Below are 115,343 nucleotides of genomic sequence, written 5' to 3' on the forward strand. Positions count from 1 at the left end.
GCACCGCCAGCCGGGTATTGCCCGCCATGGTGTCGGCAGTGTTGTGTGCCTCCTGCAAGCGGCTGCGCAGCGCCGTCGAACTGCCTGCCGAAGCACTGGCCAGGCTCTCTGAAACCAGTTGCTCGCTACTGCTGATGAGGCCCGAAAAGCGCTTGTCCAGCGCAGTCAGGTTTTCTTCCACCGCACTGGTAGAAACCCCCATGCGCACCTTGCCGATCTCGACGCCATTGGGGCTGATCGATGCTTCGACGTAATACACACCCGGATCGGTTTTCGCCGCATCCAGGACCTTGTCCATGGCCCGCTCGCCCTGCCCCTTGGCCAGCAGCGCCTTGATCTTGGCGTTATCTCGATCCAGGTAGCGAGTCAGGTGCTCACCGGCCGCATCGTCATAGACGACGAACAACACGTTGGGATTGCGCTGCGCCCGGCGGGCGAATTCGGAGAGGGTCGGGGTGTCGTTATCCCACATGGCACGCGGCGCAACCGCCGCCAGCAATTCGGCCATGTCACTGGCAGACTCGTGCAGGTTCTTTTCCAGCGTGGCACGCAGTTGCCCCTGCTCATCCTTCAAACGAGTGGACAAGCCCTGACTCAAACGCTGGCGGGTATTGGTCGATAGCGCTTCCAGGCTGGAAGCAACTTCGTTACTGGCACGCTCCAACTGAGTCGACAGCTGTTGCGAATCCACACCCAGACTGCGGGCAAGATCAGCCTCCAGCGCAGCCACCGTGCTGCGTGTCAGCGCAACAGCGACCAGCACTTGCACCAGAAGGGCAATACCAAGAGCAATGAATACAGGACGCAACAAACGACTACGCAGCAGAGAAAGGACAGCAGACACGGGGGAACTCCTTCCACCAACAAACGCCATCAAACTGATAGCATCTTTTCTGACGTTTCTACAGCAATAGTCGTGCCCACAGCAAGTAACACATTTATGAGCAACTCAGCTGCCCAGAAACGACAAAGGGTCGCAAATGCGACCCTTTGTCGTGTAGCGCGATCAGATCAGGCGAACGGATGACGCAGGACGATCGTCTCGTTGCGGTCAGGACCGGTCGAAATGATGTCGATCGGAGCACCCACCAGCTCTTCGATGCGCTTGATGTAAGCCTGGGCAGCAGCCGGCAGCTCGGCAAGGGTCTTGGCGCCCAGCGTCGATTCGCTCCAGCCCGGCAACTGCTCATATACCGGACGCAGGCCTACATAGCTGTCGGCATCGGTCGGCGCTTCGATCACCGCACCGTTTTCGTTCTCGTAACCGACGCAGATATTGATGGTTTCCAGACCGTCGAGCACGTCCAGCTTGGTCAGGCACAGGCCCGAGATGCTGTTGATTTCGATGGCACGGCGCAGGATCACGGCGTCGAACCAGCCGCAACGACGAGCGCGGCCAGTGGTGGAGCCGAATTCATGACCACGCTTGGCCAGGAACGCACCGGTGTCGTCGAACAGTTCGGTCGGGAACGGACCGGAACCTACGCGAGTGGTGTAGGCCTTGGTGATGCCCAGAATGTAGTCCAGGTACAGCGGACCAAAACCGGAGCCGGTGGCGATACCGCCAGCAGTGGTATTGGAACTGGTCACATACGGGTAAGTACCGTGGTCGATGTCGAGCAGCGAACCCTGAGCACCTTCGAACATGATGTCCTTGCCGGCGCGACGCAGGTCGTGCAGTTCGGCGGTCACATCGAGCATCAGCGGTTGCAGCTGCTCGGCGTATTCCATGCATTCGTCCAGCGTTTTCTGGAAGTCGATAGCCGGCTCTTTGTAGTAATTGACCAGCTGGAAGTTATGGTAATCCAGCAACTCACCCAGCTTGGCAGCGAAACGCTCGCGATGGAACAGGTCGCCCACACGCAGGCCGCGACGAGCAACCTTGTCTTCGTAGGCCGGGCCAATACCGCGACCGGTCGTACCGATCTTCAGCTCGCCACGAGCCTTCTCGCGCGCCTGGTCCAGCGCAACGTGGTAAGACAGGATCAGCGGGCAGGAAGGGCTGATACGCAGGCGCTCACGCACCGGCACGCCTTTTTCTTCGAGCTTGACGATTTCGCGCATGAGCGCGTCGGGCGCCACGACCACACCGTTACCGATCAGGCACTGTACGCCTTCGCGCAGTACACCGGACGGAATCAGATGCAGTACGGTCTTCTCACCATCGATCACCAGGGTGTGGCCAGCATTGTGACCGCCCTGATAGCGAACTACGGCGGCAGCATGTTCGGTCAGCAGATCGACGATCTTGCCTTTGCCCTCATCACCCCACTGGGTGCCCAGGACTACGACATTCTTACCCATAACACTCGTCCTCATTCACGCAAACTTGGTGCCGGCGGCAGCCGGCAGGAATACTCAAGAGGCCAGTGGCATTACCTGCCAGCCCTCACCATGCTGAATCAATTGCCGGTCGCAGCCAGCTTCACGCGCGGCGCTTACCTGCTGCCCAGGCAACGCCTGAACGACACGTTGCCCGTCTTTGCGCAACTGGCAGATGGACTGCCAGAGCGCTGAATCATTACTGTCCGGCACCCAGATACCGCCGGTCGGCACTTCGATTTCGGCCTGCCCCAGAGTGACCAGGGTTTTCAGATCGGTCGAGAAGCCGGTAGCCGGACGTGCACGACCGAAATCGGCACCGATATCGTCGTACCGGCCACCCTGAGCAATCGACTCGCCTACACCCGGCACAAACGCGGCAAACACAACACCGGTGTGGTAGTGATAACCGCGTAACTCACCCAGGTCGAAATACAGCGGCAACTGCGGGAAGCGCGCGGTCAGGCGTTCGGCCACCACCAGCAGGTCATCCAGTGCCGCCAGTACCGGTGCAGGCGCACCCGCCAGCCGTTCACGGGCCTCGGCCAGCACCTCACGGCCGCCGCACAGCCCGACCAGCGCCTGCAGCATGGAAGCCAGGTTGGCAGGCAGACCGGTGGTCAGGCTCACGACCTCGTCGATGGCCTTGCGCTGCAGTGCATCGAACAACTGCTGCTCGACCTCGCCAGACAAGCCGGCTGCACGCGCCAGGCCGCGGTAGATACCGACATGCCCCAGATCCATATGCACATCCGGCACTTCGGCCTGCTGCAGCATCGCCAGCATCAAACTGATGACTTCGACGTCACTGCTGGTGCTTGCATCGCCATAAAGCTCGGCACCCAGCTGGATCGGGCTGCGCGAATTGGACAATGCACGCGGCTTGGCATGCAGCACGCTACCGGCGTAGCACAGACGTGTCGGACCTTCACGCTTGAGGGTGTGGGCGTCGATACGCGCCACCTGCGGCGTGATGTCGGCGCGAAAGCCCATCTGCCGCCCCGACTGCGGATCGATCACCTTGAAGGTACGCAGGTCCAGATCGGAACCGGCGCCGATCAACAGCGACTCAAGGTATTCGATATGCGGAGTGACGACGAATTCATAGCCCCAGCTCTGGAACAGGTCCAGTACCTGACGTCGTGCGACTTCAATGCGTGCAGCATCGGGTGGCAGCACTTCTTCAATGCCATCCGGGAGCAGCCAGCGGTCAACCGTTGCCATTAAGCCCTTCCCCTTATCCGGGCGGCCAGCCTTCGGGCAAGCCTTGAATGAAGCAGAGAGCGGTCGCCATACGACGGGCACGACAAACACCCGAAACCAGGCCTCGGACCCACTCTCCTTGAAAAATCCTGCCGCCTGCACTCAGGCAAACGGCCAATCAAACATGCAGACGCAAAAAAGCCGGGAATTTCCCGGCTGCCGCATGATACACACGTTTTACCGTACGTTCACCCCATGAGACAGATTTGCCGCCCAATGGGGTGATGCGGATTACGGCTTGGCTTTCTCCAGGTAGCGGAAAAACTCGCTCTTGGGGTCCAGCACCAGCACGTCACTCTTGCTTGCAAAGCTTTCACGATAGGCCAGCAGGCTGCGATAGAACGCGTAGAACTCCTGATCCTGACCATAGGCCTTGGCGTAGATCGCAGCGGCCTGGGCATCACCATCACCACGGGTCTCTTCAGACTCACGATAGGCTTCAGCCAGCAGCACACGGCGCTGACGATCAGCGTCGGCACGAATACCTTCAGCCAGCTCGTTACCCTTGGCGCGATGCTCCCGAGCCTCACGCTCACGCTCGGTGCTCATGCGCTCGAACACGCTGCGGTTGACTTCCTTGGGCAGGTCGATGGCTTTGACACGTACGTCAAGGACTTCGATACCCAGCTCTTTCTCCGCCATACGGTTCAGCGAGCCGGTGATGTCTGCCATCAGCGCGTCACGCTCACCCGATACCACTTCATGCAGGGTGCGCTTACCGAACTGGTCACGCAGACCGGACTCCAGACGACGCGACAACCGCTCGTCGGCAATCTGCTTGAGGCCCGAGGTCGCGGTGTAGAAGCGCTCGGCATCCTTGACCCGCCACTTGGCGTAAGCATCGACCATCACGGCCTTTTTCTCCAGCGTCAGGAACCGCTGGGTGGGTGCATCAAGGGTCAGCAGACGCGCATCGAACTTGCGCACCTGATTGACGTACGGAACCTTCACATGCAGGCCAGGCTGTACGTCAGGCTGTACGACCCGACCGAATTGCAGCAGGACCGCACGTTCGGTCTGCGCAACGATGTAGAAGCTGTTCCAGGCGACAACCGCCAGCACCACGCCCACGATGAGCGCAAACAGTGACTTATTGCTCATCAGCGGCTCTCCCTGGTACGCGTTTCACGCTGCTGGATATCGACCGGGCGAGCAGCATTGTCAGCACTCACGGCAGAGCCGTTATTGCTGGCAGGCGTCGCGGTATTGTTGCTGCGACCGCTCTCGACCATCTTGTCCAGCGGCAGATAAAGCAGGTTGTTCTGCCCCTTGTCACCGGTGACCAGCACTTTGCTGGTATTGCTGAACACTTCCTGCATGGTCTCCAGATACAGACGCTCGCGAGTGATCTCAGGAGCCTTGCGGTACTCAGCTACCAGCTTGGTGAAGCGCTCGCTGTCACCCTTGGCCCTGGAAATCACTTCATCGCGATAACCGTTGGCGTTCTCGATGATGCGCTGGGCCTGACCACGCGCCTCAGGAATCACGCCATTGGCGTAGCCTTCGGCCTGGTTGCGGGCACGCTGCTCGTCTTCACGGGCACGGATCACATCATCGAAGGCTTCCTGCACTTCACGCGGTGCCGCTGCGCTTTGCACGTTCACCTGGGTGATGGTGATACCGGTACGGTAGGTATCGAGGAAACGCTGCAAACGCTCCTTGATCTCGGTGGCCATCAGCTCACGACCTTCGGTCAGTACCTGATCCATGGCCGTGGAGCCCACGACATGGCGAAGGGCACTTTCGGTGGCATGCTGCAGGCTCACTTCAGGCTGATCCACATTCAGCACGAAGTCCTGGAGGCTGGAAATCCGGTATTGCACGGTCAACGGCACTTCGACGATGTTCTCGTCTTCGGTCAGCATCTGACCCTGCTTGCTGTAAGCGCGCTCGCGGGTGACGTTTTCCATGTACTTGCGGTCGAACGGCGGGAAATAGATGTTCAGGCCGGGACCTACAGTCTCGTAGTACTTGCCGAACCGCAGGACGACGGCCTGCTCCTGCTCGTCGACAACATAGACGGCGTTGTACAACCAGAAGGCCAGGACCACGAACAGGCCGATGCCCAGCAGGCCAAAGCCGCCGCCCTTGCTGGAGCTGCCGCCGCCACTGCCATCACCACTGCGTTTCTTACCGCCGCCGAACAACCCATTCAGGCTTTCCTGCAGCTTGCGGAAGGCTTCGTCGAGATCCGGCGGCCCCTTGCGATCGCCACCACGACGGTTGCCACCCCAGGGATCCTGATTGTTCGAGTTGCCACCCGGCTCATTCCAAGCCATAGCGCTCTCCATCTGATAAAGCAAAGACGCGCCCTCGGCGCGCCGCCCCATGCTACCGAATGCTCGGGAAAGGCGTGCTATCGCTTTCCCGCGCTTTTATTGCAAAGTGTGTTGCTCAATGAACTCCAGCGGCTGCAATCCTTCGCGACTCACCAGTCGATTGAGTTCGACACGTGGCAGACGCACAGCCAGCAAGCTGGCCCCTTCTTCATCGTGCACCTCGCTTTGCACAGCGCCGACTTCAAAGAACCTTGCCCGCAGTCGAGCAAAACGCTGCGGTAAACGCAAGGTTGCAACAAAAAGATCTTCACCCAACAGCTCAGCGATCGCCTGCTTGAGCAGGTCGAGACCACGACCGTCGCGGGCCGACAGCCAGACCCGCTCCGGCTTGCCATCAGGGGTTCGCTGGATATGCGGCTCGACATTCTCGAGCAGATCGAGTTTGTTATACACCTCAAGTATCGGCAAGTCCTGGGCGCCGATCTCGACCAGCACGGCCATGACCTGTTCGATCTGCGCATCGCGCTCAGGCTCATGGGCGTCGATCACATGCAGCAGCAGGTCGGAATTGCTCGATTCTTCCAGCGTGGCGCGAAACGCCTCGACCAGTTTGTGCGGAAGGTGGCGAATGAAACCCACGGTATCGGCCAGAACAATCGGCCCCAGGTCGTCAAGCTGCAGACGACGCAGGGTCGGATCGAGGGTGGCGAACAACTGGTCGGCCGCATAGACCTCAGAATCGGTCACTGAATTGAACAGCGTCGACTTGCCTGCGTTGGTATAGCCGACCAGCGAAACCGAAGGGATATCCGCCCGCTTGCGCCCGCGCCGCGCCTGATCGCGCTGGCTGCGCACCTTCTCCAGACGGCCCTTGATCTGCCGCAGGCGCACCCGCAGCAGACGACGGTCGGTTTCGAGCTGGGTCTCACCAGGACCGCGCAGCCCGATACCACCCTTTTGCCGCTCAAGGTGAGTCCAGCCGCGAACCAGGCGGGTACTCATATGCTCAAGCTGGGCCAGTTCAACCTGCAGCTTGCCTTCATGGGTACGCGCACGCTGGGCGAAGATGTCGAGAATCAACCCGGTACGATCGAGCACCCGGCATTCAAAGACACGTTCGAGGTTACGCTCCTGGCTGGGCGTGAGGGTGTGATTGAAAATCACCAGATCGACATGACCGGAGCGGACCTGGTCGCGAAGTTCCTCGACCTTGCCGGTTCCGATCAGGTATTTGGCCGATGGACGATGCCGTGGCACGTTGACCAGTGCGACGGTATCGGCGCCGGCCGACAGAGCCAGCTCCTGAAACTCCTGCGGATCTTCGCGCGCCTCAGGGTCTTGACCTTCCAGATGAACGAGCAACGCCCGCTCACCACCGCTGTGGCGCTCAAAGAACAAGGCAGGCTCCTATCAGGCGTTACCAGGCTCGGAATCACCTGCTTCATCGGTAGCACTTGGCAGGCGGATTGGACGGACCGGAACAACAGTGGAAATAGCATGCTTGTACACCATCTGGCTGACGGTGTTTTTCAGCAGAATGACGAACTGATCGAACGACTCGATCGTACCTTGCAGCTTGATACCGTTGACCAGATAGATCGAAACGCCGACCTTCTCTTTGCGCAAGGTATTCAAGTAAGGGTCTTGTAGCGAATGCCCTTTTGACATGTGCCGCACTCCTTTAAGGATCAATAATAGTAAAACGAATTCGATTGGCTTGGACCGCCACCCCCCAAGGATAGACAGCCATTGCAGGGACTCAGTCCAATATGGAGACCGATCCCAGGTATTTCAAGGTGCGTGGCAGATTGTCGCGATCCAGACTGTCAAGCCAGTGCAGGTTCTTCCAGCTGCGTAGCCAGGTGAACTGCCTCTTGGCCAACTGGCGCGTGGCAATGATGCCGCGTTCCTGCATCTCTTCACGTGTAAGCTTGCCATCCAGATGATCCCAGACCTGGCGATAACCGACGGCTCTGATGGACGGCAGATCTGCGTGCAGATCGCCTCTTGAGCGCAGTGCCAGTACTTCGTCCAGAAATCCCTGTTCCAGCATTTGCACAAAACGTAAGGCAATGCGGTCATGCAATACCTTGCGATCAGCCGGAGCTATCGCAAGACTGGCGACAGTATAGGGCAATTGTCCCTGTCCCGATGCTGATCCTTCGGCACTTTGCGCAATTTGTTGCTCGCGGTGCGCCGTCATGCTCATTCCACTGACCAGATAAACCTCCAGCGCGCGAATCAACCGCTGCGGGTCATTGGGATGAATACGCGCCGCCGACACCGGATCCACCTCGGCCAACCGGTCATGCAACGCCTGCCACCCGTGAGCCTGCGCCTGGGCTTCAAGCTGTGCGCGTATCCCGGCATCGGCGGACGGCATGTCGGCCAGCCCCTCCAATAGAGCCTTGAAATACAACATAGTGCCGCCGACCAGCAAAGGAATATTGCCGCGCGCGGTAATTTCAGCCATGGCCTCAAGAGCATCGCGGCGAAAATCGGCTGCCGAGTAGCTTTGCGAGGGGTCGAGAATGTCAATCAAGCGGTGTGGAAACTCGGCCAGTTGCGCCTTCGACGGCTTGGCCGTGCCGATGTCCATGCCGCGATAGACCAGTGCCGAGTCGACGCTGATCAGTTCACAAGGCAGGACCCTGGTGAGTTCAATGGCAAGATCAGTCTTGCCCGCAGCGGTTGGCCCCATGAGAAAGATGGCCGCAGGTAAAGCATTCATTCAACGACCGCGCAGGAAAAGTTTGTCCAGATCATCCAGGCCCATCTGGGTCCAGGTGGGCCGCCCGTGGTTGCATTGGCCACTGCGCTCGGTATTTTCCATGTCACGCAGCAAACCGTTCATTTCCGGGATCGCCAGCCGCCGGTTGGCACGTACCGCGCCGTGGCACGCCATGGTGCCAAGCAACTCGTTCATGTGTGCCTGGACCCTGTCACTGGTGCCGTACTCCATCAGATCGGCCAGCACGTCGCTGACCAGCCGATTGGCCTCGGCCTGTTTGAGCAGTGCCGGAATCTGCCGAATCGCCAGGCTTTCCGGCCCCAGCCGCTGTAATTCGAAGCCCAACTGCCGGAAGGTATCCAGGTGTTCCTCGGCGCAATCGGCTTCGCGCTGACTGACCGCAATCGACTCAGGCACCAACAGCGGCTGACCACTGAGACCTTCATGGGCCATCGCCACCTTCAAGCGTTCATACATGATCCGCTCATGCGCGGCATGCATATCCACCAGCACCAGACCATGGGCATTTTCGGCCAGGATGTAGATCCCCTTGAGCTGCGCCAGGGCATAGCCCAGCGGCGGGATGTCGCCGCTTGACTCCGGCAGCGACGCCACCTCAGACGCCGGCGCGGCGCCGGCCAGTGGCGCATAGAATTCGCGGTAGACGTTCTGGGTCTCAGCAGTCGGCAGGCTGGAAGTGGGCCGCGGCGTGTACTGATACTGGTAACCGCCAGAACCGCCGCCAGCGGCCCCTGCGCCACCTGCCGGCGCGCCATAAGCCTGGCCTTGCGGGCGCTCCAGCGCGTGCGCAGCCAGGCTCATCTCGCCTTGTGGCCCGAACTCGCCAGCCTGCAGACCGCTCGGCCGCTGGATCGGTGCCTCGGGTTGCGCCTCGGGCAGGTGATCCTGCGGCCTTACATCGCCCAGCGCCCGGTGCAGGGTGCCGTACAGGAAGTCATGGACCATGCGCCCGTCACGAAAACGCACTTCATGCTTGGTCGGGTGGACGTTGACATCCACTGCTGCCGGATCGACCTCGAAAAACAACACGAAGGTCGGATGACGACCATTGAATAGCACGTCGCGATAGGCTTGCCGCACCGCATGGGCAACCAGCTTGTCGCGCACCGCACGGCCATTGACGAAAAAATACTGCAGGTCGGCCTGGCTGCGCGAAAAGGTCGGCAAGCCGACCCAGCCCCACAGGTGCAGGCCGTTGCGCTCGATATCAATCGGCAGCGCCTGCTCCAGAAAACCCGGACCACAGATGGCCCCGACACGCCGCGCCTTGGCCGTGTCGTCATGGGCTTCATGCAGGCTCAGGACGCTTTTGCCGTTGTGGCGCAGGTGGAAGGCCACGTCGAAACGCGCCAGCGCCATACGCCGGATGACTTCCTGCAAATGATCGAATTCGGTTTTTTCGGCCTTGAGAAACTTGCGCCGTGCCGGGGTGTTGAAAAACAGGTCACGCACTTCGACCGATGTCCCCACCGGGTGCGCCGATGGCTGGACCCTGGAGTTCATCTCACGACCTTCGGTTTCGACCTGCCAGGCCTGATCGGCGTCACGGGTTCGGGAAGTCAAGGTCAGACGCGACACCGAACTGATCGACGCCAGCGCCTCACCACGAAAGCCCAGGCTCATCACCCGCTCAAGGTCTTCGAGCTCGCGAATCTTGCTGGTCGCGTGGCGGGCCAGCGCCAGCGGCAGATCATCCGCCGCAATGCCTCGGCCGTCATCACGCACCTTGAGCAGCTTGACGCCGGCCTGCTCGACATCGACATCAATGCGCCGGGCACCGGAATCCAGGCTGTTCTCCAGCAGTTCCTTGACCACCGAGGCCGGGCGTTCGACCACCTCACCGGCAGCAATCTGGTTGGCAAGGCGCGGGCTGAGCAACTGGATACGCGCCGCAGGAGAAACGCTTGCAGCGTCCTGTGCGGGTTGGTCGTCAACAAGCAGATCCGTCATGGCTGGGTGGCAACCTCGACGCTGGGGATTCGCAGGTCCTGACCAATGCGCAGATCGTCAGTCTTGAGCCCGTTGGCACTGCGCAGGGTCGCCATGCTCATCTCATAGCGCGCAGCAAGCATGGCCAGGGTTTCACCGGAGCGTACGACGTGGTTGCGCGGCCCCTGAGCCAGTTTACCGTTATCACGCAGCCAGGCGATGTAGGTGCCCTGCGGCGGGTTCTGCTGGAAGAACTGCTTGACCCCGGCGTTGATCGAACGGGCCAGCGCCTGCTGGTGCGAAGTGGTGGTCAGCTTGCTGGCCTCGTTGGCATTCGAGATAAAGCCGGTTTCGACCAGGATCGACGGGATATCCGGTGACTTGAGCACCATGAAGCCGGCTTGCTCGACACGGGATTTGTGCAGCGGCGTAATCCGGCCGATGCTGCTCAAGACCTTTTGCCCGACGTTCAGGCTCGACGACAGCGAGGCGGTCATCGACAGGTCAAGCAGCACACCGGCAAGCATTCGGTCCTTGTCGTCAAGGCTCACGGCACCGGCACCACCAATCAGGTCGGAACGGTTTTCACTGTCGGCCAGCCAGCGTGCGGTTTCCGATGTTGCGCCGCGATCGGACAAAGCGAACACCGAGGCGCCGAACGCCGCCTTGGACGGCGCGGCGTCAGCATGAATCGACACGAACAGGTCAGCCCCTTTGGCGCGGGCGATCTCGGTACGCTTGCGCAGCGGAATGAAGTAGTCGCCAGTGCGGGTCAACTCGGCCCGGTAGCCCTTCTCCGCGCTGATCTGGCGCTGCAGCTCTTTGGCGATCGACAGCACCACATGCTTCTCGATCTGCCCTTTGCCGCCCGAAGCTCCCGGGTCTTCGCCGCCGTGACCGGCATCGATCACCACCACGATGTCGCGCTTGCCGCTTGGGACCGGAGTGAGCTTGACATCGGGCTTGGCCGGGCTGATCGGTACCGCTGGCGCAGTGGCCACTGTGGTCTCCGGCAGGCTCGGCGGCGGGTTGGCATCGGCGGCGTTGTCGAACAGGTCGACCACCAGACGATTGCCGTACTGCTGGTTAGGGGCCAGGGTAAAACTCTTGGGGGTCACAGCCTTATTCAGGTCAACGACCACGCGCAAATCCGTAGGGGTGCGCTGCGCCGAACGCACACTGGTAATCGGCGTATTGGCGGTCGCCACGTTCAATGGCCCGCTCAGGGTCGCACCATTGATGTCGATCACCAGCCGATCCGGAGCGGTCAGCGTGAATACGCTGTGCTGCACCGGCCCCGACAGGTCAAAGACCAGCCGGGTGTTGTCCGGGGCGCGCCACAGGCGGACACTGCGCACCTGGGTCGCGGCCGCCCACACATCGACGGCCATGGCCATCAACAGCAAACCAAGCACCGCCAGCGGCGCGCGCATGCGCATATTCATCCCCATATCAGTAAAAGTTCTCTGTGAATTCTGCCTGGCTCATCAGGCCAGGGCCGCGCACCAGCGTTCGCCACGCGGGCCTTGCGGGTTGAGGGTCACCGTACGACCGGCACCCTGGTGCGTAATGGTAATGGTCAGGTCGGGCTTTGGCAAAAACCCCTTGCCACGGGCCGGCCATTCGATCAGGCACAGTGCATCATCGGCGAAGTAATCGCGGATGCCCATGTACTCCAGCTCTTCAGGGTCGGTCAGCCGATACAGGTCGAAATGAAAAGCCCGCAGCGCGCCGATTTCATAGGGTTCGACCAGGGTAAAGGTCGGGCTTTTGACTGCCCCTTCATGACCCAGGCCGCGGATCAGTCCGCGTGACAGGGTGGTCTTGCCCGCGCCCAGGTCACCTTCGAGAAAAATCACACCCTTTGCCGCAGTGAGCTGCGCCAGCTGCGCGCCCAATGCCACCATGGCGTCTTCGCCATCTACCTGCAGGGTTACTTCAGACACGGTTGCAGCTCCTCCAACAGGCGACGAATGATCACGATCAGGTCACTGGCGAGCAGCCCACGCCCCTCCAGGCCTGCCAGCTCACCGGCCCTGGCATGCAGCCAGACGCCCAGGCAAGCCGCTTCGAATGGTTGCATGTGCTGCGCCAACAGGGCACCGATCAGACCGGACAGCACATCGCCCAGCCCGGCACTGGCCATGGCTGGATGCCCCCGATCACAGAGCGCCAGGCGCCCCTGCGGATCGGCAATCAGGCTGCCACTGCCCTTGAGCACGCAAACAGCCTTGAACTGTTCTGCAAGACGGCGAACCGCTGCGGGCCTGTCGGCCTGCACTTCGGCCGTCGTGACACCCAGCAACCGTGCCGCCTCACCAGGGTGCGGGGTGATGACACAGCCCGACGGCAGCCTGACCTGGCCGGCCGCCAACAGGTTGAGTGCATCGGCATCCCACACCTGCGGTTTGTCGGCACCGGCAACGACAGACAGCAGGCTGCGTGCCCAACCGCCCTGCCCCAGACCGGGACCTGCCACCAGCACATCAGCGGCAGCGACCAACCCGGTCAATTGGTTGGCCGAATGAATCCCGGTGCTCATGATTTCCGGCATGCGCACCAGCGCAGCCGTGACGTGTTCAGCGCGGGTTGCCAGGGTCAGCATCCCGGCGCCGCTGCGCAATGCACTTTCGGCGCTCAACAGCGCGGCGCCGCCAAAGCCGTGATCACCGCCCACCACCAGTACCCGGCCGAACTGCCCCTTGTGCGCAGTACGCGGGCGCGGCGCCAGAGTTGCCAGGTTGGCGCTGTCAAGCCGTGTCGCGGTGGCCGGCGTCTGGCTGAGCGACTGCGGGTCAGCCTGCAAATCTTCACACAGCAGTTGCCCGACATGATCAGCCGCATCGCCGGTGAACAGGCCCAGCTTCAGAGCGATAAAGGTCACGGTCAGATCGGCGCACACGGCGCAGCCCAGCGCCTGCCCCGTGTCAGCACTCAGACCGGAGGGGATATCCACCGCAACCACCGGCAGGTCCGCCGCATTGATGGCTTCAATGGCCGCTTTATAGGGCTCACGCACCTCGCCGCGCAGCCCGGTGCCCAACAGCGCATCAACTACCACACCGACCAGCGGCTGGCCCAGCCATTGGAGGATTTCGACACCCGCTGCGCGAGCCTGCTGATGGGCCGTGGCGGCATCGCCATGCAGAGCAGCCGGATCACCCACCGCCAGAACCCGCACCACCCAACCGGCCTGATGCGCCAACTGTGCCACCAGATACCCGTCGCCGGCGTTGTTGCCATGCCCGGCCAGCACCGTCAGCACGCCCGCCTCGGGCCAGCGTCGGCGCACTGCACGCCAGGTCGCACGGGCCGCACGCTGCATCAGCTCCAGACCTGGCGTGCCGGCGGCAATCAGCCGCGCATCGAGGTCACGGACCTGTTCAGCGGTGTACAGCGCGTCGGGTAAATGGCTTTGAGTATCTGGCATGCGTGTGTGGGCTCCGATATCTGGCAGAATTATACGCACCTTGGTCTTATTTTCTCCTTTCGCATGCCCGCAACTACCGAACAACTGACCGGCGACGAACTCGCCGAACTTGCCCTGTCGATCAAGACCTGGGGCCGCGAACTGGGCTTCCAGCAGGTCGGCATCAGCGGCCTTGATCTCAACGAGCATGAACAGCATCTGGAGCGCTGGCTCGACGCGGGCTACCACGGCGAGATGGACTATATGGCCGCGCATGGCAGCAAACGTTCCCATCCCGAGCAACTGGTGCCTGGCACCTTGCGCGTGGTGTCGCTGCGCATGGACTACCTGCCAGGCGACAGCGAGATGACCCAACGCCTGGCTGAACCGGAAAAAGCCTACGTGTCGCGCTACGCGCTGGGCCGCGATTACCACAAGTTGGTGCGCAAACGTCTGCAGCAACTGGCCGAGCGCATTCAGCAGGCGATCGGCCCGTTCGGTTACCGGGCCTTCGTCGATAGCGCCCCGGTACTGGAAAAAGCCATTGCCGAACAGGCCGGGCTGGGCTGGATCGGCAAGAACACTTTGGTACTCAACCGCAAGGCCGGCAGTTTCTTCTTTCTTGGCGAGCTGTTCGTCGACATGCCGCTGCCGGTGGACCCGCCCCACGCCACCGAGCATTGCGGCCGGTGCAGCGCCTGCCTGGACATCTGCCCGACGGCAGCGTTTGTAGGCCCGTATGTGCTCGATGCCCGGCGTTGCATTTCCTACCTGACCATCGAGCTGAAAACCGCCATTCCTGTCGAGTTGCGAGCACTGATCGGTAACCGGGTATTCGGCTGTGATGACTGCCAGATCGTCTGCCCATGGAACCGCTTCGCCAAACCCACCGAGCAAAGCGATTTCCAGCCGCGCCATAACCTCGACAATGCCGGGCTGGCCGAGCTGTTCATGTGGGACGAAGAGCGCTTTCTCAGCAGCACCGAAGGCTCGCCCCTGCGCCGCGCCGGCTATGAGCGCTGGCTGCGCAACCTGGCCGTCGGGCTGGGTAACGCGCCCTCGACCATCAGCGTGCTGCAGGCCCTGGAGGCACGACGTGAGCACCCGTCAGAACTGGTCCGTGAGCATGTCGAATGGGCCATAGAGCAGCACGCCCTGCGGGGTAGGGGCTGCGTTCAGTGGTCATCCTTGTAAACGAACTTCGGCATTTCCCATTTGAAGCGGATCGCCAACAGGCGCATCAACAGGCCGCCGAACAGGGTAATCAGGATCGCCTGCTCATCTGACACGCCAAGGTAGCGACAAGCCAGGAAGCACCAGGCAGCAAGGAAGGACACGCTGGCATAGAGCTCGCGGCGGAAGATCAGCGGAATATCGTTGCAGAAGATGTCGCGCAGAATGCCGCCGAACACTCCGGTGATCACGCCACAGACCGAAGCGACCAGCATGCCGTGCCCTGTTTCCAGGGCGGTCAGGCAGCCAATCAGGGTGAAAGCCACCAGGCCCACGGCATCGAGCACCAGAAACAGCGAGCGCAGATGCCGCATCAGCGGCGCGATGAAGATCGTCACCAGCGCCGCGACGCTGGTCAGTACCAGATATTCGGGGTGTTTCACCCAGGTCAGAGGGTAATGACCAAGCAGCACATCGCGCACCGACCCACCACCCAACGCAGTGACACAGGCAATCAGCACCACGCCAAACCAGTCCATGCCCCGTCGTCCTGCGGACAACGCGCCGGTCATGGCCTCGGCGGTAATCGCCATCAGATACAGCATCAACAACATGGCGTTACCCCCTGCGACAAAGCCGCGCAGTCTACCCGGCGGCCCGACGCACTGAAAGGGTGCAAAGGGCTTTGTTGACTGCGCGCTTGAAGCAGCGTGCTTACTTGATGAAGTTTTCGCGGTAAAAACGCAGCTCAGCAATGGATTCGCGGATATCGTCCAGTGCCAGGTGAGTGCTGCCCTTCTTGAACTTCAGCTCTGGCGACCAGCGGGCCGCCAGCTCCTTGAGGGTCGAAACGTCAAGGTTGCGGTAGTGAAAGTAGTTTTCCAGCGTTGGCATGTGCCGGTACAGGAAGCGCCGGTCCTGGCAGATGCTGTTACCGCAGATCGGCGAGCTGCGCTCCGGCACCCATTGCTTGATGAACGCCAGCGTCAGGGCCTCGGCCTGGGCGCTGTCGATGGTGCTCTCACGGACCCGCTGAGTCAGCCCCGAGCCGCCATGCTGACGGGTGTTCCACTCATCCATGCCGGCCAGAATCTCGTCACTCTGGTGCACCGCAATCACCGGGCCTTCGGCCAGGGTATTGAGCTCGCTGTCAGTGATGATGGTGGCCATTTCGATGATTACATCGTTGTCAGGGTCCAGGCCGGTCATTTCCAGATCGATCCAGATCAGGTTGCTCTTGCTTTGCATATATTGGCTCCTCAGCATAGGCGCGCAGTTTAGCTCAGCGTCGGCATGCTAGTATCGCGCGTTCGAGCTCATTGACCGGGAATCCCATGGCCAAACGCCAACTCAACCGCCGCCAGAACTGGCGCATCGAAAAGATCCAGGGCGAACGCGCCGCTCGCGCCGCCAAACGTGAGACCCAGGCGCTGGAGATTCTGGAAGGCGGCGACCTGGGCCCGGAAGAGTTCGGCCAGGTGATTGCTCATTTCGGTGTGCAGGTCGAAGTCGAGGCCCAGGACGGCGAGCATCGCGGCCAGACCTACCGCTGCTACCTGCGCGCCAACCTGCCGGCACTGGTCACTGGCGACAAAGTGGTGTGGCGGGCCGGCAATCAGGGCGTTGGCGTGATTGTCGCGCAACTGCCGCGCAGCACCGAACTGTGCCGCCCTGACAGCCGCGGGCTGCTCAAGCCGGTCGCGGCCAACGTCGACCTGATCGTCATCGTCTTCGCGCCGATGCCTGAGCCGCATGCCAACCTGATCGATCGCTACCTGGTCGCCGCCGAACATGCCGGCATCCACCCGTTGCTGCTGCTCAACAAGGCTGATCTGATCGACGAACACAACAGCGTGGTACTCAACGACCTGCTGTCGGTGTATCGCGGCCTGGGTTATCCGGTGCTCGAAGTATCTGCCCATCAGGGCGATGGCATGCAGCAGTTGCAACAGCAACTGGATGGCAAAGTGAGTGTATTTGTCGGCCAGTCCGGGGTCGGCAAATCATCGCTGGTCAACAGCCTGTTGCCGGAAGTCGGCACCCGGGTCGGGCCGCTATCGGAGTTTTCCGGACAAGGCACCCACACCACCACCACCGCACGCCTGTTCCACTTCCCGGGCGGCGGTGATCTGATCGACTCGCCGGGTATCCGCGAATTTGGCCTGGTGCATGTGAGCCGGGACGACGTCGAGGCCGGCTTTATCGAGTTCAATGATCTGCTGGGCAAATGCCGCTTTCGCGACTGCAAGCATGACCGCGAGCCGGGTTGTGCGCTGCTCAATGCGCTGGAACAAGGCCGCATCCATCCGCAACGGATGCACAGCTACCGCTCGATCCTGGCCAGTCTGCCGCAAGACGAATACTGAGACTGGCGCAGCAAAGCTGCCAGCCGCCCCTGCTGCACGCTACAGGGGCGGCCTGACAGCCAGGCAGATTACGGGTTGCTACCCGGCGCCCTGAGCGGCCCCTGATCGAAGATATTGACCCGTTCACGAACCTCATGCGGCAGCACGGCCGGCGCCTGGCTGCCGTTCGCCGCGCCAGGCGCAGCGGCTCCAGGCGCCGCAGCACCCGGTGCCGCCGGGGCTGGATTGACCGGCGGCGCACTGCCTTGGTCACCATCCATACGCTGCTGGGCCTTGCGGGTCAGCACGATGATATCGATACGCCGGTTGACCGGGTTCAGCGGATGTTGGCGATCGAACAGCGCCGAGGACGCGTACCCCACCACTCGTGCCACCTGCTGCTCAGGGTAGCCACCGGCGATCAGCGCACGACGGGCAGCGTTGGCGCGGTTGGCCGACAGCTCCCAGTTGCCGAACTCACCGGTACCGGCAAACGGCTTGGCATCTGTATGACCACTGACGCTGATCTTGTTCGGCACAGCCTTGATGGTGTCAGACATCGCCAGCAGGATGTCTTCGAAGTAAGGTTTGAGCCGCGCACTGCCGGAGTCGAACATTGGCCGGTTATCGGCATCGACAATCTGGATACGCAAACCGTCCTGAGTGATCTCCAGCAGGATCTGGTCCTTGAACTTTTGCAGCTCCGGACTCTCTTCAATCTTGTTCTGCAACTCCAGCAGGAGCATTTCCATGCGTTCCTGCTCGACCTGCTCGGCCTTGGCTTCGGCAGACTCGGCCTCGATCGGCACGGTGTCCGGGCTCGGCGTACTCTTGACCTCGGGGTTGAGGGTCTGGTTAGGAGACATTTCCGGCGAGCCGCCCAGGTCGATGACATAGGGCGAGCCACTGTCGCTGAAGCCGACCGGGTCCTTGAAGTAACCGGCCACGGCCACCAGTTGTTCCGGAGTCGCAGCCGACAACAGCCAGAGCACCAGAAAGAACGCCATCATTGCTGTCGCAAAGTCAGCAAAGGCGATCTTCCAGGCACCGCCGTGGTGCCCCCCGCCAAAGCGCTTGACGCGCTTGACGATTATTGGCTGATTATTTTCCATGGTTTAGCGACCACGTACGGCTTGTTCCAGCTCGCTGAAGCTGGGGCGGTGGGCGGGGTAAAGCACCTTGCGACCGAACTCGACGGCCAGTGATGGCGGCATGCCGGAAGCCGAGGCCACAAGAGCCGCCTTGATCGACTCGTAGACGTTCATTTCTTCCTTGGCATCGTGCGCCAGGCAAGAAGCCAGCGGACCAAAGAAGCCGTACGCCGCGATGATACCGAAGAAGGTACCGACCAGTGCCGCCGCCACGTGCTGGCCGATGGCGGCCTTGTCACCGGTTCCCAGCATGGCCATGGTGATCACGATACCCAGTACCGCGGCCACGATACCGAAACCGGGCATACCGTCGGCAATGCCGGTCACGGCGTGGGAAGGATGCTCAAGCTCTTCCTTCATGCTCAACAGTTCCATGTCGAACAGGCCTTCAAGCTCGTGAGGAGCCATGTTGCCGGACGACATGATGCGCAGGTAATCGCAGATGTAGGCGGTCATGCGCTCATCCTTGAGTACGCCAGGGTACTTGGCGAAGATCGGACTGGAAGCCGGCTCTTCGATGTCCCCTTCGATGGCCATCATGCCTTCGCGGCGGCTCTTGTTGAGAATCTCGTACACCAGACCCAGCACTTCGAGGTAATAGGCATGCGTGAAGCGAGTGCTGAACATCTTCAGCGACTTTTTGAACACATGCATGGTCATATGGCCAGGGTTGGCCTGCAGAAAGGCGCCCAGCGCTGCACCACCAATGATGACGATTTCAAATGGCTGGAACAGCGCTGCCAATTGACCGTGGGATAGCATGTATCCGCCGAGAACGCTCGCGAAAACGACAATGATGCCGATGATTTTGGCCATAGGTACAAATACTTGTTGAGTCGGGTTCAGGGAGATGTGCGGTGATTCATGAAACTGTTGTTCTGCTTATCGGCCCGCCTGAGCCAGACTATAGGCTGTTGCCGTGAAAAACCTGTTTTGCTATCGAAACAGGGTGTAACAATACATGACGCATCCATATATGAAAAAGCGTATCCACTGCTGAACGATCTCAGCCGCACAGGCCTTCCGTATGCCGATAGCCAGCACATCGCACCTCCCACGCCCCAAGACACTTGAAGCCTGGGTCAAACAACTGGATGATCTTGCCCTGCCCGTTGCACAGGCCAATCACGCCCGTGTGCGCGCCGCACTGAACGACAGCCGTCGTTCGTTGCGTGATATTGCCGACATGATGCAAGACAGCCCGGCGCTGGTGCTGAGCGTGCTGCGCGAGGCCAACCAGCACAGCCATGGCATCACAGAGCCGGCCGAGAGTCTTGAAGTGGCGCTCAATCGCCTGGGCCTGGCCCGCACCGAAGTGCTGCTTAATCGCCTGCCGGCCAAACAGGCGCAGGAAGTCCCCCAGGCTTACCGTCAACTGATTCTGATCAGCCAGCATGCCACCCAACAGGCCAATGGCCTGTTCGCCAGCCGTCTGGCGCGGCTCTGGCAGGATATTCATCTGGGCAGCCTGCTGTTCCTCGCACCGCTCTGGCCACTGGCGCTGGCCCACCCCAAGCTGCTGGAAGAATGGGAACTGCGGGTCATTCATAAAGGCGAATCAAGCCGCACGGTCGAGCTTGAATTGTTCGGCGTCAAGCTGCTGGACTTGTGCCAGGCACTGGCCACGGTCTGGCGCCTGCCGGTCTGGGTCACGCGTGGCTATACCGTACTGATCAAAGAGCGCCGCGAATGGGTCAAGGCGCTGCGTATCGCCAGGGAAAATCACGACCCGCTGCAACAGCAGCGCGACATGGATGCCAACGCCGATCTGCAACGCTGGTTCAACCAGCCAGCCAATACGGTATTGATGGGTAATGGCCTGGCGCTGGCCGCACAGCAGGCCTGGAACAGCCCGCACTGCCTGCGCTGGGAACTGCTGAGCAGTCTGTACCTGCAACAGTCAATGGACCAGACCCAGCAACAGGTACACCAGAACGCTGCCAGCAGCGCTCGCCAGCATGCGGCGGACGATCTTTGGCATCCCGCCCAGGCGCTGCTCTGGCCGTGGGATTTTCGGCGCATCAGCAATGGCCATGAACCCGCTGCCGCACCTTCTGCCGATGACCTGCAACGCTGGCGCAAACTGTGCGCCGACATGCTGGTCGAGCCCTCCCCGTTCAACAACGCCATGCACCTGATCAGCACCGCCCGCGATGCGCTGGTGGCGAGCGGCATGCAGCGGGTCATGCTGCTGATGCCGGACAAGAACACTGGCCTGCTGCGCGTGCATCAACTGGCCGGCCTGGGTGCGGAAAATGCCGCATTACAGTTTCAGATCAAAGACAGCAAGGTACTGGAACGACTGCTGGCCCAGCCGACCCAACTGCGTCTTACACCGGCCAACCACGCACAGTTCGCAGCCTTGCTGCCGCCGGCCTTCAAGACCCTGTTCAAGGGCCAGCACTTACTGATCCGCTCGCTGAGCTGCAACGGCAAAGTGCTGATCCTGGCGATTGCCGACCAAGGTGGCAGCCCGATGTCGGAGATCACCGTACAGGCATTCGCCAAGACGGCGCAGTGTGTGGAACGTGCCCTGGTCAACTTTACCCAGCTCAAAAGCACCGGCCGGGCGAAACCTGTGTGATCGCTGGCGGGGCTGACAGGTTCAGACTGTCTTATCGGCGTGCAGGCCTTTCCGGCTCTGGGCTACAATCCACGCCTTTGCTCATGAAGGGAGGCTGGAAATGTCCGTGTTTAACGACTTGCCACTGGTTATTGAAGCCAGTGACCTGCAGCCTCGCCTGGAGGCGCCGGAGCTGATCCTTGTCGATCTGACCAATCAGGCCCGCTATGACGCAGGACACATTCCCGGCGCCTGTTTCATAGAGCCCAAGCGCACCCAGCTGGGCCAGCCTCCCGCTCCGGGCCTTGCGCCCGCGCTGAGCGATCTGGAGCGCCTGTTCGGCGAACTGGGGCACCGCAGCGATGCGGTATACGTGGTCTACGACGACGAAGGCGGTGGCTGGGCCGGGCGGTTTATCTGGCTGCTGGACGTCATCGGCCACTCCCGCTACCACTACCTCAATGGCGGACTGCTGGCCTGGGAGGCCGCCGGGCTGCCGCTGTCCAGTGAAGCATCGCCCACCCGCCACAGCGCAGTGAGCCTGAGCCTGCAAAGCGCGCCCACCGCCACCCGCGAATACCTGCAGAGCCGCCTGGGTGCTGCCGATCTTGCGATCTGGGATGCCCGCGGGCCCGAGGAATTTACCGGCAGCAAAGTGCTGGCGGCCAAAGGCGGACACATTCCCGGCGCGATCAACTTCGAGTGGACCGCTGGCATGGACAAAGAGCGTCAGCTGCGCATTCGTACCGATCTGCGCCAGACCCTGGAAGCACTGGGTATCACCCCGGACAAGGAAATCATCACCCACTGCCAGAGCCATCGCCGCTCAGGCTTTACCTATCTGGCCGCCAAAGCACTGGGCTACCCGCGAGTCAAGGCCTATGCCGGCTCCTGGAGCGAATGGGGCAACCACCCCGACACGCCTGTGGAGCAATGAACCTACGGCCTGCCCCGCGCAGGCCCCAACAAGCTGTTAGGAATATCAATGAAAGAGCGTCTGTTTATCCTGAGCCAGTACCTGCTGCCCCACCACCTGCTGTCACGCCTGGCTGGCTGTGTGGCCGAATGCAAGGTGAGCTGGTTCAAGAACGCATTCACCGCCTGGTTCGCCCGCCGCTATCAGGTAGACATGTCTCAGGCCCAAGTCGAAGACCTGACGGCCTATGAAAACTTCAACGCGTTTTTCACACGCGCACTGAAACCCGATGCTCGCCCTCTGGACGACACCCCCGGGGCAATCCTGTGCCCGGCCGACGGCGCCATCAGCCAGTTGGGTCCGATCGAACAAGGCCGGATTTTCCAGGCCAAGGGCCACAGTTTCAGCGTGCTGGAGCTGCTTGGCGGCGATCCGCTGCTGTCTGCGCCGTTCATGGGCGGTCAGTTCGCCACCGTCTATCTGTCGCCCAAGGATTACCATCGCGTTCATATGCCACTGGCCGGCACCCTGCGCGAGATGGTCTATGTGCCAGGGCGCATTTTCTCGGTCAACCAGACCACCGCCGAAAACGTACCTGAGCTGTTCGCCCGTAACGAGCGGGTAGTCTGCGTATTCGACACCGAACGCGGCCCGATGGCAGTAGTGCTGGTCGGCGCGATGATCGTAGCGTCGGTAGAAACTGTCTGGGCAGGCCTGGTCACGCCACCCAAGCGCCAGCTCAAGAGCGTGCGCTACGACGAAGCGGCACGGGCGCCAATCCAGCTGGAAAAAGGCGCCGAAATGGGCCGTTTCAAGCTGGGCTCCACAGCCATCGTACTGTTCGGCCCTGAGCAGGTGAAATGGGCCGAAACCCTGACGGCCGGCTCAGCGGTACGCATGGGCCAGGCTCTGGGTCGCGCCGACCAGGCGTGATCGTGGCTGCCGGCCAGGATCGTGCCTGGCCGGCAGCGGTGTCCATGCAACCTATTGCGGCGGGATTAATCATAAGGTCATGGCCCTGTGCCAGATTAAGCTGCGGTCGCAGGCCGATGCTGTTAAAGTCGACCCATCGGTGTTGTAGGACACTTCGCAGTCTATTGATATTGCCCAGCGCTCTCCCCCCTCGACGCATTGGCACCTTATCAATCTGACGCCACCGTTCAGGCCATCAACACGAGGGAGTTGCCTGTCACATGAGTAATATGAGCTTTCCGCTGCTGTTGCGCGTTTCTACGCCGACTCAGTCGAGCCTGACATTCTGTGAAGCCAACCCCCGCGACCTGAAACGCTGGATCTCGACCCTGCCCAAGGCAAACCTGGGCGAAATGGCCCGCCAGCTGTATCAGGGCTTGAGCGAACTCAACCAGTTGCTGACCTCCAGCGATAACCGCCTGCTGCTGCTCGAAGAGCTGCGTCCGGAGGTCTATTTCGTCTGCAAGCACCTGGAGCGCCACTTCCTCAACCAGGCCATCGTTCTGGACGAGCGCCCGCGCAAGGTCGCCAACCTGTGCCAGGCGCTGCAGAACCACCTGGCCACCGGCTATAAGCTGATTATCAACAGCATCGCGCCGCGCTACACGCGCGAAAACAGCACGTTGCTGACCACTGCGCTGCAACGTGCTGCGCATTGCCTGAACGGCCCGCTGATTCGCGCCAGCCAGCTGTATTGCCCGGTGCAGGACGGGCTGTGGCTTGAGCTGCACCAGATCTATCAGATCGCCCGCCAGTATCAGTTGCACCAGGTGCCGGTCAACGAGCCACAGGCCGTCCATGTTCGCAAGTTGAGCATTGAGCAGACCTACATCATCTCGCTGATGATGGGCAGCTCACGCTGCAACCAGATGCGCCAGCTCAATATTGGCAAGCTGGGCGAAGTGCTTGAGGCCTGGAGCAGCATGGTCAAACTGCAGGCAGCCAACGAACCAGGCACGTTGTTCGCCCTGGATCCAGCCGCCGACAAGCCGCCGCTGTATCGCACCCTGTTCGATGAGCAGCTGCTGCCGCGCCTGCTGGGTATCAACCCGCTGGCCCTGGCCGTGGCCCTGGAGCAGTATTTGGAGCTGCCCGCCGAACAACGCTCGCAATCCGGCCTGAGCGTACCGCCGGGCGTCAGCACAGACCTGATCCAGCATCTGGCAGCCGCCTGGGGTGATGTCGCCGAGCGCACCTTCCAGCGCATGGCCGGGCACGGCACGCTGAAGATCTGCATTGGCATGAGCGCCCTGCATTACTACCTGGCCGGCAAGAAGTCGTTCAGCGAACTGCTGCAGTTGCCCGCCGTGATCCAGGCCGCCGACTTCACCCTCAAGGTCGCCAATGAGAACAGTGACGACCCATGGTCGCAGGCGTTTGATGCCCACCGTGGCGGCACCTCGTCGACTTTGCTGCCGTTCGAGGAAATCGAATACCCGCAGGTCGACGCCGACCATGACCCCGGCAACGCGCAACACGACTTTCCGATGTTCGAGCTAAGCATCGTCAATCACAGCCCGGGTGGTTATTGCCTGGCCTGGCACAAAGAAGTGCCAACTCAACTGCAAGCCGGTGAGCTGGTCGGCATTCAGGACGAAAGCGCGCAAAACTGGAGTATCGCCATCGTGCGCTGGGTACGCCAGGTACGCAGCGGCGGTACCCAGATGGGGATTGAACTGATCGCTCCATTTGCCCAGCCATGCGGCATGCAATTGATCCGTGAAGAGCAGAACAGCCAGTACCTGCGCAGCCTGATGCTGCCGGAGGTGCGCGCCATGAGCAAACCACCCTTGATGCTGGCGCCACGTCTGCCATTCAAGGAAGACAGCAAAGTACTGATCAACATCAATGGCGAAGAAAAGCGCGCAGCGCTTAAAACCCGGCATATTGCTAGCGCCAGCTACAACCAGTTTGAATATCAGGTCTTCGAGGCGCCGAAATCAGCGGCGCCCGAGAAAAAGATCGGGGAAGAGTTCGAATCGTTGTGGGGCAGCCTGTAGGCGCTGCTTCAGCAGCGAAGATCGCTCAGCCACCTTCGCCGCCAAAGCCCTTGACCTCAAGCCCGCCTCAGTTACGCCCTTCGCGGTCGCGCAAGCCCAGCAGGTAGAGAACCCCATCCAGCCCCAGGGTCGAGATGGCCTGTTTGGCCGATTGTTTGACCAACGGTTTGGCACGAAATGCCACGCCCAGACCGGCAATGGCCAACATCGGCAGGTCATTGGCACCGTCGCCCACGGCGATGGTCTGCTCCAGGCTCAAGCCTTCCTTGTGCGCCAGCTCGCGCAGCAGGTCAGCCTTGCGCTGCGCATCGACGACAGGCTCGACGGCCACACCGGTGACCCGGCCATCCTCAATTTGCAGTTCGTTGGCAAATACATAGTCGATGCCAAGCTTTTCCTGCAATTGACGGGCAAAGTAGGTAAAGCCGCCCGACAGAATCGCGGTTTTGTAGCCCAGCCGTTTGAGTTCCGCGAACAGCGTTTCGGCACCCTCGGTCAGACGCAGCGAAGCGCCGATTTCGTCGAGCACGCTGACATCCAGGCCTTTGAGCAGCGCCAGACGCTCTTTGAAACTGGCGCGAAAATCCAGTTCGCCGCGCATGGCCCGCTCGGTGATTTCCGAAACCTGCTCACCCACGCCGGCGGCTTTGGCCAGTTCGTCGATGACTTCGGCTTCGATCAGGGTCGAGTCCATGTCGAACACGGCCAGGCGCCGATTACGCCGGAACAGCGAGTCTTGCTGGAACGCGATGTCGACATTCAGCGCCTGAGCAACACTGAGAAACTCGGCCTGCATGGCCTTGAGGTCCGCCGGTTCGCCGCGCACCGAAAACTCGATGCAACCCTTGCCCTGATCCGCCGGGGTGTCGAGCGGCATACGCCCGGACAAACGGTCGATATGGTCAATATTGAGCCCGTAACGGGCGGTAATCGAGCTGACACACTGTAACTGCTCGGCCGTGACCTTGCGGGTCAGCAGGGTCACGATGTGCCGCGCCTTGCCCTGGCCTTCAACCCAACGCTGGTAGTCCTGTTCCGACACGGCAGTGAAGCGCACCTGCTGGTCGAGCTTGTAGGCGGTGAACAACACGTCTTTGAGGACCGATGAGCCTTCGTCGGTGCCCGGGATTTCGACCAGAATGCCAAACGACAGGGTGTCATGGATCACAGCCTGACCAATATCGAGAATGTTCACGCCACCCTGGGCGAGGACGCCGGTAATGGCCGCAGTGAGACCGGGACGGTCTTCACCAGTAATGTTGATCAGGACGATTTCGCGCAAGGCGCACCCCCGCAGGTGGAAAAAAACCGCATTCTACCCGCTTTCAGTGACCATCGGGCACAGCCAGCGCTTTGCCACGTCTGGGCCGCTCGCTATACTGCGCGGCAACTTCATTATCGAAAGAGCCGCGCTCAGTGAACCGGCCCACGCCTATCAAGACCGATAACTTCTTCCTGTTGATCTTCCGTGCCCTGCGTCATCGCCGCGTACCGATCGCCCTGCGTATTGCCAGCCACAACGTGATTCTCGTGGCTCTGGCATTGGTGATCTATGCCGGCGTGATGGGCTTGCAGTTCAAACAGGCCATGCACGAGCAGGCAGACGCGCTGGGACAGTCCCTGACCATCCAGACAGCCAGCTCGGCGACCGAACTGCTGGTGTCCAACGACATCCTCAGCCTCAACGTGCTGCTCGGCAATCTGGTGAAAAACCCGCTGGTGGCCCACGCGGCGATCTACAGCGTCGACAACCGCATCCTCGCCGAAGCCGGGCAACGCCCGAAAAACAGCCTGCTGGGTGAAACCCAGGGGCTGTACGAGATCAAGATCACCTTCCAGGACGTCATGGCGGGGCATCTGCGGATCAGCCTGGACATGTCGCAGTTCCAGCAGCCGATGACCATCAGCCTGCAGAGCATGGGCATCCTGGCCGGCATCCTGCTTGCGTTGGCCCTGGCCCTGAGCCTGCGCCTGGGCCGGCATATCTCGACCCCGCTGCTGCAACTGCGCCTGTGGCTAAGGGATATCGACCCCTACACCCCAGGCACCGAGCGCCAGGATGAGGTGGGCGATCTGGCCCGCCAGCTACGCACCTCGTTCGCCCCGCCGATACCAGAGCCTGAGCCGATCCCTGAGCCCGAACTGTTCGACGAAGATCTCGAAGAGCACGACGAGCCCGAGCCGCGCAGCCAGGTTGCCGAACCGGCCCGACCGCGCCTGCCAGCCGCTGCCGCGCCGCGACGTGTGGTGGCCGAGGAAGACCTCGAAGACGAAGAAGACCCGTTCGCCGACCTGCGCGATAACTCCACTCCCGTCGCCCGCCCGGTTGCGTCCTTGCCAGTACCTGCCGCAGCGCCCAGCGAGCCGCAGTACAGCGCAATTCTTGCCGTGCAACTGGGCGGCCAGGACCAACTTCGCCGCCTGCCCAAAGCACGGCTGACCGACCTGCTGCAGCGCTATCGCGACTGCCTGGACCAGGCCACGTCACTGTATGACGGCGAGCTGCACACCTTGAACGACGGCAGCACCCTCATGCTGTTCCACACCCAGACCAGCGGCGAGGATTACCTCACCAATGCAATCTGCTGTGGCGAGCTGCTGCGCGCCCTGAGCCATGCCCTGCAGATCGAAGTCGCCGACAGCGGCATCACCCTGCAACTGCAACTGGGCCTGACCTTGAGTGACGGGGTGGCGGGCCTGAGCCAGATCGATCTGCTGCTGACCGACAAGGCGCAAGACGCTCTGGCCCTGTCGCAACACAGCCGCAACCTGCTGCTGGTCGAGCGCTCGGTAAACGATGACGAACTGCTGCGCCAGCGCGCACGCATCCGGCCGATCGCCAGCCCCGAAGGCGCCTGCTGTGTCGAACGCCTGATGGAGCCCTACCCGTCGATGCTCGAACGCCAATTGGCGCGCATGCACGACGCGCACAAGGTCTGATTGCAGAGATAAAAAAACCGCGCCAGGCGCGGTTTTTTTATGCGTGTCTTTAGAAACGGAACACTTCAAGATCGGTTCGAATGGGCGATGCCATTGGAATCTTGGGCTTTTCCGGCTGCGGCTTGGCACGCACCACCGGCGCAGTTTTCTTGGGTTCCTCAACCGGCGCCCAGGAAATTGGCTTGATGGCGGTGCTGACCTGATCGGCCAGACGCTGCAGCAGAATGCCCTGCGCCTTGACCTGCGAAGCCGTTGTCCCAGTGTGGACCTCTTCGAGGTGCACCAGGCGGCTGTCACGGACATTACCCTTGCGGTCGAGCAGGCGCCACTGCGCATCGAGAATCGCCGGCTGCTTGCTACCGGAGTCCAGCCGGGTGATGGACAACAGCACCTGTACGTCCGGCGTGAAGTTGGCAACCGTGGGCGACAACACCACCCGCTGACTGTCGAGCTTCCAGGAAATCTGGCGCAACAGCAGTTGATCGATATCCGAAGACAGGTTACCGGCCCAGCGTCCATCGGCGGCCGCGGTCAGCGTGCCATCAGGCTGACGTTGCAGCAGGGTTTCGCGTTGCAGGTAGTCGGCAATCGAAACCGGCCCCAGCAATACTGCCAGCCCAGCAGCCTGCTTTGGCTGGCCTGGCTCACCGCTGTCGAGCTGGTAGAGCGCAGCCGGTTGATGCACGCTGCACCCGGCAAGGCCGAGCACACCCGTCACCAACAAAATCATGGGAAGGCGTAGAAGATTCATCGTCCCGTCCAACCTGCGTTCGGCAGGTCAAAAATTGAATACGCATCAGGGTCATGCAGGCATTGAGCCACGCCTGCTCCTGAAGACCCCATATCATCCGTGAATATTCGCTGTGACTCCAGCGATTATGCGGCGATCTTCATGGCAGAACGAAGATCGCTGACCGCAAACGATCATTCTCAGCCGTTTTCCACCAATAAGGCGTCCACCCGCTGGAAACCGCGTGGCAATTTATTACCACGCCGCCCGCGCTCGCCCTTGTAGTGTTCCAGATCATCGGCCTTGAGCGACAGTGTACGCTTGCCGGCTTGCAGCACCAGCGTTGCGCCTGACGGCACGACGGCCAGATCGGTGACATATTCTTCACGGCTGGCCACCCGGTCACCCGGCACACCGATGATCTTGTTGCCCTTGCCCTTACCCAACTGCGGCAGATCGTTGATGCGAAACACCAGCAGGCGACCCTCGGTAGTCACTGCCGCCAGCCAGTGATTTTCGCGGTCGAGCACCGGACGCGGAGCAATCACCTTCGAGCCGGCCGGCAGGGTCAACAGCGCCTTGCCGGCCTTGTTCTTGGCCTGCAGGTCTTCACCCTTGACCACAAATCCGTAACCGGCGTCGGACGCGATCACATACAGCGCATCGTCATCGGGCAACAGCACGCAATCGAAGGTCGCACCGGGTGGCGGCTGCAGCTTGCCGGTCAACGGTTCGCCCTGGCCCCTGGCCGATGGCAAGGTATGCGCGGCCACCGAATAACTGCGGCCGGTGGAATCAATGAACACCGCAAACTGATTGGAGCGCCCTATCGCTGCGGTTTTGAAACCATCGCCGGCTTTATAAGAGAGCCCGGTCGCGTCGATGTCGTGGCCCTTGGCGCAACGTACCCAGCCCTTTTCCGACAGCACCACAGTGACCGGCTCGGTAGGCATCAGCTCGTTTTCCGACAGCGCCTTGGCTTCGGCACGCTCGACAATCGGCGAACGGCGGTCGTCGCCATAGGTTTCAGCATCGGCGATCAGCTCAGCACGCACCAGTTTGCGCAGTTTGGTGTCGCTGCCCAGCAATGCCTTAAGCTTGGCCTGCTCTTTGAGCAATGCATCCTGCTCGCCGCGCAGCTTCATTTCTTCGAGCCGCGCCAATTGCCGCAAGCGCGTGTCGAGAATGTAGTCGGCCTGGATTTCCGACAGGTCGAAACGGGCAATCAGGTCAGCCTTGGGCTGATCCGAGGTGCGGATGATGTGAATGACCTCATCGAGGTTCAGATACGCCGTCAGCAAACCGTCCAACAGGTGCAGGCGATGTTCGACCTTGTCCAGACGGTACTGCAGGCGGCGGCGCACGGTGGCGATGCGGAACATCAGCCACTCATTAAGCAACACCTTGAGGTTCTTGAGCTGCGGCTTACCGTCCAGGCCAATGATATTGACGTTGACCCGGTAGCTGGACTCAAGATCGGTGGTGGCGAACAGATGCTGCATCAGTTCGGCGGCGTCGACCCGGTTGGAGCGCGGAATGATCACGATCCGGCAGGGGTTTTCATGGTCCGACTCATCGCGCAGGTCGGCCACCATGGGCAGCTTCTTGGCCTGCATCTGTGCAGCGATCTGCTCCAGCACCTTGGCACCCGACACCTGGTGCGGCAGCGCCGTGACCACAATGTCGCCATCCTCGACGCGGTACACCGCGCGCATGCGCACCGAGCCCTTGCCGGTTTCGTAAATCTTCAGCAGGTCAGCCCGTGGCGTGACAATTTCAGCCTCGGTCGGGTAGTCCGGGCCCGGAATGTGTTCGCAAAGCTGCTCGACCGTGGCTTTGGGATCGTCGAGCAAATGCACGCATGCACTGGCGACCTCACGCAGGTTGTGCGGCGGCACGTCAGTCGCCATGCCCACGGCAATACCCGTGGTGCCATTGAGCAGGATATTCGGCAAACGGGCCGGCAACACCGCGGGTTCTTCAAGGGTGCCATCGAAGTTCGGCACCCAGTCAGCGGTCCCCTGGCCCAGCTCGCTGAGCAGCACTTCGGAATACCGCGACAGCCGGGCTTCGGTATAACGCATGGCCGCAAACGACTTCGGATCGTCCGGTGCGCCCCAGTTACCCTGGCCATCGACCAGCGTATAGCGGTAGCTGAACGGCTGAGCCATCAACACCATGGCCTCGTAACAGGCCGAGTCACCATGCGGATGGAACTTGCCGAGCACGTCGCCGACCGTACGCGCCGACTTCTTGTGCTTGGCGTCGGCGCCCAGGCCCAGTTCGCTCATCGCATAGACAATGCGCCGCTGTACCGGCTTGAGACCGTCACCGATATGCGGCAGGGCACGGTCCATGATCACGTACATGGAATAGTTGAGGTAGGCCTGTTCGGTGAAGTCAGCCAGGGACCGGCGTTCTACGCCATCGAGACTGAGGTCAAGGGAGTCGCTCATGCGGGCCTCATCATTGGGTCGTCTGGCGCAGCAGCAAGGTGCCGCTGCGCTGGGTAAATTCAAGTTGTTTCATGGCGCTCATGCCGAGCAGGATTTCTCTGCCTTCAAGACTTGGCGTCACCAGGGCGCGAACATCGTGCAGGACGATCTGGCCCAGTTGCAGACGCTCGACGCGGGTCCGAAACCCCTGGACCCGGCCATTGGCGGTATTGACCGTGACCGGAACACCGCGCTCCAGGCCCAGTTCGTCGGCCACCTCGGCCGGTATCGCCACATCGGTGGCGCCGGTGTCGATCATGAATGCGACCGGGCGACCGTTGAGCTGCGCTGTCCCGACAAAATGCCCCTGACGGTTACCTGCCAGACGCACCTCGACATAGCCATCGCCCTGCTCAGAAAGCATTTCGCTGTTGGGATTATGCTGCCGGTCTTCCCACTCACCAAAAAAACGGGTGGCCAGGAACAGGCCTGCTATCCAGGCAAGCATCATCAGGACCTTGCCGGCCCGCCGGCCTGGGGGTGACTGGCTCATGGCGCGCTCCAGCCACCGGTCGGGGCGGCGAAGCGCCATACCACCGGCCGCTTTTCGCCATCGGCACGTGCACCAAAGTTGTTATCGGTGCCGATCCAGGCGCCGCTCTCATCAACCACCAGTGCTTCGGTCAGACCATAGGGTTGCTCATAGCGCCGGTGCGGCTTTTTCGCCTCGGCACCGAATGACCAGCAACGTTCAAGCTCGCCGTCTTGCAGGCTGCGCCGGCAGACCCGGTACACCGAGCGCTCAAGGGTGAACAGCTTGCCGTTGTACAGCGCCAGGTCGGAAAAGTCCGGAAAAGCACTACCCTTCGACGCGGCCTGATCCACTTCGGCATACAGCACGCAACTGCCGGTGCATCGCCATTGCCCGTCTTGCTGATCCACTCGCAACAGCCCGCGCTGTTCGCGCTCGGCGGCCAGCCAGAGCTGTTGCCCGTCGGGGCTCACGGCAATGCCTTCATACAGCGCATTGAAGCGCTGCAACATGCCCTTTTCCCGAGCCTGACGGATCACATCTGCTGGCAGTGGCAGCCAGTTGGCCGCACCTTGCGCGGTGACTTTGAGCACTGCGCCATGGGCCTCGCTGACCACATAGCGGTTGCCTGCCGCGTCGCAACTGATGCCTTCATAATCCATTGCACCACCCCGCACCACCGACGACAGGCTGGCCATTGAGCGCAGGCTGGCCGGCAGGTCGCTGTGCGCTGCGGGCACCTCGATGATTTCGGCCTCGGCCTGCCAGACGGGTTGCGAGCGGTCCAGGCGATACAGCACCCGGTCATCGCGGTCCGACACCGTCCACAACTCACCGTTACACAGCGCCAGACCCGACAGGTTACCGCCGGTCATGCCGTCGATCGGATGTTCCGAGACCAGCTTGAGCTGCTCAAGCGGCACCGCCAAAGCAGGTGCCGCCAGCAAGGCCAGAAGGGCGAACCAGGCCGCTCTCAAATCATGACCTCGGCCAGGTTGCCCTTGGTTTCGAGCCAGGACTTACGGTCTGCGGCGCGCTTCTTGGCCAGCAACATGTCCATGATTTCCCGGGTTGTATCGAAGTCGTCCAGGGTCAGCTGTACCAGCCGCCGGGTGTTCGGGTCCATGGTGGTTTCACGCAGCTGCGGCGGGTTCATCTCACCCAGGCCCTTGAATCGGGTGACCTGTGGCTTGCCGCGTTTTTTCTCGGCCACCAGACGGTCGAGAATCCCGTCGCGCTCGGCTTCATCCAGGGCATAGAAGATTTCCTTGCCCAGGTCGATGCGGTACAGCGGCGGCATCGCCACATAGACGTTACCGGCATCCACCAGCGGGCGGAAATGTTGGACGAACAGCGCACACAACAAGGTTGCGATGTGCAGGCCATCGGAGTCGGCGTCGGCCAGGATGCAGATCTTGCCATAACGCAACTGACTGATATCCGTCGAACCCGGATCCACCCCGATCGCCACGGCAATGTTGTGCACTTCCTGGCTGGCCAGGACTTCACCACCATCGACTTCCCAGGTATTGAGGATCTTGCCGCGCAACGGCAGGATCGCCTGGAACTCCTTGTCTCGCGCCTGCTTGGCCGAACCACCGGCCGAATCACCCTCGACCAGGAACAGTTCGGAACGGGCCGGGTCCTGGCCTGCGCAATCAGCCAGCTTACCGGGCAGCGCAGGCCCTTGGGTAATGCGCTTGCGCTCGACCTTCTTGCTGGCTTTCAGGCGCCGACCGGCATTGCTGATCGCCAGCTCCGCCAGTTGCATGCCAAGGTCCGAGTGGGTGTTCAGCCACAGGCTGAACGCATCCTTGACCACCCCGGAAACAAAGGCTGCGGCCTCACGGGACGAAAGACGTTCTTTGGTTTGCCCGGAGAATTGCGGCTCCTGCATCTTGGTCGAAAGCACAAAGGCAATCCGCTCCCAGACGTCTTCCGGAGCCAGTTTCACACCACGCGGCAGCAGGCTGCGGAATTCACAGAACTCGCGCATGGCATCGAGCAAGCCCTGGCGCAAGCCATTGACATGGGTGCCGCCCTGCGCGGTCGGAATAAGGTTGACGTAACTTTCCTGGAGGCTGTCGCCGCCTTCAGGCAGCCATAACAGCGCCCAGTCCACCGCCTCCTTGTTACCGGCAAAGCTGCCGCAGAAGGGTTCTTCCGGCAGACGCAGGAAGTCGTTGACCGAGTACTGCAGGTAGGAGCGCAGGCCATCTTCGTAGTGCCACTCGACCTTCTCGCCGTTGGACTTGTCTTCGAAACTCACCAACAGGCCAGGGCACAATACAGCCTTGGCCTTGAGCACATGCTTGAGACGACTGACGGAAAACTTCGGGCTGTCGAAATACTTCGGGTCCGGGCTGAAATACACGCTGGTGCCGGTATTGCGCTTGCCCACGGTGCCGACCACTTCCAGCTCCGAGGCTTTGAAGCCGTCGGCGAAGCTCATCTGGTATTCGTTGCCGTCACGCTTGACCTTGACCCGCACCTGGGTCGACAGCGCGTTGACCACCGAGATGCCCACCCCGTGCAAACCGCCGGAGAACTGGTAGTTCTTGTTGGAGAACTTGCCGCCGGCATGCAGCTTGGTGAGGATCAGCTCGACACCTGAAACCCCCTCTTCGGGGTGGATATCCACCGGCATGCCGCGACCGTCGTCGCTGACTTCAAGCGAGTTGTCAGCGTGCAGAATCACTTGCACCGAACGGGCGTGACCGGCCAGAGCTTCGTCGACACTGTTGTCGATGACCTCCTGGGCCAGGTGGTTGGGCCGCGAGGTGTCGGTGTACATGCCCGGACGTTTGCGAACCGGGTCGAGGCCCGAGAGGACTTCGATGGCATCGGCGTTATAAGAGCTAGCGCTGGGAGTGGCCATGGGTTCTCGTCATCAATGGTTCATGAAATGTTGCATATTTGCATGCGCGCCTTTCACTGGGGTGACAGGCGGGCGGATTACAGCGGCGCCGGAGCAAAACCGGCTATCGCCAGCAACTCGGGCATGCGCGCCTCGAAGCCTTGATAGCTGTGGTCCCCGCCTTCGCGAATATCCAGCTTGCACTGAGCATAAAACGCAGCGGCGCGGCGGTAATCCAGGGTCTGGTCACCGGTCTGCAGCCAGACCTGGATGTCCTGCGGCTGATTTGGCGCAGGCACCTCCAGCTCGGCCAACGCCTGAATATGATCCAGGGTCAGTTCCCAGCGCTGTCCGGTATAAAGGTTCTGCTGAGTGCCCAGATAGCCATCGAACAACTGGTGCGGGTTGACCGCCGGGTTGATCAGCACCGCTTTGAGCCCGTGACGCTGCGCAAGATGGGTCGCATAGTAGCCGCCAAGCGAGCTGCCGACCAGTAATGGCCGGCCCAACGCCTCAATGGCCTGTTCAAGCTGGGCCAGCGCCTGGCGAGGATGATGGTGCAGTTCAGGCACGCGCAAGCGCTCTTGCAGCCCCAGCGAATGCATCAGCGCCGCCAGCCAGGTGGCCTTTTTCGACAGGGCCGAGCTGTTCAGGCCATGGATATACAAGAGTGCGGGGGTATGGCCGGTCATGCCTTGGCTCCGGTTTGCGCGTCATGATAAAGCCGCACAGTTTACAGGACTAAGGCCCGGGAGCTGCACCGGCAAATGTTTCAATAGCCGGTTCCGGACAGATCGACCTCGAAATGTACGCCAACCAGCCGCGAAACCCCGGTTTCAAGCCGCCCGTCGTCATGCAGGCGTAACCAGCGATAGCCTGGCGCGGCGGTATCAAGGGCAAAATCTACGCTGCCCGGTGCGAACTGGATACAGGTTGACGGCGTGGCCAGCAGCCGAATGCCTTGACGCACTTGATCAAATTCCTGATGCACATGCCCCCAGAGCACCGCCCGGACCTGGGGATAACGCTCCAGCACGGCGAACAACGCATCAGCGTTATGCAGGCCGATCGGCTTCATCCATTCACAACCAATGGCGACCGGATGATGATGCAGACAAACCAGATGATGGCGCTCAGGCGCCTCACGCAAGGACTGCTCCAGTAACTGGAGTTGTTCATCCTCCAGATAACCGAACACCGAACCTTCGACCTCGGAGTTGAGCATGGTCACCCGCCAGCCACCGACATCGGTCACCGGCTGTAACGCGTCACAGCCCTGCGCGGCTTCGCTCATCTGTGGCCAGTGGTCATGGTTACCGGGCAGCCAGCGCACCGGTGCCCCGAGCACCTCGCTCATCTGCCGGAACGCCTGATACGACTGCAGTGAGCCGTCCTGGGACAAATCGCCGGTCATCAACAGCAGATCAATAGCCGGTTGCTCGGCCTGCACCTGCTCAATGACCTTGTGCAACCCCTCGCGGGTTTTCATGCCCAGCAGCGTGCCGTCCGCGTCAGCGAACAAATGACTGTCAGAAATCTGGACCAGCAGGACTGAAGAGTCCTTGATTGATGAACTCGGCAACGGCCGTCTCCCCCGGACGATTCGCTGCGATTATGGTAGTTGATACGGAGCGCGGCAAATCTGCGAATGAGTGACGGATCACAAGACCGCGCATTGAAATGCCAGTATTGATCCGGCGCACACCCCGAGAATCGGCGGGTTCAACGCACTGCCTCATACTCATGCCCGCACGCCAGGCAGTGGCTCAGCCATTCACCGAGAAACAGGTTGAGCTGGGATTTTTCGTCTGGTTGGTGCATGTGTGCATTGGGGTACGGATAAATGCCCTGGAAGCGCCGCGCATGTTCGGCGCCGATCACTTCGGCCATGCGCGCGTCGTGATAGACCTGCACTTCCAGGCTGGGCACCGGCAGCCAAGGCAGGCTGTGCTCCTGGCGCACCTGCAAGGTGGTGGTGTACGGGCAGTCGAGCACCACTTCAAGCGTCAGCACCCCCAGCATCTGGTCGCCTTGGGTCACCGCAATCCGGCGCGAGCTTTTTTGTGTCCGCATGTCTGGCAACAAACGCATCAGGCGGGCGTAATTGGCCTCGCAGGCGGCCTGCAGCCCGGCAAGATCGACACGGTAGCGCTCGCGCAAGAGATTCACGACCATAGCCCCCTGATTTCATTGCGGTTCAAGGCCAGCCACTGGATGGCGATGATGGTTGCCGCATTCATGATCCGGCCATCAGCCACAGCCTGCAAAGCGTCGTCGAACGACCAGACCGTGACGCGGATGTCCTCCCCCTCCGACTCCAGGCCGTGCACGCCGCCGGCGCCCTGGCTGTCGCACTGCCCCAGAAACAGATGCACATACTCATCGCTGCCGCCCGGCGAAGGAAAGTACCGGGTAATCGGCCACAAGGCACTGAATTGCAGACCAGCTTCCTCTTCTGCCTCGCGATGAGCAACTTCTTCCGGTTGCTCGTCCTTGTCGATCAGACCGGCGACCATTTCAATCAGCCACGGGTTGCCGGATTTCTCGGCAGCGCCGACCCGGAACTGCTCGATCAGTACCACTTCGTCGCGCTTGGCGTCGTACGGCAGCACACAGACCGCGTCATGACGGACAAACAGTTCGCGGCTTAGTTCCCGCCCCATACCGCCATTGAACAGCTCATGGCGCAAGTACAGCTTGTCGAGTTTGTAGAACCCCTTGAAACAGGTTTCACGCCGGGTGATCTCGTAGGCCGTGGGGGTCGATCGGGTGCTCTGGGTCATGAAAGTCTCGCTGCGAAAGATTTGGCTTGGGGCCATCCTAACGCGCATCGCAGGCCTGATGCAGCCCCTTCCTTACCTGCCAGAGTAGACGCGCGGGCGTAAAGCATTTCTAATCCGTCGCGATGGCGAACCGAACACCGGTTTTGCAGTCCAATCGGCCTGGATGCGTATCGCGCAGCCGCTTATTTTGATACTGCCAAGGATCATCATGTCGTTAACGAAGATCACTGCGCTGGCTTGCCTGGCCGTCACTCTGGGTGCCTGCCAAAGCCTGTTCAAGCCCAACATGCGTGCCCCGCTGCAGGTCGAACGCGAGGCCTGGGAGCAGATCAAGCCGGGCTGCAGCAGCGCCGACTGCCCGCTGGTGAACATCGATACCGTGCATTTCCCTGACGAGCCGCGGCTCGATGCCATCGTGCAGAAAAACCTCCTGCAGATGGCCCCGACCCGCCCGGGTGCAGCGCCAGCGACGTCCCTGAAGGCCTATGAGCAGCAGTTCCTCAGCCAGTCCGAAGGCCGCAACAGCAGCTACCTGCAAGCCAAGGTACGCGAGCAGCATGACGGTATCGTGGTGATTGAACTGTCCAGCTACCTCGACAGCGGTGGTGCCCATGGTGATCCGGGCCGGGCGCTGTTCAACTATTCGCGCCAGCAGCAGAAAGTCCTGACCCTGGCCGACATGGTAGTGCCCGGCAAGGAAAACGAGTTCTGGCAAAAAGCCCAACTCGCCCACCAGGCCTGGATGGTTTCGACCAAAGCCAACGAAGACCCGCAGTTCGCCAGCACCTGGCCGTTCAAGCGCACACCTAACGTGGCATTGACCTATGGCGCGGTGATCCTCAAGTATCCGGTGACCACCATCGCGCCCTATGCCATGGGCCATATCGAGCTGAAGATTCCCTATCCGCAGCTCAATGGTGTGATCAGGCCCGAACTGTTCCCCGGTCGCGGCTGAAACCACGCCCCAGCAAAAATTGCAGGGCACCGGCAACCAGCAGGGCGGGCAACGTGGCGCCCACCTGCGGGTACAGATTGGCCAACAAGTGATAGGTGCTGACGCCGCCCAGCCAGGCCAGCAGGCTCAGACCGTACAACGCCGGCAGCGCAGCCGGCGTACGGCGGCGACGGACGATAAAATGATCGACCAGCACCACGCCGAACAGCGGTGCGAACAGCGAGCCGATCAGCAACAGAAAGCCTTCGTACTGTGCCAATGGCGCAAAACAGGCAATCAAGGTACACAGCACCCCGATTGCCAGTGCCAGGTGTTCGACCTTCAACCCCGACAACATCGCACTGGACACCGCCGCCGAATGAATATCGGCAAAGGCTTTCTCTGATTCGTCGAGCAACACCAACAGCAGCGGAATGCCCATCCCCGCGCCCGCCAGCGCCAACAGCAATGCATTGGCTTCACCGTCGGCAGCGAACGCCAGGGTGTAGGCCACGCCCAGGCTCATCAGCCAGCAGTTGCCGATGAAGTAGCCCAGCACCGTGCCGACAAAGACTGGCTTGGCCCGACGCCCAAAACGTGAATAGTCGGCGATCAACGGTAGCCACGACAGCGGCATGGCAATCGCCAGGTCCAGACCGGTGGCAAATGGCATCGAGCCATCCCCTGCCCTGGCCCACAACGCGCTCAGGTCGGCCTTGCTCAACAGGTTCCAGGTCAACCACAGGCAGGCCCCCAACAGCAGCCAGATCCCCCATTGGCGCAGAATCTTGCGCACGAAGGTCAATGGCCCGCTGACCGCCAGCAGCGTTGCCAGCCCGCCGAACAACAGCGCCCAGAGCAGTGGGCTGCTCCAAAGACCCGCAGCACCGAAGGTGCGCCCGGCCAACAGGCTGGCTGCATCGCGCATGACGATGATCTCAAACGAGCCCCAGCCAATCAGTTGCAACAGGTTGAGAACCGCCGGCAGCATCGCCCCACGCCGCCCCAGGCTGAGCTTGAGCGACGCCATCGACGACAGCCCGGTGTCAGTACCAATCACCCCGGCGCTGGCCAGTAACAGCACGCCGATCAGCGTGCCCAGCGCAATCGCCAGTAGCGCCATGGCCATGCCCAACCCCGGAGCCAGCAAGGCACCCGCTTGCAGGACCATCAGGCCGATCCCTAATGAAAACCACAGGGAAAACAGATCGCGCCCGCCGAAAACCCGTTTGTCGCCGGGGACCGGCAGGTCAGGGGAGTAAGTGCCAGGTGTGTTCACATTAACGCTCGGTAATAGAGTGGAATACGGTAGGAGCTCGCTCGCGAAGGGGCCGGTTCAGGCGATACACCATCACCACCGTCAGAGACGCCTTCGCGACCAAGGTCGCTCCTACACTTTCTGGTACAGCTGGCTGCCTTCCTGTTTGAAGCGTTCGGCCTGTTCGCGCATGCCGTCTTCCACCGCGACATCCACCGCATCAATGCGCTGGTTGGCGGCGTACTCGCGCACTTCCTGGGTGATTTTCATCGAGCAGAACTTCGGCCCGCACATCGAGCAGAAATGCGCGACCTTGGCCGACTCCTTGGGCAAGGTTTCGTCGTGATAGGCACGCGCAGTGTCCGGGTCCAGGCCGAGGTTGAACTGGTCTTCCCAGCGGAATTCGAAGCGCGCCTTGCTCAGTGCGTTGTCGCGGATCTGCGCGCCGGGGTGGCCCTTGGCGAGGTCGGCGGCATGTGCGGCGATCTTGTAGGTGATGATCCCGGTTTTCACGTCATCCTTGTTCGGCAGGCCCAGGTGTTCCTTGGGGGTGACGTAGCAGAGCATCGCGCAACCGAACCAGCCGATCATCGCCGCACCGATGCCCGAGGTGATGTGGTCGTAACCCGGCGCAATATCAGTGGTCAGCGGGCCGAGGGTATAGAACGGCGCCTCGTCGCAGCATTCCAGCTGCTTGTCCATGTTTTCCTTGATCAACTGCATTGGCACATGGCCAGGGCCTTCGATCATGGTTTGCACATCATGCTTCCAAGCGACCTTGGTCAGCTCGCCGAGGGTTTCCAGCTCACCGAACTGCGCGGCGTCGTTGGCGTCGGCAATCGAACCCGGACGCAGGCCGTCGCCCAGCGAGAAGCTGACGTCGTAGGCCTTCATGATTTCGCAAATGTCTTCGAAGTGCGTGTAGAGGAAGTTTTCCTTGTGATGCGCCAGGCACCACTTGGCCATGATCGAGCCGCCGCGGCTGACGATACCGGTGACCCGCTTGGCGGTCATCGGCACGTAGCGCAGCAGTACGCCGGCGTGGATGGTGAAGTAGTCCACGCCCTGCTCGGCCTGCTCGATCAGGGTGTCGCGGAACAAATCCCAAGTCAGGTCTTCGGCGATACCACCGACCTTTTCCAGCGCCTGATAGATCGGTACGGTGCCGATCGGCACCGGTGAGTTGCGGATGATCCACTCGCGGGTTTCATGGATATGCTTGCCGGTGGACAGGTCCATGACCGTGTCCGAGCCCCAGCGGATGCCCCAGGTCAGCTTGGCCACTTCCTCTTCGATGGACGAACCCAAAGCGCTGTTGCCAATGTTGCCGTTGATCTTCACCAGGAAGTTACGGCCGATGATCATCGGTTCCAGCTCGACGTGGTTGATGTTGGCCGGAATGATCGCCCGGCCGCGGGCGATTTCTTCACGCACGAATTCGGCGGTGATTTCCTTGGGAATACTGGCGCCGAAGCTGTGCCCGGCGTGCTGCTGCTTGAGCAACCCGGTGGCGCGGGCCTCCTGGAGTTTCATGTTTTCGCGGATGGCGACGTATTCCATCTCGGCGGTAATGATGCCCTTGCGCGCATAATGCATCTGGCTGACGTTGGCGCCCGCCTTGGCGCGGCGCGGATTGTTCACATGGGCAAACCGCAGGGCTGTCAGTTCGGCATCGTTGAGGCGCTGCTGGCCGAAATTGGAGCTCAGACCGCCCAGCCGCTCGGTGTCGTTACGCGACTCGATCCACGGCGAGCGCACATCGGCCAGGCCCTTGCGCACGTCGATGATCACATTGGGGTCGGTGTAAGGCCCGGAGGTATCGTAGACGGTGACCGGCGCGTTGATCTCGCCGCCGAAATCGGTAGGCGTCACGTCCAGACTGATCTCGCGCATCGGCACGCGGATATCCGGGCGCGAGCCCTGAACATAGATCTTCTGCGAACGGGTAAAGGGCTGGACCGAACCCGAGTCGACCTGGGCCGATTCACTCAGATGGGGGGCGTTATTGGTTTTTCTTGTCGTCATCACGGTCTCTCCTGACATCCTGCACGGATTGATTGTCGGAGTGACCTGAATGGACGGAGGGCGTCATGCATGCAATGACGCAGAGTGACGCGGCGCGAAGTGGTGCATAAATATTGAACGCACGACCCCGGACGACACTCAAGAGGACTCGCCGGGAGCGAGCAATCTTGTTCCCTACGCAGGCGTTAACCTGATCAGGTTCAACGGGATCCGGTTTAACCGATCTCAGCCTCATAGCAAGGCACCCCGACAAGAACGGCGCCAGTCTATGCCGGCTCGGGAGCGAGCGCCAGTCCCAAATGCAACACCTGCGATAAGTGGCTGAAATGGCCGAAATAGCTGATTGTTGCGCCGAACATCTGGCTCTACACTCGCCGACTGCGATCATCTTCTGGAAAAGGAACGCCCATGCTGCGCAAATTGCCGTTGGCCTTCGCCGTGTCGTATGCCTGCATTGCCCCGAGCTGGGCCACTGATGCACCACCGACGGCGTTGACCGGGCTGGTGAATGTCTATCAGCAGGCAGTGGACAACAACGCCGATCTGGCCGCCGCCCGTGCCGATTACCAGGCGCGTATCGAAGGCGTACCCCAGGCCCGTGCCGGCCTGCTGCCCAACCTCTCGGCCAGCGCCCAGAACAGCAGCACCCGCACCAGCATCGACCAGCCCAAGGCCACCGCCACCCGCAGCGGCACCCTGTACCAGGCAACCCTGAGCCAGCCGCTGTTCCGCGCTGATCGCTGGTTCCAGCTACAGGCGGCCGAGGCGGTTAACGAACAGGCCGCGCTGGAGCTGTCAGCCAATGAACAGAACCTGATCCTGCAATCGGCGCAGAGCTATTTCGGTGTCTTGCGCGCCCAGGACAATCTGGCGACTGCCAAAGCCGAGGAGTCGGCGTTCCGGCGCCAGCTTGATCAGGCCAATGAGCGCTTTGACGTCGGCCTGTCGGACAAGACCGATGTGCTGCAATCCCAGGCCAGCTACGACAGCTCACGGGCCAACCGCCTGATCGCCCAGCGTCAGGTGGACGATGCCTTCCAGGCCTTGGTGACGCTGACCAATCGCCAATACAGCGCGATCGAAGGCATTGTTCACAGCCTGCCGGTGCTGCCGCCGTCACCCAACGACGCCAAGGCCTGGGTCGACACCGCCGCCTTACAAAACCTCGACCTGCTGGCCAGTAACCACGCCGTCGATGCTGCACAACAGACGCTGCGCCAACGCAAGGCCGGGCATGCGCCGACCGTGGATGCTGTCGCCACCTGGCAACGCGGCGATAACGATCTGCAAGGGTTTTCCAACCCCAATTACACGGGCACCAACTACAGCGGCGATGTCGAACAACGCACAGTGGGTCTGCAGGTCAATATCCCGCTGTACAGCGGCGGTCTGACCAGCTCCCAGGTACGGGAGGCCTATGCGCGCCTGAGCCAGAGTGAACAGCGCCGCGAAAGCCTGCGCCGCCAGGTGGTGGAGAACACCCGCAATCTGCATCGTGCGGTGAATACCGACGTGGAACAGGTGCAGGCGCGCAAGCAGTCGATCATCTCCAACCAGAGTGCGCTGGAAGCGACGGAGATTGGTTATCAGGTGGGCACCCGTAATATCGTCGATGTGCTCGATGCCCAGCGTCAGTTGTATGCGTCGGTGCGTGACTACAACAACACGCGCTATGACTACATCATCGACAGCTTGCGCTTGAAGCAGGCGGCCGGGACGTTGAACCCTGGTGACTTGCAGGATTTGGCGCGCTATCTGAAGCCTGACTACAACCCGGACCGGGATTTTCTGCCACCGGACCTGGCGGCCGAGGCGCGCAAGAACTTTGAGCGGCCGGCCAAGCGTTGAATATGTCGTAGGAGCTCGCCCGCCGCCTCGGCGCCCCGCTGTCGCGTAGCAAACACGGACCTCGTAGGACCGGCTTTAGCCGGGAAGCCTTCGCGGCTGAAGCCGCTCCTACAGGATCTCGTGTTTGCTGTACGACCGCGCGGCACGTCCCCTAGGCCACCAACCGATCAATCAACGCCAATAGCCGCTGCAAGGCGCCCTGGTTGGCTTTCATCACCTGCAAACCGGCCTCGGCCATGCGGCGGGCCTGGTCGGGCTGCTCGAACAGGTGCTGTACGGCCTTGGCCAGTGCGGCGGGGTCGCTGGCTTGCTGCAGGGCGCCGGCGGTGCGCAGCATGGCGGCGATTTCCAGGAAGTTGAACAGGTGCGGGCCGCTGAGTACCGGTTTGCCCAGCGCGGCCGGTTCCAGCAGGTTGTGACCGCCATTGGGCACCAGGCTGCCGCCGACAAAGGCGCAGTCGGCCAGTGCATAGAGAAACAGCAGCTCGCCCATGGTGTCGCCCAACAGCACGGTGGTCGTGGCGGTCACCGGCTGGCCGCTGGAGCGCCGGACCGTGTCGAAACCTTGCTGGCGGCACAGCTCGTGCACGCTGTCGAAACGCTCGGGGTGGCGCGGGACCAGGATCAGCAAGGCCTGCGGGTGGCTGGCGAGCAATTGGCGATGGGCCGCCAGGATGCTCTCGTCTTCGCCCGCGTGGGTACTGGCGGCGATCCATACCGGCCGGGCCGTGGCCTGCCATTGCTCGCGTAAGTGCGCAGCCTGTACCGGCAACTGTGGGTCGATGGTCAAGTCGAACTTGATCGAACCGGTGACCGTCACGCATTCGGGCCGCGCGCCTAGGTCACGAAAGCGCTGGGCTTCGGCCTCTGTCTGTACGGCAAAGCCGTTCATTTCTGCCAGCATCGGCCGGGTCAGGCCGGCAAACCGTGCATAACCCCGTGCCGAACGTTCGGACAGCCGGGCATTGGCCAACACCACCGGGATACCGCGTCGCGCGCACTGGTGAATATGGTTGGGCCACAGCTCCGTCTCCATGATGATGCCCAGCCGCGGCCGTACATGGTCCAGAAACCGTCCTGCCGCCCACGGCAGGTCATAGGGCAGGTAGCAGTGCTGAATCCGCGGCTCATTGGCGAACAGCGCCTGAATCCGCTCGGAACCGGTGGGCGTCATGCAGGTCAGGGTGATGGTCTGCTGCGGGTACGCCTTGAGCAGCGCCCGGACCATCGGCGCAGCAGCAATGCTCTCGCCCACCGACACCGCATGCACCCAGATCCCGCCCTGGCGCATCGGCGGCAGACCGAAGGCAAAGCGTTCTTTGATACGCCGGGCATAAGCAGGCGCCTTGCGCGAACGCAGGAACAGGCGCAGCGCAACCAGCGGCAGGCCCAGGTGAAACAGCAGGGTATAGAGAGTTCTGTTCATGGCGGCGAAGTTTACAAGGATCCGGGGTCGATGATCAGCCAATCGCCTGCAAATGCACCGCAAAGCGCTCGGCCAGCCACTTTGCCGCCGGCCCCAGCGGTGTATCGCGACGCCAGGCCAGTTCCACCACCAGCGCTGGCGGGCGCCATTCGCTGGGCAGTTCGACCATCTGGCTCTGGTAGGTGGGGTATTGCACCACGTGCCGGGGCAGCCAGGCCCAGCCCAGACCGCGCATCAGCAGTTCGGCCATGGCGTAGAAGCTGTCAGCCCGCCAGACCTGAGAACTGAGCGCCTCGCCGCCGGGGTAGTCGCTTTGCTGGGCGGTGATCAGCAGTTGCCGGTGACGGGCCAGTTGCTGACAGGTTACCCAGCGCTCTTTGGCCAGCGGGTGATCAACCGCACAGACCGTGACCATTTCCACGCTGCCCAGCGAACGGCGTTCCAGTGAGGCTGGCACATCGTCATGGCTGAAGAACAGGCCGATATCGGCCCGCCGTTCGACCAGCTTGCGGGCCACATCGCCTTGGGCACCGCTGGCCAGTTGCACTTGCAGGAAAGGAAAGCGGGTGGCCAGCCCATCGAGGCTGTCGATCACCGGTTGATGGGGCATGGCTTCGTCCTGGGCGATGCGCAACAACGCTTCCTGGCCGCGCATCAATGCAAGCGCGTGGCCATCCAGCCGCTCGCAGTGGCGCAGCAGTTCACGCACATCCTCCAGCAGCGCTTGACCATGTTCGGTCAAACTCGGCTGGCGACCGCTACTGCGCTCGAACAGGCTGACACCAAGGTCTTGCTCAAGCAGAGCAATCGCACTGCTGACGGCCGATTGCGCCTTGCGCTGCTCGCGAGCCACGGCCGAGAACGAGCGTAACTCGGCGACGCGGGCGAACAGGCGCATCTGTTCCAGATCCCATTGTCCTGCCATCAACCTATCTCCATAACAGATAGGTAATGACTTTACCCCATCCATGGACATTCTAGAATGCGCGCCACTGAACAGGAGTCCGCCCATGAATGCCTATTACCTGCTGGCCATTGCCATTTGCGCCGAAGTTGTCGCCACCACCTCGATGAAAGCCGTCAAGGGCCTGAGCGCCCCACTGCCGCTGCTGTTGGTCATCTGTGGCTATACCGTCGCGTTCTGGATGCTGATCATCGTGGTACGCACCATTCCGGTGGGGGTGACCTATGCCATATGGTCGGGCATGGGCATCGTGCTGGTGAGCATCGCCGCGCTGTTCATCTACGGCCAGAAGCTCGACTTGCCAGCGGTACTGGGCATGGGCCTGATCGTGCTTGGCGTGGTAGTGATCCAGTTGTTCTCGAAAACCGCAGGGCACTGATAACCCCCTATAATGGCCGGCATCGTTTACGCCATGAGGTGCCCATGCCATCTGTTATCTCCACCGACGTCCTTATTGTGGGCGGCGGGGTCGCCGGTCTCTGGCTCAACGCCCGCCTGCGCGGTCAGGGCTTTGCCACTGTGCTGGTGGAAAACGCCAGCCTCGGCGGCGGGCAGAGTCTCAAGTCGCAGGGCATCATTCATGGCGGTGCCAAATATGCGCTGCACGGAGCCCTGACCGGCGCTTCGGAAGCCATCGCCGATATGCCGCGGCGCTGGCGCGAAGCTCTGGCCGGTAATGGCGAGCTTGATCTGGCCGGTGTCAGGTTGTTGTCCGAAGCCCACTACCTGTGGTCGCCGGGCACCCTGGCCGGCAACCTCACCAGCTTTTTTGCCAGCAAGGCGGTGCGTGGCCGCGTCGATCAGGTCAAGGGCAATGAATTGCCCCCCGCTCTGCAACACCCGAAATTCAAAGGCAAGGTTTACCGTCTGGCCGAACTGGTGGTGGATGTGCCGAGCCTGATCGAACGCCTGGCGCAACTGGCCGGCGATAGCCTGCTGGCCGGCCAGCAGATTGAACCGCTGCTGGCCGATGGGCAACTGGTCGGCCTGCGGGTGGATGGCCGCGACATTCAGGCCCAGCGCATTGTGCTCAGTGCCGGTGCAGGGACTGCCGACCTGCTGCAAACATTGAGCATCAACCAGCCGAAAATGCAGCGTCGTCCATTGCACATGGTGCTGGCCAAGGGCGCGGCCCTCAAGCCACTGTTCGCTCACTGCCTGGGCGGAGGCCCCAAGCCACGCATCACCGTCACCACCCACCCAGCCGCCGATGGCCAGAATGTCTGGTATCTGGGCGGTGATATTGCCGAAGCCGACGGTGTCGCCCGCGAGCCGGCAGCGCAGATCGCTGCAGCCCGGGAAGAGCTGCACAAGCTACTGCCGTGGATCGATCTGGATCAGGTGCAGTGGGCCACGCTGCGGGTCGACCGCGCCGAGCCAGAACAATCAGGGCTGGTCCGCCCCGACAACGCCTTCGTCGCTGAGCAGGGCCGTTTGCTGGTCGGCTGGCCGACCAAGCTGGCCCTGGCGCCAGACTTCGCCGACCGGGTCCTCGCCGCGCTGAGCAAGGACGGCATCCAGCCAACCGCGCAGCCTGCGGCCAATGACCTGCCCAAGCCGCCACTGGCCATACCTGTCTGGGATCAACTGCTGCCATGACCTTACCGACTTTGCATGAACTGCACCGCCCGCTGGGCAGCACTGGCCTGAACGTTTCGCCGTTGGGCCTGGGCACCGTAAAACTGGGCCGCGACCAAGGGGTCAAGTACCCCAACGGTTTCAGCATCCCCGATGACCAGGCAGCGGCCAGCCTGCTGCGCCAGGCACGCGAGCTGGGCATCAACCTGATCGACACCGCTCCGGCCTATGGCACCAGTGAGCAGCGTCTTGGTCCGCTGCTGCGCGGCCAGCGTCACGACTGGGTGATTGTCAGCAAGGTGGGTGAGGAGTTCGACAACGGCCAGTCGCACCATGACTTCAGCGCAGCGCACACCCGGCTCTCGGTCGAGCGCAGCCTGAAACGTCTGGAAACCGATTTTATCGACCTGGTGCTGGTGCATTCCGACGGCAATGATCTGGCGATTCTCAACGACAGCGAGGTCTACCCGACCCTGGCCGAACTCAAGCGCGAAGGCAAAATCCGCCACTTCGGCTTTTCTGGCAAAACCGTCCAGGGCGGCCTGCTGGCGTTGCGTGACGGCGACTGCGCAATGGTGACCTATAACTTCAACGAGCAGACCGAAAAGCCGGTTCTGGACTACGCTGCGGCGCACGGCAAAGCAATTTTGGTGAAAAAAGCGCTGGCCAGCGGTCATATCTGTCTGGAACCCGGTGTCGACCCGGTGCGCACCAGTTTTGAACTGTTATTTGCGCATCCGGGCGTTGCCAGTGCCATCGTCGGGACCATCAATCCCGTCCATCTGGCGCACAACGTTGCCAGCGCTGCCGCCGTGATTCGCCGTCAGCGCTGATTGCAGGAGGCCGACCCCAACGCACGGATGCCCTGATGTGGCATACCATAAGAAGGAGCCGAGATGCCGCATACCCTGATAAGGAAAAACCCCAGCAACTTCAAGACTCTGGCGCTATTCGTCGAGGCCACACCCGAGGCGCTGAGCTATGAAAGCATCGGCATGCCGCTCAACTTTGCCCAGACCCTGCAACGCCGGCGCAAGGTCGAAGTGGCGGATACCGAACGTTTTGCCATCGAACTGGCCAATCTCGGGGTCTCGGTACGCCTGACCATCACCTGGCAGAACCGGGATTATTGGGTGCTGGTGCGGCAAAAGCGCAAGGACCGTGGCGATGTGGTGCTCAAGCTGATTTCCGGCTATGTCCCGGCCCACGAAATGAGCCTGCCGCTGCATACCGCCATTCAGGAAGTCGCAGAGGAATGCCTGATCGAGACGCCACAGGGCTGGCTGAGCGGGCGTTATCAGGACACCTGGCTGCCTGCACCTTATGCAGCGGCTCTGCACTACCGCGAAGCCATGCCGTTTCTGCTCAGCCCGCTGTCGGGCGCGGCCAAACCGGTGCGTTGCGGCAACCTGGCGCTGCTTGAACGACCGCGTGCCTATGTGCACCTGCCCACCGCATCACTGCAACTGATTTACGACCTGCGCCTGGAGATCCCCAGGGATGCCAGGCCGCTCAGTCTGTTTCATGTCGACGAGACGCTTGAAGACGAGTACCTGGTCGCACGCCTGAACCGCAAGAAGCCCGACCTGTACCTGATGCCGCTGGAGAACGGCGAGCCGTTGCCCGAACTGTATACCCTCAAGCAAGACCGGCTGGTGCCGGTCAGTACCCGCGGTTTGCATCTGGCGGAAAGTTTTGCCCGCCAGGAAGGCTGGGTGGTACGCGAAGAGCGGATTCGCTGGAAGGACTGGCTGCGCCAACAAGGGCTGACGCCACCGGAAAAAAGCGGCGGTCTGAAACAGTTGACCGGCAAAGCCAAGGCGCTGCTGGACCGCGCCCGTTCCAGGCTGGGTAAGTGACGGCTGCACGCATCAGCGTGCAGCCACAAACTTATTGCTGGCGGATTTTCTCGACGATGGCGGTGGTGGAGCTGTTTTCCACCAGACCCAGCACCTTCACTTCACCGCCATTGGCGCGCACGATGTCGGCACCCACCACCTGATCGACGCTGTAGTCGCCGCCCTTGACCAGCACATCGGGTTTGATGTGACTGAGCAGGTTCTCAGGAGTGCCTTCCGGGAAGCTGATCACCCAGTCCACTGCGCCGAGCCCGGCCAGTACCGCCATGCGCCGGTCGACACTGTTGATCGGCCGGCCCGGTCCTTTCAGACGACTGACCGAAGCGTCGTCGTTGATCGCCACGATCAAGCGATCGCCCTGGGCGCGGGCCTGCTCCAGATAGGTCACGTGACCGGCATGCAGGATGTCGAAGCAGCCATTGGTGAACACGATCTTCTCGTTGTGCGCACGGGCGTCCTCGACCGCCAGCAGCAGTTGCTCAAGACCCAGTACACCGCGCTCGGTGCCTTCTTCGCGCTGAATGGCGCGGCGCAGCTCCGGGGCACTGATCGCGGCGGTCCCCAGCTTGCCGACCACGATACTGGCTGCCAGGTTGGCCAGCCCCACGGCGTGGGGCAAGTCTTCACCGGCAGCCAGGGCGGCGGCCAGGGTGGAGATCACCGTATCACCGGCACCGGTCACATCGAATACTTCACGAGCCCGGGCCGGCAGATGCAGCGCCGGCTGGTCGGCGCGCAACAGGGTCATGCCATGCTCGCCACGGGTCACCAGCAAAGCGCCAAGGTCCAGCGCCTGCAACAGCTCAGCACCTTTGCTGACCAGGTCGTTCTCGTCACGGCAGTGGCCAACAATAGCTTCGAACTCGCTGAGGTTCGGGGTGATCAGGCTGGCGCCGCGATAGATCGAGAAATCCTTGCCCTTGGGGTCGGCCAGCACCGCGATGCCGCGCTCGCGGGCAGATTTGATCAGGACCTGGTGGTTCTTCAGCGCGCCCTTGCCATAGTCGGACAGCACCAGCACTTTGACGCCGTCGAGCAATGTATCGACCTCGACACTCAGGGCCAGCGCGTCAGTGGCGAAGGGCTCTTCGAAATCAATGCGCAGCAATTGCTGATGACGGCTCATGACCCGCAACTTGACGATGGTCGGCTGGTGGGCAATGCGCTGGAAACGCGCCCGGACACCGGCAGCCTTGAGGCTGTTGTCCAGGCTCTCGGCGGCCTCGTCCTCGCCAGTCACACCGACCAGCGAGGCCGGTGCACCGAGGGCTGCGATGTTCAACGCGACGTTGGCAGCACCGCCGGGCCGGTCTTCGATCTGGTCGACCTTGACCACCGGCACGGGCGCCTCGGGAGAAATGCGCGAGGTACCACCATGCCAGTAACGGTCGAGCATGACATCACCCACCACCAGGACAGGCGCTTGATCGAAACGCGGCATGGATAACTTCATATGAGCGACCTTGGCAGAACTGAACAAGGGGCGAATCTTAGCACAGGGGCCACTACGAACAGCTTGCGGCGCTGTCGCAGAAGATTGCCGGTTGACGGTGAAAAGCCTGGCAGGTTCAGTGAACCCGCCCGGCAGTATCAGATAGCACCCACAGGTGACGGCTCGTCCAGCCCCATGGCATGCAGGCGGGCGTAATAACCGTTCTCGGCCAGCAACTGAGTGTGAGTACCGCGCTCGACGATGCGTCCGCCGTCCATGACCAGAATCAGGTCGGCTTTCTCGATGGTCGACAGCCGGTGGGCGATGACCAGCGTAGTGCGACCTTGCATGACCGAATCCAGTGCCCCCTGGATGTGCCGCTCGGACTCGGTATCGAGCGCCGAAGTCGCTTCGTCGAGAATCAGCAACGGGGCGTTTTTGAGCAATGCCCTGGCAATTGCCAGACGCTGGCGCTGGCCACCGGACAGCAGCACGCCGTTCTCACCCACCTCGGTTTCGAAGCCTTCGGGCAGACGGTCGATGAATTCCTTGGCATAGGCTGCGGCTGCGGCAGTCTCGACATCTTCACGCGGAGCACCGGCCAGGTCGCCGTAGGCGATGTTATTGGCAACACTGTCGTTGAACAGCGTGACGCTCTGGTTGACCTGCGCAATGTGGCGGCGCAGGTTAGTCAGCCGATAATCGTTGATATCCACCCCATCAAGCAGGATCTGCCCGGTTTCATGGGGATAAAAACGCGGGATCAGATTGGCCAGGGTTGACTTGCCACTCCCGGAGCGGCCGACCAGCGCGATCATCTGCCCAGGCTCTGCGACAAAGCTGATGTCGTCGAGGACCACACGCTCGGTTTCAGGGTAGGTAAAGCTGAGGTTCTTAACCTCCAGGCGGCCCTGCACACGTTCACGCTGGTAAGTCCCGGTATCGACCTCCGCCGGGACGTCGAGCTGCTCGAAGATGCTCTCGGCACCGGCAACGCCTTTCTGGATGGTCGAGCTGACTTCCGACAACTGGCGGATCGGCTTGGGCAACAAACCGGCGGCGGTGATATAGGCCACCAGGTCACCGGCAGTGGCTTCACCGCGCAGCAACAGCACCAGGAACATCAGCACCGCCATGGCGCTGTAGATCACCAGTTGCAGCATCGGCGTGTACACCGCGCCGGTCTTGGTCATGCGCAACTGCTTTTCAGTGTTGCTGTCGCTGGCCTTGGCGAAACGGTCCATCTCGTAGCGTTCGCCGCCGAAGCTGCGCACCACGCGATAACCCTGAATGGTTTCCGAAGCCACGTGGGTAACGTCGCCCATCGCCACCTGGATTTTCTTGCTCTGCTTGCGAAACTTCTTGCTGGCACTGCCAACCATAACCGCGATCAACGGCAGGATCGCCAGCATCACCAGGGTCAGCTTCCAGTTCATCCACAACAGGTAGATAAACAGGAACACCACCGTCAGGCCCTCACGGATCACCACCTTGATGGCGTCAGTGGCGGCGCCGGTCACCATGGTCACATTGAAGGTAATGCGCGAGATCAGATGGCCGGAGTTGGTGGTGTCGAAATAGCGGTTTGGCAGCACCATCAGCTTGTTGAACAGCTCGACGCGCAGGTCGTGGACCAGCCCCAGCGACACCTTGGCCAGAAAGTAGTTACCCAGAAACGAGCCCAGCCCTTGCCAGGCAGCGATCAGCACGATCAGCAGCGGCACGGCATGCAGCAGTTGCAAGTCTTTGAGGTACGGCACGTTGGGAAACAGCGCCGCCTCCGGGTTGGTCAATCCGTCGACGAAGTACTTGAGAATGCCAGCCAGCATCGGCTGGGTGGAGGCGAAGATCACGAAACCGATGATACTGAGCAGGAAAATGCCCACATACGGACGCACATAGGACAACAGGCGTAGGTAGATCTTCACGCTGGACTGCGTGGACGATTCGTTGCTTGCCATGGGAATCCGTCAAGTCAAAAAGAGTGCAATTGTATCACAAGCGGTTTTTGCGGCAGTTCAGCGGGGTGCCTCTAAAAACGTAGGCGAGGCAGTCAGCGCCAGGCGAAATCAGGCGAGAAAGCGGAATTTACATGTTGTAAATGAGCATTTTGAGCCTGATTTCAACAACGCGATGGCCACGCAGGTAGTTTTTAGAGGTGCCCAGTGGGGTAACATAGTCGGCTTTCCATGCCTGCCAGTCGGAGTTTCGATGCAGCCACTTGATCATGCCCGCTACCTTGACCTGGTCCAGGGCGCAGAAGTCCTGGAGGCTGATGGCACAGGCGACAAGGTACTGCGCCTGAGTGACGGTTCGATGCTCAAACTGTTTCGTCGCAAACGTCTGATCAGCTCGGCGGCCTGGTATCCGTACGCCAGCCGTTTCGCCGACAACTGCCTGACCCTGGCCCAGCGCGCGGTGCCCTGCCCGCAGGTGCGCAGCGTATTCAGGATTGCCGAGATCAAACGCGACGCGGTGCATTACACGCCACTGGCCGGGCAGACCCTGCGTCAGTTGCTGGGCAGTGTCGGCTCCGACGATGAACTGCGTCGCCAACTGGGGCGTTTCATTGCCGGGCTGCATGAGAAAGGCATCTACTTCCGCTCGGCGCACCTGGGCAATGTGGTGCTGACCCCGGACAGCGAGCTGGGCCTGATCGACATCGCTGACATGAAGACCTTCCGCCAGCCACTGCGCAAATCACTGCGCCTGCGCAACTTCAAGCATATGCTGCGCTACGCCGAAGATCGCCAGTGGCTGCTGGGCGAGGACAACCCGGCGTTCTTCCAGGGTTACCTGAGTGCCCAGAGCCAGTGCAGTGAGGCGGAGCTCAAGCAGGCGATTGCCTGAGCTTGCCGCGCCTACGGCTGTTGCACTCGGCGGCCCAGAATCATTGCCGCCGGCAACAGGACCAATAGCCATAGCTCATCGGGGTTACCCACCAGCTTGCTGCCGTCGAAGTTGAGCATCACCAGCGCACACAGCAGGTAGCAACCCCAGGCATCGCGCAGGCGCCAGGCCTGCCACAGGGTCAGAGCCATCACCAGCAAGAACAGCACCAGCGATACCGCGCCGGTGTACAGGCCCATGGAAACGAAAATGTTGTGCGGATGCTGGATCGGTATGCCGCCGGTCAGGGTCTGCGTGGTCTGGAAATTGACCCCGCAACCCAGCGTCCAGCCGCAGCGCGCCCATTCCGAAGTCATGATCTCGAACAGCTCGATACGGAACGAGTCACCCCTGACGAACAGCAGCCGGACCCATTGCTCTTCCCAGCACAGCCAGATCGCGCCACTGACCGAAGCCGCGATAACCAGCAGGGCCATGGCGCCCTTGAGCGGGTAACGGTACACCACGTACAGCCCCCAAAGTCCGGCCAGCAACGCAAAGCCCACCAGCGCAGTGCGGGTCTGCACGACGAATGCCGCAGCCAGCAGCGTCAGGGCGATGGCGCAGAACGCCTCGATCCAGCGCCGCTGGCGCACCCACAACGGCAGGGCCAGGCCCAAGGCACAGACCAGCCACGCGCTGCTGTAAATCACGTTGTCCAGCCGGCTCGGCAGGATCGCCACCCGCTGGCCAAACACAAACTGCCCGGTCCACCAGCTATGCAGGCTGCCAGCGAAAATGTACAGGCAAATGGCCCAGAACAGCCCACGCACGAACAGCCCGCCACTGAACAGCGTGACCGGCACCAGGCCGGCGATGACGAACACGAACAGGCTGACATAGGCAATATGCTTGTAGAACTGGAAGTCGGCAGAAAACACCGCCGGCACCAGAAACCACAACAGGAACGCCGCCCATATTCTGGCCAGCGGCTGGCCAAACAGGCCCGCACCCTTGTGTTTGATCAGGAAAAACAGCCCCGGCAGGGCCATTGCCCCATAGAACAGGTTGTTGGTGAACTTGGCCGAGTCATGCAGCAGAAAACTCAGCAGAAAAGCCGCCAGCGCAGCGCCAAAGTAAAGCTGGCTTTTGCTGAACGGCGTGCGGGTCCCCTCAGGCAACATTATTGAGCAACCAACCTATTATCAGACCTGCAGCCAGTGTGACGAGCAGCTTGACGCGGTCACGCTGCTTGCGGCGCTTCTTGTCCAGGCGTTCCTGCGACACCACCACGTGGCTGCCGAAACCGGTATGCAGGACCGCATCGTTTTCGAGGATCAGCGCATAGCGGTTTTCGCCAGCGTAAAGCTGTGACAGCTTTTTTTCACCGCCGTGCCCGGCATACGGGGCATGCCGTTGGTAATCAACCAGGCGCCGCAGACCGGGATTGAAAGAAAACCCCTGCCACTCAGGCTTGTGTGAGCCGAGCTTGTAGAACGCGATACCGTCGAACACTTCGCGCTCGTTGAGGAACACATACGGGCTGTGCACCATCAGGTCATGATTGAAACTGCGCAGCCAGACCTGCAGCGCTTGCGGGTCGTTGACCAGCAGGGCCATCGATTCTTCGATAAAGCCGGGACGGTAGAAATCCCAGTCGTCCTCGCAATGAAACACCCAACCGGTTTCGATCAATGCATACGCGGCGTCCACCGAGCGCATCTGGCCCAGCTTGGGGTTGTTGACGATAAACCGGGTGTGCGCCCGCCAGTGTTCCGGGATGCAGTCGCGGACCTGCTCGTCGCCTGAGTCCTCGGTAATCAGCACATGACGGATGGGTGCCGTGTTGAACCGGTCGAAGGTCTCCAGGGTGCGCTTCAACAGGTCGAAACGACCGCAACTGGTGACCACCAGCGTGATATCGCTGTTTTCGCTGAATACCATCATGAATTCTCGATCATTGAATGTTCACGGCCATCACACGCCCAGCCAGGCACGTATCCGCTCCAGCAGGCCAAGTGTCGGGCGGGCACGCAACGGTGCCTGCATGGCCTCGACGATGGCTTTGCCAAGGGCATGGAATGTATAGCGTTGCTCGGCCAAAGTCTGCCCGTTGCGGGAGATTTCCGCGACCAGTTGCGGATCTTCACGTAACTGCTGCAGCTTGCGGCGCAGCTCATCGATATCGCTGTACAGCACGATGTTGTGCATATCCTTGAAGCCCAGCGCGCGGTTTTCCTCGCTGCCCTGATCGAAGGCCAACAGCACACAGCCGCAGGCCATGGCCTCAAAGTTCTTGATCATGTACTCGCCCATGCCGACATCGGCACTGACGAAAAAGCGGATCCGGTTGAGGGTCTCGCAATATTCTTCACCGGACTTGGTGCGGGTGACCAGCAGCGGCTCGACCTTGGCCAACTCATCAAGAAACGCCTTGCGACCGCTGTAGGCCACGCTCTTGGTGCTGCCGACAAACGCCAGCTCGATGTCCCGCTCGCGCCCGCGGCCTTGCAACAGGCTCTGGTCATACCCCTTGGGCACAAACACCGCATCAAAGCCTTCGCCACGCAGCCGCTCGGTCACCATGTACCCCGAGGTAATGACCCGGGCCCAGGGCAACTTCTGGTAATGCGAGCTGAATTTTCCGGTGTACTTGCAGTTGATGTAGTTCTGGTAGGCGTCGTGTTCGAGGATCACTAGGTTGGGGATGCTGCGAATGAAGGCCACTTGCCGTACCTCCTGCTTGAAACGCAGGAAAAACACGATCCGGTCGTACTTGCTCACGTCCACTTCACGGCGGAAATAACCGCGCAAGTCGCGCTGCTCCTCGGAGGTCAGCCAGCGCAGGTCGCAGTCGCTGTAGGCGGCAACGCCTTCGTACAGGCGGTCCAGGATGGCGCGTTGTTCTTTCTGGACCAGAAATAGGACTTTCATGGATTTCCTTGCAGTACTGCTGCCTGCTGAAGCTGAATCAGATTTCGCTGCGCCAGAACAACTCGTGTCGCCGCACAGCCTTACGGAAAAACTCGTTCTCGCCTTCGGCCGGCCAGCGCCGCCCGGCCAGCAGCCGCTGCAGGCTGCGCCGCAGACGGCGCTTGAACGGCAGCGCGGGCTGCAAATCATGCATCATGCCCAGTGCCATGGCCTTGTCGCGGCGTACGTCGGTCGGCAGCACCAGGCTATAGGGCACACGCGATTGCGCATCGAATACCGGCGGCAGGGTCACCCCGCTGTGCGCATCGCCCATCGGCCAGCGGTCGTTGTCATGCAGGTGATTGGCGTAGCCCAGCACCACCTCCGGCTGCCACTCCAGACCCTGCAAGGCTTCGCGCACGGCAGCTTGGGCGCAGATGTGATCAGGGTGCGGGTCGATGGCCGGATCCGGCATGACCAGCACCTGGGGGCGGGCGTTGAGAATCAGCGCGCGCAAGTCGGCCAGCAGGTTGTTCCAGCTGGGTACGCCATCATCGCCCGGCAATTCAAGGGTATTGAACTGGCGAAACAGCCGGGTATCGTCCAGCTGCGCTTCGCGGGACGCCACGGCTTGCTCGGGGGCAGCCTGCATGGCGGGCAATTGCAGGCAGAAATAACCCAGTTGCACACAGCGCTGCTCAGGCACACCGGCCCAGCGCGGCACCGCAATGCTGTCCCAGGCGCGCAGGCGACCTTTCAGACGCGCCGCTTCGGCCTTGTTCATGCCCATGGCCTGATAGTGTTCGGCTTCGATTTCACCGGCAGTCAGGGTCACGATCCAGGCTTCATCGGCCTGGCTATAAAGCCCGTAGGCGGCCAGTTCGGCGTCATCGGCATGCGGAGCGATGACCATGACCCGCTGGCGGCGCGGGTCGGCGGCGCGGAATGACCATAGCTGCGGCGTACCCTCCAGCCGACAGAAACGCCCGCGCAGTTGCAGCGCGCCCTCATTGAGCACATGCCCCAGCCCGGTCAGGTTCAGGTAACGAACACCGTTCACGCCGCGCTCGAAGGTTTGCACGTCGGTCTCGCCCAGGCCGCTGAGCAGCACCGCTGGATCGAAAAAGCGTCCCAGCCAGTGGCTGCGCACGCTCAACGCCAGAATCAGTGTCTCGTCACCCTGCAACGGATGGGGCCGTTCGAGCTGCAAACGGCCGTTGTCCAGCCGCACACCCGCAACCTGGTCGGCGTCGGCAAAGCGGTACTGATAGTCGTCGCCGGGGGCATAGAACAGATGGTCGGCGAACCAGGCCTCGTGGGCAACCCAGGCCAGCACGGCGAGCAGCGGCACCAGCCACCAGCCCAGCCACGCCCCGAGGGCGAGCAAGACCACCAGCCCGACCGACAGGGCGATACGCTTGTTGCGCCGGTGGCGCTTGAGTAACTGCTGTTTGCGGCTCACACCTGAAATACCGGCACAGGGTTGCACCAACGGTCCTTGTATTCGCGGTCGGCACGGCCGAACGAGAAGCGCAACGGTTTGTTCAAGGCCCGAGCACTTTCCCATGCGCTCTGGGTGTTGATGAAGCTGAGCACGCTGCCAGGGCTGAACGCCCTGGTCTCGGGGTCGACGCCACCATTGACATACTCGACGCTGACCCACTGCGGTGCTTCGACCCGGTAGATCAACTGGATGGCGATGGGTTTGCCCTCCAGAAACAATACCGACCCCATCAGCCATTCACGCAGCAACTCGACGACCTCAGCCATGCGCTCGGCCCCGGTGGCGGCAAAGCCCCAGCGACGCTGGAACAGATCGCAGTAGATCTGCGCCAGGGTCACGCTGTCGAACTCACTGACCGGGTGCACGGTGCCACCGGCTTCTTCCAGCAGACGCAACTCGCGGCGCTGGTTGTAGCGAAACTTCTTCGACAGGTCTTCAGGCTCACGCGCCATGGCCAGTGATTCAGCCTGCGGCTTGAGGGTGGTGATCTTGCCGTCGTTGAGGGCCGACAGATAACGCGCGCTGTGTCGTAACGCCACGCGGGCATCGTCGGCCAGCGGCAGGATCAACTCAGCGTTGCCCAGATCGAACAGGCCCTTCTTGCCCCGGCGCTTGAGCTCGGCTTTGTCCAGCGCCAGGCCGCGGCCCCAGGTCGCAATCGCGCCCTTGATCTCGCCGCCCTGCTCCCAGGTCAGGTAGCGCACGGCAATCCCGGCCAGCGCCGACAGCCGTTCGACCACCTGTGGATGGGTCGCCACGCTGCCACCGCATTGCTGCCAGACTTGCTGGTAAGTGGCGGCATCACTTGCGGACCAACCGCGCTCGCGAAAGCCCTGAAACAGATTGAGCATCAAGACCCCGCAACCAGCCGGTTGACCTGCGGCAGACGCCAGAACACCTTGCGTACCGCATGATCGGAAAAACGCTCGCGCAGACGCACCAGCATCTGTTCGGCACACGCCTCGCGCTGGGCCGCATCAAGCTGCGACAGATGCACCAGAGCCTGGCCCAGATGCGCAGCATCGCCGAGCGGGAACAGCACGCCGACACCTTCGACCACTTCCTTGGCCCCGCCACAATTGCTGGCCAGCACCGGCACGCCAGCGACCATGGCCTCCAGCAGCACCATGCCGAACGGCTCGTGGTCGGAACTCAGGGCAAACGCATCGAAGGCTTTGAAGTAACGGCGCGCCTCGGCCACCTGGCCAAGAAACAGCACGTGGCCTGCGATGTTCAGTTCCATCGCCAGATCCTTGAGCGGCTGCTCCAGGCGGCCCTTGCCGAGAATCACCAACTGACTGTTGGCTGGCAGTTGTGGCAAGGCCTGGGCGAAACCTCGCAGCAAGGTCGCCTGATCCTTGTCCGGGTGCAGCCGGCCAACATTGCCGACCACCCAGGCGTCAGGCGCCAGTTTAAGCTCGCGGCGGGCGTCTTCGGCACTGAACTGACTGCCTTGCAGTTGTTCGACGTCAATGCGGTTGTAAAGGGTTTCGATGCGCTCGGCCGGCCACTTGGGCAGGCACTTGCGCATGTCATCACGCACCGCATCGGAGACGCCGAGCAGGCTCAGGCGCTGGCGAAACAGGTTGGCGAACAAGCGGCGGCTGGCGCGCTGGTAGTCGCCAAAGGCATGGTGCACACCAATGACCGGCAGCCTTGTGGCCAGCAACGTGATGTAGACCGGCTTGAAACGGTGAGCGATACAGAACTCGAACGGCCTGGCTGCAGCGATTTTGCGCAATGCGGCAATGGCCCCCAGCTTCAGGCCACGGATGGCGCTGGAGCTGTACTCCATGAACAGCACCTCGTCAGAGCCACAGTCGGCGATCACGTCCGGATCATGCTCGCCGGTCAGAAATACCGTGGTAACCCGGTAGCCCTGGCCGGCAAACAGGCTGGCGTACTGCCGTGCGCAGTCCAGAAACGGCCCGTCATAGCCGTGGCAGAACTGCAGCACATGGCGCTCAGCCGATGCTGTCATAAGGCTTCGCACCGTCTTTGACGACCAGGATGTCTTCCATGATCAGGTATTGCAGGTCCGAGCCGAAGAACATGTTCAGGGCGTCGGTCGGCGAGCAGATCATTGGCTCGCCACGGCGGTTGAGCGAGGTATTCAGCGACACGCCGTTGCCGGTGAGGTTTTCCAGCGCCTTCATCATGTCGTAGTAGCGCGGGTTGTACTCGCGCTTGAGCACCTGGGCCCGTGAGGTGCCGTCTTCGTGGACGACTTCCGGCACGCGGGTCTTCCACTCTTCAGCCACTTCGAAGGTGAAGGTCATGAACGGCGCAGGATGGTCGATCTTGATCATCTGCGGGCCGACGGTGTCGAGCATCGACGGGCAGAAGGGTCTCCAGCGCTCGCGGAACTTGATCTGTTCGTTGATCCGGTTGGCCACGCCCGGCACGCTCGGGCAGCCGATGATCGAACGACCGCCCAGCGCGCGCGGACCGAACTCCATGCGCCCCTGGAACCAGGCCACCGGGTTGCCATCGACCATGATCTGCGCAATGCGCTCGGGCATGTCGTCGATCTTGCGCCACTTGGGCTGGCTCGGGTGACGGGCACAGGCGGCAATCACGTCCTCGTTGCTGTAAGCAGGGCCGAGGTAGACGTGCTCCATCTTCTCGACCGGCACGCCACGGGCGTGGGAGACATAGGCCGCCGCACCGACAGCGGTGCCGGCATCGCCGGAAGCCGGCTGGACGAACAGTTCCTTGACCTCGGGACGGGCGATGATCTTCTGGTTGAGCTTGACGTTCAGCGCGCAGCCGCCAGCGAAGGCGATCTTGCCGGTTTGCTTGAGGATGTCACCCAGATAGTGGTCCATCATCTGCAAGGCGAGCTTTTCGAACAGGGCCTGCATGCTGGCGGCATAGTGGATGTAAGGCTCGTCGGCGACATCGCCTTCGCGCTTGGGACCCAGCCACTCGATCAGCTTGGGCGAGAAATAAAACCCCTTGCCGTTCTCTTTATAGCGACGCAGGCCGATGACGTTGGCCAGTTCGGTGTTGATCACCAACTCGCCGTTTTCAAAGGTTGCCAGACGCGAGAAGTCATATTTGCTGGCATCGCCGTAGGGCGCCATGCCCATGACCTTGAATTCGCCATCGAGCATCTCGAAGCCGAGGAACTCGGTGATTGCGCCATACAGGCCGCCCAGCGAGTCCGGGTCATAGAACTCCTTGATCTTGTGGATCTTGCCGTTCTCGCCGTAGCCGAAGAAGGTGGTGGCGTACTCGCCCTTGCCGTCGATGCCAAGGATCGCGGTTTTTTCTTTGAACCCCGAGCAATGGTAGGCACTGGCGGCGTGGGCCAGGTGATGCTCAACCGGCTCGATCTTGACCTTCTTCGGGTCAAACCCCAGTTGCTCCAGGCACCAGACGATCTTGTTGCGGTAGCGCTTGTAGCGGCGGTTGCCCATCAGCAGCGCGTCGAGGGCGCGGTCCGGGGCGTACCAGTAGCGCTTGGCGTAGTGCCAGCGTGCCTTGCCGAACAGGCTGATCGGCGCGAACGGAATCGCCACCACATCAACGTCGGAAGGCTTGATGCCGGCCTGTTCCAGGCAGAACTTCGCCGACTCGTAAGGCATGCGGTTCTTTGCGTGCTTGTCGCGGACGAAGCGCTCTTCTTCCGCTGCGGCGATCAGCTTGCCGTCGATATACAGGGCTGCGGAAGGGTCATGGCTAAGGGCGCCGGACAGGCCCAGGATCGTCAATGCCACTAGGGTCAAGCCTCTTTAGTCTGCATGCAGGCGTCGTGCGCCCGAGATAATGATGGGCCCCGGCACGGATGGCGAGGGGCAGCCAAAGCGCGGGATTATAGCCTATAGACCATCGGTTTGGCGTGAAGCTTGAGCACCCGGACCAATCACTGTGCAGTGCAATAACTATATAGCCCCCGCATGCCGTCGAATTGAGATTGATTGACCTGACGACTTGCCGGGCATGGTGCCCGGCTGCGTGCGGGTCACAGGTCCGCACGCGCTCGATAAAGGAACCCGCGCGTCATGACGCTACCAAGCATCCCCCCTATCACCCCGCAGAGCCTGGAGGCTCGGCTGATCGAGCAGGCCGCACGGCTCGATACACATCTGCAGGACCTGCCAGCCTTGCAGGTCGACGAACAACGCAGCAATCAGGCCATCGCCAGTCACCTGGAGCAAGCGCTCAAGCACTACTGGAACGCCAACGACATCACCGGCAGCCTGCGCTACCAGTCGTTTGCCCAGCTATTGCAGCAAAGCCTGCGCGACGAACTGCTGCTCAAGGTCCTCGATGGCGAGCTGGACCGTGACTACCAGCTCTGCCTGCCCTCGGCCAATCCCGACCACGTTGATGACAGCCTGGTCGTGCATGCCCTGTACCTCGGCCAGGAAGATCAACCCGGCCAGCCGGTGCATGGCGCCCTGCTATTCTGCCGTGAACAAGGACCTTGCGTGCTGCACTTGCCCGGCTACGGTGCAGAAGGCTTCGACACGCTGGACGCATTGCGCACCCAACTGCTGCAGTGGCTCAACGACAGGGCACTGCGCAGCCTGTTGCTGCGCAACACGACCCAAGAGCATCAGGACCTGCTCCAGTTCATGCAGGCTGATACAGACCTGGAGGACGAACCCTACACGGCAGCACAGCTGATTTTCGCCCCACTGGCCAGCGACCCCTTTCTCCACGCGATCAAACAGCAGATCACCAAACAACGCCGCGATGTGGCCTACGTCTGTGCCCAGGATGAGTGGCGCCAACGTGACCCGGCAGCCTGGCATCTGGGTATCCAGACCGCGCTCAGCCTGCATGGCCTCATCGGCCCGACCGCCATGCTGCGCCTGCGCGAAGCCGGGCAACAGTTGCGCGAACAGGCCAGGGCACAACCCGAATGGCTACGCCATGCCAGCCCCCGGGAGCGCCAGGTTTATCTCGACAGTTTGATCGACTACGAGCAGGCACGCCTGGCGCTGGTCAGCCTGATGCAGGGTTGCTCCAGTGCCCGGGAGTTTGCCCGCAGCCGCATGGCAACCCGACTGCAAAACGAGCTGGGCTACGATCTGGATCCGGATCAGGTACTGGTCACCAGCCGCCGCCTCAGCCCGCTGGGCGGCGAACCCTATGAAGTCAGCCGCCCGTTGAGCGAGTTTGCCTTGCGCGGCCTGCACAACAACGACCTGCTGGTCGACTCGGACTTGCACAGCGGCACGAGCCTGACCCTTGAAGGCCAATCACTGGCAGCAGCCTATCCGCTGCTGACCACCCAATGGCTGGCCGAAGCGGTCGAGCAACTGGACTTGCGCGCACGCTTTGGCGAAGCACAGCGGCATATCTATGGTAATGCCCAGGTCATGTACATGATGGGCGAGGTCATCCGCAACCAGATCATTACTCAGGCCCTCAGCGCCCAGTATCAGGGCCATATCCAGGCCAGCGACGCGGACTTGGCCGATCGCCTGCAAGGCAAACCCGGCCCCGTCAACGTACGGGCTCAGCAACTGCAACTCGGCGGCCAGCTGATGAGCGAGATGCTTGTGTTTCGCTTGCCTCGGGCAGATGGCGACGGCGAGCGTTTGCTGCTGTTCGCGCGCGGCATCGCAGGGCACAAGGCCTTGCAGGGCTTCGACAACGAACGCCAGTTGCTGCACGAACTGGTCAGTTGGAGCGCCTCGCCGCAGTTACGTCAGTACCTGCTCGAACAGACTCGTGTCACCCAGCGCCCGCAGTTGGAAAAGCAACTGCTCGAGCTCAGCCAGAAAGCCCAGCCTGCGCCCGACCTGCTGGGTTTCGTCGAGCATGTCAGCATCGACGATGCGCTGTATGCCATGGCCACCGCCCATGTACGGGTCAGGATCGACGACCAACAACAGCACACCCCTGGCTGGTACCTGAGCGCCAGCACCGAGCACCGCCGCGAGTTGCAAGGCCTGGAAGATGCCATCGAAGCGCTGGGCCGTGCCTATCGGCAGCACCCCCACACCCAGGCCCCCGACTACGAGCAGTTCGTCCGGCAACTGGCCAGCCGCAAGATCAACGCCCTGCTGGGGCTGGCCGATGGCAGCGTGGACCCGGACCAGGTGATTATCAGCTCGCCACGGGAAACCCTCAGTTACCGGCAGATGCTGCGCGACGGCTATGACGACAGCCTGGGCTTTTTCAATGCTGGCGCCGACACCCAAGCGACGTTCAGTGGCCCGGACGGCATCGACCTGACGCCGCTGACCCCGGAAAAGGTTGCAGGCTCGGTACGTGGTGCCTGGCCCAGCGATGCCTGGATTGCGCAGGTCAAGACCACCTTCCTCGACCCGCACAGCGAAGGCTATGCCTACCGGCGCCGGCTCAGCCTGCTCATGACCCGCTTACGCATGCAACACGCCGCCTTGCTCGCCCTGCTCAAGCAGCAGATCAGCGCCACACAGTACGCCTGGCTCCAGCAGTCAATCGCCATGATGGCGCACAGCGACGCGCCAAGCCGCCAGCGCTACCCGGTCTATCCACTGCAACTGAGGCTGGACAATCCGTTCATCGAATCAGGTGTCCCGGCCCTGGGCGACGTGCTGAATACCGCCAACCAACTGCTACCCACAGGCATTCCCATCTCCCGTCTGGAAACGGTGCAGGGTTGCTACATCCTCTGCCAGGAAGGTCTGAGCAGCCCGACCCAAGCGCTACTGTACACACCAGGAGCCCCGGACGGTCTGGAGTTCCGGACCCTGGCACGGTTCATCCCGACCCTGCACCACACCGGCATGAGTGATTACTACAAGGACCGCTGCCGGCTGGCGATCAATCGCACCCTGGCGTTCTATTTCATCGACCTCAAGCAGCGCAGCGACAGCCTGCCCCCGGCGCTGCCAGACAAGCCCCACGACGACCTGCATGAAATCTGCTTCGACCGTGTACTGCTGCGCAAGCTGCGCGATGTCGAAGAGACCACGACCGGGCGCGGCGACATGATTGCCAAGATCGTGCTCAACGGCATCGAACTGGTCGCCGTGGCCCTGACCCTGCCGTTCCCGCCGGCCAGCTTTGCGGTAGGTGCGGCATTGGCACTGCGTGACAGCGTGCTGGCCTTGCAGGCCCTCAGCGAGGGTGATCAGGCCGCGGCCAGCTGGCATGTACTGGGTGCCTGGTTCAATACGTTCGGTGCACTGGGTGACGCCAGTGTCGGCCTGAAAGGCTTTGGCGCACTGCTGCGCCAGTTCGCCAACCGGGGCCCGGGTAATCCGGCGATTGCCGCCCTCAAAAGCGCACCGCACCCGCTGTTGCATGCACCACTGCGCCGTGCCCCAGGCCATGACCCGCAAAAGCTCCTGGCCAGCGGACACTTCAGCGAACAAGAGGTCGCCAGCCTGCTGCGCCCCCTGTCGAGCGAAACCCCACTGGCAAAGGTCAGCCAGAACCACGCCAGCAACCCCGCCTACGCCGTCAATCAGTCACTGCAAGGCACAACCCCGGTTGCATCCGGCCACGCCAAGGGGGTCACTCGAATCGACGGCAAGCACTACATCGCGCTCGATGGCCGGGTGTATGAGGTCCAGTACGATGCCCGCCTGCACCTGTGGCAAATCATCGATCCCGGCAACCCCTGGGCCTTTTTTGGTAAACAGCCGGTCCGGCTCAACGACCACGGCCAGTGGCAAGTGCTTGACCGCCTGCAACTGCGTGGCGGCGGCAAACCTCGCTTTCAGGCCCTCGACAGCCAGCCGGCCAGCGCAGCGACACCCGTAGATGTCACCAGCGCCTACGAGCTGCCTGCCAAGTGGAAGAGACATGGTATCGCCATCGCCGATCGGGCCTGGGTGGCGCCTGACGATATTGGCCTGCAATTGCCGGCCGACTTCTTTGCACCGCTGTTCAAGGAAGGCCGTGAGGCCTATGCCGTGCTGCGCGAGACGCTGCGCAAGGATGCGGCAGAGTTTTTTGAAAACATCACCCCCGCGGCGCGGCCCACATTGCCTACGCTGGCTGACGATATCACCGCTGACGGGCTACTCAAGGCGGTGTTCGAGCACAGCCAGGGTCTGGTCATCAACGAGACCCTGCAAACGGTGGCCAGTAAACGCCTGCTGATCGAAAACATGCCGCGCCTGGCCGAACAGAATGTCGAAATCATTTATATCGAACACCTGTTCACCGACATGCATCGCAGCAAGCTGCAGAAGTACCGGACGCTGGGTAGCAAGACCAAAGCCGGTTCCTTTGAGCTCAAGTACCACCTCAATACCGTCAATCAGGGAAAACTGCTCAATGCCACCGGCGATAAATACGATTACTACCATCTGATCAAGATTGCCCACCAGCATGGCATTGAGGTCAGACCCTTGAGCTCGACCGTCAGCTACAACTTTGCCGCCAGTACCGCCCCGGTACATTCACAAGACCCGGCAGCGCTGCAAAAGATGTCGCTGTTCTTCGCCTCACGCCTGATCGATGCCGACAAGACTCTTGCGCCAACCCGCCGCTGGGTGGCCTTGCTTGACGAGAAGCGGGCCAATAGCTACCGGCAGGTGCCAGGTATCAGCGAGCTGCATGGCGCGATCAGCATCAGGGTCCGGGATGTACCGCGTGGCCAGCCAACGCGCATCACTCGCGACAGCGCCCCGCAAACCGGCGAAGGCCTGAGCAACAGCGATTTTCTGCTTGAGATACCCAACGCCAAACGTCGGCCGCCGCTCTCGCCTTCACCTTCGACTTCAAGCAGCGATACCCTGCTGCCTGAACCCAGCAGCCTGGACTGGTCGCTGTCCGAATTACTACAACCGCCGCTCGCCAGCAGTTCGCAAACCTCGACCCGTGCCTCACGCCGTGTGATCAATCCGGGTGAGCAAGGCTTCCAGCTGGACGCGGCCGGGCAATGGCAGCAGGTGCAAGCCCCGGACTGGCCAACAGCCATCGAGCCGACCGCGCTACAACGCTCGCTGGCCGATCCTTTGTATCAAATACCCGAGCAGCATCTGGAGACAGTCCATCAACTGGCGTTCTTCGAACACCGAGGCCTGAACATTTACTACAGCCTGCCAGACGAGAACCTGACAACGGCCAGATCGCTGTTCTTCAAAAAACGCGCTCAGTTGCAACGCGATGCCCGCCAGGCGCTGCTTGACCATCCGCTGCCGACGCGCCCGCAGCTACCCCAGGTCACCGCACAAGACTCGCCTGCCGAGCTGCTTGACCGTCTCTATGCCCAGAGCCAAGGCGTGGTGATAACCGGCTCGGCGTCCTCGATTGGCAGCAAGCAGTTCATCATCGACAACCTGCCCAATCTGGTCGAGCGTCAGGTCAAGACCCTGTACCTTGAGCACTTGCAGCTCGACATGCATCAGCTGGATCTGGACCTGTTTGTCGAAAAAGGCCTGATGAGCAAACGGCTGCTGCACTACCTCAAGCACCTCGACAAGCAGTACCTCACAGACCCTGCCGGCCTTTACAACTTCGAGCAACTGGTGCTCAAGGCCAGAGAGCACGGTATTGAAGTGCGTGCGCTGGACTGCGTGACCAGCTATTACCTGCACAACATGCAGGCACTCGGCGCAACGACTCGTGAGCAGATGTTCAATTACTTCGCCATGCGCACGATTCGCCGCCATCAGGACGTCATGGGCCGGCACAAGTGGCTGGCGCTGGTCGGCGACAGCCATGCCAGCAGCTTCGACAACGTGCCGGGGCTGGCGGACCTGGAGCCGAGCATCAGCCTGCGGGTGTTTGATATGCCGCCAGGCGAGACTTTCGGACCTGCCAGCGACCCCGGTCACCTGGTCACAACCGAGCATGCCGGGCGCAAAACCTTTGTGCGCAATGACTACGCCCTGGGCCTGCCCAGCCGTAACGCGATGCCCAGAACCCTCGCCGAGATCAGCCAGCCCGCACCGATCGAGGTCCGGCTGTTCAGCCCCGGGCTATTTCTGATCGAAGACATCAGCGGCCCGCAGCCGGTCATTGTCCACCGCTCACGGGCCAACCGCATCGAGCGCACCGCGGTGCAGCGCAACGCCCAGGGCAAGCTGTACGTAGACCGTGAAAGCTGGGGCGGTACCCACCTGCGGCCGTTCGATGACTTCGCGGCACTGCTGCTGGCCCTGCGCAGGATGAATATGCGTCAGGTGAGCTGAGGCATCACTGCGGGGTTGTCGGCAGGCGCTGCGCCAGCATCTGGTGCAGCGCACTGCCTGCTGGCCAGTTGCGCAACAACCGCGCCCGGTCGCGGGCGTAGGCTGCGGCAAAGCTGCTGAGTGAGCGGTGTTGGCAGACCGCGTCCAGGTCGATCAAGGCCCACTGCCCCTGGTGCCAGAACAGGTTATGGCCCTTGAGATCGCCGTGGCTGATGCGCTCGCGCAGCAGTTGCGCGATCAGGCTGTCCAGGGCCTGTAACTCATTTTCAGGCACGGCGGCGGTGGCCACATAGGGCGCCCATTTTTCGATGAGGTCCGGCCCCTCAAGAAACTCGGTAATCAGATAAGCCTTGCTGCGCAGGCCCAGCACGCGCTGCTCGCGCACCGCCAGCGGTCTGGGCGTGGCAATGCCGAGAAATGCCAGGCGGTGGCCTTCGCGCCAGGAGTGCCAGGCGCGGCTCGGGCGCCAGAAGCGCTTGAGCCAGTGGCTGAAGTTCTTGATGTTGTAGCGTTTGATCACCAGCGCACGGCCCGCCACGTCAACCCGCGCCACGCTGGCGGCGCCACCGGTCTTGTACATATGCCCGGCTTGCAGCAGTTCATCGGCGCGATCGAGCAGCGGCTGTATGGCTTGAACCTCTTCGCGGCGAATCGCCTGGAAGCCCGAGGCCGAGTCTTCAACGCTGAACAGGCTGCAGTCACGACAGGTCTTGGCCAGAAAGTCCTTGAGCCGCCATTGGCGAACCTGGTCGATCTGCTTCTGCAAGGCTTCCAGTGGCAGGGCATGCTCACCATTGGCAAGCAGGTAGTACACCAGTAACTCTTCCGTAAAGGGTTCGAAACGCTTGGGCAACTGGGCAAAGAACACCCCGAGATTTTCCAGCACCTTTTGCCGCGACAAAGGCTGGCCGGCCTGTTCGGCCTTGATGCCGGCACCGTCGATCCAGTACAGCTGGCCGTTGTGACGCAGCAGGTTGTCCAGATGCAGATCGTCCTGCCAAAGGCCCTTGAGGTGCAGCCCGGCAATCGCGCCCAGTGCCTCGGCCAGTACCACTTGCTGCTCGTCGGCCAATGCCGGCAGGTGCTCGACCTGCTGCCAGGCATCGCCCAGGCTCGGCGCTTGCTCCAGAAACTCGAACAGCAGCCAGCCACCCTCGCCTTCCTGCAGCCCGTCCGCCAGCAACAGCGGGGTGGTCACGCCTTGCGCGGCCAAGGCGCGCACGCCGTCCAGTTCACGCTGAAAATGCCGGGCGGCCTTGCTGCCGACCAGCAGTTTGGCCAGCACCGGCCGCCCCCGCCATACCCCGGCACCGACATAACGCTGGCCCGGCAAGACTCGCAACAGGCTCAGCAGTTGCAACTCAGCGGGCCCGGCAGCGTCCGCCAGGGTCAGGTTCAGGGGCAACTGCGGGGCACGTCCCGCGTGAGTGAGTTCGGCAAGGCGCATCAACAGTTCTCTCTCAATGGTCGCGACGTTGCTTGTGCTGGCCGCGTCGGCACAGCCGTTGCAGCCAGGCATCAACCGGCGGGCTGTCGGTGGCGGCCTGCAAATAGGCCGCGAGCAATTGACGCCGGTCGGCTTCTGACCACATCGGTGCACGACGAAATAGCGGTTCGAGGTCTTTGGTCAGGTCACGCTGGCCAAAGATCGATGGCCGGGTCTTTTCCAGGTCGATCAACTGTGCAGCGTACCCTTCACCCTGGGCCTGCACAAAAATGTGCTTGGGGTAAAAGCAGCCGTGGATCTGGCGGGCGCCGTGCAGGGTGCGGGCCAGTTGTCCACAGGCGTGCAGAATCGCGCGCCGTGCGTTGTCCGGGATTTCGCCCCAGCGCTGCAACAAGGCATCCAGGTCGCTCCAGCCATCCAGCGCCCGGGTCATCAGAATCGCCCGGCGCTCGCCGTTGACCTTCTGCTCACCATAGAACACCGCCTGCAAAGCCGGGATCCCCAGCTTCTGATAGCGGCTGATGTTGCGAAACTCCCGCGAAAACGACGGCTCGCCAAACGGGTGATGCAGGGTGTGGGTCAGGTAATTGCTCTGGCGCTTGAGGTAGAAGCCCTGGCCTTCGAGGTCCAGGCGATAGACGCTGCTCCAGCCGCCCCGGCCGGTATTGGGTTCGTCGACCGCCTCCAGGTCCAGATTCCACAACGACTGGAAATCGACCAGGCCGTGGCGGGCCAGCAGTGCCTGTTCGGCACTGGCAATGAACAGACTCATTCGCGGCCCTCGAAAAAACTGACGATATGCCGGATGCGCTTCTTGTCGGAGGCATTCAGGTGCGAGCGCTGCCGGTATTGCAGGTAGAAGCGCAACCGCTGGGTGGCCGAGAGCTGGTACTTGCCGACCTTGTCCAGGCACGCCAGATCCTTGATGATCCGGTAGCGCAGCAGAAACCCCCACCAGAACGCACCATTGGGACAGTCGATCAGGAACAGCCGATCCTGATCATCGACCAACAGATTGCGCCATTTCAGATCGTTATGGGTGAAGTGCTGGTCATGCAGGATGCGCGTGTAACGCGCCAACTGCTGACTGATCCGCTCGACCCAGGCCGGATCGCTCAGCCGTGGGTCCTTGCGTTGGGCCATCACCCACAGGTCTTCGGTGTTGGGCAATTCGCGGGTAATCAGTGCGCCGCGATCATAGGCCATGCCATTACGCTCCAGCCCCCAGGCCACCACATCGGCGGTGGGAATGCCCCACTTGGCGAAACGCTTGAGGTTTTGCCACTCGGACTTGACCCTTGGCCGGCCCAGATAGCGGCGCAGGCCTTTGCCGGCGCCGGAGTAGCGCTTGACGTAATACTGCACGCCAGCACGCTCGACGCGGATCACCTCTGAGAGTGGGTCACGGGTCAGTTGCTCGCCTTGCAAGGCAAACACCGCTTCCAGCGAGCCGAAATCCTCCTGCAGCGCCGCGTACTCGGGCGCCAGTGTCCAGCCCGCCATCAGAGTGCATCTCCGTAACGCTGCTTGCGTTCATAGAGCTTGTCGGCTTTTTTCTCAAGCTTGCCCAACAGCACCGCCTCATGGCTGAGGATCTGGCGCAGTGGCTGGCGGAAATAGCCTTTGAGAAAGCGCAGTTTGTCGCGCTTGCTCAGGCCGATGTCCAGCGCCGAGAAATACAGCGCGGCCAGGTCCTTGTTGCGCCAGCGCGGGGTAATTGCCCGGCGGGTCTGGGCCCGGTGCAGGTCGATTACCGACAGTTTGAAGTCATCGGCGCTCACCGGCTTGTCGGTATGCAGCAGGAAGTGGCAAATATAGCAATCACGGTGGTTGACCCCCGCCCGGTGCATGGTGCCGACCAGTCGCGCCACTTCGGCAATCAGGGCCCGTTTGAGGCGCGGCTCGGGCGGCGTAGTACGCCAATCGAGGCTGAAATCTTCCAGGCTGACGGTCGGCGCCAGCTCTTCGGTGATGATGAACGAGTGCTGGGCCGCCGGGTTGCTGCCGCGCTCGCCATAGGCCACTGCGGTCATGGTCGGTACGCCGGCCTCGTGCAGGCGTGCGACCGCCTTGAACTCCTGGCCGGCGCCGAGCACCGGCAGCTTGGCACTGAACAGGTTCTTGGCCACTTCGCCCCAGCCGATACCGCGGTGGATCTTGACGAAATAACACCGTCCTGCGACCTCGGTGCGCAGCGTAGTGCGCCCTTCAAGCTCGCGATACACCTGACCTTGCAACCGCTCGACCTCGGCAAAGGCATCACGCCCGGCCCACAGGCTCTTGAACGGCTCTGCGAGGAACAACTTCATTGATCATGCTCCGCCAGAATCACATCCGCCGCGTGCTGCGGCATGCTGTACAGGTCTGCCGTGTCGGCAAAGGCCAGGCCATTGCGTCCCCACTGCGCCCGTGCAGCGTCGTCTTCGAGCATGTTTACCAGATAGCGGTTGAACTGCGCCTGTTCGAATGGCTCATCGACTACCAGACCGCAGTCGGCTTCAGCGATGTAGTGGGCGTAACCGCACACCGCGCTGACCAGCACCGGCAAGCCGGCGACCAGCGCTTCGAGCAGCACCGTCCCGGTGTTTTCGTTATACGCCGGGTGGATCAGCAGGTCGGCACCGAGCAAAAAGCGCGGGATGTCGCTGCGGCCTTTCAGGAAGCTCACCTGCTCGGTCAGCCCCAGCGCCTTGCTCTGCAACTGGAAGACCTTGGGGTCGTCCTGACCGATGACGAACAGCCGGGTGCGCTTGCGCAACTCGGCGGGCAACGCGGCCAGCGCCTTGAGACTGCGGTCCACGCCCTTGGTCTTGAACCCCGACCCGATCTGCACCAGCAGCCGGTCGTGGTCGCCCAGACCGAACTCCTTACGGAAATCCGCACGGATCTGCGGCGCATCCGCCGGCGCCCGGCGGTCCTGGGAAATACCCGGCGGCAGCAGATGAAAGCGCGCCAGCGGGGTGTTGTAATGCTTGATGAACAGCGGTTGCTGGACCTCGGAAATCATCAGCACCTGAGTCTTGGCCTGGGGGGCGAACACCGCCCGCTCGTACTCGGCAAAGTGCCGGTAGCGGCCCCACTTGCGGTACAGCGAGTGACGCAACGTCTGAGCCTTGTCTTCGAAGCAGCCATCGGCGGCGTAATACACGTCCAGCCCCGGCATCTTGTTGAAGCCGATCAGCCGGTCCACCGGACGTTTGGCCAGGTCAGCTTCCATCCAGGCACTGAGCTTTTCGTTACGCCGATGATTGAACAGCGCCTTGACCGGCGCCACCAGCACTTCAAAACCGGGCGGAATCTCACCTTCCCAGATCAGGGTGTAGACCCGAATCCGGTGACCGCGCTGCTGACACTCCAGAGCAATACGCATGAAGTCGCGCTGCAGGCCACCAAACGGAAAATATTTGTAGAGTACGAAAGCCAGTTGCATCAGCCAGGTTCCTTTGCCAGCAATAGCGCGCCCAACTGGCTCGCTACCCGCTCGGGATTCAGACGAGTGAAGCACAGCGGCCACTCGCGTTTGAGGTCGAACCGCAACTGCTCGTCGGGGCTCGGTGTATAGGTACATTTCTTTTGCAGGCACGGCGCACAGGCCGGCCAGTCGCTGGCCAGATGCACCTGCGACTTGCCGTAGGCGCCGGTCAGGCCCGGATTGGTCGGCCCGAACAGCGATACGGTCGGCACATCCAGCGCGGCAGCCAGGTGGCCGATGCCAGTATCGACCGCCACGCACGCCTCGGCGCCGGCCAGCACCCGGGCCACACCGGCCAGGTTCAATTTGGGCAATACGGCGGCATTGTCCAGCCCCTCGGCAATCCGCTCGGCACGGGCCTTTTCGGCCGGGTTGCCCCACGGCAGCCGTACCTGCAGGCCACGGGCGGCCATCTGTTCGGCCAGTTGTCGCCAATACAGCTCAGGCCAGTGCTTGGTCGCCCAGGTGGTGCCATGCAGGAACAGCACATAGGGCGCATCCAGGCTGTCGCTCAGTGATTCCAGGCGCTTGAGGCCATAATCGCCCAGCCCTGACGGCAGCGGGTAACCCAGCGCCTGGGCAAACAACTGACGCAGGCGCTCCACCGCATGCTGCCCGCGCGCCACCGGGTAACGCCGGTCGCGGTCGTAGAAACGGCTGGCCAGCGGCTCGCGGGCCGACTCACGGTCCAGGCCGGCCACTGGCGCATTGACGTAGCGAGTCAACCAGGCGCTTTTGAACAGCCCTTGGGCGTCGATCACCACGTCGTAGCGGGTGTCGCGCAAGCGCCGTTTGAACGCCGCCCACTCACCGCTCTTCCAGGTCTGCCAGAGGTTCTTGCGCCAGCGCCGGATCGCCACCGGAATCACCGTGTCCACCGCCGGGTGCCAGCTCGGGATCTCGGCAAAGCCTTCTTCGACCACCCAGTCGAAACGCACGCCCGGCAGCGCCCTGGCCGCATCGGTCAAGGCCGGCAGCGCATGAATCACGTCGCCCAGCGACGAGGTCTTGATCAGCAACACCCGCAAGGTCAGAGCACCTCTACCGGGGTGGCATCCAGCCCGCTACCCAGGCGGCCCAGCGCCTGGATCACCTGCCCCGGATCGAGCAGGCGCAGGCAATTGTAGTGGCCGAAGCGGCAGGTACGGTCGAAGCAAGGCGAGCACTCCAGGCCCAGCCGCACGACCTCCACTTCATCAGCCAGGGGCGGGGTGAAACCCGGCGAGGTCGAGCCGTAGACCGCCACCAGCGGGCGGTTCAGGGCGGCGGCCACATGCATCAGCCCCGAGTCGTTGGACACCACTGAACGGGCGCACGACAGCAGGTCGATGGCTTCGGCCAGAGAGGTTTCGCCACACAGGTTGGTGACTTCTTCGCGCAGCCCGGGAATCAATTCCTGGCGAATGCTCTCGCCCACCGGGTGGTCTTTTTTCGACCCGAACAGCCAGACCTGCCAGCCTTGTCGAATCAGCGCATCAGCCACTTTGGCGTAGTGCTCGGACGGCCAGCGCTTGGCCTCACCGAACTCGGCGCCCGGACACAGGGCCAGCACCGGTTGCTCAAGGTTCAGGCCAAAGCGTGCCAGCGCGGCCTGGCGGGTGGCAGGGTCAATGCTCAGTTGCGGGCGCGGATAAGGCTGCGGCAACGCCGCGCCGTTGTCATAAGCCAGGGCCATGAAGCGTTCGATCATCAGCGGGTAGCGCTGTTTGTCGAGTTTGCGCACGTCATTGAGCAAGCCGTAACGGAACTCGCCGCGCCAGCCGGTGCGCGTGGGGATGCCGGCAAAGAACGGCACCAGTGCCGACTTCAGCGAGTTGGGCAGCAAGATCGCCTGATCGTACTGGCCGGCCAGGGATTTGCCGATGCGCCGCCGGGTCGCCAGCTCCAGGGCGCCGTGGCCCAAAGGAAAGCTCAGCGCCGCACGGACTTCGGGCATGCGTTCCAGGATCGGCCGGCTCCATTCGGGTGCCAGCACGTCGATTGCGCACTCAGGATGCCGCTGCTTCAGACACTGGAACAGCGTTTGCGCCATTACCATGTCACCGACCCAGCTAGGTCCAACGATCAGAATGTTCATGCTCAATCCAAAAACGACCAGGGAGGCAGGTCAGGTTGCGTGACCCTTTCACACAACCTGACGCCTCCCCGTCCTTAGCCTTATGGCTGGCCATGCCAGCCGTCAATTCAATCCCAGCGCCGCCCAGATACGCCGCACTTCGCGCCGCTGCTCCTGGAACTGGTCACCTGCGACAACGCCGGCCTGCTTTTGCAAGGCCTGGCGGTGCGCCGCCGAACGATAGGCCTTGTAGGCTTCGCGCAGCAGGCTGGCATCGGCACCCGGCAGCAAACCGGCCTCTTCCAGACCTTCAAGAATGCGGATGTTATCGGTGTAACGCAGCAGTTGCGGGTAGTCCCGCGACCACGCCAGGGCCGCGTATTGCACCATAAATTCGATATCGACGATACCACCGGCGTCCTGCTTGAGGTCGAACGGCACAGCGGCGTCAAAGGCATTGGCGGCGGTGCCCGCTGCGCTGGCCTTGCTGCCCAGGTTATCGCGCATCTTGGCGCGCATTTCGCTGACTTCGACGCGCAACTGGGCCAGGTCACGCTCGCGCCCCAGAACCCCGGCGCGCACCTGCTCGAAAGACGCCTGGACGTCCGGGCTGCCAATCAGCACCCGGGCGCGTACCAGTGCCTGATGCTCCCAGGTCCAGGCTTCGTTTTCCTGATAACGGGCAAATGCACCGACCGAACTGACCAGCAGCCCGGACGCGCCGGATGGCCGCAGGCGCATGTCCACTTCATATAACTGGCCGGAGTTGGTCTGGGTGGTCAGCAGATGAATGATCCGCTGGCCCAGCCGGGTGAAGAACTGCGCACCATCAATCGGCTTGGCGCCGTCAGTCTCACTCTGCGGGTCGCCATCGTGGATAAACACCAGGTCCAGGTCCGAACCGTGCCCCAGCTCGATCCCGCCGACCTTGCCATAGCCAACGATAACGAAAGCCGGATCGCACAGACTGCCGTCCGGGCGCTTCGGCGTGCCGTGGCGCGCCACGGTATGGCGCCAGGCCAGGGCCAAAACCTGCTGCAGGATCGCCTCGGCCAGCCAGGTCAGGTAATCGCTGACCTTCATCAACGGCAGGCTGCCGCTGATCTCCGACGCTGCCACGCGCAGCCCGTGGGCCAGCTTGAAGTGGCGCAGCGCCTCCATTTGTTGCTCCAGATCATCCTCCGGGATGCGGATCAGGCGCTCATGCAGTTCGGCATTGAGTTCCGGTGCCTGCGGCGGGCTGAACAGCCGACCTTCATTAAGAAGCTCATCGAGCAGCAGCGGGAAGCGGGTGATCTGTTCGGCAATCCACGGGCTGGCCGCACACAACGTCAGCAACCGGCGCAGGGCATCGGGGTTTTCGGTGAGCAGCACCAGATAGGCCGAACGCCGGGCCACGGCTTCGACCAGCGGCAACACCCGCTCCAGCACCAGGTCTGGATTGTCGTGCTCCACCGCCTGAGCCAGCAGGCGCGGGATAAAGGCATCCAGCCGCTCCCGACCGATACGCTGGATAGCGCGCAACTGCGGACCGGAGCGCAGGTTGCTCAGGGATTTGAGCGCCTTGCCTGCATCGGCAAAGCCACCTTCCTGCAACTGCCGGCACGAGGCCTCTTCGTCCTGAATCTGCTCCCACAACGGCAACCACTCGCCGCCCACCACCAGCTCACCCTGCTCTTGATCGTCGTCGCCATCAGGGTCGGCGATCACCTGGCGGAAGTGCCAGGACACCCGGCCGCGCCAGTGCATCAGGCGCTCATGAAAACCGGCCCAGTCGGCAAAGCCGAGCATGAAGGCAATCCGCGCCTGATCCAGTTCGTTGTCTGGCAGCATCTGGGTCTGGCGGTCGGCAATGGCCTGGATCGCGTGTTCGGTGTAGCGCAGAAATTCATAGCCTTCGCGAAGTTCCTCGACTACCGGCGTCGGCAGATAGCCCTGGCCTTCAAGGGTCTTGAGGACTTTGAGCAACGACCTTTGTTGTAGGCTCAGGTCACGGCCACCGTGAATCAACTGAAAGGCCTGGGCAATGAACTCCACTTCGCGGATGCCGCCGGCGCCCAGCTTGATGTTCTCAGCCATGCCTTTGCGGCGCACCTCCTGCTGGATCAGTTGCTTCATGGTGCGCAGCGCTTCAATGGCCGAAAAGTCCAGGTAGCGCCGATAGACGAACGGTCGCAGCATGTCCTGCAACTGCGCACCGGCCGCCTGATCGCCGCCCACCACGCGAGCCTTGATCATCGCGTAACGCTCCCAATCACGGCCCTGGTCCTGATAGTACTGCTCCATGGCATTGAAGCTGAGCACCAGCGCCCCGGACGAACCGTAAGGCCGCAGGCGCATGTCGACGCGAAATACAAAGCCATCGACGGTCACCGGGTCCAGCGCCTTGATCAACCGCTGGCCCAGACGAATGAAGAACTCCTGGTTATCCAGCGGGCGTTTGACGCCAACGGTTTCGCCGCCTTCAGGGTAGGCAAAAATCAGGTCGATATCCGATGAGAGGTTCAGCTCAAGCGCGCCGAGCTTGCCCATGCCGAGGATCACCATCTGCTGCGCCTGGCCGCTGCGCCGCCCGGTGGGCACACCGAACTGCTGGCAATGGCGCTGGTACAACCATTGATAGGCCAGATCGATGCTGGCATCGGCCATCTCGGACAGGTCGCGGCAGGTTTGCACCAGATCAGCCTGACGGGTCAGATCGCGCCAGATGATGCGCACCTGATGGCGGTTGCGCTGGCGGCGCAGAATCCGGCCCAGGTCGTCTTCGCTGGCGGCGGCCTGCACCGCCTCTGCCAGTTGCTCGCGCAACTGCCCAGGAGCAAAGGCTCGTTCCAGGTCGCCACTGGCAGCCAGGTCCACAAGCATCTGCGGATCACGGCCCACTTGTTCGGTGACAAAATCACTGGCGGCGCAGACCCGCTCGAAGGCGGCCTGGCGCTGCTGTGGCCAGCCCGCAAAAGCGGCCTGTGTCGCCTCTGGCAAACAATCCAGCGCTGCCAGGAAAGTCTGGCGGGCTTGTGTAGCGGATGACAGCAGCGGGGCCGAAATTTCAGTCAGCGAAGGCAAGCTCATGGTCTATCCTTGATCGGCGTGTTACGGGCGATGTGCCATAGATGTAAGATCGCTCTGACAGCCACCGCTGTCGAACAAAGGTAATAAATTGCTGAGAAAATCGTTTTTGCGATATAAATCATCAATTTTCTGACCATCATATGCGCTCGCGATCAACGGTAACGTTTGATCCCACAACATGACACGAGCGTTTTGGTCGGTTATCTGTAGTTTTACTACTGGATGAATCACTCAATAAGCTGAAATGGTTGGCGACTTGTAGTAAAACTACACGCCGCCGGCACAACCGCCGGCCATCCAAGAATTTATGTCGGCTGCCCACAAGGCCAGTCGCAAACTCAGGCGTCCGATTCTGGAAGCCTTTCCGCTCTGGAGCAAGCCATGCAAGACCTTGATCCCGTCGAAACCCAGGAGTGGCTGGACGCCCTGGAATCGGTTATCGACAAAGAAGGCGAAGACCGTGCCCATTACCTGATGACCCGTATGGGCGAACTGGCCACACGAAGTGGTTCGCAGTTGCCGTACGCCATCACCACGCCGTACCGCAACACCATTCCGGTAACTCACGAAGCCCGCATGCCTGGCGACCTGTTCATGGAACGCCGCATCCGCTCTCTGGTTCGCTGGAACGCGCTGGCGATGGTCGTCAAGACCAACCTGAACGACCCGGATCTGGGCGGCCACATCTCCAGCTTCGCCTCCAGTGCGACGCTGTACGACATCGGCTTCAACTATTTCTTCCAGGCCCCGACCGACGAGCACGGCGGCGACCTGATCTACTTCCAGGGTCACGCATCGCCAGGCGTCTACGCCCGTGCGTTCATGGAAGGCCGGATCACCGAAGAGAACATGAACAACTTCCGTCAGGAAGTCGACGGCAAGGGCCTGTCCTCTTACCCACACCCATGGCTGATGCCTGATTTCTGGCAGTTCCCGACCGTTTCGATGGGTCTGGGTCCGATCCAGGCGATCTACCAGGCCCGCTTCATGAAGTACCTGGAAAGCCGCGGCTTCATTCCGGAAGGCAAGCAGAAAGTCTGGTGCTTCCTGGGCGACGGCGAGACCGACGAGCCGGAATCGCTGGGCGCCATCGCCCTGGCCGGCCGCGAGAAGCTGGACAACCTGATCTTCGTCATCAACTGCAACCTGCAGCGCCTCGACGGCCCGGTTCGCGGCAACGCCAAGATCATCCAGGAACTCGAAGGCGTGTTCCGTGGTGCCCAGTGGAACGTCAACAAGGTCATCTGGGGCCGCTTCTGGGATCCACTGCTGGCCAAGGACACCAACGGTGCCCTGCAGCGCCGCATGGACGAAGTCATCGACGGCGAGTACCAGAACTACAAAGCCAAAGACGGCGCGTTCGTGCGCGAGCACTTCTTCAACACGCCTGAACTCAAGGCCATGGTCGAAGACCTGTCCGACGACGAGATCTGGAAGCTCAACCGTGGCGGCCACGACCCGTACAAGGTCTATGCAGCCTACCATCAGGCGGTCAACCACAAGGACCAGCCGACGGTCATCCTGGCCAAGACCATCAAGGGTTACGGCACCGGTGCTGGCGAAGCCAAGAACACCGCGCACAACACCAAGAAGGTCGACGTCGACAGCCTGCGTCACTTCCGCGACCGTTTCGACGTGCCGATCAAGGACGCCGACCTGGAAAGCCTGCCGTTCTACCGTCCGGAAGAAGGCAGCGCCGAAGCCCGTTACCTGGCTGAGCGCCGTGCTGCACTGGGTGGTTTCGTGCCACAACGCCGCGCCAAGAGCTTCAGCGTCCCGACCCCGCCACTCGATACCCTCAAGGCTATCCTGGACGGTTCCGGCGACCGCGAAATCTCCACCACCATGGCTTTCGTGCGGATTCTCGCGCAACTGGTCAAGGACAAGGAAATCGGCCAGCGCATCGTGCCGATCATCCCGGACGAAGCCCGTACCTTCGGTATGGAAGGCATGTTCCGCCAACTGGGCATCTACTCGTCGGTCGGCCAGCTCTACGAGCCAGTCGATAAAGACCAGGTGATGTTCTACCGCGAGGACAAGAAAGGCCAGATCCTCGAAGAAGGCATCAACGAAGCCGGCGCCATGTCGTCGTTCATCGCTGCCGGTACTGCGTATAGCAACCACAACCAGCCGATGCTGCCGTTCTACATCTTCTACTCGATGTTCGGCTTCCAGCGTATCGGTGACCTGGCATGGGCCGCTGGCGACAGCCGCACCCGTGGCTTCCTGATCGGCGGTACCGCCGGCCGTACCACCCTCAACGGTGAAGGCCTGCAGCACGAAGACGGTCACAGCCACATCCTGGCTGCCACCGTGCCGAACTGCCGCACCTATGATCCGACCTACGGCTATGAGCTGGCGGTGATCATCCAGGACGGCATGAAGAAGATGACCGAAGAGCAACAGGACATCTTCTACTACATCACCGTGATGAACGAAGCCTACACCCAGCCAGCCATTCCGGCCGGCGCCGAGGAAGGCATCATCAAGGGCATGTACCTGCTGGAGGAAGACACCAAGGCGGCTGCGCACCACGTCCAGTTGCTGGGTTCGGGCACCATCCTGCGTGAAGTCCGTGAAGCGGCGAAGATCCTGCGCGAAGAGTTCAACGTCGGTGCCGACGTCTGGAGCGTGACCAGCTTCAACGAACTGCGTCGTGACGGCCTGGCGGTCGAGCGTCACAACCGCCTGCACCCTGGCCAGAAGCCTCAGCAGACTTACGTCGAGCAATGCCTGACCGGCCGTAAAGGCCCGGTTGTCGCATCGACCGACTACATGAAACTGTTCGCCGAACAGATCCGTCAGTGGGTTCCGTCCAAAGAGTTCAAAGTGCTGGGCACCGACGGCTTCGGCCGCAGCGACAGCCGCAAGAAGCTGCGTCACTTCTTCGAAGTGGACCGCAACTTCGTGGTGCTGGCCGCACTGGAAGCCCTGGCAGACCGTGGCGACATCGAGCCTAAAGTGGTGGCAGAAGCCATCGCCAAGTTCGGTATCGACCCAGAGAAACGCAACCCGCTGGACTGCTAAGAGTCTGTCCCGGATTCGTCCATAGCGCAGGCTCAAGCCTGGAAACAGCCGACGATGCGGAATTTGCCCCCGGCAAATGAGCATCCGAGGCTGTTTCGTTGCAAACAGCCGCGCAATATACAGTCTGGAACAGGTTCTCCTGAGGAGAAGCATAGTGAGTGAGCTAATTCGCGTACCCGACATCGGCAACGGTGAAGGTGAAGTCATTGAGTTGTTCGTCAAGGTCGGCGACCGCATCGAAGCGGACCAGAGCGTCCTGACCCTGGAGTCGGACAAGGCGAGCATGGAAATCCCTGCCCCCAAGGGCGGCGTCATCAAAGCCCTGAAGGTCAAGCTGGGCGACCGCCTGAAAGAAGGCGACGAGCTGTTCGAGCTGGAAAGCGAAGGTGGCGAAGCCGCCGCAGCGCCAGCCGCAGAACCTGCTGCCGCGCCAGCCGCTGCGGCCCCTGCTCCGGCTGCCGAAGCGCCGGCGGCTGCACCGGCACCTGCCGCTGCGGCCAGCGTGCAGGACATCCACGTACCGGACATCGGTTCGTCGGGCAAGGCCAAGATCATCGAACTGCTGGTCAAGCCAGGCGACAGCATCGAAGCCGACCAGTCGCTGATCACCCTCGAATCCGACAAGGCGAGCATGGAAATTCCATCGCCTGCCGCTGGCGTGGTCGAGAGTGTTGAAGTCAAGCTGGAACAGGAAGTCGGTACTGGCGATCTGATCCTGCGCCTGAAAATCGCAGGTAGCGCTACGGCTGCTGCCCCTGCTGCCCCTGCTGCTGCCGCTCCGGCGCCTGCTGCATCGGCTCCGGCCGCCGCACCTGCCGCAGCAAAAGCTGAAGCCGCACCGGCTCCGGCTGCCGCTCCGGCCGCTGCCCCAGCCAAAGATGGCGCCAAGGTCCATGCCGGCCCTGCCGTTCGTCAACTGGCCCGTGAGTTCGGCGTCGAGCTGAGCGCAGTGACCGCGACCGGCCCGCACGGTCGTGTACTGAAAGAAGACGTGCAGGTCTACGTCAAGGCCCAGCTGCAAAAGGCCAAGGAAGCACCCGCAGGCGGCGCCACTGGCGGTGCCGGTATCCAGCCGATTCCGGAAGTCGACTTCAGCCGCTTCGGTGAAATCGAAGAAGTGCCGATGACCCGCCTGATGCAACTGGGCGCGTCCGGTCTGCACCGCAGCTGGCTGAACATCCCGCACGTGACTCAGTTCGACCAGGCCGACATCACCGACCTGGAAGCTTTCCGCGTGGCGCAGAAAGCCGTGGCGGAAAAGGCTGGCGTCAAGCTGACTGTGCTGCCACTGCTGCTCAAGTCCATCGCGCACCTGCTCAAGGAACTGCCGGACTTCAACGCATCGCTGGCACCAAGCGGCAAAGCGGTGATCCGCAAGAAGTACGTGCACATCGGCTTTGCCGTGGACACCCCGGATGGCCTGCTGGTCCCGGTGATCCGCGACGTCGACCAGAAGAACCTGCTGCAACTGGCGGCCGAAGCGGCTGCGCTGGCCGAAAAAGCCCGCAACAAGAAGCTGACCGCCAACGATATGCAGGGCGCCTGCTTCACCATCTCCAGCCTCGGTCACATTGGCGGCACCGGCTTCACGCCGATCGTCAATGCACCGGAAGTGGCGATCCTGGGTGTCTCCAAGGCATCCATGCAGCCGGTCTGGGACGGCAAGGCATTCCAGCCGCGCCTGATGCTGCCACTGTCGCTGTCGTATGACCACCGTGTCATCAACGGCGCCGCCGCTGCACGCTTTACCAAGCGTCTGAGCGAACTGCTGGCCGACATCCGCACCATCCTGCTGTAAGGCATCAGCGGCCCCGTTTGCGCGGGGCAGACTGCCGAACATCTGGCTGCCGTACCAAAAGCCCCGCGCAAGCGGGGCTTTTTTGTCCTGTGTCACAACTTCAGACAGCAGTTCTGCGATACATGGCCGATACCCTGTCGTTACATGAAACCCTGTACGCGGCGACCGGTCCGAATGGATTGAACAGTGGACACATTACTCTGATACTTTTATAGCACTAAGCCACCGCGCTCTCTTGTAAGGCAGTGCTGCATCATGCAACCTTGCCGGGCGCGAAAGTTATCAGGGCCAATGCCCGCGCGACCAGAATTCGGAAAGCGAGTTTGTTCATGAAAAGCCAGCCCGATGCTGCCGCCAGAACGGCAGCCGAGGTAGTGACGCAATTGCCGGTGCCTTCGCGCCTGGGCATGCTGCGTTTCGAACGGCTGAATGAAGCCAGTTGGGCGCTGCTATATCTTGATCCGAACTGTGAACAAGCATTCGGCATGCCAGCAGTGGAGCTGTGCTCACTGATCAGTTCTCCTTTCGCCAGCCTGATGGAGCCGGAGGCACGTTATCGGCTGCACGATGATCTGCAGCAGCAACTGACCCGGGCATCGCATTATCTGATCCGCTACACCTTGCACACGGTCAATGGCCCGCTGGGGCTACTGGAGATGGGCGAGGCATTCAAACAGCACAACCGCCAACTGTTGCGCGGCTATTTTGTGGTCATCGACGGGCCTGCATTCAACGCTGATGACAGCGATCCGGCAGGCAGTCATGTCAATCCGCTCAGCCCGTTTGCCCAACTGCAGCGCGCACGCGCCCAGCAGGAACTGATCCTGCGGCTGGCCCGTCATCGCTACTCGGGTAATTCGGTGCAGGAAGCGGCGCAACTGATTACCCAGACGGCCTGCGAGATCTACGATGTCGCCGGTGCCAGTATCTGGAATCTGGAAGGCCAGACGCTGGTGCCCGTCACTGAATACGTGCGCGAGAGCGGCGAGCACCGCCAGCCATCGCCCATCGATATCAGCAACTCACCGGCCTACCACGAGGCGCTGCTCAACAGTCGCGCCATCGATGCCAGCAACACCCGCGAAGACCCGCGCACGCTGGAGCTGGCCAGCAGCCTTGAGCCACGCGATGTGCGCGCCCTGCTCGATGCCAGCATCCGCCTGGACGGGCAACTGGTCGGCGTACTGTGCCTGGAGCAGACCGGTGCAACGCGCCAGTGGCTTACGGATGAGGTGGCCTTTGCCGGCGAACTGGCTGACCAGTTTGCGCTGGTCATCAACAACCACAACCGACGTACCGCCACCAGCGCCCTGCATCTGTTCCAGAGAGCGGTGGAACAGAGCGCCAATGCTTTTCTGCTGGTCAACTGCGACGGCGTAGTGGAATACGTCAACCCCAGCTTTACCGCCATCACTCAATACGCCGCCGAAGAAGTCCATGGTCACAAGCTCGCCGAGCTTCCTGCTCTGGAAAACCTCGGCAGCCTGTTCGATGCCCACTCAAGCCTGGCCAACAACAATAGCTGGCAAGGTGAGTTCAAAAGCCGGCGCAAAAATCTGGAGCCCTACTGGGGGCAGTTGTCAATTTCCAAGGTATACGGCGACAATCGCGAGCTGACCCATTACATCGGCATCTACGAAGACATCACCCAGAGCAAGCTGGCCCAGCAGCGCATCGAGCGCCTGGCCTACACCGACAACCTGACCAGCCTGGGCAATCGCCCGGCGTTCATTCGTCATCTGGACGAGCGCTTCGCCCGTGACAGCGACACGCCGATGAGCCTGCTGCTGGTAGACATCGACAACTTCAAGCGCATCAACGACAGCCTTGGCCACCAGACCGGTGACAAACTGTTGATCAGCCTGGCCCGACGCCTGCGCAATACCCTGAGCCCAGTCGATGTACTGGCCCGCTTTGCCAGTAACGAATTTGCCGTACTGCTCGACCAGACCGGCCCGGAGGCCGGACAAAGCATCGCTCACCAAGTGTTGATGACCCTCGACAAGCCGTTGTTCGTCGACAATCAGTTGATCAGCGTTACCGGCTCTGTGGGCCTGGCCTGTGCGCCGCTCCACGGTCGTGATCCGCAGACCCTGATGCGTAATGCCGGGCTGGCGCTGCACAAAGCCAAGGCCAATGGCAAACATCAGGTCCAGGTGTTTACCGAAGCCCTGAATGCCGAAGCCAGCTACAAGCTGTTCGTCGAGAACAACCTGCGCCGGGCCTTGAGCCAGAGCGAGCTGGAAGTGTTCTACCAGCCCAAACTGTGTCTGCTGACCGGCCGCCTCACCGGCCTGGAGGCCCTGCTGCGCTGGAACCACCCGGAAAAGGGCATGATCCGCCCGGATCAGTTCATCAGTGTCGCCGAAGAGACCGGCCTGATCATTCCGATCGGCAAATGGGTGGTGCGCGAGTCGTGCCGGATGAGCAAAGCCCTGACGGCCGCCGGCTTCGGCCCGCTGCAAGTGGCGATCAACGTCTCTCCCAAACAGTTCTCCGATCCCGAGCTGGTGTCCTCGATTGCCAATATCCTCAAGGAAGAGGCACTCGACCCGTCGCTGCTGGAACTTGAACTCACCGAAGGTCTGCTGCTCGAAGCCACCGAAGACACCCGACAGCAACTGGACATGCTCAAGCGCCTGGGCCTGTCACTGGCCATGGACGACTTCGGTACCGGTTATTCGTCGCTGAGCTACCTCAAGAAATTCCCCATTGACGTGCTCAAGATCGACCGCAGCTTCATCCGCGATATTCCGGATGATGAAGGCGACATGGAGATCACTTCAGCGGTAATCGCCATGGCTCACAACCTCAAGCTCAAAGTGGTTGCCGAAGGTATCGAAACCGCAGCCCAACTGGCGTTCCTGCGCCGTCATCGTTGCGACATCGGCCAGGGTTACCTGTTCGACAAGCCGATTTGCGGCGACGATCTGATCGAACGGTTGCACCGTTACCCGCACAAGCCGCTGCTCTGAGGCCCCTTCCCTGTCCCAGACCTCTGGGGCAAACTGTATGTCCGTTTTTTACAGTGTATGGCGCAGCCGCTGTTTACGTGCGCCAGCCTGCCTATTCAGAGGACTTGCTCATGACCCTGCGCTCGGAAATCCTGGTAAACAAGAACGTCTTGCCTACCGCCGAACAAGCCCTGCCGGGCCGCGATAGCCATATCCAGCTCCCCGAGAAGCATTTCGTCCATGATACGCCGCTGCTCGGCCCGTTCTTCGAAGAGGTCGAGTTCGCGATCTTTGGCCTGGGCTGTTTCTGGGGCGCAGAGCGGCGCTTCTGGCAGACCCCGGGAGTGGTCAGCACCGTGGTGGGTTACGCCGGCGGCTTCACCCCCAACCCGACTTACGAAGAAGTCTGCTCAGGCCTGACCGGGCATACCGAAATCGTCCTGGTCGTCTATGAGCCGGCGAAGGTCAGCTATGAGGCCCTGCTGAAGATGTTCTGGGAACTGCATAACCCGACCCAAGGCATGCGTCAGGGCAATGACATTGGCACCCAGTACCGCTCGGTCATCTACTGCACCAAACCCGAACAACTGCAGCAAGCCCTGGACAGCAAAGCGCGTTACCAGACCGAGCTGACCAAGGCTGGCCTGGGTGAAATCACCACCGAAATCGCCGAGGCGCCGACCCTGTACTTCGCCGAAGGCTACCACCAGCAGTACCTGGCGAAGAACCCGCAGGGCTATTGCGGGATTGGCGGCACCGGGGTGTGCCTGCCAGCCTAAGCTTGCAGCAGGAGCGACGCAGGAGATCGCCCGTCGCCTTGGCGTCGCGCTGTCGCGCAGCAAACACGGGCCCGTAGGACCGGCTTTAGCCGGGAAGCCTTCCCGGCCAAAGCGGATCGCCGGCCGGTCCTACTCCGCGATCAACCAATCCATTTTCCAGCCGCCCTGGGTCTGGCCCAGCTTTTCGGCCAGGTAGGGCAGCAACTCGCGCAGCTCTTCTTCAAGCCCCCACGGCGGGTTGGCGATGGCCAGCCCGGAGCCGTTGAGGCTGGCCTGGGTTTCCAGGGGGTGGACGTAGAGTTCCACGCGCAGCAGCTTGGGCGCGCCGGTTTCAGCCAGGTCCTGATAAAAACGCTTGAGCTGGCGCGGGTCCTTGATCGGGTACCAGATGGTCGCAACGGTCTGGCGCATGCGCCCGATGGCCTCCTTGAGCGCTACGCTGCAGCGTTTGAGTTCATCGAGTTGCTCGAACGGCGGGTCGATGAGCATCACCGCGCGCTTTTCCTGCACCGGCAGCAACGCACGCGGCACGTGCCAGCCTTCGCCCAGATGCACCGCCACGCGGCGGTCGAACTTCATGTTGTCTTTAAGCAGCGCACCGTCATCGGGGTGCTTTTCATTAAGCAATACGCGGTCCTGCTCACGGCTCAGGCGCCGGGCCAGCTCAGGGGAGCCTGGGTAGTAGCGCAGTTCGCCGGTCTTGCGGTTCATGTGCCGCAATACATCCATATAACCGGCCGCGGCCGCAGGCAGGTCAGTGGCCTCCCACAAGCGGCCGATGCCTTCGACCCACTCACCGGTGCGGGTCGCTTCATCGCCCTGCAGGTCATACAGACCGATCCCGGCATGGGTGTCGATGTAGGCGAACGGCTGCTCCTTGCGCGACATCAGCGCAATCAGCCGAGTGAGGACAATGTGTTTCAAGACGTCGGCATGGTTGCCGGCATGGAAGGCGTGACGATAATTCATGGCAGCTCCTGGAAGGCCGCCCAGTTTACACCAGACATGAAAAACCCCGGTAAAGCCGTCACAAAACCGGGGACCGAACGTGACATCGGGTGACCAAGCCCTTGTAGAGTACACGTCGAAGGATTTCAGTCTGCTCTGGCTGCTGAAACAGGAGTTAGCCGAAAACGACCTGTTCTTAGGTAATCCTGCCATCACCTCTACAAGCCCTTGCCCAGGCTGTGAAGGCCTACCAGAATCAGTTACCACCCTGTCGAAGGAACAACGCCATGATGCACGCAGACCTGATTGACCAGGACGACCTGATCGGCAAACTCAGGGCGCTGGGCTTTGAAACGCCCTCAGGTGCGACCCCGGAGCAGGCCTGTGCCCAGGCAGTGCGCGGCCTTACCGATGACCGCGCGATCGCGTTGCGCAAACTGGTTGAAAGCATGCTGGCCGGCAGTGCGACCATCCTGCCGGCGGTGCGCCAGGCCATTGATCAACAGTTGCTGCCGGCGCTGGTGGCCTACAAACAAACCCACGCCTGACTAACCGACATCGCCCCCGGTTGCCTGACACAACCGGGGGCGATTGTCAGATACGCACGCTGGCGAAGGTCGACTCGTTGCGCGCCTGGTTGAGCGCCGACATCGGCCCGGACAGCGGCGCCAGTACCATGGCCTGCGGGATCGGCAGCATGGAAACCTGCTGGGCAGTGTTGGAACCTACCCGCTCATCGCGTGGCGGAATGCCGAAGTACTCGCGATAGCACTTGGAAAAGTGCGGCGTCGAGACAAACCCGCACACCGAAGCCACTTCGATGATCGACATCGGCGTCTGCTTGAGCAGTTGCCGGGCACGGATCAGGCGCAGCTTGAGGTAGTAGCGTGATGGCGAACAGTGCAGGTACTTCTGGAACAGCCGCTCCAGTTGCCGGCGCGACACCGACACGTACACCGCCAGCTCGTCAAGGTCGATAGGCTCTTCGAGGTTGGCCTCCATCAGCGCGACGATTTCCTGCAATTTGGGCTGGTTGGTGCCGAGCATGTGCTTGAGCGGCACGCGTTGGTGGTCCTGCTCGTTACGGATGCGTTCGTAGACGAACATTTCCGAGATCGCCGCCGACAGCTCGCGACCGTGATCACGGCTGATCAGGTGCAGCATCATGTCCAGCGGCGCGGTGCCACCGGAGCTGGTGAAGCGGTTCCGGTCCAGGGTGAACAAGCGGGTGCTCATGGTCACCCGCGGGAAAGCCTCCTGCATCGCGGCCAGACATTCCCAGTGCACGCTGCAATCGAAGCCATCGAGCAGGCCGGCGCAAGCCAGCGCCCAGCTGCCGGTACACACCGCACCCAAACGCCGCGACTGACGGGCCTGGGATTGCAGCCAGCTGACGTGCTCACGGGTTACGGTGCGCTGGATGCCGACACCGCCGCAGACGATCACGGTATCGAGGGCCGGTGCCTTGTGCATCGCCGCGTCGGGAGTGATCTGCAAACCGTCGCTGGCCCAGACCTGGCTGCCATCAAGGCTCAGGGTGGTCCAGCGATACAGCTCGCGACCCGACAGCTGGTTGGCCATGCGCAGCGGCTCGACCGCCGACGCGAGGGAAATAAGCGTGAAATTATCGAGCAACAAAAAGCCGATGGACTGTGGAGCGCGGTTCTGGGGGGCTGCCCCGGCATTGAACGAAGTCATCACGGAATCTCCTCGCACTTGAGCGGTAGGTGGCCTCACTGGAGGCTCTCATTCTTATTGCCCTACGCATTGCAGGGCTGTACCAAATGCATCGCAATTCCCATGCCTGAATTTGTCTGTGAACGACAAAAAACCCAAAAGCGACGTCGCTAAGCGTAACCACGACAGCGACCTGCATATTCAAATGCGACAGGCTCGCAAATCACTTGGAACCACTGAGCAATTCGGTAGCACTCGGACAAGGCAAGAAACAGTGGGGCTTTGACAAGTGTCACTACCCGCACACTCTGGAAGGTCTTTTTGCGCTGAAACAAGGCGTCATTGCGCCGCCCTGAGCCAAAAGTGAGCAGAGCCGGCGCGCCGCTTATGCGTCGGGGCTCAAGCCCCTCCTACGGCCCTGCGCAGGAGCGGACTCATCCGTGAAACAGGCCCCGATCGATCGAAGCTGCGGTTAACACTCGACGGCACTGACCGCCAGGCCGCCGCGCGAGGTCTCTTTGTATTTGTCGTGCATGTCCGCGCCGGTGTCACGCATGGTGCGGATCACCCGATCCAGAGAGATAAAGTGCTCGCCGTCACCGCGCAGCGCCATCTGTGCGGCATTGATGGCCTTTACCGCAGCGATGGCATTGCGCTCGATGCATGGCACCTGCACCAGACCGCCGACCGGATCACAGGTCAGGCCCAGGTTGTGCTCCAGGCCGATTTCTGCGGCGTTGCACAGTTGCTCAGGTGTGGCGCCCAACACATCGGCAAGCCCCGCCGCCGCCATGGCACAGGCCGAACCGACCTCGCCCTGGCAGCCGACTTCGGCACCGGAGATCGAGGCGTTCTTTTTACACAGGATGCCCACGGCCGCCGCACCGAGGAAGTAATCCACCACATTGCTCTGATTGACGTCCGGGCTGAACTTGACGAAGTAATGCAGCACCGCCGGGATAATCCCGGCCGCGCCGTTGGTCGGTGCGGTGACCATCCGCCCACCGGCGGCGTTCTCCTCGTTGACCGCCAGGGCGAACAGATTGACCCACTCCATGGCGTTGAGGGTCGAGCCGATCACATTGGGCTTGCCCAGCTCCTGCAGACTCTTGTGCAGCTTTGCCGCCCGGCGGCGCACATTGAGCCCGCCGGGCAGAATGCCGTCGTGCTTGAGGCCGTTATCCACGCACTCTTGCATGGCGGCCCACAGCTTCATGATCCCGGCGCGAATTTCAGCCTCACTGCGCCAGACTTTTTCATTGGCCATCATCAGCTCGGACACCCGCAGACCGTGCTGGCGGCACAACTGCAGCAGTTCCCGGGCACTGGAAAATTCGTAGGGCTGCTCGGTGCGATCACCGTCCATCTCGCCGCTGTCGGCCTGAACCTGGTCGACCACGAAACCGCCACCGATGGAGTAGTAGGTGTCCTGATAGATCTCGCCGCCCCGGCCTTCGGCAATCAGGGTCATGGCGTTGGGGTGAAACGGCAGGTTCTCGTCGAGCAGCAGCATGTCCCGCGACCACACGAACGAGATCGGCAGGCGGCTATCGAGCATCAGCGTATCGGTGCTTTTCAGGGTGTCGATGGCCGGGCCGATCATTGCCGGATCGATAGCATCCGGCCACTGGCCCATCAGGCCGAGAATCACCGCATTATCACTGCCGTGGCCGACGCCGGTGGCTGACAACGAACCGTACAGGCGCACTTCGATGCGTTCGATGCTCTCCAGCTTGCCGCTGTCACGCAAACCCTGGACGAACAGCGCGGCGGCGCGCATCGGCCCTACTGTATGTGAACTGGAAGGTCCCACGCCGATCTTGAACAGGTCAAACACGCTGATTGCCATTGTCGCCAAGCTCCATCATCAGGTCTTTATTAGCGCCGGGGCGCTTTTATGGGCGTAGCTGCTACGCTGGATCTGTTGCCGATTTGGCGTACACCAGCCACTGCAGTTCGCTGTTATGGCCAAATCATCAGCCTTTTCAGCCATTGCACGCCGTCCCACACCGACGCACTCATGCTCAGCAACGCCGCCACCTGAAAGCCCCGCAATAGAGCTTAAAAACCGAGGCTGTCAGGCGCTTTCAGGTATCCGCAAGAGGCCCGGACAACGCCAAAGAAACTGGAAACGACGTCGCACACACTGGATGCGACCCCTCCCGCACTGGTTACGACGCCCCCTGTAGGCGTTTGTTTTTTGCTGGTAGATGATCGACCCGACTCGATCGCAAGGCACCGTGATGGGCTTTCTCAAGAAGCCTGCGCCCAAAGAAGCCACGTCATCCCCGCAGACGGGACGACGATGAGAAAAAGATCACAGGAGCTCCCCCATGAAAGGTTCAACGTCGTTGCTGTTGGTCGCCACCCTCGGTTTGCCGATGCTGGCCCACGCTGCAGAACCCCAGGCATGTCATACCGTCAACTTCTCCGACGTCGGCTGGACCGACATCACGGTGACCACCGCCGTCACCAGTGAGGTGCTTGAAGCACTCGGCTACAAGACCAAGACCACCATGATCTCGGTGCCGGTGACCTACAAGTCGCTGGCCGAAGGCAAGAACATGGACGTGTTCCTCGGCAACTGGATGCCGACCATGGAAAACGACATCAAGGCCTACCGCGAAGCCGGCACAGTCGAAACCGTCCGGGCCAACCTGGAAAACGCCAAATACACCCTCGCGGTGCCGCAATCGCTGTATGACAAGGGCCTCAAAGACTTCTCCGACATCGTCAAATTCAAAGACGAACTGGGCGGCAAGATCTATGGCATCGAACCGGGCAACGATGGCAACCGCCTGATCCAGAGCATGATCGACAAGAATGCCTTCGGCCTGAAAGACGCCGGTTTCAAGGTGGTCGAGTCAAGCGAGGCCGGCATGCTGTCGCAGGTCGACCGCTCCAACCGCAGAGGCGGCGACGTGGTGTTCCTCGGCTGGGAACCACACCCGATGAACACCCGCTTCAAGATTCAGTACCTGACCGGCGGCGACGATTTCTTTGGCCCCAACTTTGGCCAGGCAACCATCTATACCAACACGCGCAAGGGCTACACGGAGCAATGCAGCAACGTGGGCCAATTGCTCAAGAATCTATCGTTCACGCTGGACATGGAGAGCACCCTGATGGGTAAGGTGCTGGACGAGAAGATAAAACCTGACGCGGCCGCCAGGCAGTGGCTGAAAGCCAACCCGCAGGTGCTCGACACCTGGCTGTCCGGCGTTACCACCGTCGACGGCAAACCGGGTCTGGAAGCCGCCCGGGCCAAGCTGACCCAGTAGTACCCAGAGCACAGGCTCTCCGGGCCTGCCGCATTCAATCTTCACGTAAAGGTGCTTCTGAAAATCCCTGGCAGTGGCAACGCCGGTCATTTTCAAAGGCACCCGCAAGCGGACACCCGATATCATGTTGACCGATCACAAGCTCCCCCTGGGCGAGTATATTTCCGCCTTTGTCGACTGGCTGATTCGCCATGGCGCCAACTACTTCGACGCCATTGCCTACAGCCTTGAAATGATGATCCACGGCCTGACGTTCTCCCTGGCCTGGTTCAACCCTTACGTACTGATCGGCCTGATCGCCGCCCTGACCCACTTCATCCAGCGCAAGTGGGGCCTGACCGTCTTCGTGATTCTGTCGTTCCTGCTGATCCTCAACCTGCACTATTGGCAAGAAACTCTGGAAACCCTCGCCCAGGTGCTGTTCGCCACCCTGGTGTGCGTGATCATCGGCGTGCCGCTGGGCATCATTGCCGCGCACAAGCCCTGGTTCTACACCTGCATCCGACCGATTCTCGACCTGATGCAGACCGTGCCAACCTTCGTCTATCTGATCCCGACCCTGACCCTGTTCGGCCTGGGCGTGGTACCCGGTCTGATCTCTACGGTGGTGTTTGCGATTGCCGCACCGGTGCGCCTGACTTATCTGGGGATTCGCGACGTCCCTCAGGAACTGCTCGACGCCGGCAAGGCCTTCGGCTCTTCGCGTCGCCAGTTGCTGACCCGTATCGAACTGCCCTATGCCATGCCGAGCATCGCCGCCGGTATCACCCAATGCATCATGCTGTCGCTGTCGATGGTGGTGATCGCCGCCCTGGTGGGCGCCGACGGTTTGGGCAAACCTGTGGTCAACGCACTGAACACTGCCGATATCGCGGTTGGCTTCGAAGCCGGCCTTGCGATCGTATTGCTGGCCATCATGCTCGATCGTATCTGCAAACAGCCTGAAGCCAAGGTGGGAGCCGACGCATGAGCATCATCAAATTCGAAAACGTGGACGTTATTTTCAACAAGGACCCACGTGCCGCACTCAAGCTGCTGGACCAGGGCAAGACGCGCGGCGAAATCCTCCAGGAGCTGGGTCAGATCGTCGGCGTCGAAAAGGCCAACCTGGATATCAACAAGGGCGAGATCTGCGTCTTGATGGGCCTGTCCGGCTCGGGCAAATCCAGCCTGCTGCGCTGCATCAATGGCCTGAACACGGTCAGCCGCGGCTCGCTGCTGGTGGAGCACGAAGGCTCGAAAATCGACATTGCCAACTGCACCGAAGCCGAGTTGAAGATGATGCGCACCAAGCGTATCGCCATGGTGTTCCAGAAGTTTGCCCTGATGCCCTGGCTGACTGTGCGCGAGAACATCAGCTTCGGCCTGGAAATGCAGGGACGACCGGAAAAGGAGCGGCGCAAACTGGTCGATGAGAAACTCGAACTGGTGGGCCTGACCCAATGGCGCAACAAGAAGCCCGATGAGTTGTCTGGCGGCATGCAGCAACGTGTCGGCCTGGCCCGTGCACTGGCAATGGACGCCGACATTCTGTTGATGGACGAACCCTTCTCGGCCCTCGACCCGTTGATTCGCCAGGGCCTGCAGGATGAACTGCTGAGCCTGCAAAGCAAGCTGAGCAAAACCATTGTCTTCGTCAGCCACGACCTGGACGAAGCGCTGAAACTGGGCAGCCGCATCGCCATCATGAAAGACGGGCGGATCATCCAGTACAGCGTGCCGGAAGAAATCGTCCTCAACCCGGCCGACGAATATGTGCGCAATTTCGTTGCCCACACCAACCCGCTCAACGTGCTGTGCGGGCGCAGCCTGATGCGCACCCTGGACAACTGCAAGCGGATCAATGGCTCGGTATGCCTGGATCCAGGTGGCGATTCCTGGATTGATCTGGCCGAAGGCAATGTGATCAAAGGCGTACGTCAGGGCGCCGCACCGATTTCGGTACAGAACTGGCAGCCTGGTCAGAACGTCGCGGACCTGCAGCGTATCCCGACCCTGGTGGACTCCAACATCGGCATGCGTGACGCGCTGCAGATTCGTTACCAGACCGGCAACAAGCTGGTCCTGCAGGACGGTAACCGGGTGGTGGGGATTCTCGGCGACACCGAGCTGTATCACGCCTTGCTGGGCAAAAACCACGGCTGATGCCCACCTGCCCTGTGCACCGTGCGCAGGGCATAACAGCTGAGAATGAGTTGCAAATAGCCTGAAATCAGCCGCGAATTCCTCGGAGTTCGCGGCTTTTTTCATATCCCTACTGTTTTTAATGATTTATCGACCGGAGAAAAATAACTAGACTGCGGGGCCGTTTCGTCACTGTGAACCAGGAGACCCCGCCCCATGCCCAAGGTCGGTATGCAACCCATCCGTCGCCAACAACTGATCCAGGCCACATTGGCCGCGATTGATCAGGTCGGCATGGGCGACGCCAGCATCGCCTTGATCGCGCGTCTGGCCGGTGTCTCCAACGGCATCATCAGCCACTATTTCAAAGACAAGAATGGCCTGATCGAGGCCACCATGCGCCATCTGATGAACGCTCTGAGCGCCAACACGGCGGCGCGTCGCCAGGCCCTTGTCGACGATAGCCCCAGAGCACACCTGCGGGTCATTGTTGAAGGCAACTTCGACGTCAGCCAAGTCAATGGCCCGGCGATGAAAACCTGGCTGGCGTTCTGGGCCACCAGCATGCACCACACCTCGCTGCATCGCCTGCAACGCATCAACGACCATCGTCTGTACTCCAATCTGTGCTGGCAGTTCCGCCGTGCCCTGCCTGTCGATCAGGCACGCAGCGCCGCCCGCGGCCTGGCAGCCCTGATCGATGGCCTGTGGCTGCGCGGCGCGCTGTCGGGTGATGGGTTCGATACCGAGCAGGCGCAGCGCATCGCGTTCGAGTATCTGGATATGCAACTGGCCAAGGCAGCGACTGCCTGAAGGAGCGCTCGGGCGGCGATCCGTCGGGCGGCGATCAGTTTTAGCAGCGAAGCTTCGCAGCTAAAGCTGCTCCTACAGGGCCCCGTGTTTGCTGCGCGCAGGCTCGCCTCTGCCAATGAGGCGGGTTAATCTGGCCATATAGAAGCAAAACGCCTTTAACGGAGCCTGCGCCGCATGTTCGACTTCCACGCCATCCTCAAGCAGCGCTTCGCGGCGTTGCGCAGTGAAGCGTCGTTCTTTTCCGTTCGCCACGTACGGCGTACCCATCAATACCTTTCGGTACGCCGCAACGTCGCCCAGCCGTTGTCGCTGGGTCAGGACGAGGGGGCAATGATTACCGTACGCCTGGCGGGCGTGGAAACCTACGCGGCAACCCACGACCTGTCACAACAGGGTTTGCAGGCGGCGCTGGAGCGCGCCGAAGCGCTGGCCCGCCAGTTGGCGCCGCATGCGCTGCTCGACCTCAGCGCACAACCGGTCTCCAGTGCCCAGGCCGATTACCTGTCGCCACATCTGGACCAGGCGTTTCCCGCGCTGGGCGACGCCCTGCAACTGCTGCTCGACGAATCGGCCAGCGTGCCCAAAGACCAGCGTCTGGTCGACTGGCGAGCCAGTCTGGGCCTGGAAACCCTGGAGCAGATCTACCTCAACAGCGCCGGCGCGCAGTTGCGTCAGGCCCAGCGCTTTGTTTATCCAGGCCTGAGCGTCACTGCATGGGACGGCCACGACAGCCAGACCCGCAGCCTGGGCGGCAGCAACTTCGGCCAGCAGGGCGGCGCCGAAATCATCCAGCGTTGCGGCTTGCCCGGCGCAGCCCCACGGGTAGCCGACCAAGCCTTGCAACTGGTGCTGGCGCCCAATACCCCCAGTGGTGCACGGGACCTGCTACTGATGCCCGACCAGATGATTCTGCAGATCCACGAATCGATCGGTCATCCGCTGGAACTGGACCGCATCCTCGGTGATGAGCGTAATTACGCTGGCACCAGCTTCGTCAAGGCATCAGATTTCGGCACCCTGCAGTATGGCTCCAGCCTGCTCAACGTGACCTTTGACCCGGAGATACCCGAACAACTGGCCAGCTACAGCCATGACGACGACGGCACACCGGCCAGCAAGCACTACCTGATTCGCAACGGTCTGCTGGAGCGGCCACTGGGCGGCGCCTTGTCGCAACAGCGCAGTGGCCTGCCGGGGGTGGCCAACAGCCGCGCCTGTAACTGGAACCGCGCGCCCATCGATCGTATGGCCAACCTGAATATCGAGCCAGGCGATCAGTCGCTGGACAGCCTGATCGGCGGTATCGAACACGGCATCCTGATGTCCAACAACCGCTCCTGGTCCATCGACGATGCTCGCAACAAATTCCAGTTCGGCTGCGAATGGGGACAACTGATCGAAAACGGCCAGCTCAAGGGCGTGGTCAAGAACCCCAACTACCGGGCCGTGTCCGCACAGTTTTGGCGCAATCTCAGTGCGGTGGGCGACGCCAGTACCTTCGAGGTGCTGGGCACGCCCAATTGCGGCAAGGGCGAACCCAATCAGGTGGTGCGGGTTGGTCATGCTTCACCGGCCTGCGTATTCAGTGATGTAGATGTATTCGGAGGAGACGCCTGATGGACCGCCAAGCACAATTCGAAGCCCTGGTGGCCGTGCTCAAGGCCGGTTGCGAGAGCGCTGAGCAGTTCACCCTGAGCTATGACGCCGAGGCGTCGGACTTCATCCGTTTCAATCACGGCCAGGTGCGTCAGGCCGGGCACGTGCAACAGGCCAGCGTCAGCCTCAAACTGATCCACGACGGTCGCCATGCCGACCTCAGCCTGACCCTGGCTGACGACCCGACAGAGGACCGTCTGCGTCTGGAACAGGCGCTGCGCCAGTTGCGCGAAACCTTGCCACTGCTACCTGTCGACCCGTACCTGCTGCCCAATACCGAAGCCTGGAGTACCGAGAGCTGGCAAACCACGCCATTGCCAGAGAGCAGCAGCGTAGTGGCGCAGATCAGCGAAATGGCCCGTGGCCTGGATCTGGTCGGCATCTATGCCGCCGGCCCCATCTACCGCGGCTTTGCCAGTTCCTGGGGCGCCCTGGGCTGGCATCAGGCCAACAGCTTCAACTTCGACTGGAGCCTGTTCCATGCCAACGGCCAGGCGGTAAAAGCCAACTATGCAGGGCTGCATTGGGACAACGCAGCCTTCGTCCGCCAGTTCGAACAGGCTCGCGAGCAATTGCAGTATCTGGGCCTGCCGGCAATCACCTTGGCGCCCGGACAATACCGCGCCTATCTGGCGCCCGCCGCATTGGACGAAATCATGAGCATGCTGGCCTGGGGTGGCTTCTCGGCACAAGCCATCGCCAGCAAACAAAGCCCGCTGCAACGCCTGTACGACGGCGAGGCGCACCTCAGCCCGCTGGTGAGCCTGAATGAGCACGTCAGCGGCTCGCTGTCGCCAGCGTTCTCCGGCGAAGGCTACCCGCGCCGCGACCTGGGCCTGATCAGCGCCGGCCAGGCCGGCGAGCGCCTGGTGGACTCCAGTAGCGCCGCCGAATACCAATTGCCTGCCAACGGCGCCAACGGCGGCGAATGGCCCAGCGCGCTGAGCATGGCGGCTGGCGAGTTGGCCCAGGAAGATATCCTTCAGCAGCTCGGCACCGGCCTGTACATCGGCAACCTCTGGTACCTGAACTTCTCCGACCAGCCCGCTGCGCGCATGACCGGCATGACCCGCTTCGCAACCTTCTGGGTCGAGGACGGTCGGATCAGTGCACCGGTCAATACCATGCGCTTCGACGACAGCGCCTACAGCATGCTGGGCGATCAGCTAGAAGCCCTGACCCGGGAACGCGAGCTGATTCTGTCGACCAGCACCTATGAGCAGCGCCAGACATCCTCGACCCGCTTGCCCGGCGCCTTGATCAAACGCCTGACCCTGACGCTGTAAGGAGCGCATGAGCACATCGACACCTGTTCTGGATGAAAAGACCCTGCGCTGGATGCCGTGGGTGATCGCCATCGCCTTCTTCATGCAAAGCCTGGACGGCACCATTCTCAACACCGCATTGCCGTCCATGGCCCAGTCACTGAAGGAAGACCCACTGCGCATGCAGTCGGTGGTGATCGCCTACATGCTGACCATCGCGCTGCTGATTCCCGCCTCGGGCTGGATCGCTGACCGCTTTGGTATCAGGCGCATCTTCTTCAGCGCGATCCTGTTGTTCAGCATTGGCTCGTTGCTCTGCGCCGTGTCATGGACCCTGGACATGCTGGTCGGGGCGCGGATCATCCAGGGGCTGGGCGGCGCGCTGATGCTACCGATCGGCCGGCTGATCGTGCTGCGTGCCTACCCGCGCTCGGAGCTGGTGCGGATCATGGGGTTCATCACCGTCCCGGCCCTGCTCGGTCCGCTACTGGGACCGACCCTGGGCGGCTGGATGGTCGAGTACATGAGCTGGCACTGGATCTTCCTGCTCAACATTCCGGTGGGCATCCTCGGTTGCTATGCGGTCAAGCATTACATCCCGGACATCCCCGGCGGCGGGCGTACGCGCTTCGACACGCTGGGTTTCCTGTTGTTCGGCGCCGCCATGCTGCTGATCACCGCCGCCATGGAAGGGCTGGGCGAGCTGCATTTGCCACACATGCGGGTGGTGCTGTTGCTGTTTGCCGGCATGGGTTGTCTGGCCGCTTACTGGCTGCGCGCCGGGCATGTCGAGGCACCGCTGTTCTCGCCGACACTGTTTCGCACCCGGACCTTCGCGGTGGGTATCCTCGGCAATCTGTTCGCCCGCCTGGGCAGCGGCGCGCTGCCGTTTCTGATTCCTTTGCTGCTGCAAGTCGCGCTGGGCTATTCGCCGTCCCAGGCCGGGATGAGCATGCTGCCACTGGCGGCCGCAGGAATGTTCGCCAAGACCATCGCGCGCTGGCTGATCGACGCGCTGGGCTACCGGATCATCCTCACCGGCAACACGCTGCTGCTGGGCATACTGCTGGCCAGCCTGGCGCTGGTGGATGCGCAGACCCCGTACTGGGTATTGCTGGTGCATCTGGCGCTGCTCGGGGCGGTCAACTCGCTGCAGTTCACGGCGATGAATACCGTGACCCTGATCGACCTGGACGATGCCAGCGCGGCCAGCGGCAACAGCCTGTTGTCAGTGGTCGCGCAACTGGCCCTGAGCCTGGGCGTGGCCTGTGCAGCAGCGCTGCTGGGCGGGTTCAGCAGCGACGTGAGTGGTGGCGAAGCCAACAGCGTGCTGGGTGCGTTCCAGCTGACCTTTCTCAGTGTCGGGGTGATGTCGATGCTGGCGGCGGGGATCTTCCTGCAGCTTCCGGGGCGCAAGGCGTAGGACAGCCCTTCGCGGCTGAAGCCGCTCCTACGCGACCTCGTGATTTGCTACACTGCGCGACATTTTTGTTTTGCAGGTCCTGCCGTCGTGACACAAACCGCTTTCAATACCTTGCCGCTGTCTGCCGCCATGCTGGCCAACCTGGAGTCGCTGGGCTATGCCGAGATGACGCCGATCCAGGCGCAGGGTCTGCCGGTGATTCTCAAGGGCCTGGACCTGATCGCCCAGGCCCAGACCGGCAGCGGCAAGACCGCAGCCTTCGGCATCGGCCTGCTCAAACCGATCAACCCGCGCTTTTTCGGCTGTCAGGCACTGGTCATGTGCCCGACCCGCGAACTCGCCGATCAGGTGGCCAAGGAGATTCGTCGCCTGGCCCGCGCCGAAGACAATATCAAGGTGCTGACCCTGTGTGGCGGCGTACCGTTCGGTCCGCAGATTGGCTCGCTGGAGCACGGCGCACACATCATCGTCGGCACGCCCGGACGTATTCAACAGCACTTGCGCAAAGGCTCGCTGGTGCTCGACGGCGTCAACACCCTGGTGCTCGATGAAGCCGACCGGATGCTCGACATGGGCTTTATCGAAGCCATTACCGAGATCGTCGAACACACCCCTGAGCGCCGCCAGACCCTGCTGTTCTCGGCTACCTACCCGGCCGGCATCAAGCAACTGGCCACGCAGTTCATGCGTGAGCCGCAGATCGTCAAGGTCCAGACCCTGCACGCCGACAGCCAGATCCAGCAGATTTTCTACGAGATCGCCCCCGAGCAACGTCTTGAAGCGGTAGTGCGGGTGCTCAATCACTTCCAGCCGGCCTCCTGCGTGGCCTTTTGCTTCACCAAGCAGCAGGTCCAGGAAGTGGTCGACCATCTGACCGCCAAGGGCATGTCGGCCGTGGCGCTGCACGGTGATCTGGAACAGCGTGACCGCGATCAGGTGCTGGCGATGTTCGCCAACCGCAGCACCTCGGTGCTGGTGGCCACCGACGTGGCGGCACGCGGCCTGGATATCGATGCGCTGGACATGGTGATCAACGTTGAGCTGGCCCGCGATTCGGAAATCCACGTGCACCGGGTCGGGCGTACCGGCCGCGCAGGCGAAAAAGGCGTGGCGATCAGCCTGGTTGCACCGCCGGAAAGTGCTCGTGCGCGAGCCATCGAATCGCTGCAAAAGACGCCACTGAACTGGCAACAGTACGACGCCCTGACCACCAAGGGCGGCGCTCGCCTGCAACCGGCGATGACCACCCTGTGCATTGCTTCGGGCCGCAAGGACAAACTGCGCCCTGGCGACATTCTTGGCGCCCTGACCGGCGACGCGGGCATTGCGGGTAAACAGGTCGGCAAGATCGCGATTTTCGACTTCCAGTCGTATGTCGCCGTTGAGCACGCCGTCGCCCAGCAGGCGCTCGATCGCCTGAACAAAGGCAAGATCAAGGGCAAATCGCTGCGCGTGCGAATCATCTGATCGCACCGCAACCTCTGGCCATCGACTTGTGGGAGGCAGCTCTGCTGGCGACTGCTCACACCCTGTCGCGGGCAGACCGGGGCGCCGGCCGGCCCCTCCCACAAAAGCCGGGACAGGTCTGCTGCAACGGCGTCTGCCCATCTATTCACGAGGATCTTTCGTTGTCCGTTACTGACGTTGTAATCATCGGCGCCGGCGCCGCCGGCCTGATGTGCGCCCTGACTGCCGCAGCTCGCGGACGGCGGGTGATGGTCATCGACCATGCCAATAAACCGGGCAAGAAGATTCTGATGTCCGGTGGCGGGCGCTGCAATTTCACCAACATGTACACCGAGCCCTCCAACTTTCTGTCGCACAACCCGCACTTCTGCAAGTCGGCACTGGCGCGCTACACGCAGTGGGATTTCATCGACATGGTGCTGCGCAACGGCGTGCCATACCACGAGAAAAAGCTCGGCCAGCTGTTTTGCGACAACAAGTCCAGCGACATTCTGGAAATGCTTCTGCATGAATGCCAGCAGGCCGGTGCCAGCCTGCACATGGACACCGCCGTGCAGAAGATCGACAAGACCGACACAGGCTATCGGTTGCAGACCAGCCTCGGACGCCTGGACTGCGCCTCACTGGTAATCGCCACCGGCGGCCTGTCGATTCCGACCCTGGGCGCCACCGGCTTCGGTTATCAGGTCGGCGAGCAGTTCGGCCACACGTTGCTGCCGACCCGTGCCGGCCTGGTGCCATTTACTATCACCGATCAGCTCAAGGCCCTGTGCAGCGAGTTGTCCGGCACCTCCGTCGATTGCCTGGTCAGCTGCAACGATGTCAGCTTTCGCGAAAACATACTGTTCACCCATCGCGGCCTGAGCGGCCCGGCAGTGCTGCAGATTTCCTCGTTCTGGCTACCTGGCGACACGGTACACATCAACCTGCTGCCCGACCGCGATGCCCATGAATGGCTCAAGCAGCAACAAGCCGAACGGCCCAATAGCGAGCTGAAAACCCTGCTGGGCGAGGTATTCACCAAGAAGATGGCCAACCTGCTGGCCGATCACTGGTTCAGCTCCAGACCGATGAAGCAATACCCCCACGCCGAGCTGGCCGCGATCGCCGAAAAACTGGCGGACTGGCAAGTGGTGCCCGCCGGCACCGAGGGCTATCGCACGGCGGAAGTGACGCTGGGCGGTATCGACACCCGCGAAGTGTCATCCAAGACCATGGAGTCACTGAAATCGCCAGGGCTGTACTTCATCGGCGAAGTGCTGGACGTGACCGGCCACTTGGGCGGGTTCAATTTCCAGTGGGCCTGGGCGTCCGGTTACGCGGCAGCGCAGTATGTGTGACACGGTGTCGCAGCCAGGTCGCAACCGAACCAACCGGAATATATTTTGCTAATGCGGATGTACAGCTTGCCTGCGGCGCTGTAAATATCCATCTGCACTCGCGAAAAAGGCTGTCAGCGCATTCATGGCATCGAAATCCCTGAGTCATACCTTCCGCCGCCTGTGGGCGCAGGACAAGTTTGCCTATAGCATCCGGGTGTTTATCGCCCTGACCGGCAGCATGGCGCTGTGCTGGTATCAGAATGAGATGGGCCTGTTGATTCCGCTGTTTCTGGGAATCATCGCCTGCGCCCTGGCCGAGACCGACGATAACTGGCAGGGCCGGCTCAACGCCCTGGCCGTGACGCTGGTGTGCTTCAGCATCGCCGCGCTGGCCGTCGAGCTGCTGTTTCCCTACCCATGGATCTTTGCCATTGCCCTGGCGCTGGCCAGCTTCTGCCTGACCATGCTCGGCGCCCTTGGCGAGCGCTATGGCGCGATTGCCTACGGCACCTTGATCCTGTCGGTGTACACCATGATCGGCGTCGATCAGCGCGGCGGCGAGGTGCTGGACTTCTGGCACGAACCGATGCTGCTGGTGGCCGGCGCGGCCTGGTACGGCTTGCTATCAGTACTCTGGCAGTTGTTGTTCTCCAACCAGCCCGTCCAGCAGGCGCTGGCCCGGCTGTTTCGCGAGCTGGGCCTGTACCTGAAGCTCAAGTCGAGCCTGTTCGAACCGATTCGTGGCCTGGATATCGAGGCCCGGCGCCTGGAGCTGGCGCAGCAGAACGGCAAGGTCGTCGCCGCACTCAATGCCACCAAAGAGATCATCCTGCACCGGGTCGGCAGCAACCGGCCCGGCTCCAAGGTCAGCCGCTACCTGAAGCTGTACTTTATTGCCCAGGACATCCACGAGCGCGCCAGCTCGTCGCACTACCCCTACAACGCGCTGACCGACGCATTCTTTCACAGCGACGTGCTGTTTCGCTGCCAGCGCCTGCTACGCCAGCAAGGCTCGGCCTGCCAGGCACTGTCCGAATCGATCCAGATGCGCCAGCCGTTTATCTATGACGCCAACTTTGCCGAGGCCATGGAAGACCTGCGCGCCTCGCTGGAGCACCTGCGCCTGCAAAGCAACCCGGCCTGGCGCAGCCTGCTGCGCTCGCTGCGGGCGCTGGCTGCCAACCTGGAAACCCTGGACCGCCTGATTAGTGACGCCAGCAATCCCGACGCCCTGGCCGATGCCAGCGACAGCAGCCTGCTGGACCGCTCACCGCGCAACCTCAAGGATGTCTGGAACCGCCTGCGCCTGCAGATGACGCCGACCTCACTGCTGTTTCGCCATGCACTGCGCCTGCCCCTGGCGCTGTCGGTCGGCTACGCCATGGTGCATCTGATTCATCCGGCCAACGGCTACTGGATCATCCTGACCACGGTCTTTGTCTGCCAGCCCAGCTATGGCGCCACGCGGATCAAGCTGGGCCAGCGGATCATCGGCACCGCCATTGGCCTGGTCGCGGGATGGGCGCTGTTCGGCCTGGTCACCAGTCCGATCCTGCAATCGATGTGCGCGGTACTGGCCGGCGTGGTGTTCTTCGTCAATCGCACCACCCGCTATACCCTGTCGACCGCTGCCATCACGGTGATGGTGCTGTTCTGCTTCAATCAGGTTGGCGACGGTTACGGGCTGCTGTTGCCACGCCTGTTCGATACCCTGCTCGGCAGCCTGATTGCGGGCCTGGCGGTGTTCCTGTTCCTGCCTGACTGGCAGGGCCGGCGGCTGAACAAGGTGTTGGCCAATACCCTGGCCTGCAACAGCGTCTACCTGCGCCAGATCATGCAGCAGTACGCCAAGGGCAAGAGCGACGACCTGGCCTATCGCCTGGCCCGGCGTAACGCCCACAACGCCGACGCGGCGCTGTCTACCACGCTGGCCAACATGCTCAAGGAGCCTGGGCATTTTCGTAAGGAAGCCGATGTGGGCTTTCGCTTTCTGGTGCTGTCGCACACCTTGCTCAGTTACCTGTCGGGCCTGGGTGCGCACCGCGATACCCAGTTGCCGCCGACTGTCCATGAGCACCTGATCGATGGCGCCGGCGCAACCCTGGCAGCCAGCATCGAAGACATTGCCCGCTGTCTGGCCGAACGTCAGCCGGTCGCCGTCCAGAGCGACGCTGAAGAAGCACTGGCCAATGAGCTTGAGCAAGTCACCGATGAACTGGAAGAAAGCCAGCGCCTGGTACAGACCCAACTGGCGCTGATTTGCCGGCAACTGGCGCCACTGCGCACCTTGGCCGCGCACCTGGTCAAGCAGCCGGAGCCGGCCTGAGAGGATCTCTACAAAATGGCTGCACTCGGCAATACGGCGTTGAAATCGGCCTGGATCGCCAGCCCGGTCAAAATGCTCATGTACTTATGTACACAGCGCTTTTTCGTTCGATTTCGCCTTGTCTTGCCTTCGTTCGCCTATTTTGTAAACACCCTCTGAGCGCCGATCAGAAGCCGTGCCGACGCAACAGTTCGTAATAGCTGCCGTCGGCCTTCATCGCGGCAATCGCCGCATCGAAGCGCTCCACGACACGGGCATGATCGGGGCGTTTGAGACTGACCAGAATGTGCAGGCTGTTTTCACTCAGCGGCTGGGCCAGAAACTCCAGCGCATCACGGACATCGGGTTCTTCCAGCGCCAGGTGATTGCGGGCGACGTATTCGTCTTCGAGAATCAGGTCGATGCGCCCGGCGGCGAGCATCCGCGCCGCGATCGAGAAGTTCTGTACCTGCACCTTGCGTACCTGGGCGTCGGCGTCAAACCCCGGCGAGTAGGCATAACCGCGCACCACACCGACCTGATAGCGATGCAGCATGCTGGGTGTCCAGCTGTCGAACGGTGCGTCCCGGCGCTTGAGAAAACGGACCCGGTTGAGCAGGTATTCGCCTGAAAAGTGACCTATACGCGTGCGCTCATCGGTGTACCAGGCATTGATCAAGACATCGTAGCGACCCTCGCCAAGTCCGAGTATGGCTCGGGCCCAAGGCACCTGATCGTAACTGGTGACATAACCCGCCCGGGCCAGCGCAGTGCTGACAATATCGGTGGCCAGACCGCCATTGGGCAAATTGACGTCAGTGAATGGCGCCCAAGGGTCAGCCACCAGTCGCAGACGTTCGGCGGCGTTGGCCCCGCTTATCAACAGCAGCCCCGCCACTCCCATGATTCGAATCCATCGCCGCATGCGCGATACCTGAAGGGGCCTGTCGTCCATAACGCTTCCAATCCACTCATCACTGTTCGATGCGACGCCCGCCTCAGCTGTGCAGATGCTACCGATCCACTCACAGTGAAACAGGCAAGCACCCTTTACCCTGCGCCACACAACGCGCCAGACAGCGGGTGGCAGAGGGTTTTATTGGGAATACCGTCCGATGGGTTTAGAATCCTGTTCAGGTTTTTCTCCGAGTCAGCGACATGTCTATCAAATGGATCTGCAAACACCATACCGACTTGAGCATAGAGCAGCTTTATTCGCTGCTGCGCCTGCGTGCCGAGGTGTTCGTCGTCGAGCAGCAGTGTGCCTATCTGGATGTGGACGGCATGGACCTGATCGGTGACACCTGCCATGTGATGGGCTGGCAGGAAGGCCAACTGGTGGCGTATCTGCGCTTGCTGGACCCGATCCAGCAGGGCGGCGATGTGACCATTGGCCGGGTGGTGACAGCCCCGACGATCCGCAACAAGGGGCTGGGCCATGAGTTGATGGTCCAGGCCCTTGAACAGGCCGAGCGCAAATGGCCGGACCAACCCATTTATCTATCGGCGCAGGCCCATCTGCAGGGCTACTACAGCCGCTATGGTTTCAATGCCGTGGGCGAGGTGTATCTGGAAGACGGTATCGCGCATATCGGCATGCGCCGCGACCTGGAATAACCGCTACGGATAACCCAGCACCCGCTTGATGCCCGCCAGATTGCGCTCGATCCAGCACGGGTCAATCGCCCCCCAATCATGAATACGATAATCACCGGCCTGATGCCGGGCACCTTCGCGCTGTTCGAACTCACAAACGATATCCAGATCGGCCAGTGCCGCAATGGTGTCCTGCGCGGTACGCCGGGGCATGCCGGTGGCTTCGGTCAGGGCCGGCACGCTGCAGGCCTGGCCACTGTCAATCAGCCAGGCCACGTAAAGGCGCCGGTAGAAGCTGCTTTTGGTCTTGCTCACGTCCATGCCGGGTTCTCGTCTCAGCCGGCCTGCAGATCGCGCCAGGTCAGATAGACGCGCAGGTCGAATTCCAGTTGGTGGTAACCGGGCAGCATGTGCTCACAAAGCTTGTAGAACGCCTTGTTGTGCTCGGACTCTTTGAAGTGCGCCAACTCATGGACCACGATCATGTCCAGAAACTGAGGGGCCGCTTCCTTGAACAGCGAGGCTACGCGGATTTCCTTCTTGGCCTTGAGCTTGCCGCCCTGCACCCGTGACACCGTGGTATGCAGGCCCAGCGCCCGATGGGTCAGGTCCAGACGGTTGTCGAACAGCACCTTGTCGATCGGCGGGGCATTGCGCAGGTGCTGGTTTTTCAGTTCCAGCGCATAGGCATACAGCGCCTTGTCGCTCTGAATAGCGTGACGGCCTGGATAGCGCTGCTGCAGGTAGTCGCCCAACTGCTGTCGGGCAATCATCTGACGCACCTGATCCTGCAGGGTCGCAGGGTAGGCTTGCAGGTACTTGAGTGGTGGCTGAGGACTGCTGGTCATCACAAAATAGCGGTAGCGGATCGAGCGCTGCAGTCTACACCACTCAACGCACGCACAACGCAGCAAGGCTGGTCTGACGGGGCAACTGACCGGCCTGTTCGACGCCCATCGGCGCACCCAGCAACGGGCCTTGCACCAATTGGCAGCCGTTTTCGCTCAGCCAGTGCAGTTGCGCCTGGGTCGTGACACCGTCGGCCATGACCAGAATGCCAAGGTTGCGCGCCAGCTCGATGATGCTGTGTGCCATTGCCGCGTCTCGCGGCGAGTCCAGCAAGGTAGCGATAAAGTGCCGGTCGAGCTTAAGGGTGTCGAGTTCCAGATTGCGCAGGTGCAACAGCGAACAGTCGCCCACCCCAAAATCGTCCAGGGCCACGCGCACGCCAATATCATGTAACTGGCCCAATTGCTTGCGGCTGTGGGCGAGGTTATGCAGCAGCGAGCGCTCGCAGATTTCCACTTCGATCTGCCCGGCATTGATCCCGTGGCGCTGCATCGCCGCCTGCAGCTGCGCCGCCAGGTTGGGCAGACAGAACTGCGCGGGGCCGATGCTGACACTCACCACCAGATCAGCGTCGAACAGCGGGCCCCAGGCGCGGCGCTGCTCGGCACTCTGATCGAACATCCAGTCACCGAGACGGTTGATCAGCCGGGTTTCCTCCAGCAATGGCATGAACAGATCCCGTGGCACGTCGCCAACCACCGGATGCTGCCAGTGCAGAATGGATTCAAACCCTCGTAAACGACCGTCCGCGACATGCACCTGCGGCTGATAAAGCACCGAGAACTGCCGGTCTTCGATAGCGTTACGCACACTTTCTTCAAGCATGAGCCGCGACCGGGCACGGCCATTCATGTTCTGGTCGTAGAAACGGTATTGCTGGCGCCCGGCACGCTTGGCTTCATACATGGCGGTATCGGCCACCCGCAGCAACTCATCAAGGTTACTGCCACAGGCCGGATGGGTCGCGATACCGATGCTCACCCCCAGCGTGGCGTCGATACCATCGACATGCCGACGAACCGATACCCGTTCGATGAGTTTTTCCGCGACCTTGGCTGCCTGTTCGGGGTGTTCCAGACCTTCTATTACTACAGCGAATTCGTCACCACCAATGCGCGCCAGCACATCGTAAGGACGCATGCACTCACGCAGCTGCCCGGCCACCCAAAGCAATACCTGATCGCCGGCCTGATGGCCGAGCGAGTCGTTGATACGCTTGAACCCATCAAGATCCAGGTACAACACGGCCAGGCAACGATGCGTCCGTTCGTTACGCTGCAACATGTTCTCCACAGCCTTGTAAAGGCCGCGGCGGTTGAGCAACCCGGTCAGCGCATCAGTGACCGCCTGTTGCTCCAGTTGCCGGTACAGGTCGCGCTCTACCGACATGTCGAGAACGCTCAGCACCATGCCGGCCTGCTCGGAGGGCAGCGGCGCACACGAGAACGTCACCGGCAGATGGCCGCCAGTGCGGGTCAGCAGGGTTGCATCGTGCACCCGCCAGGTTTCGTTGCGGCGGTAGTAGGTATGAAAACCCGACTCCAGCCAATGCCCGGACTGCGGCTCGCAGACATGGTCGAGCAATGAAGAGCCACTAAGTTGCTGCTCGCTGGCATCGAGCAACCGGCAGATTGCCGGATTGACGAAGCGAATCACCCCGGCTTCGTCAACCACCACAATGCCTTCGGCCACGTTGGACAGCACCGACTCGTTGAATGCCCGGGCGGCGTCCAGTTCATGGGTCAGCTTTTGCAATGCGCGACGATTGCGCTGCTGCTCCAGCAGCGCCTGAACCTTGGGCTTGAGGACATTGGGGTCAAACGGCTTGAACAGATAATCAGTGGCGCCGCTGGCATAGCCCTTGTGTACGGCTTCCTGGGATTGCTCGTTGGCGGTCAGGAAAATGATCGGGGTCAGACGGGTTCGCTGGCTGCCACGCATCAGCCGCGCGACCTCGAAGCCGTCCATGCCGGGCATCTGCACATCCAGCAGCACCAGATCAACTTCGCGCTCAAGCAAAACATTCAATGCTTCGAACCCTGAACTGGCGGTCACGATGCACCAGTCGGCGCGCTGCAGCACCGCGCGCATCGTCACGAGGTTTTCAGGATAGTCATCGACGACCAATAAGACCGAAGCGCTATCATTGGAATTATCTTGAGCGCGTTCCATGCAACTTCTCTTTTCGAATCTCTTGGTCCCAATACCCGACGCCAGCTGGCAGTCGGCAAAGTGACTTCACTGTAGACCGGTCTCGGCAAAAGGGTAAGCAAGCAAGCGGATTGCCATTACAAAAGTCATTTCCAGCCGACTAACGGTATATCCGCCCAAGCCCTCTAGACTCGTGCTTCACAGACCCGTTGCCAGCAGATTGATTCCATTTTTCATTCCAATTAGCGATTAACAACCAAGGTATATATCCGTATAAAAACGCTGCGCGTCTCCTGAGTAATTTTTTCCGGGAGATAACAACAACTTGCGGAATAACCCGGATGATCGATCTCGGTTCATGGAACCTCAGCATACCGGTGGGTTCGCCCCCCAAAACTGTCGAAACCTCAGAACTCAAACGCGGTTACGACGGTAAATACTTCGAGTCCCACAGCGAACATATCTTCTTCTGGTCGCCAGTGACCGGCACCAAGACCGCCAATGCCAAGTTCCCGCGCAGTGAACTGCGTGAAACCTGGTCCGATGGCACCCCGCACAACTGGCTATTTCCCCAGGCGGACAACTATCTGCGCGCGACCCTGACCGTCAATCAGGTTCCTTCCAGCGGCAAGATCGTGATCGGCCAGATCCACGCCAAGGACAGCACCCGACCGATGCTCAAGGTCGAATACCAGTACAAGGAACGGCTGCAGACCGGTGCGATCGTCGCCAAGGTGCGTCAGCGCTTCGACGACAAAACCGCGCGGGTGATCCGCGTAGCCGAAGGCGTCGAACTCAATGAACGCTTCAAGTACATCATCCACCTCAGCCGTGGCGGTGAACTGAGCGTCAGCGCTCGGGACATGAACTGGAAAACTGACATCGGCGCCAGTTGGCGCGACAAGCCGCTGTACTTCAAGGCCGGTGTCTATACCCAGGACAACACCGGCTACACCTCAGAAGGCGGCAAGGCGACCTTTTACAAACTGGATATCGACCATAACAAATGAAAACGGCCCGCATCTGCGGGCCGTTTCATTGACCATCGGGGCGCGACAAGCCCCGCCGTTCAGGGCGGGGAAGGATAGCGCGGACGGCGTAGCCGTCCTCGGTCGCAGTGGGGGCTGCTGCAACTGTTCGGTGTACGCACCGCCACAGGATGAGGCGAAGTAACATGGCGACACAGATGCCCTTATACGGCGGTATTTCGTTACAAAGACCCCATGGGCATGCACCTTGAAAACACCGTGCCGTCCGCGCCTAATGTCGTCTTCATTGCTCATGGCTCAAGAGCAGGATGCAACGACTTCAAGCCTTCAAGTACGAACTCATGCCAGACGGTCAGCAGGAGCGGCAAATGCGCCGCTTTGCGGGCTCCTGTCGCTTCGTCTTCAACAAGGCGCTGGCGTTGCAGAAGGAGCGCCACGAGCAAGGCGAGAAGAAGCTCGGCTATGCGGGCCTGTGCAAGTTGCTGACCGAGTGGCGCCATAGCCCGCAAACCGCATGGCTGGCCGATGCGCCTGTTCACCCATTGCAACAGAGCCTCAAGGATCTGGAGCGGGCCTACACCAACTTCTTCGCCAAGCGAGCCGACTTTCCCCGGTTCAAGAAGAAGGGGCAGCGCTATAGTTTCCGCTATCCCGACCCGAAACAGATCAAGCTCGACCAGACCAACAGCCGCCTGTTTCTGCCCAAGCTGGGCTGGTTGCGCTACCGCAACAGCCGCGAGACGCTGGGTACTGTGAAGAACATCACCGTGAGCCAGTCGTGTGGCAAGTGGTTCGTGAGCATCCAGACCGAACGCGAGATCGATGAGCAGCCCACGGCACAGGGTGCGGCAGTCGGCATCGACATGGGCATTGCCCGCTTCGCCACGCTTTCGGATGGTTCGTTCTACGCACCCCTCAACAGCTTCAAACGCCATGAAACCGCGCTGTGCAAAGCGCAGCAGGCGATGAGCCGCAAGGTCAGATTCAGCCGCAACTGGAAGAAGGCGAAAGCCCGCGTCCAGCGCATTCACTCGCGCATCGGCAATGCCCGCCGCGACTACCTGCACAAGTGCTCCACCACGATCAGCCAAAACCACGCGATGGTGTGTATCGAAGACTTGCAGGTACGCAATATGTCCAGGTCGGCGGCAGGTACGGCCGAGGCGCCGGGAAGAAACGTTCGGGCCAAGTCTGGCCTGAACAGGGCCATCCTCGATCAGGGCTGGTTCGAGTTCCGTCGCCAACTGGACTACAAGCTGGCGTGGCGCGGCGGCTGGCTGATTGCCGTGCCGCCGCAAAATACCAGCCGCACGTGCCCGTGTTGCGGCCATGTGTCGGCGGCCAACCGCCAGACGCAAGCCCTGTTCAGGTGCGTGGGATGTGGTTTTGAAGGCAACGCCGATGTGGTCGGCGCGATCAATGTACTAAGGGCGGGACACGCCCGGTTAGCCTGTGAAGTGAGCGCAGAGGTCATGGCGCCAGCAGCAGGAACCCACCGAAGCGACTCGGGGGCGGCTCGATGCCGCGCCTGAGCGCCGTAGGAATCTCCGGCCTTCAGGCCGGGGAGGATGTCAATGCGCCAATCAAGTAAATAAAAATGCATCGTCTTTGCATCAAATCTGTATCCCGTTCGGCTATCCCTTCGATATTGGTCATTACACACCCCGGGGGAGGGGATACATGAAACCTTGCTTGCCCATCCGCACCACCTTGAGCACTGCCATTCGCGTTTGTCTGTTCGGCCTGGGAAGCGCCTGCCTGATGCCCTCACTGCATGCGGTGGCCGACGATGCCGCGACCCAGGGCAGTGTGCGCAGTTATGACATTCCGGCCGGCAGCCTGACCGAGGTCCTGAGCCGTTTTGCCGCTTCGGCCGGGGCGGCGATTTCTTTCGATGCCGGGCAGTTGCAAGGCAAGACTTCAAACGGCCTGCGCGGTACTTACAGCGTGCAGCAAGGCTTCGCCACTTTGCTGGCCGGTAGCAACTTTCAGGTCGTGGCACAGGGCAACGGTAGTTACGTGCTTATCCCGCGACCTGTTGGCGTCGCCGATGGCGCTATCGAGCTGGGGGCCACCAGCGTTATGAGTAGTGGCCTGGGCAGCGTGACCGAGAACTCCGGTTCTTACACCACCGGCGCGGTGAGCATCGGCAAGGCGCCGCAGACTCTGCGGCGTACCCCGCAATCGGTCACGGTACTGACCAGCCAGCGTCTGCAAGACCAGAACCTGACCAGCCTGACCGCGGTGCTGGAGCAGACCCCCGGTGTGGTGGTGGACCTGTTCGACAGCGAGCGGGTCAACTATTACTCGCGCGGCTACCAGATCGACGCGATTCAGTTCGACGGCGCCACGGTAGTGCAGGGCAGTGGTGGCGGGTCGTTTATTCAAAGCGATTCAGCGCTGGTTGATCACATTGAAGTGCTGCGCGGCGCCACCGGTATGTTGCGTGGTTCGGGTAACCCGTCAGGCACGGTGAACATGGTGCGCAAGCGCCCGACCCGTGAATTCCAGGGTTCGGCCAGCGTGACCGCCGGCTCCTGGGATGCCCAGCGCTACGTGCTGGATGTGTCCGGGCCGCTGAACGAAGGCGGTGGCATTCGCGGCCGGATGATCGCAGTGCACGATGACCGCGACATGTTTCAGGACACCCGGATGGAGCGCAAGAATGTGCTCTATGGCGTGCTGGCTGCCGACCTTACCGACAGCACCACCCTGACCACCGGCATCGAGTACACCGAACTGGACGCTACCGGTGCCTGGGGCGGCCTGCCGGCGGACTTCAGTGGCAAACCCCTGGACCTGTCGCGCAGCACCTATCTGGGGACCAACTGGAACCGCTGGAACCGCAGCAACCTGCAAACGTTCGTCGAGCTGGAGCACATGTTCGCCAACGACTGGAGTCTGAAGCTGTCCGGCACCCGCACCCATTTCCGGCTGGACGATCACGGTTTCAAACAGACCTACATTTCCAGGGCCAGTACCACCAACCCGTATCTGGTCAATGTGCAGACCACTGAAGGCGATGGGGGTGAAAGCGAGCAGAGCCACCTCGGCGCCACGCTCAATGGTCCGTTCAGTCTGTTCGGGCGTCAGCACGAGTTGCTGCTCGGCGTGGAGCGGATCAGAAACGACTCGACCGCATCGGCCACCAACCTCATGCCCAACCTGACCAATGTCGATGTGCGCACCTGGAACCCGAGCACCCTCCTGCCGGAGCCGGTCATCAACATCAGCGCCCGTCCGGTGCTGACCCGCACCACTCAGGAGGGCGCACATGCGACCTGGCGCATTTCCCTGGCCGATCCGCTGACCGCCATTGTCGGCGCCCGGATCAACTGGTGGGACTATGATCAGTCGACCAGCGCCACTGGCGACTACAGCGTGAATCAGGAGGTCGTGCCTTACGCGGCGCTGATCTACGACCTGAATGAAAATTTCAGCCTGTATGGCAGCTACACCGAGATTTTCAGCCCGCAGAGTGCAACTGACGCAACCGGGTCGGTGCTTGATCCGGTGACCGGCGAAGCTTACGAGATGGGCATCAAGGGTGAGTTCTACGAGGGGCGGCTGAACACCTCGCTGGCGCTGTTTCGTATCAACCAGGTTGGTAAGGCGCTGGACGACATCTCCGGGCCTAACCCGTGCCCGCCGTTGTACCCCAATGGCTATTGCCAGGCGGCCAGCGGCAAGAGCCGCAGCGACGGCTTCGAGATTGAGGTGTCCGGCGAGGTGCTGCCAGGCTGGCAGGTTTCCGGCGGCTACACCTACACCAGCACGGAGTTTCTTAAAGACACGGTGAGCAACACCGGTAATGTCCTGCGCTCTACCGACCCCAAGCGCATGCTCAAGCTGTTCACCAGCTATCGCCTGCCAGGCGCCTGGTCGGATCTGACCATTGGTGGCGGGGTTCGCGCGCAGAGTGATATCTATTCGCGCAGTGGGGCAGCAACGGCTACTCAGAGCGGTTACGCGATATACAGTGCAATGGCCAGCTATCGCTTCAATGATCACTACTCGGTACAGGTCAACGCCAACAACTTGTTCGACAAAGAGTACTACAAGAAGATCGGTGCCACGGCCACCGGGTACTACTGGGGCGAGCCACGCAGCCTGGAGATGACGTTGCGCGGTACGTTCTAGTTACTCGGTTTAAAGGTTTCACTCAAATAGAGGTCATCTCCTTCAATCGAGGGGGTGGCCTTTTTTAAGGTGTGATCGAAAGCGGGATAAGTAGGCTCATTGAATAAGAGGTGCTGAAATAAAATTGTCATGAGTGTCCGGAAGTTACGCTTGGCGGGCGACTTGTTTCAGTAACTTAACCCGAAACTAATTGACAGTGTTGTAACATTTCTACATTCTTACTTCGCGTTACTGCTGGTCAGGAACGCGAAAGGGGCTTGTAGGACATTCCCTGAACGACGGAGTCCAACGCCACTTCACGATGTTGAAGAAAGAATGACGCCATGCAATTTCAGTGGCCGCTGCTGTTTCTCTCTCACACATAATAATTCATGCCTGTGTCGTCTAACGCGATGTCGGACAGATTAAGTTTTTTTGTCTGCCTTTGATTGGGTGTTGTACGAAAACGGCCTGCGCTCGACCATGCGCTGCCAAGAGCGGCTCGTGCGCGAGTCCGATCGCGATGCTCATTGGCGCCAGTAACATCGACCGTGACGGTTGCTCGCCGGTTTTTGCCGTGCCTGTCCTTCGCCCGCTGACTTTTAGTACATCAACCTGGTTCGCTGCCCGTTTATGGGGCGCGAAAGTTTTAGGTGTATGGCACAGCAGAGTGCCGTCGTTTTCTTCCCCATGTACCTAAAGAGAATATGCATGGAACAGCATAGCCTTGTGGAGTTT

Annotated in this window: 88 protein-coding genes and 1 riboswitch (1 of these 89 only partly in view); of the genes, 34 read left to right on the forward strand and 54 right to left on the reverse strand. The window is 61.5% G+C overall.

Features of this window, described 5'->3' with window-relative positions; genetic code table 11:
- The 12 genes from NRB16_RS14490 to NRB16_RS14545 form a co-directional block, all read right to left on the reverse strand.
- Positions 1-844 carry the 5' portion of a methyl-accepting chemotaxis protein gene (locus NRB16_RS14490; protein WP_257106387.1) on the reverse strand. The gene continues 1,091 nt to the left of window position 1, outside the view, so the window shows 844 of its 1,935 coding nt (coding positions 1-844); its start codon is at positions 842-844; its stop codon lies beyond the left edge, outside the window.
- Positions 845-1,011: 167 nt separating this feature from the next.
- The gene (locus tag NRB16_RS14495) at positions 1,012-2,304 is read right to left on the reverse strand and encodes an adenylosuccinate synthase (protein ID WP_045486833.1); all 1,293 of its coding nucleotides are present in this window, start codon (positions 2,302-2,304) and stop codon (positions 1,012-1,014) included.
- A 54-nt stretch (positions 2,305-2,358) separates the two neighbouring features.
- Entirely contained in the window at positions 2,359-3,546 is a 1,188-nt protein-coding gene (locus NRB16_RS14500; RefSeq protein ID WP_045486831.1) for an ATP phosphoribosyltransferase regulatory subunit, read from the reverse strand.
- A 270-nt stretch (positions 3,547-3,816) separates the two neighbouring features.
- Entirely contained in the window at positions 3,817-4,686 is an 870-nt protein-coding gene (gene hflC / locus NRB16_RS14505; RefSeq protein ID WP_045486829.1) for a protease modulator HflC, read from the reverse strand.
- Positions 4,686-5,864 (reverse strand): FtsH protease activity modulator HflK, encoded by a 1,179-nt coding sequence (hflK, locus tag NRB16_RS14510; protein WP_045486827.1) that lies wholly within the window; start codon positions 5,862-5,864, stop codon positions 4,686-4,688. Before hflK ends, hflC begins: the two co-directional genes overlap by 1 nt.
- 96 nt (positions 5,865-5,960) lie before the next feature.
- Positions 5,961-7,262, reverse strand: a complete 1,302-nt coding sequence (hflX, locus tag NRB16_RS14515; protein ID WP_045486825.1) for a ribosome rescue GTPase HflX — start codon at positions 7,260-7,262, stop codon at positions 5,961-5,963.
- Positions 7,263-7,274: 12 nt separating this feature from the next.
- Positions 7,275-7,532 (reverse strand): RNA chaperone Hfq, encoded by a 258-nt coding sequence (gene hfq, locus NRB16_RS14520; RefSeq protein WP_045486823.1) that lies wholly within the window; start codon positions 7,530-7,532, stop codon positions 7,275-7,277.
- A gap of 91 nt (positions 7,533-7,623) precedes the next feature.
- The gene (gene miaA, locus NRB16_RS14525) at positions 7,624-8,595 is read right to left on the reverse strand and encodes a tRNA (adenosine(37)-N6)-dimethylallyltransferase MiaA (protein ID WP_045486821.1); all 972 of its coding nucleotides are present in this window, start codon (positions 8,593-8,595) and stop codon (positions 7,624-7,626) included.
- Positions 8,596-10,566 (reverse strand): DNA mismatch repair endonuclease MutL, encoded by a 1,971-nt coding sequence (mutL, locus tag NRB16_RS14530; protein WP_045486819.1) that lies wholly within the window; start codon positions 10,564-10,566, stop codon positions 8,596-8,598. It abuts the gene before it with no gap.
- Positions 10,563-11,984: an N-acetylmuramoyl-L-alanine amidase gene (locus NRB16_RS14535; RefSeq protein ID WP_045494167.1), complete on the reverse strand. Its 1,422-nt coding sequence runs from the start codon at positions 11,982-11,984 to the stop codon at positions 10,563-10,565. Before NRB16_RS14535 ends, mutL begins: the two co-directional genes overlap by 4 nt.
- 48 nt (positions 11,985-12,032) lie before the next feature.
- Entirely contained in the window at positions 12,033-12,491 is a 459-nt protein-coding gene (gene tsaE, locus NRB16_RS14540) for a tRNA (adenosine(37)-N6)-threonylcarbamoyltransferase complex ATPase subunit type 1 TsaE (RefSeq protein WP_253114551.1), read from the reverse strand.
- Positions 12,479-13,975: an NAD(P)H-hydrate dehydratase gene (locus tag NRB16_RS14545; protein ID WP_257106388.1), complete on the reverse strand. Its 1,497-nt coding sequence runs from the start codon at positions 13,973-13,975 to the stop codon at positions 12,479-12,481. Before NRB16_RS14545 ends, tsaE begins: the two co-directional genes overlap by 13 nt.
- Before the next feature lie 63 nt (positions 13,976-14,038).
- Here NRB16_RS14545 and queG point away from each other — a divergent pair, with 63 nt between their 5' ends.
- Complete coding sequence (gene queG / locus NRB16_RS14550; protein ID WP_257106389.1) at positions 14,039-15,148, forward strand: tRNA epoxyqueuosine(34) reductase QueG; 1,110 nt, start codon at positions 14,039-14,041, stop codon at positions 15,146-15,148.
- Here queG and NRB16_RS14555 read toward each other — a convergent pair.
- Both NRB16_RS14555 and orn read right to left on the reverse strand, forming a co-directional pair.
- The gene (locus NRB16_RS14555; protein WP_045486812.1) at positions 15,130-15,741 is read right to left on the reverse strand and encodes a trimeric intracellular cation channel family protein; all 612 of its coding nucleotides are present in this window, start codon (positions 15,739-15,741) and stop codon (positions 15,130-15,132) included. The genes queG and NRB16_RS14555 overlap by 19 nt on opposite strands.
- Before the next feature lie 100 nt (positions 15,742-15,841).
- A complete protein-coding gene (gene orn / locus NRB16_RS14560) occupies positions 15,842-16,375 on the reverse strand; it encodes an oligoribonuclease (RefSeq protein ID WP_045486810.1) in 534 nt (177 codons plus the stop codon).
- A gap of 86 nt (positions 16,376-16,461) precedes the next feature.
- Between orn and rsgA the strand changes: the two genes are divergently transcribed.
- Positions 16,462-17,493: a small ribosomal subunit biogenesis GTPase RsgA gene (gene rsgA / locus NRB16_RS14565; protein ID WP_045486808.1), complete on the forward strand. Its 1,032-nt coding sequence runs from the start codon at positions 16,462-16,464 to the stop codon at positions 17,491-17,493.
- A gap of 68 nt (positions 17,494-17,561) precedes the next feature.
- On the opposite strand, the gene motB is transcribed toward rsgA, so the two are convergent.
- On the reverse strand, positions 17,562-18,584 hold the full coding sequence (gene motB / locus NRB16_RS14570; protein ID WP_045486807.1) for a flagellar motor protein MotB: 1,023 nt from the start codon (positions 18,582-18,584) through the stop codon (positions 17,562-17,564).
- A gap of 3 nt (positions 18,585-18,587) precedes the next feature.
- On the reverse strand, positions 18,588-19,439 hold the full coding sequence (gene motA / locus NRB16_RS14575) for a flagellar motor stator protein MotA (RefSeq protein ID WP_045486806.1): 852 nt from the start codon (positions 19,437-19,439) through the stop codon (positions 18,588-18,590).
- Positions 19,440-19,650: 211 nt separating this feature from the next.
- On the opposite strand from motA, the gene NRB16_RS14580 reads away from it, so the two are divergent.
- The 4 genes from NRB16_RS14580 (at position 19,651) to NRB16_RS14595 (ending at position 25,074) form a co-directional block, all read left to right on the forward strand.
- Complete coding sequence (locus NRB16_RS14580; protein WP_253114532.1) at positions 19,651-21,207, forward strand: HDOD domain-containing protein; 1,557 nt, start codon at positions 19,651-19,653, stop codon at positions 21,205-21,207.
- A 100-nt stretch (positions 21,208-21,307) separates the two neighbouring features.
- Complete coding sequence (locus NRB16_RS14585; protein WP_045486804.1) at positions 21,308-22,123, forward strand: rhodanese-like domain-containing protein; 816 nt, start codon at positions 21,308-21,310, stop codon at positions 22,121-22,123.
- A 42-nt stretch (positions 22,124-22,165) separates the two neighbouring features.
- A complete protein-coding gene (asd, locus tag NRB16_RS14590) occupies positions 22,166-23,035 on the forward strand; it encodes an archaetidylserine decarboxylase (protein WP_231906582.1) in 870 nt (289 codons plus the stop codon).
- A 260-nt stretch (positions 23,036-23,295) separates the two neighbouring features.
- On the forward strand, positions 23,296-25,074 hold the full coding sequence (locus NRB16_RS14595; protein ID WP_045486802.1) for a hypothetical protein: 1,779 nt from the start codon (positions 23,296-23,298) through the stop codon (positions 25,072-25,074).
- 67 nt (positions 25,075-25,141) lie between these two features.
- Here the strand turns inward: NRB16_RS14595 and serB are convergent, their stop codons facing one another.
- Positions 25,142-26,356 carry a phosphoserine phosphatase SerB gene (gene serB / locus NRB16_RS14600; protein WP_257106390.1) on the reverse strand — a complete coding sequence of 405 codons (1,215 nt, stop codon included), beginning with the start codon at positions 26,354-26,356 and terminating at the stop codon, positions 25,142-25,144.
- 134 nt (positions 26,357-26,490) lie between these two features.
- Between serB and NRB16_RS14605 the strand changes: the two genes are divergently transcribed.
- Entirely contained in the window at positions 26,491-28,014 is a 1,524-nt protein-coding gene (locus NRB16_RS14605; RefSeq protein WP_045486798.1) for a HAMP domain-containing protein, read from the forward strand.
- A 49-nt stretch (positions 28,015-28,063) separates the two neighbouring features.
- On the opposite strand, the gene NRB16_RS14610 is transcribed toward NRB16_RS14605, so the two are convergent.
- The 9 genes from NRB16_RS14610 to NRB16_RS14650 all read right to left on the reverse strand — a co-directional run bounded on the left by NRB16_RS14610 (position 28,064) and on the right by NRB16_RS14650 (position 37,351).
- Complete coding sequence (locus NRB16_RS14610; protein ID WP_045486795.1) at positions 28,064-28,765, reverse strand: membrane integrity-associated transporter subunit PqiC; 702 nt, start codon at positions 28,763-28,765, stop codon at positions 28,064-28,066.
- Between the two features lie 179 nt (positions 28,766-28,944).
- Positions 28,945-31,200, reverse strand: coding sequence for a DNA topoisomerase IV subunit A (parC, locus tag NRB16_RS14615; RefSeq protein ID WP_045486792.1), 2,256 nt, complete (start codon positions 31,198-31,200; stop codon positions 28,945-28,947).
- 10 nt (positions 31,201-31,210) lie between these two features.
- Positions 31,211-31,732, reverse strand: coding sequence for a TIGR02281 family clan AA aspartic protease (locus NRB16_RS14620; RefSeq protein WP_373568467.1), 522 nt, complete (start codon positions 31,730-31,732; stop codon positions 31,211-31,213).
- On the reverse strand, positions 31,729-32,688 hold the full coding sequence (locus NRB16_RS14625) for an esterase-like activity of phytase family protein (RefSeq protein WP_257106391.1): 960 nt from the start codon (positions 32,686-32,688) through the stop codon (positions 31,729-31,731). The genes NRB16_RS14620 and NRB16_RS14625 overlap by 4 nt, the downstream gene beginning before the upstream one ends.
- On the reverse strand, positions 32,685-34,589 hold the full coding sequence (gene parE, locus NRB16_RS14630; RefSeq protein WP_257106392.1) for a DNA topoisomerase IV subunit B: 1,905 nt from the start codon (positions 34,587-34,589) through the stop codon (positions 32,685-32,687). The genes NRB16_RS14625 and parE overlap by 4 nt, the downstream gene beginning before the upstream one ends.
- Positions 34,590-34,666: 77 nt before the next feature.
- A complete protein-coding gene (locus NRB16_RS14635) occupies positions 34,667-35,260 on the reverse strand; it encodes a YqiA/YcfP family alpha/beta fold hydrolase (RefSeq protein WP_253140320.1) in 594 nt (197 codons plus the stop codon).
- 80 nt (positions 35,261-35,340) lie between these two features.
- Positions 35,341-36,150: a 3',5'-cyclic-AMP phosphodiesterase gene (cpdA, locus tag NRB16_RS14640; protein ID WP_257106393.1), complete on the reverse strand. Its 810-nt coding sequence runs from the start codon at positions 36,148-36,150 to the stop codon at positions 35,341-35,343.
- 140 nt (positions 36,151-36,290) lie between these two features.
- Positions 36,291-36,743, reverse strand: a complete 453-nt coding sequence (locus NRB16_RS14645; RefSeq protein ID WP_045486777.1) for a DUF1249 domain-containing protein — start codon at positions 36,741-36,743, stop codon at positions 36,291-36,293.
- Positions 36,734-37,351: an NUDIX domain-containing protein gene (locus NRB16_RS14650; protein WP_253140318.1), complete on the reverse strand. Its 618-nt coding sequence runs from the start codon at positions 37,349-37,351 to the stop codon at positions 36,734-36,736. Before NRB16_RS14650 ends, NRB16_RS14645 begins: the two co-directional genes overlap by 10 nt.
- Positions 37,352-37,559: 208 nt before the next feature.
- On the opposite strand from NRB16_RS14650, the gene NRB16_RS14655 reads away from it, so the two are divergent.
- Complete coding sequence (locus NRB16_RS14655; protein WP_257106394.1) at positions 37,560-38,306, forward strand: RsiV family protein; 747 nt, start codon at positions 37,560-37,562, stop codon at positions 38,304-38,306.
- Here the strand turns inward: NRB16_RS14655 and cytX are convergent.
- Together cytX and thiC are read right to left on the reverse strand one after the other, a co-directional pair.
- The gene (cytX, locus tag NRB16_RS14660) at positions 38,275-39,564 is read right to left on the reverse strand and encodes a putative hydroxymethylpyrimidine transporter CytX (RefSeq protein ID WP_257106395.1); all 1,290 of its coding nucleotides are present in this window, start codon (positions 39,562-39,564) and stop codon (positions 38,275-38,277) included. The two genes, NRB16_RS14655 and cytX, sit on opposite strands and share 32 nt — an antisense overlap.
- A 111-nt stretch (positions 39,565-39,675) precedes the next feature.
- A complete protein-coding gene (thiC, locus tag NRB16_RS14665; protein WP_144403237.1) occupies positions 39,676-41,568 on the reverse strand; it encodes a phosphomethylpyrimidine synthase ThiC in 1,893 nt (630 codons plus the stop codon).
- A gap of 154 nt (positions 41,569-41,722) precedes the next feature.
- A riboswitch (TPP riboswitch) is annotated at positions 41,723-41,827 on the reverse strand.
- Between the two features lie 149 nt (positions 41,828-41,976).
- Between thiC and NRB16_RS14670 the strand changes: the two genes are divergently transcribed.
- Complete coding sequence (locus NRB16_RS14670; RefSeq protein WP_045486768.1) at positions 41,977-43,416, forward strand: TolC family outer membrane protein; 1,440 nt, start codon at positions 41,977-41,979, stop codon at positions 43,414-43,416.
- 151 nt (positions 43,417-43,567) lie between these two features.
- On the opposite strand, the gene waaA is transcribed toward NRB16_RS14670, so the two are convergent.
- On the reverse strand, positions 43,568-44,842 hold the full coding sequence (gene waaA, locus NRB16_RS14675; RefSeq protein ID WP_257106396.1) for a lipid IV(A) 3-deoxy-D-manno-octulosonic acid transferase: 1,275 nt from the start codon (positions 44,840-44,842) through the stop codon (positions 43,568-43,570).
- 34 nt (positions 44,843-44,876) lie between these two features.
- Entirely contained in the window at positions 44,877-45,767 is an 891-nt protein-coding gene (locus NRB16_RS14680) for a LysR family transcriptional regulator (protein ID WP_257106397.1), read from the reverse strand.
- A gap of 85 nt (positions 45,768-45,852) precedes the next feature.
- On the opposite strand from NRB16_RS14680, the gene NRB16_RS14685 reads away from it, so the two are divergent.
- The 4 genes from NRB16_RS14685 (at position 45,853) to NRB16_RS14700 (ending at position 49,243) form a co-directional block, all read left to right on the forward strand.
- Positions 45,853-46,185 carry a multidrug efflux SMR transporter gene (locus NRB16_RS14685; RefSeq protein ID WP_045486759.1) on the forward strand — a complete coding sequence of 111 codons (333 nt, stop codon included), beginning with the start codon at positions 45,853-45,855 and terminating at the stop codon, positions 46,183-46,185.
- 44 nt (positions 46,186-46,229) lie between these two features.
- Positions 46,230-47,405, forward strand: coding sequence for an FAD-dependent oxidoreductase (locus tag NRB16_RS14690; protein ID WP_045486756.1), 1,176 nt, complete (start codon positions 46,230-46,232; stop codon positions 47,403-47,405).
- A complete protein-coding gene (locus tag NRB16_RS14695; protein ID WP_257106398.1) occupies positions 47,402-48,217 on the forward strand; it encodes an aldo/keto reductase in 816 nt (271 codons plus the stop codon). Before NRB16_RS14690 ends, NRB16_RS14695 begins: the two co-directional genes overlap by 4 nt.
- A gap of 63 nt (positions 48,218-48,280) precedes the next feature.
- Positions 48,281-49,243, forward strand: a complete 963-nt coding sequence (locus NRB16_RS14700) for a metal ABC transporter ATPase (RefSeq protein ID WP_253114459.1) — start codon at positions 48,281-48,283, stop codon at positions 49,241-49,243.
- Between the two features lie 31 nt (positions 49,244-49,274).
- Here the strand turns inward: NRB16_RS14700 and hldE are convergent, their stop codons facing one another.
- Together hldE and msbA are read right to left on the reverse strand one after the other, a co-directional pair.
- Complete coding sequence (hldE, locus tag NRB16_RS14705; RefSeq protein WP_045486747.1) at positions 49,275-50,696, reverse strand: bifunctional D-glycero-beta-D-manno-heptose-7-phosphate kinase/D-glycero-beta-D-manno-heptose 1-phosphate adenylyltransferase HldE; 1,422 nt, start codon at positions 50,694-50,696, stop codon at positions 49,275-49,277.
- A gap of 137 nt (positions 50,697-50,833) precedes the next feature.
- Complete coding sequence (gene msbA / locus NRB16_RS14710; protein WP_045486744.1) at positions 50,834-52,636, reverse strand: lipid A export permease/ATP-binding protein MsbA; 1,803 nt, start codon at positions 52,634-52,636, stop codon at positions 50,834-50,836.
- Between the two features lie 250 nt (positions 52,637-52,886).
- Here msbA and NRB16_RS14715 point away from each other — a divergent pair, with 250 nt between their 5' ends.
- Positions 52,887-53,525, forward strand: coding sequence for a toluene tolerance protein (locus tag NRB16_RS14715; protein WP_253140312.1), 639 nt, complete (start codon positions 52,887-52,889; stop codon positions 53,523-53,525).
- An 11-nt stretch (positions 53,526-53,536) separates the two neighbouring features.
- Here NRB16_RS14715 and NRB16_RS14720 read toward each other — a convergent pair whose 3' ends face one another.
- Genes NRB16_RS14720 through NRB16_RS14750 form a run of 7 tightly spaced genes read right to left on the reverse strand, consistent with a single transcriptional unit; the run spans position 53,537 to position 61,643 of the window.
- Positions 53,537-54,688 carry an O-antigen ligase domain-containing protein gene (locus NRB16_RS14720; protein WP_257106399.1) on the reverse strand — a complete coding sequence of 384 codons (1,152 nt, stop codon included), beginning with the start codon at positions 54,686-54,688 and terminating at the stop codon, positions 53,537-53,539.
- Complete coding sequence (locus NRB16_RS14725) at positions 54,678-55,451, reverse strand: glycosyltransferase family 2 protein (RefSeq protein ID WP_084709941.1); 774 nt, start codon at positions 55,449-55,451, stop codon at positions 54,678-54,680. Before NRB16_RS14725 ends, NRB16_RS14720 begins: the two co-directional genes overlap by 11 nt.
- Positions 55,452-55,481: 30 nt before the next feature.
- The gene (locus NRB16_RS14730) at positions 55,482-56,438 is read right to left on the reverse strand and encodes a glycosyltransferase (RefSeq protein WP_257106400.1); all 957 of its coding nucleotides are present in this window, start codon (positions 56,436-56,438) and stop codon (positions 55,482-55,484) included.
- Positions 56,439-56,475: 37 nt separating this feature from the next.
- Complete coding sequence (locus NRB16_RS14735) at positions 56,476-57,879, reverse strand: PIG-L family deacetylase (RefSeq protein ID WP_257106401.1); 1,404 nt, start codon at positions 57,877-57,879, stop codon at positions 56,476-56,478.
- Positions 57,876-58,772 carry a GNAT family N-acetyltransferase gene (locus NRB16_RS14740; RefSeq protein ID WP_045486729.1) on the reverse strand — a complete coding sequence of 299 codons (897 nt, stop codon included), beginning with the start codon at positions 58,770-58,772 and terminating at the stop codon, positions 57,876-57,878. Before NRB16_RS14740 ends, NRB16_RS14735 begins: the two co-directional genes overlap by 4 nt.
- The gene (locus NRB16_RS14745) at positions 58,772-59,902 is read right to left on the reverse strand and encodes a glycosyltransferase (RefSeq protein WP_257106402.1); all 1,131 of its coding nucleotides are present in this window, start codon (positions 59,900-59,902) and stop codon (positions 58,772-58,774) included. Before NRB16_RS14745 ends, NRB16_RS14740 begins: the two co-directional genes overlap by 1 nt.
- A complete protein-coding gene (locus NRB16_RS14750; RefSeq protein ID WP_045486724.1) occupies positions 59,886-61,643 on the reverse strand; it encodes a carbamoyltransferase in 1,758 nt (585 codons plus the stop codon). Before NRB16_RS14750 ends, NRB16_RS14745 begins: the two co-directional genes overlap by 17 nt.
- Before the next feature lie 285 nt (positions 61,644-61,928).
- Here NRB16_RS14750 and NRB16_RS14755 point away from each other — a divergent pair, with 285 nt between their 5' ends.
- On the forward strand, positions 61,929-68,015 hold the full coding sequence (locus NRB16_RS14755; protein WP_257106403.1) for a membrane-targeted effector domain-containing toxin: 6,087 nt from the start codon (positions 61,929-61,931) through the stop codon (positions 68,013-68,015).
- Positions 68,016-68,019: 4 nt separating this feature from the next.
- Here the strand turns inward: NRB16_RS14755 and NRB16_RS14760 are convergent, their stop codons facing one another.
- The 8 genes from NRB16_RS14760 to glnE form a co-directional block, all read right to left on the reverse strand.
- Positions 68,020-69,462 carry a lipopolysaccharide kinase InaA family protein gene (locus NRB16_RS14760; RefSeq protein ID WP_045494155.1) on the reverse strand — a complete coding sequence of 481 codons (1,443 nt, stop codon included), beginning with the start codon at positions 69,460-69,462 and terminating at the stop codon, positions 68,020-68,022.
- A 13-nt stretch (positions 69,463-69,475) separates the two neighbouring features.
- Positions 69,476-70,234 (reverse strand): lipopolysaccharide kinase InaA family protein, encoded by a 759-nt coding sequence (locus tag NRB16_RS14765; protein ID WP_257106404.1) that lies wholly within the window; start codon positions 70,232-70,234, stop codon positions 69,476-69,478.
- Entirely contained in the window at positions 70,231-70,965 is a 735-nt protein-coding gene (locus NRB16_RS14770) for a lipopolysaccharide kinase InaA family protein (protein ID WP_045486717.1), read from the reverse strand. The genes NRB16_RS14765 and NRB16_RS14770 overlap by 4 nt, the downstream gene beginning before the upstream one ends.
- Positions 70,965-71,771, reverse strand: a complete 807-nt coding sequence (gene rfaP / locus NRB16_RS14775) for a lipopolysaccharide core heptose(I) kinase RfaP (RefSeq protein WP_257106405.1) — start codon at positions 71,769-71,771, stop codon at positions 70,965-70,967. Before rfaP ends, NRB16_RS14770 begins: the two co-directional genes overlap by 1 nt.
- Positions 71,768-72,892, reverse strand: coding sequence for a glycosyltransferase family 4 protein (locus tag NRB16_RS14780; RefSeq protein WP_257106406.1), 1,125 nt, complete (start codon positions 72,890-72,892; stop codon positions 71,768-71,770). The genes rfaP and NRB16_RS14780 overlap by 4 nt, the downstream gene beginning before the upstream one ends.
- Positions 72,892-73,962 carry a lipopolysaccharide heptosyltransferase I gene (waaC, locus tag NRB16_RS14785; RefSeq protein ID WP_045486709.1) on the reverse strand — a complete coding sequence of 357 codons (1,071 nt, stop codon included), beginning with the start codon at positions 73,960-73,962 and terminating at the stop codon, positions 72,892-72,894. The genes NRB16_RS14780 and waaC overlap by 1 nt, the downstream gene beginning before the upstream one ends.
- Positions 73,963-73,964: 2 nt before the next feature.
- Positions 73,965-75,011 (reverse strand): lipopolysaccharide heptosyltransferase II, encoded by a 1,047-nt coding sequence (waaF, locus tag NRB16_RS14790; protein ID WP_253114420.1) that lies wholly within the window; start codon positions 75,009-75,011, stop codon positions 73,965-73,967.
- A gap of 102 nt (positions 75,012-75,113) precedes the next feature.
- A complete protein-coding gene (gene glnE, locus NRB16_RS14795; protein WP_257106407.1) occupies positions 75,114-78,062 on the reverse strand; it encodes a bifunctional [glutamate--ammonia ligase]-adenylyl-L-tyrosine phosphorylase/[glutamate--ammonia-ligase] adenylyltransferase in 2,949 nt (982 codons plus the stop codon).
- A gap of 381 nt (positions 78,063-78,443) precedes the next feature.
- Between glnE and aceE the strand changes: the two genes are divergently transcribed.
- From aceE to msrA, 4 genes are all read left to right on the forward strand, one after another.
- Entirely contained in the window at positions 78,444-81,089 is a 2,646-nt protein-coding gene (gene aceE, locus NRB16_RS14800) for a pyruvate dehydrogenase (acetyl-transferring), homodimeric type (RefSeq protein WP_253140301.1), read from the forward strand.
- 154 nt (positions 81,090-81,243) lie between these two features.
- Positions 81,244-82,887 (forward strand): dihydrolipoyllysine-residue acetyltransferase, encoded by a 1,644-nt coding sequence (gene aceF / locus NRB16_RS14805; RefSeq protein WP_257106408.1) that lies wholly within the window; start codon positions 81,244-81,246, stop codon positions 82,885-82,887.
- A 329-nt stretch (positions 82,888-83,216) separates the two neighbouring features.
- Positions 83,217-85,862, forward strand: a complete 2,646-nt coding sequence (locus tag NRB16_RS14810; protein WP_257106409.1) for a bifunctional diguanylate cyclase/phosphodiesterase — start codon at positions 83,217-83,219, stop codon at positions 85,860-85,862.
- Positions 85,863-85,972: 110 nt separating this feature from the next.
- Positions 85,973-86,620, forward strand: a complete 648-nt coding sequence (gene msrA / locus NRB16_RS14815; protein WP_045486695.1) for a peptide-methionine (S)-S-oxide reductase MsrA — start codon at positions 85,973-85,975, stop codon at positions 86,618-86,620.
- 129 nt (positions 86,621-86,749) lie between these two features.
- On the opposite strand, the gene NRB16_RS14820 is transcribed toward msrA, so the two are convergent.
- The gene (locus tag NRB16_RS14820) at positions 86,750-87,589 is read right to left on the reverse strand and encodes a 23S rRNA (adenine(2030)-N(6))-methyltransferase RlmJ (RefSeq protein WP_257106410.1); all 840 of its coding nucleotides are present in this window, start codon (positions 87,587-87,589) and stop codon (positions 86,750-86,752) included.
- A 266-nt stretch (positions 87,590-87,855) separates the two neighbouring features.
- On the opposite strand from NRB16_RS14820, the gene NRB16_RS14825 reads away from it, so the two are divergent.
- On the forward strand, positions 87,856-88,116 hold the full coding sequence (locus NRB16_RS14825) for a hypothetical protein (RefSeq protein WP_045486692.1): 261 nt from the start codon (positions 87,856-87,858) through the stop codon (positions 88,114-88,116).
- Between the two features lie 46 nt (positions 88,117-88,162).
- Here NRB16_RS14825 and NRB16_RS14830 read toward each other — a convergent pair whose 3' ends face one another.
- On the reverse strand, positions 88,163-89,266 hold the full coding sequence (locus NRB16_RS14830) for a GlxA family transcriptional regulator (RefSeq protein WP_045486690.1): 1,104 nt from the start codon (positions 89,264-89,266) through the stop codon (positions 88,163-88,165).
- Between the two features lie 451 nt (positions 89,267-89,717).
- Positions 89,718-91,094, reverse strand: coding sequence for an L-serine ammonia-lyase (locus tag NRB16_RS14835; RefSeq protein WP_045486687.1), 1,377 nt, complete (start codon positions 91,092-91,094; stop codon positions 89,718-89,720).
- Positions 91,095-91,578: 484 nt separating this feature from the next.
- Between NRB16_RS14835 and NRB16_RS14840 the strand changes: the two genes are divergently transcribed.
- From NRB16_RS14840 to yccS, 10 genes are all read left to right on the forward strand, one after another.
- Positions 91,579-92,526, forward strand: coding sequence for a choline ABC transporter substrate-binding protein (locus NRB16_RS14840; RefSeq protein ID WP_045486684.1), 948 nt, complete (start codon positions 91,579-91,581; stop codon positions 92,524-92,526).
- Positions 92,527-92,647: 121 nt separating this feature from the next.
- Entirely contained in the window at positions 92,648-93,496 is an 849-nt protein-coding gene (gene choW, locus NRB16_RS14845) for a choline ABC transporter permease subunit (protein ID WP_173426713.1), read from the forward strand.
- Positions 93,493-94,671: a choline ABC transporter ATP-binding protein gene (choV, locus tag NRB16_RS14850; protein ID WP_045486681.1), complete on the forward strand. Its 1,179-nt coding sequence runs from the start codon at positions 93,493-93,495 to the stop codon at positions 94,669-94,671. Before choW ends, choV begins: the two co-directional genes overlap by 4 nt.
- Before the next feature lie 195 nt (positions 94,672-94,866).
- The gene (betI, locus tag NRB16_RS14855; RefSeq protein ID WP_045486679.1) at positions 94,867-95,463 is read left to right on the forward strand and encodes a transcriptional regulator BetI; all 597 of its coding nucleotides are present in this window, start codon (positions 94,867-94,869) and stop codon (positions 95,461-95,463) included.
- 174 nt (positions 95,464-95,637) lie between these two features.
- On the forward strand, positions 95,638-97,080 hold the full coding sequence (locus tag NRB16_RS14860; protein ID WP_253114388.1) for a TldD/PmbA family protein: 1,443 nt from the start codon (positions 95,638-95,640) through the stop codon (positions 97,078-97,080).
- Complete coding sequence (locus NRB16_RS14865; protein ID WP_257106411.1) at positions 97,080-98,405, forward strand: TldD/PmbA family protein; 1,326 nt, start codon at positions 97,080-97,082, stop codon at positions 98,403-98,405. Before NRB16_RS14860 ends, NRB16_RS14865 begins: the two co-directional genes overlap by 1 nt.
- A gap of 7 nt (positions 98,406-98,412) precedes the next feature.
- Positions 98,413-99,807 carry a multidrug transporter subunit MdtD gene (mdtD, locus tag NRB16_RS14870; RefSeq protein ID WP_045486671.1) on the forward strand — a complete coding sequence of 465 codons (1,395 nt, stop codon included), beginning with the start codon at positions 98,413-98,415 and terminating at the stop codon, positions 99,805-99,807.
- An 87-nt stretch (positions 99,808-99,894) separates the two neighbouring features.
- Positions 99,895-101,274, forward strand: a complete 1,380-nt coding sequence (gene dbpA, locus NRB16_RS14875; protein ID WP_257106412.1) for an ATP-dependent RNA helicase DbpA — start codon at positions 99,895-99,897, stop codon at positions 101,272-101,274.
- 161 nt (positions 101,275-101,435) lie between these two features.
- Positions 101,436-102,614 (forward strand): NAD(P)/FAD-dependent oxidoreductase, encoded by a 1,179-nt coding sequence (locus NRB16_RS14880; protein ID WP_084709939.1) that lies wholly within the window; start codon positions 101,436-101,438, stop codon positions 102,612-102,614.
- 124 nt (positions 102,615-102,738) lie between these two features.
- Positions 102,739-104,922 carry a YccS family putative transporter gene (gene yccS, locus NRB16_RS14885; RefSeq protein ID WP_045486666.1) on the forward strand — a complete coding sequence of 728 codons (2,184 nt, stop codon included), beginning with the start codon at positions 102,739-102,741 and terminating at the stop codon, positions 104,920-104,922.
- A 166-nt stretch (positions 104,923-105,088) separates the two neighbouring features.
- On the opposite strand, the gene NRB16_RS14890 is transcribed toward yccS, so the two are convergent.
- A complete protein-coding gene (locus NRB16_RS14890; RefSeq protein ID WP_045486663.1) occupies positions 105,089-105,826 on the reverse strand; it encodes an ABC transporter substrate-binding protein in 738 nt (245 codons plus the stop codon).
- Positions 105,827-106,059: 233 nt separating this feature from the next.
- Between NRB16_RS14890 and NRB16_RS14895 the strand changes: the two genes are divergently transcribed.
- Positions 106,060-106,518, forward strand: coding sequence for a GNAT family N-acetyltransferase (locus tag NRB16_RS14895; RefSeq protein ID WP_045486660.1), 459 nt, complete (start codon positions 106,060-106,062; stop codon positions 106,516-106,518).
- Positions 106,519-106,521: 3 nt separating this feature from the next.
- Here NRB16_RS14895 and NRB16_RS14900 read toward each other — a convergent pair whose 3' ends face one another.
- From NRB16_RS14900 to NRB16_RS14910, 3 genes are read right to left on the reverse strand one after another with little or no spacing between them, the layout of a single operon-like run.
- Positions 106,522-106,818: a helix-turn-helix domain-containing protein gene (locus NRB16_RS14900; RefSeq protein WP_253140296.1), complete on the reverse strand. Its 297-nt coding sequence runs from the start codon at positions 106,816-106,818 to the stop codon at positions 106,522-106,524.
- 14 nt (positions 106,819-106,832) lie between these two features.
- Complete coding sequence (locus NRB16_RS14905; protein ID WP_045486654.1) at positions 106,833-107,345, reverse strand: YgjP-like metallopeptidase domain-containing protein; 513 nt, start codon at positions 107,343-107,345, stop codon at positions 106,833-106,835.
- Positions 107,346-107,388: 43 nt separating this feature from the next.
- Positions 107,389-109,518 (reverse strand): bifunctional diguanylate cyclase/phosphodiesterase, encoded by a 2,130-nt coding sequence (locus NRB16_RS14910; RefSeq protein ID WP_045486652.1) that lies wholly within the window; start codon positions 109,516-109,518, stop codon positions 107,389-107,391.
- A 320-nt stretch (positions 109,519-109,838) separates the two neighbouring features.
- Between NRB16_RS14910 and NRB16_RS14915 the strand changes: the two genes are divergently transcribed.
- From NRB16_RS14915 to NRB16_RS14930, 3 genes are all read left to right on the forward strand, one after another.
- Positions 109,839-110,507, forward strand: a complete 669-nt coding sequence (locus NRB16_RS14915; RefSeq protein WP_045486650.1) for a polysaccharide lyase family 7 protein — start codon at positions 109,839-109,841, stop codon at positions 110,505-110,507.
- Positions 110,508-110,794: 287 nt separating this feature from the next.
- A complete protein-coding gene (locus tag NRB16_RS14925) occupies positions 110,795-112,018 on the forward strand; it encodes a transposase (RefSeq protein WP_257106413.1) in 1,224 nt (407 codons plus the stop codon).
- A gap of 148 nt (positions 112,019-112,166) precedes the next feature.
- Positions 112,167-114,626: a TonB-dependent receptor gene (locus tag NRB16_RS14930; RefSeq protein ID WP_257106414.1), complete on the forward strand. Its 2,460-nt coding sequence runs from the start codon at positions 112,167-112,169 to the stop codon at positions 114,624-114,626.
- Positions 114,627-115,343 lie beyond the last annotated feature (717 nt).

Source organism: Pseudomonas sp. LJDD11 (assembly GCF_024584215.1).
In the GTDB taxonomy this organism is placed as follows: Bacteria; Pseudomonadota; Gammaproteobacteria; order Pseudomonadales; family Pseudomonadaceae; genus Aquipseudomonas.

What these genes read in the sequence shown, in the direction of transcription:
- NRB16_RS14495 (WP_045486833.1), bottom strand. Translation starts at nt 2,304, where the DNA reads ATGGGTAAGAATGTCGTAGTCCTGGGCACCCAGTGGGGTGATGAGGGC.
- NRB16_RS14500 (WP_045486831.1), bottom strand. Translation starts at nt 3,546, where the DNA reads ATGGCAACGGTTGACCGCTGGCTGCTCCCGGATGGCATTGAAGAAGTG.
- hflC (WP_045486829.1), bottom strand. Translation starts at nt 4,686, where the DNA reads ATGAGCAATAAGTCACTGTTTGCGCTCATCGTGGGCGTGGTGCTGGCG.
- hflK (WP_045486827.1), bottom strand. Translation starts at nt 5,864, where the DNA reads ATGGCTTGGAATGAGCCGGGTGGCAACTCGAACAATCAGGATCCCTGG.
- hfq (WP_045486823.1), bottom strand. Translation starts at nt 7,532, where the DNA reads ATGTCAAAAGGGCATTCGCTACAAGACCCTTACTTGAATACCTTGCGC.
- miaA (WP_045486821.1), bottom strand. Translation starts at nt 8,595, where the DNA reads ATGAATGCTTTACCTGCGGCCATCTTTCTCATGGGGCCAACCGCTGCG.
- mutL (WP_045486819.1), bottom strand. Translation starts at nt 10,566, where the DNA reads ATGACGGATCTGCTTGTTGACGACCAACCCGCACAGGACGCTGCAAGC.
- NRB16_RS14535 (WP_045494167.1), bottom strand. Translation starts at nt 11,984, where the DNA reads ATGCGCATGCGCGCGCCGCTGGCGGTGCTTGGTTTGCTGTTGATGGCC.
- NRB16_RS14545 (WP_257106388.1), bottom strand. Translation starts at nt 13,975, where the DNA reads ATGCCAGATACTCAAAGCCATTTACCCGACGCGCTGTACACCGCTGAA.
- queG (WP_257106389.1), top strand. Translation starts at nt 14,039, where the DNA reads ATGCCCGCAACTACCGAACAACTGACCGGCGACGAACTCGCCGAACTT.
- NRB16_RS14555 (WP_045486812.1), bottom strand. Translation starts at nt 15,741, where the DNA reads ATGTTGTTGATGCTGTATCTGATGGCGATTACCGCCGAGGCCATGACC.
- orn (WP_045486810.1), bottom strand. Translation starts at nt 16,375, where the DNA reads ATGCAAAGCAAGAGCAACCTGATCTGGATCGATCTGGAAATGACCGGC.
- rsgA (WP_045486808.1), top strand. Translation starts at nt 16,462, where the DNA reads ATGGCCAAACGCCAACTCAACCGCCGCCAGAACTGGCGCATCGAAAAG.
- motB (WP_045486807.1), bottom strand. Translation starts at nt 18,584, where the DNA reads ATGGAAAATAATCAGCCAATAATCGTCAAGCGCGTCAAGCGCTTTGGC.
- motA (WP_045486806.1), bottom strand. Translation starts at nt 19,439, where the DNA reads ATGGCCAAAATCATCGGCATCATTGTCGTTTTCGCGAGCGTTCTCGGC.
- NRB16_RS14580 (WP_253114532.1), top strand. Translation starts at nt 19,651, where the DNA reads ATGCCGATAGCCAGCACATCGCACCTCCCACGCCCCAAGACACTTGAA.
- NRB16_RS14585 (WP_045486804.1), top strand. Translation starts at nt 21,308, where the DNA reads ATGTCCGTGTTTAACGACTTGCCACTGGTTATTGAAGCCAGTGACCTG.
- NRB16_RS14595 (WP_045486802.1), top strand. Translation starts at nt 23,296, where the DNA reads ATGAGTAATATGAGCTTTCCGCTGCTGTTGCGCGTTTCTACGCCGACT.
- NRB16_RS14610 (WP_045486795.1), bottom strand. Translation starts at nt 28,765, where the DNA reads ATGAATCTTCTACGCCTTCCCATGATTTTGTTGGTGACGGGTGTGCTC.
- parC (WP_045486792.1), bottom strand. Translation starts at nt 31,200, where the DNA reads ATGAGCGACTCCCTTGACCTCAGTCTCGATGGCGTAGAACGCCGGTCC.
- NRB16_RS14620 (WP_373568467.1), bottom strand. Translation starts at nt 31,732, where the DNA reads ATGAGCCAGTCACCCCCAGGCCGGCGGGCCGGCAAGGTCCTGATGATG.
- parE (WP_257106392.1), bottom strand. Translation starts at nt 34,589, where the DNA reads ATGGCCACTCCCAGCGCTAGCTCTTATAACGCCGATGCCATCGAAGTC.
- NRB16_RS14635 (WP_253140320.1), bottom strand. Translation starts at nt 35,260, where the DNA reads ATGACCGGCCATACCCCCGCACTCTTGTATATCCATGGCCTGAACAGC.
- NRB16_RS14645 (WP_045486777.1), bottom strand. Translation starts at nt 36,743, where the DNA reads ATGGTCGTGAATCTCTTGCGCGAGCGCTACCGTGTCGATCTTGCCGGG.
- NRB16_RS14650 (WP_253140318.1), bottom strand. Translation starts at nt 37,351, where the DNA reads ATGACCCAGAGCACCCGATCGACCCCCACGGCCTACGAGATCACCCGG.
- NRB16_RS14655 (WP_257106394.1), top strand. Translation starts at nt 37,560, where the DNA reads ATGTCGTTAACGAAGATCACTGCGCTGGCTTGCCTGGCCGTCACTCTG.
- thiC (WP_144403237.1), bottom strand. Translation starts at nt 41,568, where the DNA reads ATGACGACAAGAAAAACCAATAACGCCCCCCATCTGAGTGAATCGGCC.
- NRB16_RS14670 (WP_045486768.1), top strand. Translation starts at nt 41,977, where the DNA reads ATGCTGCGCAAATTGCCGTTGGCCTTCGCCGTGTCGTATGCCTGCATT.
- waaA (WP_257106396.1), bottom strand. Translation starts at nt 44,842, where the DNA reads ATGAACAGAACTCTCTATACCCTGCTGTTTCACCTGGGCCTGCCGCTG.
- NRB16_RS14680 (WP_257106397.1), bottom strand. Translation starts at nt 45,767, where the DNA reads ATGGCAGGACAATGGGATCTGGAACAGATGCGCCTGTTCGCCCGCGTC.
- NRB16_RS14685 (WP_045486759.1), top strand. Translation starts at nt 45,853, where the DNA reads ATGAATGCCTATTACCTGCTGGCCATTGCCATTTGCGCCGAAGTTGTC.
- NRB16_RS14690 (WP_045486756.1), top strand. Translation starts at nt 46,230, where the DNA reads ATGCCATCTGTTATCTCCACCGACGTCCTTATTGTGGGCGGCGGGGTC.
- NRB16_RS14695 (WP_257106398.1), top strand. Translation starts at nt 47,402, where the DNA reads ATGACCTTACCGACTTTGCATGAACTGCACCGCCCGCTGGGCAGCACT.
- NRB16_RS14700 (WP_253114459.1), top strand. Translation starts at nt 48,281, where the DNA reads ATGCCGCATACCCTGATAAGGAAAAACCCCAGCAACTTCAAGACTCTG.
- hldE (WP_045486747.1), bottom strand. Translation starts at nt 50,696, where the DNA reads ATGAAGTTATCCATGCCGCGTTTCGATCAAGCGCCTGTCCTGGTGGTG.
- msbA (WP_045486744.1), bottom strand. Translation starts at nt 52,636, where the DNA reads ATGGCAAGCAACGAATCGTCCACGCAGTCCAGCGTGAAGATCTACCTA.
- NRB16_RS14715 (WP_253140312.1), top strand. Translation starts at nt 52,887, where the DNA reads ATGCAGCCACTTGATCATGCCCGCTACCTTGACCTGGTCCAGGGCGCA.
- NRB16_RS14720 (WP_257106399.1), bottom strand. Translation starts at nt 54,688, where the DNA reads ATGTTGCCTGAGGGGACCCGCACGCCGTTCAGCAAAAGCCAGCTTTAC.
- NRB16_RS14725 (WP_084709941.1), bottom strand. Translation starts at nt 55,451, where the DNA reads ATGATGGTATTCAGCGAAAACAGCGATATCACGCTGGTGGTCACCAGT.
- NRB16_RS14730 (WP_257106400.1), bottom strand. Translation starts at nt 56,438, where the DNA reads ATGAAAGTCCTATTTCTGGTCCAGAAAGAACAACGCGCCATCCTGGAC.
- NRB16_RS14740 (WP_045486729.1), bottom strand. Translation starts at nt 58,772, where the DNA reads ATGCTCAATCTGTTTCAGGGCTTTCGCGAGCGCGGTTGGTCCGCAAGT.
- NRB16_RS14745 (WP_257106402.1), bottom strand. Translation starts at nt 59,902, where the DNA reads ATGACAGCATCGGCTGAGCGCCATGTGCTGCAGTTCTGCCACGGCTAT.
- NRB16_RS14755 (WP_257106403.1), top strand. Translation starts at nt 61,929, where the DNA reads ATGACGCTACCAAGCATCCCCCCTATCACCCCGCAGAGCCTGGAGGCT.
- NRB16_RS14760 (WP_045494155.1), bottom strand. Translation starts at nt 69,462, where the DNA reads ATGCGCCTTGCCGAACTCACTCACGCGGGACGTGCCCCGCAGTTGCCC.
- NRB16_RS14765 (WP_257106404.1), bottom strand. Translation starts at nt 70,234, where the DNA reads ATGAGTCTGTTCATTGCCAGTGCCGAACAGGCACTGCTGGCCCGCCAC.
- NRB16_RS14770 (WP_045486717.1), bottom strand. Translation starts at nt 70,965, where the DNA reads ATGGCGGGCTGGACACTGGCGCCCGAGTACGCGGCGCTGCAGGAGGAT.
- rfaP (WP_257106405.1), bottom strand. Translation starts at nt 71,771, where the DNA reads ATGAAGTTGTTCCTCGCAGAGCCGTTCAAGAGCCTGTGGGCCGGGCGT.
- NRB16_RS14780 (WP_257106406.1), bottom strand. Translation starts at nt 72,892, where the DNA reads ATGCAACTGGCTTTCGTACTCTACAAATATTTTCCGTTTGGTGGCCTG.
- waaF (WP_253114420.1), bottom strand. Translation starts at nt 75,011, where the DNA reads ATGAACATTCTGATCGTTGGACCTAGCTGGGTCGGTGACATGGTAATG.
- glnE (WP_257106407.1), bottom strand. Translation starts at nt 78,062, where the DNA reads ATGAGCTTGCCTTCGCTGACTGAAATTTCGGCCCCGCTGCTGTCATCC.
- aceE (WP_253140301.1), top strand. Translation starts at nt 78,444, where the DNA reads ATGCAAGACCTTGATCCCGTCGAAACCCAGGAGTGGCTGGACGCCCTG.
- NRB16_RS14810 (WP_257106409.1), top strand. Translation starts at nt 83,217, where the DNA reads ATGAAAAGCCAGCCCGATGCTGCCGCCAGAACGGCAGCCGAGGTAGTG.
- msrA (WP_045486695.1), top strand. Translation starts at nt 85,973, where the DNA reads ATGACCCTGCGCTCGGAAATCCTGGTAAACAAGAACGTCTTGCCTACC.
- NRB16_RS14820 (WP_257106410.1), bottom strand. Translation starts at nt 87,589, where the DNA reads ATGAATTATCGTCACGCCTTCCATGCCGGCAACCATGCCGACGTCTTG.
- NRB16_RS14825 (WP_045486692.1), top strand. Translation starts at nt 87,856, where the DNA reads ATGATGCACGCAGACCTGATTGACCAGGACGACCTGATCGGCAAACTC.
- NRB16_RS14830 (WP_045486690.1), bottom strand. Translation starts at nt 89,266, where the DNA reads ATGACTTCGTTCAATGCCGGGGCAGCCCCCCAGAACCGCGCTCCACAG.
- NRB16_RS14835 (WP_045486687.1), bottom strand. Translation starts at nt 91,094, where the DNA reads ATGGCAATCAGCGTGTTTGACCTGTTCAAGATCGGCGTGGGACCTTCC.
- NRB16_RS14840 (WP_045486684.1), top strand. Translation starts at nt 91,579, where the DNA reads ATGAAAGGTTCAACGTCGTTGCTGTTGGTCGCCACCCTCGGTTTGCCG.
- choV (WP_045486681.1), top strand. Translation starts at nt 93,493, where the DNA reads ATGAGCATCATCAAATTCGAAAACGTGGACGTTATTTTCAACAAGGAC.
- betI (WP_045486679.1), top strand. Translation starts at nt 94,867, where the DNA reads ATGCCCAAGGTCGGTATGCAACCCATCCGTCGCCAACAACTGATCCAG.
- NRB16_RS14860 (WP_253114388.1), top strand. Translation starts at nt 95,638, where the DNA reads ATGTTCGACTTCCACGCCATCCTCAAGCAGCGCTTCGCGGCGTTGCGC.
- NRB16_RS14865 (WP_257106411.1), top strand. Translation starts at nt 97,080, where the DNA reads ATGGACCGCCAAGCACAATTCGAAGCCCTGGTGGCCGTGCTCAAGGCC.
- mdtD (WP_045486671.1), top strand. Translation starts at nt 98,413, where the DNA reads ATGAGCACATCGACACCTGTTCTGGATGAAAAGACCCTGCGCTGGATG.
- yccS (WP_045486666.1), top strand. Translation starts at nt 102,739, where the DNA reads ATGGCATCGAAATCCCTGAGTCATACCTTCCGCCGCCTGTGGGCGCAG.
- NRB16_RS14890 (WP_045486663.1), bottom strand. Translation starts at nt 105,826, where the DNA reads ATGCGGCGATGGATTCGAATCATGGGAGTGGCGGGGCTGCTGTTGATA.
- NRB16_RS14895 (WP_045486660.1), top strand. Translation starts at nt 106,060, where the DNA reads ATGTCTATCAAATGGATCTGCAAACACCATACCGACTTGAGCATAGAG.
- NRB16_RS14900 (WP_253140296.1), bottom strand. Translation starts at nt 106,818, where the DNA reads ATGGACGTGAGCAAGACCAAAAGCAGCTTCTACCGGCGCCTTTACGTG.
- NRB16_RS14905 (WP_045486654.1), bottom strand. Translation starts at nt 107,345, where the DNA reads ATGACCAGCAGTCCTCAGCCACCACTCAAGTACCTGCAAGCCTACCCT.
- NRB16_RS14910 (WP_045486652.1), bottom strand. Translation starts at nt 109,518, where the DNA reads ATGGAACGCGCTCAAGATAATTCCAATGATAGCGCTTCGGTCTTATTG.
- NRB16_RS14915 (WP_045486650.1), top strand. Translation starts at nt 109,839, where the DNA reads ATGATCGATCTCGGTTCATGGAACCTCAGCATACCGGTGGGTTCGCCC.
- NRB16_RS14925 (WP_257106413.1), top strand. Translation starts at nt 110,795, where the DNA reads ATGCAACGACTTCAAGCCTTCAAGTACGAACTCATGCCAGACGGTCAG.
- NRB16_RS14930 (WP_257106414.1), top strand. Translation starts at nt 112,167, where the DNA reads ATGAAACCTTGCTTGCCCATCCGCACCACCTTGAGCACTGCCATTCGC.